Below are 115,343 nucleotides of genomic sequence, written 5' to 3' on the forward strand. Positions count from 1 at the left end.
CAGAACGCTTCAGGATCTCATCTGAAACCGCCATTTCGCCGGAATAATCGGTCGAGGCGACCCACAGACGCAGAATATCGGCGCCCAGCTTATTCATCACATCCTGCGGGCTGACGGTGTTGCCCAGCGACTTGGACATCTTGCGGCCCTGGCCGTCAACGGTGAAGCCGTGCGTCAGTACCTGACGGTAAGGCGCTTTGCCTTTCATTGCGGTGGAGATCATCAGCGAAGACATAAACCAGCCGCGATGCTGATCCGAGCCTTCCAGATACATATCGGCACTGTGACCGTGAAATTCCGGACGTACATCAACCACAGAAGCGTGCGTGGAACCAGAGTCAAACCAGACATCCAGCGTATCCGGCACCTTCATATAATTGTCGGCATCATCGCCCATCAGATCGCGCGGATCGAGATCCCACCACGCCTGAATGCCATCCTGCTCGACGCGCTGCGCCACTTTCTCCATCAGCGCCAGCGTATCCGGATGCAGCTGCTCGGTCTCTTTATGTACGAACAGCGCCATCGGCACGCCCCAGGTGCGCTGACGTGAAATGCACCAGTCGGGACGGTTGGCAACCATCGATTCAATACGCGCCTGACCCCAATCCGGGATCCACTGCACGCCTTTGATCTCTTTCAGCGACTGCGTGCGCAGCCCTTTCTGATCCATGCTGATAAACCACTGCGGCGTGGCGCGGAAAATAATCGGCGTTTTATGACGCCAGCAGTGCGGGTAGCTGTGATGCATTTTCTCTACATGCAGCAGCGCGCCTTTCTCACGCAGCAGCTCAACGATCATATCGTTGGCTTTGAAGACGTTGACGCCATCCAGCTCAGGATAAGTTCCCGGCAGATAGCGGCCATCCGGGCCAACCGGGTTAGCGGTTTCCAGACCATATTTCTGACCGATCACATAGTCGTCCGGGCCGTGGCCTGGCGCGGTATGTACCGCACCGGTACCGGCATCCAGCGTAACGTGTTCGCCCAGCACCACCGGTACGTCAAAGGCGAGGAATGGATGCTGGAAGCGCATCAGCTCCAGCGCCGCGCCGGTTGCGCTGCCCAGCACGGTCCACTCGCTGACGCCTGCGCGGTGCATAACGCTTTCCACCAGATCTTTCGCCAGGATCAGCGCACGACCTTCAATCTGCACCAGCTGATATTCAAACTCAGGATGCAGTGAAATCGCACGGTTGGCCGGCATGGTCCACGGCGTGGTGGTCCAGATAACCAGCGCGATCGGTCCCTGAACCTGGGCTGCGCCGAATTTTGCCGCTACCGCAGCCGCGTCGATGGCGTTAAACATCACATCAATGGAAGGAGACGTTTTGTCATAATATTCCACTTCCGCTTCCGCCAGCGCCGAACGGCAATCCAGACACCAGTGCACCGGCTTGGCACCCTTGTGCAGATGACCATTGCCGATGATTTTGCCCAACGCGCGGATAATATTGGCTTCGGTCTGGAAATCCATCGTGAGATAAGGACGATCCCAGTCGCCCAGTACGCCCAGACGGATAAAGTCGGTTTTCTGACCGGCAACCTGCTCCGCCGCATACTTACGGCACGCTTCGCGGAACTCCGCAGCGCTGACCTTCTCGCCCGGCTTACCGATCATCTGCTCGACTTTGTGTTCGATCGGCAGGCCGTGACAGTCCCAGCCCGGCACGTACGGTGAATCGAAGCCCGACAGACCTTTGGACTTAATAATAATATCTTTCAGAATCTTATTAACTGAGTGACCAATGTGAATGCTGCCGTTCGCATACGGAGGGCCATCGTGCAGGATAAAGGTTTTTTTCCCTTTTTTGGCGGCGCGGATGATGCCGTACAGGTTGTCATCAGTCCAGCGTTGCAGCATACCCGGTTCGCGTTTGGCGAGATCGCCACGCATCGGGAACCCCGTTTCCGGCAAATTCAGGGTAGATTTATAGTCACTCATCAGATTCTCGATTCCGTGTTTCGGTTGTTACACCGGTGTTTTAAGCCCAAAAAACTCGCGGGCAGTCACCACATCTTTAGCAATTTGCTCTTTAAGCGCATCCAGCGAGGGAAAACGCTGCTCGTTACGTATTTTTTGGCGCAGCACCACGTCAATATGACGCCCGTACATATTCATTGATATATCCAGCAGATGCACTTCCAGCTGCTGACGCAGGCCAGCGACCGTAGGGCGCGTACCTATATTCGCCACGCCAGGCAGCGGTTGCTCGCTAAGGCCATGGACCTCTACGGCGTAAACGCCTTTCACCGGCGATACCATGCGCCGAAGCAGAACGTTAGCGGTAGGAAAACCGATAGTGCGGCCCAGCGCATCACCATGCACGACACGCCCGGAAAGCGCAAATGGATGGCCCAACAGCGATTGCGCCAGCGTCAGGTCATCATTCGCCAGCGCCTGGCGAATCGCCGTGCTGCTGATACGTTTGCCGCCTTCACTGAAAGTTTGGGTGCTGATGACATCAAAGCCATATTTCACACCCGCTTTCTGTAATAACAGGAAATCCCCTTCGCGACCAGCGCCGAAACGGAAATCATCACCAACGGCAAGAAACCGCACGCCAAGCTTATCAACCAGCAGATCGTTAACAAAGCTTTGCGCGCTAACGGCGGCGAAACGGCGGTCGAAGCGCACGCACAGCACGGCATCGACGCCCTCCTGCGCCAGATATTTCAGTTTATCACGCAGACGCGTCAGGCGCGCCGGCGCTTTATCAACGGCAAACAGCTCAAGCGGCTGCGGCTCGAACAGCATGACCACGACCGGCAGATGACGCCGCCGCCCCTCTTCGCACAGGCGAGCCAGCAGCGCCTGGTGGCCCCGATGTACTCCATCGAAATTGCCGATAGTCAGCACACAGCCGTCAGGCTGCGTCCGGAGATTATGAATGCCGCGTATAAACTTCATGGCTGACTCAAGTTGGTGGAAATCGGCGGATTATACCTTGTACAACCGCCAAGGTTAACCCGTCACGGCGCCTTTCCCGCTTTCCGGCGGCGATTTCCGTGCGGTAATGGTCAGGCACCGGGGATAACGCTTTTTTTCTTGCGAAATACTGTATTCAGGCCGGGGAAACTGGTAGAATCTTGCGCCATCAATTACGTAACCGAGCGTTGTTTGTAAAACGGCGCTTATTTGCACAAATCCATTGACAAAATAAGGCGTAAAAGGCATAGTCCTCGGCCTTTGATTTGTCCGTATAGAACATATTTGGGAGTTGGACCTTGGCTAATATCAAATCAGCTAAGAAACGCGCCGTAACATCTGAGAAACGTCGCAAGCATAACGCAAGCCGTCGTTCTATGATGCGTACTTTTATCAAGAAAGTATACGCAGCAGTTGAAGCTGGCGATAAAGAAGCTGCACAGAAAGCATTTAACGAAATGCAACCGATCGTGGACCGTCAGGCTGCTAAAGGTCTGATCCACAAAAACAAAGCTGCACGTCATAAAGCTAACCTGACTGCACAGATCAACAAACTGGCTTAATCGCCACTTGTTAATCAGCTTTGAAAGAACCGGCCAGTGGCCGGTTTTTTTTCGTCCTGATTTTATGAGTCCCAAATCGCTCCGTAAGCGGCGATGCCCTGCGCTTCACATCCTTCCACTACATAATCGGTTAACGGACGGTTCGCAATACAGATTACCGCTTCCGCATTAATCTCTTTGACCTTCTGACAGGCCAGCAGCAGCAGATCCGGTTTGCCGTGTGCATCGGTATCCCAAATCAATACGCCTGGGTGTGCCGCAATAATCTCATTAACGAACGCTTCGCCATAGGTCACAAACGGATTACGGGTTGACCAGATCAATTTACAGGGACGCGGATTGTTCACCAGATGCGGCAGCAGTGGGCCAATTCCGCTTCCGGTGGCGACATAGACTACCGAGTTAAATAGCTTGTTCATGCTGCCAACGCCGGGCGTGGGTATGCCCTTAAACCAGACGTGTGATGGCGGATTATCAATAAAGCGCGAGGTCCAGTCTCCGGCGCGGGAGATCAGCATCCGGCAGCCATGTCGTTTCACCAGCGGAATATTGGCAAACGCATGCCATTCCGTTAGCGGATGCAGGCTAATGGCCAGCGTCGAACCAGGAAAGGGATCCTGCGGCAAAGCAAACTGAATAATCACCGCATGGGAAGAAGGCCGCGTCACTTCGATGGGAACGCGCCGTAAACGCAGCCAGGGAAGCAGAATGCTACAGGTAATAGCCAACAGTCCCCAGAACGCGAAAGCGTGGCTGAGATGATGCCAGCGCCATTCACCGTGATGGCTGTCACGCACGAACCATAAAACCTGTAGCCATGAGAGCGCAAGCGAACTCCAGCCAACGTAGCGATGCATATGTTCAAACAGGTTATGATAGCGTCGTCTCACCTGCGGCAGCGCCGTCAGGGAAATGGCGCACAGCATCAGCACCAACAGAACATTAACCGTAAGAAGCTGAGTGGATAGCCCGCCCTGCGTCTGCTGTTGACAAAAAGCAGCCAACGTAAAAAGCAGCAGCCACAGACAGCTAAAGGTGGCGCAGCCGGAGTGAAGCCCGCCGAATTGATAGACGTTAGCCAGATGACGCCGCAACCGCAGCGGCCAGTGTACGGGCACACGCCATACCAGCTGAAACAGCCCGTTGATAAGGTATTGCTGACGAATCAGTACCGTCACGCAGAGGTTAGCGATCACCATATTGCCGAAGTTGCCGAGCAAAATATGGTTTTCGTCCCACCAGCTGCCGCTGACCAAAGCCCAACTCATTATTGACAGATTGATCATGCTGACAGTAATAAACAGCATTTGATAATGAGTAAGAATCGGAGAAGAAAATTGCTGTGTTAATTCCTGGTGAAGAACAGGTAATACCGACGCCGTTTTATTTTTTTCGTTCTGCATACTTCGCTCCTGAGATGACCTTATTCCGTCCGATGGATGGACGCCATACGCCGCCGTCAGCGCGCCGGGGAAATATGGTGGTCCTCAAGGTGGTTGGTTGACAGCGCGTAGCGTAAAGAAAGGTAAAATGGCAGTAAATGGGAAACGGAAAAATGAGACTTTTGCCTAATAGCCAGATTTTGAATTATTGCTGGTAAATTCTTAATTATTTTATTTATAGCTGGATCTAAGAGTTACCTTCTCTATTTCTGTTGCCGCAATCAGACCGCGGCAGGAAATAAAAACAGCGATAAAAATAGATCCAGCAAAATTATCATTTTTTATTTGTCACTAAATAAAGCGGTAAAATCCTGATTGCAGATGCGCTGCACCGCAGGATGCTGAATCATCCGCTCGGCGAAGATAACGTAATACTCTTCCATGACATCTTCCAGCCGTCCTACCTCTTTAACAGCGCCATCCTGATAGGTCTCCTGGCCGTAGAGCGTTGGGGCCACAAAAATAGCGTGGTTAGCGGCCCCAAATGCTTTCATCAACGCGGCATCATCAAACTCGCCAAGGATCTCTACCTGCAGCTCCTGGTTGCTGAGCCAACGTTGCAGCTGACGCCCTAACATTGAGCGACGGCCCGGAATCAGCAGGCGTCGCTCCTCCAGGCAAGCGGGAAAAGGTTTCTGTGGCAGCGGCGGCGTACACCAGAAGCTGATGCCACATTCGCCCAGCTTCACGGAAAACAGCCCCTCCTGCTGAGTCGAGTCAACCGGGCAATCAGATAAAATCATATCCAGCTTGTGCTGACTCAACTGCTCCAGCAACATCTCATGCGTAGATTCAAAACAGCGCAGGTGAATGCGCTCATCATCCTGCACTGCCGTTTCCAGAACTTTACTGACCAGCTGTTTCGATAAGGCATCCGCCACGCCGACATCAAACAGCAGATGCGACTCCTTTCGGTAGTTAACGATATCCATCATCTCCTGACTGAGCGTAAACATCCGATCGGCGTAGCGAAAAACCAGCTGTCCCAGTTCCGTTGGCACGATCCCCCTGCCCTGACGTCGAAAGAGCTTGCCCTGGAGTCGCTCCTCCAGGGCTTTGATCTGGCCGGTTATGGTTTGCGGCGTTAAGAAGAGTTTCTCCGCCGCGTTAACAATCGATCCCTGCTTACAAACGTGCCAAAAGTAGTAGAGATGATTGTAATTAAGATGTGTCATGCTCAGGCCTTCTTCAGGCTGTGCGGCTGATTTAACTTAACGCGTAACAGCGAATAGCCCACCACGGCAGAGAGCAGCGAGCCGATCAAAATGGCCAGCTTAGCCAGTACCATGAGTTCCGCGCTCAGATCGCCATAGGCCAGAGAGGCGATAAAGATCGACATGGTAAAGCCGATTCCGCACAGCACGCCTACCGCCATAATGCTGCTCAGGCTGGCGCCTTGCGGCAGTTTCGCTACGCCCAGTTTAATGCTCAGCCAGCAAAACAGCGTGATTCCCAGCGGCTTACCGATAAACAACCCCAAAATAATGCCCAGCGGCAACATCGAGAACAGCGAGTTAAAAGAAACACCATCCAGCGCCACGCCAGCGTTAGCAAAAGCGAACAGCGGCAAAATCAGCCAGGTCACCCAGGGATGAAGGCCATGCTCCAGCGCTCGGGCGGGCGATTTCCCGTGCTTTTCTGCTAACGGCACAAAGAAGCCTATCACTACGCCTGCCAGCGTGGCATGAACGCCCGATTTTAATACCGCCACCCACAGCACGACGCCAACCACCATATAGAGCGAGGTGCGGCGAACGTTAAACAGATTTAACAGCGCCAGCACGATAATAGCGCCAGCGGCAACGCTCAGAGAAAGCAGTGACAGTTCGTGGGTATAAAACAGTGCAATAATGACAATCGCGCCCAGATCGTCAATGATCGCCAGCGCCATAAGAAATACTTTTAGCGCGGGCGGCACCCGGCTGCCTAACAACGCCAGCACGCCAAGCGCAAAGGCAATATCAGTAGCGGTAGGCACCGCCCACCCGTTACGGGTAATTTCATCAGCGCCGTTAAATGCCAAAAAAATCAGCGCCGGAGCCACCATACCGCCAACGGCGGCGATTAATGGAAATATGGCTTTATCACGGCTGGCGAGTGAGCCTTCAATTAACTCACGCTTAACTTCCAGGCCGATCAGTAAAAAGAACACGGCCATCAGCGCATCGTTAATCCACAGCAGCATATTTTTATTGATATGCAGATCACCAAAGTGAAACTCTACCGGCATCGCCAGCAGCGAAGCATATACAGGCTGGGTAGCATCCATATTCGCCAGCAGCATGGCCAGCAGCGCTGCCACAATGAGCACAATGCCTCCTGTTGCCTCATTGGCCAATAAGCGTTTAATCATTTCTCATCTCCTTGCTAAAAACATCGCATTAAGCTTAAGCATACCGGGTTTAACGATTCGGTAAAAACAGGTTATCTGGCATAAATAACTCGGAAAAAACGAATCATCATAAAGGGATGTTTAACTCAACAAGGATAATCATATGAATGATAAGGCCATCGTGCCGAAAAAAAGCAGTAACCGTCAGTGACAACTGGCCTGCAGGCAGCCTTTGGCTGGCTGTAAGATAGCCTGACAGATGTGGCGAAGGAATAAAAAACGCCCCTGAGCGGGGCGTCTGGAGGTGTGCATCTTAACGCGTTAAATCATCAAAAAACTTCTTCACGCCGTCGAAAAAGCTTTTCGACCGCGGGCTGTTTTTCTCGCCGCTGGGGCCGCCAAAACTTTCTTCCAGCTCACGCAACAGCGCTTTCTGTTTTTCATTCAGACTGACCGGCGTCTCAACCACTACGCGACATAGCAGATCGCCCTGCACGCCACCACGTACTGATTTCACCCCTTTGCCGCGCATACGGAACAGTTTGCCGGTTTGGGTTTCTGCCGGCACCTTCAACTTCACGCGACCATCCAGCGTCGGCACTTCAATTTCGCCGCCCAGAGCCGCCATCGCAAAGTTAATCGGCACCTCGCAGTAAAGGTTATTGTCTTCACGCTCAAAGATTGGGTGTTTTTTCACCGAAACCTGAACATAGAGATCGCCGGCCGGTGCGCCATGTTCACCTGCTTCGCCTTCACCACTGAGGCGAATACGATCGCCGGTATCCACGCCTGCCGGAATTTTTACCGACAGCGTTTTCGATTTTTCTACGCGGCCATGTCCGTGACAGGCGTTGCAGGGATCTTTAATGATAGAGCCGCGACCATGACAGCTCGGACAGGCCTGCTGCACGGTGAAGAAACCCTGACGCATCTGTACCTGGCCTGCGCCATGACAGGTTGGACAGGTTTGCGGCTGCGTACCTGATTTGGCTCCGCTGCCGTGGCAAACGTCACATTCCTGCAGCGTAGGAATACGGATCTCTTTGGTCACGCCGCGCACCGCTTCTTCCAGCGTCAGCTCCATGTTGTAGCGTAAATCGGCGCCACGGGCTGCGCGCTGCCGACGGCCGCCGCCAAAAATATCGCCGAACACGTCGCCAAAGATATCGCTGAAATCTGCGCCGCCGCCGCCAAAGCCGCCACCGCCAAAACCACCGCCCATGCCGCCCTGTTCAAAGGCTGCATGTCCATACTGATCGTAGGCGGCGCGCTTCTGCGCATCGGTCAAAATTTCGTAAGCCTCTTTCACTTCTTTGAATTTGGCTTCGGCTTCCTGATCGCCCGGATTGCGGTCAGGATGGTATTTCATTGCCAGGCGTTTATAAGCCTTTTTGATTTCACGCTCATCCGCAGACTTTGGGACGCCTAAAACCTCGTAATAGTCTGTTTTCGCCATTGTTATCTTTCCTGCCCTTAACATGCGTGCACGGGCGTGGAGAAACTCCTACGCCCGTGCTGGTTACCAGCGGTTGTCAGGGCAACCGCCGCGCCCGGTCAGGGGCAATTATTTTTTGTCTTTTACTTCTTCGAACTCAGCGTCGACAACGTCGTCTTCTTTCTTCGCAGAAGCGTCACCGGCGTCAGCTGGCTGGCCCTGCTGCTGAGCGAACTCCATCAGCTTGCCGGAAACCTGTACCAGCGCCTGGATTTTCGCTTCGATCTCAGCTTTATCTTCGCCTTTCAGCGCCGTGTTCAGATCGTTAAGCGCAGATTCGATTGGCGCTTTGTCGTCAGCAGAAAGTTTATCGCCCGCTTCGTCCAGCTGTTTACGGGTGCTGTGGGCAATCTGATCGCCCTGGTTACGCGCCTGTACCAGCTCTTCGAATTTACGATCCGATTCTGCGTTCGCTTCCGCGTCGCGTACCATTTTCGCGATCTCTTCCTCGTTCAGACCAGAAGAAGCCTTGATAGTGATCTTCTGCTCTTTACCAGAGTTTTTATCTTTCGCCGATACGTGCAGGATACCGTCAGCATCGATATCGAAGGTCACTTCAATCTGTGGCATGCCGCGCGGTGCCGGCTGGATCCCATCCAGGTTAAACTGGCCCAGCGATTTGTTATCCGCTGCGCGTTTACGTTCACCCTGCAACACATGAATGGTTACCGCAGACTGGTTGTCTTCCGCAGTAGAGAACACCTGGCTGTGTTTAGTCGGGATAGTGGTGTTTTTGCTGATCAGCGCCGTCATCACGCCGCCCATGGTTTCGATACCCAGAGACAGCGGGGTCACGTCCAGCAGCAGCACGTCTTTCACGTCACCCGCCAGCACGCCGCCCTGTACCGCAGCACCTACCGCTACCGCTTCATCAGGGTTAACGTCTTTACGCGGCTCTTTGCCAAAGAACTCGGCAACTTTCGCCTGCACCATTGGCATACGCGTCTGACCACCCACCAGGATCACATCATTGATGTCAGATACCGACAGGCCAGCGTCCTGCAGAGCAACTTTCAGCGGCTCAATAGAACGGGCAACCAGATCTTCAACCAGTGATTCCAGTTTCGCACGGGTCACTTTGATGTTCAGGTGTTTCGGACCAGTAGCGTCAGCCGTGATGTACGGCAGGTTAACGTCGGTCTGCTGAGCAGAAGAAAGCTCGATTTTAGCTTTCTCAGCGGCTTCTTTCAGACGCTGCATCGCCAGCGGATCGTTGTGCAGATCGATACCCTGATCTTTCTTAAACTCGGCTACCAGATAGTTGATCAGACGGCTGTCGAAGTCTTCACCACCCAGGTGGGTATCACCGTTGGTAGCCAGAACTTCAAAGGTTTTTTCGCCGTCAACTTCATCAATTTCGATGATAGAGATATCGAAAGTACCACCACCCAGGTCATAAACCGCGATAGTGCGGTTGCCCTGGCCCTTGTCCAGACCGTAAGCCAGCGCAGCAGCGGTTGGTTCGTTGATGATACGTTTGACTTCCAGACCCGCGATACGACCTGCGTCTTTGGTTGCCTGACGCTGTGCATCGTTAAAGTAAGCCGGTACGGTGATCACAGCTTCGGTTACCGGTTCGCCCAGGTAATCTTCCGCCGTTTTCTTCATTTTTTTCAGCACTTCCGCAGAAATCTGCGGCGGCGCCATTTTCTGGCCTTTTACGTCCAGCCATGCATCGCCATTATCGGACTGCGTGATTTTGTAAGGCATGATTTTAATGTCACGCTGTACTTCTTCGTCCTGGAAACGACGACCAATCAGGCGTTTGATTGCAAACAGGGTGTTCTGCGGGTTAGTCACGGCCTGACGTTTAGCAGGCTGACCCACCAGCGTTTCACCATCCTGGGTATATGCAATAATTGACGGTGTGGTGCGATCGCCTTCGGCATTTTCCAGCACGCGTGCTTTGGTGCCATCCATAATCGCAACACATGAGTTGGTTGTACCGAGGTCAATACCAATAATCTTACCCATCTAAACGTCTCCCACTTAAAAACGGTCTCAATTAGGGTTGTGAATCAGTAATGCGGACGATTTGTTTATTTTCAACTGTCCGCCTGCGCTCTTTGCGCTTCACAACGCTGGATGACTTCAAAATGGGGCCGCTTCGCAGCGCATCAAGGGTTAAGTAAAAAAAAATTTTTAGCGACCTGATGGCTGCGATGGTTTTTTTGCCATGAATCAGGCATTCACCTGCTGCAGAATCGCGCCGCGTCGTCCGGCCCAGGCCAGCCACAGCCCGGTCAGGAGGCCGATCAACGCCAGTGCCAGTACGTACCAGGCGGATGCCAGCGGTGAGAACCTCATTAACAGCGTGACGCAAACGGGCGTCAGTCCGCCAAAGATGGCGTAAGCAAGATTGTAAGAGAATGAGATACCGGTAAAGCGTATCGCCGCAGGAAAAGCGCGCACCATAACAAAGGGCACGACGCCCACCACGCCGACGCTTAAGCCTGCCAGCGCATAGGTGATAAACAGTGCCATGACCGAGCTGGCGGCCTGAGTAAAGAAAATCCAGCTGCACAGCGCCAGCAGTAAACAGCCGAACGTTAAGACTTTGGCTGCGCCCAGCCGATCTGCCAGCAGGCCAGCAATTATACAACCCGCCAGCAGCATGATGGTCGCCACGCTATTGGCCTGCAGCGTAAGCGCCGCCGACAGCGCATACTGTTTCTGCAACAGGGTTGGCGCCATCAGGATCACGACCACGATGCAGGCTGAAAGCAGCCAGGTGAGCAGCATGGACACGATTATCGCCCGCTTGTGGTGTTGTAGCACGGTCCGCAGCGGCAAGCCGTCAGAAAGGGTTTTGCGCGCCTGCATCTGCTGAAAAACCGGCGTTTCATGCAGCCAGCGCCGCAGATACATCGCCAGCAGGCCGAAGAGACCGCCCAGCAGAAACGGAATGCGCCAGCCGCCCGCCGCGATGGTTTCCGGCGACAGCAGGCTGTTAATCAGCGTGGCCACCAGCGAACCCAGCAGAATGCCAGCCGTCAGGCCTGCAGTTAAGGTGCCGCAGGCGAAGCCTGTGCGTTTCTCCGGCACATGTTCCGCTACGAAAACCCAGGCTCCCGGCACTTCACCACCAATCGCCGCGCCCTGCAAAATACGCAACAGCAGCAACAACAGCGGCGCCGTCAGACCGATAGCGTGATAATCGGGTAAAGCGCCCATCGCCAGCGTGGGTAGGGCCATTAACAGAATGCTCAGGCTAAACATTTTCTTTCTTCCAACCCGATCGCCAAAGTGCGCCATGACAATGCCGCCAAGGGGGCGCGCCAGATACCCGGCAGCAAAAATGGCAAAAGTCTGCAGCTGGCGCAGCCAGTCAGGAATATCGGGTGGGAAGAAGAGTTCGCCAATTACCGCAGCGAAAAAAACAAAGATGATAAAGTCGTAGAATTCCAGCGCGCCACCAAGCGCAGCCAGTGACAACGTCTTGTAATCCTGCCGGTTAAGCCGGCGAGCCTGTGGTTGATCCATGGTTTTTTTCGCGCTTCCAGAGGTGAGAAGAAAGTCAGTAACGTGAATTTGTAAAATTCACGTTACTATAGCGTCAACTTTTCTCGCCACACCAGCGGCGCTGGATCTTATGCCTGAAAAAGTTGTTTTTCAGGAGTTTGTATCACGTCTGGCGCTTTTAGGGCGAAATGCTGCTACAACCTCCGGGTTGGTCTCAATATAAGGGCCTTCCAGCAGCTGAATACAGTAAGGCACGCTGGCAAAAATACCGGCTACCTGCACCTTACCCTTCTCATCTTTTAACCCTTCCAGCGTCTCTTTAATCGATTTCGGCTGGCCCGGCAGGTTAAGAATTAAAGATTGCTTGCGGATCACGCCAACCTGACGCGAAAGGATCGCCGTCGGCACAAACTGCAGACTAATCTGCCGCATCTGCTCGCCAAAGCCCGGCATTACCCTGTCGGCTACCGCCAGCGTTGCGTCCGGCGTTACGTCGCGTCGTGCCGGACCGGTACCGCCGGTGGTTAAAACCAGATGGCAAAAACGCTCATCCACCAGCTCGCAAAGCGTCTCTTCAATCAGCGGTTGTTCATCCGGCACCAGCCGCGTTTCGATAATAAAAGGCGTAGTCAGTGCGGAAGAAAGCCAGGCTTCCAGAGCCGGAATGCCCTGATCCTGATAAATGCCGTTAGCGGCGCGATCTGAAACCGAAATGAGTCCAATGCGTAACGTATTCATAGTGATATTCATGACAGAGACTGTCGCAACGCGAGCAGTTAAGGTTTGGGATTAACGGCAAGAATACTACAGGGCGGGAAAGGATGCCTAACGTGAGCTGCCGCAGCCCGGTTTTTGGGTGCGGCAGCTTTACGATTACAGCAGTTCTGCAATCATTTTTTCCAGCTTGCCCTGGTCAACCGCAAAGTTACGGATGCCCTGCGCCAGCTTGTCTACCGCCATCGGATCCTGGTTATGCTGCCAGAGGAATTCCGCTTCGGTCATTTTGGCCGGACGCGCTTTCACTTCACCGCTGAAGGAGAGCTTACGCTCAACGCTGCCTTCGCTTTCCGCCAGCTCTTTCAGCAGCGACGGAGAAATGGTCAGGCGGTCGCAGCCTGCCAGTTCCAGGATCTCGCCCACGTTGCGGAAGCTGGCACCCATCACCACGGTTTCATAACCATGCTGCTTGTAGTATTCGTAGATTTCACGAACGGAAACCACGCCCGGATCTTCGTGCGGTGCATACTCTTTCTTATCGGTATTGGCTTTGTACCAGTCAAGGATACGGCCAACAAACGGGGAGATCAGATACACGCCCGCTTCTGCACAGGCGCGCGCCTGGGCAAAAGAGAACAGCAGCGTCAGGTTACAGTTGATGCCCTCTTTTTCCAGCTGCTCCGCTGCGCGGATGCCCTGCCAGGTAGAGGCCAGTTTGATCAGAATACGATCGTTGCTGATACCGGCATCGTTATAGAGTTTAATCAGGCTGCGCGCTTTTGCGACGCTCGCTTCGGTATCGTAAGAAAGACGTGCATCCACTTCGGTAGAGATACGGCCCGGGATCAGCTGCAGAATTTCCAGACCGATATTGACCGCCAGTTTGTCAGAAGCGTACTGAATTTGTTCTTCTTTATTGCTGCTCTGCTGACGCGCCCAGACGATGGCTTCATCGATCAGCTTGCGGTATTCAGGGATCTGCGCGGCGTTAAGAATCAGAGAAGGATTGGTGGTAGCGTCCTGCGGCTGGTACAGCTTCATTGCGGCGATGTCACCGGTATCGGCAACAACGGTGGTCAGCTGACGTAAAGAAGTAAGTTTGTCCGTCATGATGGGTTCTCTTGATATGTAACTGTCAGGGGTAAAATCTGTTGCGATAATATCACGCACGTGCCGACGCGCAATGCGCTGATGGTGCGAATCAAAAGAGGCCAGGCCGATAGTAATGATTTGCCTGGCCGGTGCGCTTTTTTGTTAAAATCAGCGGCCAGAATCAAGAAAAGTTTAAAAACCTGCGGGTTACGCTAAGGAACTATCGATGTTAATGGTCATCTCGCCGGCCAAAACGCTGGACTACACCACGCCGCTGGCGACGCTTCGCTATACGCAACCCGCACTGTTGGAAAAATCACAGCAGCTGATCGCTGTGGCGCGCGATCTGTCGCCCGCACAAATCGCGTCGCTGATGAGCATCAGCGATAAGCTGGCCCTGTTGAACGCGCAGCGTTTTAACGACTGGCACCCTGATTTCACGCCAGAAAATGCACGACAGGCGATTCTGGCCTTTAAAGGCGATGTCTATACCGGCCTGCAGGCGGAAAATTTCAGCGAAGCGGATTTCGATTTTGCCCAGCAGCACTTACGTATGCTGTCAGGCCTGTATGGCGTATTGCGGCCGCTGGATTTAATGCAGCCTTATCGTCTGGAAATGGGCACCAGGCTGGCCAGTCCGGCGGGTAAAGATCTTTACAGCTTCTGGGGCGATACCATTACCGAAGCATTGAATGAGGCGCTGGCTGCTCAGGGAGATGATTTGCTGATCAACCTGGCGTCGGATGAGTATTTTAAAGCGGTACAGCCGAAAAAACTGAATGGACGCCTGATTAAACCGGTTTTTCTTGATGAGAAAAACGGCAAGTTCAAAATTATCAGTTTCTATGCCAAAAAGGCACGTGGCCTGATGTGCCGTTATATCATTGAAAATCGTCTGCAGGCAGCGGAGCAGCTAAAGCAGTTTAACCTTGACGGCTATTTCTTCGATGAGGAGAGCAGCCGTGGTGACGAGCTGGTGTTTAAGCGTCACGAACAGGCCTGACCTGCGGATAATAAAAAGCCGTCTGCCAGCGAATGGGCACCCCGATGAACGAGGCACCCTTCACCGGCAGGCGGCTTTGTTATGGCTTAGCGTCAGAACCGGGTAAGGAATGCCCGCAGTTCAGCGAAGTCCGGCTTCATTTTATGCGACAGCAGCGGCAGATCGGCGCGTTCCGCCAGCTCAGCCGGTAATGGCAGCGTCTGCTGCAGGATCTCTTCCACGCTCTCTTTGAATTTTGCCGGATGCGCGGTGCCAAGGAACAGACCAAATTCGCCCGGCTGCAGCTGATCGCGCAGCATACGGTAAGCGATAGCGGCATGTGGCTCAGAGATATACCCCAGCTGTGCCAGCTCTCGCATCGTGCTACGGGTCGTTTCGTCATCGACGGCACCAAAGCCGAGATCGTTCAGGCGCCAGGTTTTCCGACGGAACAGCTCTTCGACGCGCGGCCAGTTATTTGGCTGGCTGACATCCATCGCGTTAGAAAGCGTGGCGACGGTAGTATTCGGCTGCCATGAGCCGCTGGAGAGAAAACGCGGCACGGTATCATTCTGGTTGGTGGCGGCGATAAAGCGTTTCACCGGAAGCCCCAACGATTTTGCCAGCAGGCCCGCCGTCAGATCGCCAAAGTTACCGCTGGGCACTGAAATCACCAGCTGATTACGTTTTTCCTGCGGCAGTTGCGCCACCGCCTCAAAGTAGTAGCAAATCTGCGCCAGCAGGCGGCTGATATTGATCGAGTTAGCCGAGTTCAGGCCGATGGCTTTCTTTAACGCTTCATCATCAAACGCCTGCTTCACCAGCGCCTGGCAGGCGTCAAAATCGCCGTCGATAGCGATGGTGTGAATATTGCCGCCCAGCGTACAGAACAGCTTTTCCTGCAGCGGACTGATTTTGCCCTGCGGATAGAGGATAACCACGCGCACATTTTCCATGCCGTAAAAAGCATGGGCCACCGCCGCGCCGGTATCACCAGAGGTGGCGGTAAGAATGGTGATCTCTTCATCTGCGCCGCTGATATAAGAGAGCATCTGAGCCATAAAGCGGCCGCCGAAGTCCTTAAAGGCTAATGTCGGCCCGTGAAACAGCTCCAGACAGGCGATATCTTCTGTCACCGGCGCTACCGGCGCAGGAAACGCAAAAGCGGCCTTCACGCGCTCCGCCAGCTGGTGCGGTTCAACTTCATCGCCAATATAAGCAGAGAGGATTTTGCTGCTGCGGGTGACGAAATCCATCTCCAGCATGGCATCAATATCCGTCAGCTCAAATTCGGGCAGCTCCAGCGGAAAAAACAGCCCCTGCTGCGAACCCAGCCCCTGCTTCACCGCCTGCGCAAAGCTTACCTGTTCGTTGTGGTCCTTAAGATTGTAGAGTTTCATGCGTTATCCCAGTTTTCGTGCGCCCGCCGTGTCGGCACGGCAAATATGGACGAAGCCTTCATCATTTTGCAGATAGTTTTGCTGCAGCCAGTCCGCCATGCGCTGCGCCGTTTCCTGATTATCACAAACGGCAAACAGCGTCGGGCCAGAGCCGGAAATACCACAGGCCAGCGCGCCGATATCCTGCGCGGCCTGACGTGCCGCGGCAAAGCCGGGCAGAAGTTTCGTACGGTAAGGTTCGGCAATAACATCGCGCATCAGCTTCGCCGCCAGCTGTGGCTGAGCGGTATGACAGGCATGAATAAAGCCTGCCAGATAACGCCCGTGTTTAATGCAATCTTCTTTACGATACTGCGCCGGCAAAATCGCCCGCGCCTCAGCGGTAGAAACCTTGATACCCGGATAGGCCATTACCCACAGCCAGTCATCGAAACAGGGTACCGCCTGGCTAATAATGCCATTCTCTTCCAGCATCAGCTGCAGGCCGCCCAGAAAACAGGGCGCAACGTTGTCGTAATGCACGCTCCCGGAGATGCGCCCTTCCAGCTCGCCCATCAGCGTCAGCAGTTGAGTATCGTCCAGCGGCCTGCCGCAGAACTCATTCATCGCCATTAGCCCTGCCACTACGGAACAGGCGCTGGAGCCAAGCCCGGAGCCGATAGGCATGTTTTTCTCCAGCGTCATGCGCACCGGAACGGTTTTCCCCGTGGCTTCGCAAAAGCGTTTCCAGCACTGGTAAACGATATTCTCCTGCGGATCGGCGGGCAGTTTGCTGACAAAGCGCCCCTGGTTAATCAGGCTGAACGTATCAGCCGCTTCAACGGTCACGCAGTCGCCTAACAGGGAACCATCCACCGGCGACACCGCTGCGCCCAACACATCAAAGCCGACGCTGACGTTGCCAATTGAGGCCGGCGCATAAATTTTTACCATGTTTAGACTCCTAACTTCCATGACAGGGTGCGTAACAGATCGGCAAATACGCCTGCGGCGGTAACATCATTACCGGCGCCGTAGCCGCGCAGCACCAGCGGAATCGGCTGATAGTAACGGCTGTAAAATGCCAGCGCGTTCTCACCATTTTTCACTTTATACAGCGGATCGTTGCCATCTACCGCATCGATTTTCACGCGGCAACGGCCCCCTTCTTCAATCGCGCCAACAAAGCGCAACACTTTGCCTGCTGCACGTGCCTGCTCAACCCTATCGGCAAAGACCTTATCCAGCTCAGGCAAACGTTGCATAAAGGTCCCGACATCGGCAATTGCCGTAAATTCCTCAGGCAGTACCGCTTCAATTTCAATATCGCTCAGCTCCAGCTGGTAACCCGCCTCGCGGGCCAGGATCAGCAACTTGCGCGCCACATCCATACCGGAAAGATCGTCACGCGGATCGGGCTCGGTAAAGCCCATTTCACGCGCCAGCTTCGTGGCTTCGGAGAGCGTCATGCCGTCATCCAGCTTGCCGAAAATAAAAGAGAGCGATCCGGACAGAATGCCAGAGAAGCTGATTAACTCATCGCCCGCGTTCAACAGGTTTTGCAGGTTTTCAATAACTGGCAGGCCAGCGCCAACGTTGGTATCGTAAAGAAACTTGCGACGTGATTTGGCTGCCGCTGCACGCAGTTGCTGATAATAGTTCCACGAAGAGGTATTGGCCTTTTTATTCGGCGTCACCACATGGAAGCCATCCGTCAGGAAATCTGCATACTGATCGGCCACCGCCTGGCTTGAAGTACAGTCTACAATTACCGGATTCAGCAGGTGATACTCTTTTACCAGACGCAGCAGGCGGTCCAGCTTAAACGGCTCATTTGCTTCAGAGAGCGCGCTTTTCCAGTTGCTGAGATCGATGCCATGCACATTGGTCAACAGCGCTTTGGAGTTCGCAATCCCGCATACACGCAGGTCGATATGCTTGTTCTTCAGCCACGCCTGCTGACGATGCAGCTGATCCAGCAATGCGCTACCAACGCCGCCGACGCCGACAACAAATACTTCTATCACCTGGTCGGTATTAAACAACATCTGGTGAACCACGCGCACTGCGGTGGTGACTTCATCATTATTGACCACCACGGAGATAGAGCGCTCCGATGAACCCTGGGCAATCGCAACGATATTGATATTGGCTCGCGCCAGCGCTGCAAAGAATTTCGCTGAGATGCCGCGCTGGGTACGCATGTTATCGCCAACAACGGAGACGATCGCCAGCTGCTCCATCACATCCAGCGGCTCAAGCAGGCCATCTTTTAACTCCAGATAGAACTCATCCTCCAGCACCCGACGCGCCCGCGCCTGTTCGCCCTGCGGCACACAGAAACTGATGCTGTATTCAGATGAGGACTGGGTAATCAATACCACCGAGATGCCCGCTCGCGACATCGCAGCAAACACGCGCGCCGCCATCCCGACCATGCCTTTCATGCCTGGCCCGGAGACGTTAAACATCGCCATGTTGTTCAGATTGGTGATGCCTTTAACCGGATTGGCATCGTCGCTGGTGTCGCCGCCGATCAGGGTGCCGGGTGCCTGAGGATTGGCGGTATTTTTAATCAGACAGGGGATCTGGAACTGGGCGATGGGAGCAATGGTACGGGGATGTAGCACCTTAGCGCCAAAATAAGAAAGCTCCATCGCTTCCTGATAAGACATCGATTTCAGTAAACGCGCATCGGGTACCTGACGCGGATCGCAGGTATAGACGCCGTCCACATCCGTCCAGATTTCACAACAGTCAGCACGCAGGCAGGCAGCCAGCACCGCTGCGGAATAGTCAGAGCCATTACGACCCAGCACCACCAGCTCGCCGCGTTCATTACCGGCGGTAAAACCGGCCATTAAGATCATGCTATCCGGAGGAATCTGGCTGGCGGCAATACGGCGCGTAGACTCGGCGATATCAACCGTGGATTCAAGATAATGACCATGCGCCAGCAGCATGCTGACCGGATCGATAACGCTGACGCGATGACCGCGCGCCTGCAGCAGCGCTTCCATGATGGCGATGGAAAGCTTTTCACCACGGCAGATAATCGCGGCGTTAACGCTGTCCGGACACTGCCCCAGCAGGCTGATGCCGTGCAGCATTTGTCTGAGCTGCGCGAACTCTTTAGCAACCAGCGCCTGCAGCCGCTCCCAGGCAAAGCCCGGCTGCGCGCGCTGCAATCCCTGTAGCAGCGCAGCAAAAATCTGTTCTGCATCGCTGATATTCGGCAAGGCATCCTGACCGCTGATGGTTTTTTCAATCATCGCCACCAGGTGGTTAGTGATTTTGGCCGGGGCGGAAAGCACGGTTGCAACCTGTCCCTGCTTCGCGTTGCTTTCAAGTATATCGGCAACCCGCAGAAAACGTTCCGCATTTGCCACTGATGTTCCGCCGAATTTCAGCACTCGCATGGTTAAAGATCTCCTGAATTTAAGCCGAAAAAAAAGCCCGCACCTTATCAGGTGCGGGCTTTTTCTCTTTTTCCTGTATGCGTCAGCCCGCACCGTTACCTGTGGTAATGGTGGTAGTAATAATGATGGTGTTCAGGCTGTTTGTACGCATGTCGATTTTATCTGTCTGTTTCTGTGTCTGTCTGCTTTTCAGAAGTAAAGCAATCTCCTGATGAAGTCAATGGATTTATCGCCGCCGCAAAACCACTGTTACCACAGCGGAAACGTTAAATTCCGCCGCACCCGGATAAATCTGTTACACCCTTTCCGCATGATGGAATGATTAACCAGTTTCCCGTACGCAATCCAAATTTTCCTCTAGAGATTTTTTTCAATGTCATGCAGCAGTCGGTGCAGCATAGCGCTATCGCGTTGTTCCAGCAGACCGATTCGTTGTTGTATCCAGTCTGCCAGCTTTTCATCATCGGCGACCTTCAGTCGCTCCAGCAGCGCCGCTAAACGCTGGCGCAGCGCATCAAGCTGCTGATGATCTGCCGCGACAGCGGCTGTCGCAGCCACTTGCCGTAATGAAGCCAACTGATAGCAATAAACCATGACCGCCTGTCCCAGATTCAGCGAAGGATAATCGTTGGCCATCGGAATGCCGGTTAATAAATCTACCTGTTCCAGCTCTTCATTTGTTAAGCCACTATCTTCACGACCAAAAACCAGTGCCGTACTGCCTGTCCATTGCTGCTTTTCGCGCAAAATCGTTTCTACTTGTTGCGGCGTTGCGTAATAACGGAATTTGGCCCGACTGCGTGCCGTGGTGGCTACCGAAAAATCGATATCGGCCAGCGCAGCGGGAAGAGAGGAGTAGTGTTGAATATTATCAATGATATCTCCCGCCCCATGCGCCACGATGCGCGTTGCCGGATCGCGCCAGGCTTCGCTCTGGACAATACGTAGCTCAGAAAACCCCATTGTTTTCATCGCACGTGCGGCCGCGCCAATATTTTCCGGGCGGGCCGGGGAAACAAGAACAATCGGAAAATTCATATAAATCCTGAAGATAAATTTATGGAAAACGATACTGTGACATGACGATATGTTAAATAACAGCATCAAGCATATAACATACAATTAACTTATTAAGTTTTCGCGATAAAAACTAAGATTTAACGCCTTTAAACTCTTTAATTAATCAAAACATTAATAACAAAGAAATATCATAAATAAGATCTTATAAATCAAAATTGTATTTTAATAATTAACTTAGTAAACTTTTGTCCACTATCAGTTGGCTAAGACATGGTTTAAGGCCCGATAATTGTGAGCTAAGCTGGCATTCTGATGAGCATTTTTCACAAAAGTGTTAACGTGCTACACTTGATTTGATATAAGTCAACGAAGCGTTGTTTTAATGCTTATTGGTTGTAGCCTGTGCTGTTATCTTGCTGTTAATGCAGCTAGGATAACAGCCATTTGGCACTGCCGGGGCATGCAGGATTCATCCTTATGGCTGAGCTGACAATGTTGTTGACGTTGATGGATGGTGCATCAAGAACATAATTCTGTACTTCAGTTATCCGGGCAAACGTCTTTTTCACCGCGTTAACGGCAGTACATCCTGTTTCCGATTTTGTTGGCAAATTTTAGGTAGCGAACTCATGCAGATCCCGCATATTCTTATCGTTGAAGATGAACTAGTCACGCGTAACACTCTAAAGAGCATTTTCGAAGCCGAAGGCTATGAAGTGTTCGAAGCGACGGATGGCGCAGAGATGCATCAGGTATTGACCGAAAACGATATTAATCTGGTGATTATGGATATCAACTTGCCGGGTAAAAATGGTCTTTTACTGGCGCGTGAGCTACGCGAGCAGGCAAACGTTGCCCTGATGTTCTTAACCGGGCGCGACAATGAAGTGGATAAAATCCTCGGCCTGGAGATCGGCGCGGATGATTACATCACCAAGCCTTTCAACCCGCGTGAATTAACCATTCGCGCACGCAATCTCCTTTCCCGCACCATGAACCTTTCTGCCATTAGCGAAGAGCGTAAGCAGGTTGAAAGCTATAAATTCAATGGCTGGGAGCTGGATATCAACAGCCGCTCGCTGATCAGCCCGAATGGTGAGCAGTATAAGCTGCCGCGTAGTGAATTCCGCGCCATGCTGCACTTCTGTGAGAACCCTGGCAAGATTCAAACGCGCGGCGACCTGTTGAAAAAGATGACTGGCCGTGAATTAAAACCGCACGATCGTACGGTTGACGTCACGATTCGTCGTATTCGCAAGCACTTTGAATCAACGCCGGATACCCCAGAAATCATCGCAACCATTCATGGCGAAGGTTACCGTTTCTGCGGCGATCTGCAGGAATAATGCTTTAAAAACGGCGAGGCGACTCGCCGTTTCTTCTTTTAGTGCCCCCACGGCATAATGGGAACCGCACTCAGCGCATTTTTAGGCGAGCCTTCCACCACTTTATCTGAATATGAAAGATAAATAAGCGTGTTCCGCTTTTGATCGTAGAAGCGCACCACCTGCAGCTTTTTAAACAAGAATGACGTGCGCTTGCGGAAAACTGTTTCGCCCTGCGCTTTGCCCTGTGCAATGCGATCGCTTAAGGTCACCGGCCCCACCTGCTGGCAGGAAATTGCGGAATCAGACGTATCTTCTGCCAACCCTAAACCCCCTTTGATCCCGCCCGTTTTAGCACGGCTCACATAGCAGGTCACATTTTTCACGTCCGGATCGTCAAATGCCTCAACCACGATTTTATGATCAGGACCAAAGATCTTGAACACCGTATCTACCGAACCGATCTCTTCAGCGGCCACGCCAGCAGAAAATAAGGTTGCCATTGTAATTATTAACAATTTTTTTATTATCATACCGTTACCATTGTATATTATTAAAGTTGTTCGCTATTGCGTCCCGCTAAGGATAAACCGGGCCAATTCTGTTGCTCCTCATTTGCACGGGGTATAGCACAATCTAACAAGTAAAACCTTCAGCGGCTTTTGCGCATTTAGTGCTATGATCCCGCGACTTTGCGTTGCCTGCGCCAACTAAGTACAAGAGGATGTTTTATGGACCAAGCTGGTATCATTCGCGATTTGCTTGTCTGGCTGGAGAGCCATCTCGACCAACCCCTGTCATTGGATAATGTGGCGGCAAAAGCAGGTTACTCCAAATGGCATCTGCAAAGAATGTTTAAAGAGGTAACCAGTCATGCGATTGGTGCCTATATTCGCGCCCGACGGTTGTCAAAAGCAGCGGTAGCGCTACGTCTTACCAGCCGTCCGATTCTGGATATCGCTTTGCAGTACCGTTTTGATTCGCAACAAACCTTTACCCGCGCCTTTAAAAAACAGTTTAATCAAACGCCGGCATACTATCGCCGCGCATCAGAGTGGAACGCATATGGTCTGCGTCCGCCGATTCGCCTGGATAATTCTACGTTGCCGGAAGCGCGCTTTGTTACGCTACCGGAAACCGTGCTGGTAGGGCAAACGCAAAGCTATAGCTGTACGCTGGAGCAGATTTCCCGCTATCGCGACGAGATGCGCATCCACTTCTGGCAGCAGTTCCTGCTGGAAACCGATACGGTCCCGCCAGTGCTGTATGGACTGCATCAGGTGCGTCCGAGCCAGGAAAAGGACGACGAGCAGGAGATACTCTATACCACTGCGGTGCCGTCTGATCAGCTGGCTAAATCCATGCAGTCAGCGCAAACCGTACTGCTGGAGGCTGGCGATTATGTCCAGTTTAATTATGCAGGCCCGCGCAGCCAGCTTCAGGATTTTATTCTGATGCTTTATGGCACCTGTATGCCGACGCTACAGCTGACACGCCGTCAGGGGCAGGATATTGAGCGTTTTTATACGCATGGCGGAAAAAAGCGTCCCGAGCCGCCGAAAGAGATCCGCTGCGAATATTTGATCCCCATTCGCCGTACCGACAGCTGATCATTTCGGGCCCGCATTGCGGGCCCCTTTGTTTAGCGCTGCAGTTCATCCAGCGCGGGCAGATCGAGATGCGAAATATCGCCTGCAGTTTCCACTACCCAGCCGCTTGCCAGCCAGGCGCTTTGCTGATGATCGACGCGTGAAAGCGAACAGTTACGCAGCCGCAGCCGCCGTTCCGCATGAGCAGGCAATCCCAACAGTGTGCTGACCAGCACGCCCAGCGCCATACCATGACTCACCAGCAGCGGACGACTTCCCGCTGGCAGCTCCAGGCAGGCATTTAGCGCCTGATGCATGCGCTCCGCCAGTTCCGTCATACTTTCGCCTTCCGGAATACGGCCATTTTCCGTTCCGTTAACTAATGTACGTCGCCAGCCCTCTTCTTCAGCGCTTAACGTATCGATCGGACGCTGTTCCAGCACGCCCATATTCAGTTCACGCAATCGTGCGTCAAGCGTAACGCTACAGCCGCAAATGTCTGCGATAATTTCCGCAGTACGACGCGTGCGTCCTAAATCACTGCTGATAACGTGGGTGATCCCCAGCGACTTCATCCGCTCGCCAACCTGACGAGCCTGCCGCTCTCCTTTTTCAGTCAGTGCGCTATCCGACTGTCCCTGAATGCGCCTGGCCGCGTTCCAAACTGTTTCCCCGTGGCGAACAAGATAGACCTGTAACATGCTTTTTTTCCGTTATACTGCGTCAAAATTGCGTAGAAGGTTCAGATAATTATGTACCATGTTGTCGCTGCTACCACCAATCCGGCCAAAATTAGTGCTATCTCTCAGGCGTTTCATGATGTCTTCGGCGAGGGATCCTGCCACATTGAGGGCGTCGCGGTCGACAGTGGCGTAGCCGCTCAGCCGTTAACGAATGCAGAAACGCGAACTGGCGCACGCCAGCGGGTGATGAACGCACGTAAGGTCAGGCCTGAAGCCGATTTCTGGGTCGCGATTGAAGCGGGTATTGAAGGCAACGACGCTTTTGCATGGATGGTGGTGGAAGATCACAAACAACGCGGTGAATCCCGCTCGGCCAGTTTTACCTTGCCTGCGCCTGTCATGGCGGGCATCCATGCCGGTCACGAACTGGGTGAAGAGATGGCGCGCCTTACCGGCATTGACAATATCAAGCACAAAGGCGGAGCGATTGGCGTGTTTACTCAGGGTTTACTGACGCGTAGCAGCGTCTACCATCAGGCGTTAATTCTGGCGCTTTGCCCCTTCCATAACGCTATCTATCAGCAACCGCTTTCACCGCCGCAGTAAGCCGTATCATTTCACGGATAGCTGCGCGTCCAGCCAGGCCTTTAACGCAGGCGGCGCGGCGCGCAGGCTGTTGGAACCACGCGTAATTGTCGCGATGCCTACGCCAAGATCGTTTTTCAGCTCACGCTGGCTCATCTCGCCGCGCAGCAGCTCCTCAATAATGCGCAGACGTGTGCCAAACGCTTCGCGCTCGTCCGGCGTCATCATCAATTGCAGCAGCGGCAACTGTAAATCCTGCCGGAACGCCTCCTCTAACAGGCTAACAAAACGTAGCCAGTTTTCATCCTGCGGCTCGGCAGTGATCGGGATTGGGGAATGTGGAGTCATGCAATTCTTCCGTACTCATTGGCGAGTACGGAAGAGTAACATATTCAGTAGCGACGCTGCCACTCAGCATCAGAGAGAAGTTTATCCGGCTGCCCCAGGAAATAGCGATAATACGCGTCATAGGCGAGCACGTTTTTCACATAGCCGCGCGTTTCTGAAAAAGGAATGGTTTCAATAAAAGCGACCGCATCCAGCTGACCATTGCTGATGCGCTGCCAGGTACGTACCCTTCCCGGCCCGGCATTATACGCCGCCGAAGAGAAGATACGGTTCTGGTCAAATTGCTGATAAACATGCTCCAGATACTGGGTGCCGATCTGAATATTGGTTTGCGGATCCAGTAGCTGGCTACTGTTTACATAGCCCGGAATGCTGTACATCTTCACCGTATGGGTCGCGGTAGCTGGCATCACCTGCATTAATCCAGCTGCGCCCACCGGCGAACGCGCTTTAGGATTCCATGCGCTCTCCTGCCGGGCGATAGCCATGGCGTAGCTTGGCGGTATGGTTTTACCGCGCGTGTTTTGCGTGAACTGCTCCTGCCACGCCAGCGGGAAGCGCTCGGCGAGATTATTCCACAGCTTGCCGGTTATTGTGGCCTGCACGCTCAGATCCCACCAGCCATGGTTCAGCGCGTAACGCGCCAGCATTTGCTGTTGCGATGCGGTTTTGCTGGCAACCAGTCGGCTCCATTCGCTCCGCGCAAGATTATCCATTCCCCAATACATCAGTTCACGCACGCGTGCGATTTCCGGGCCGTTATCAAGCGTGCTATCCGGGCGTGGCGCTTCATCTATCCGCAGCGGATATTTCTCTCCCAGACGCTGCGCGGCTACCATCGGATAGAAGCCGCGTTCCTGCATAAGCTTACGCAGGATCTCCTCCGCTTCCTCTTTGCGCCCACGCTCCAGCAGCAGATCCGCCTGCCAGTATTGCCATTCATCTTTCTGCTTCGCGTCAGGATCCAGCCGCGCAATCCAGGTATTTAATCCACGCCGATCGTTATTGCTTAACGCCAGACGAATACGGCGTTCCAGCAGCGATACCGAACCGCTACTCATCACCGTGTTATCACGCCAGCGCGCCTGTTCGGATGTGACCTCTCTGCTCATTAACTGCCAGGCCACCGCTTCCTTCATCTCCTGAATTTCCTGCTCGCTCATCTGCTGTAAGCGTGCCAGCCCAGGGATCATCGCGCGCGCATTCTCCACATCCTCACGCGCCAGCCGCGCCAGCGCTAATGAGGTTGCCTGTCGGGTAAAGTTTGTCGGCCCAACGCTGCGGGCGAATGCTTCTACCGTGGCGGGATTGTTTTGCAGCGCCATGATGGCGTCGGCCATGGTTTGGTAATTGGAGGGCAGCTGTTTAGCAAGGAAATTAACCAGGCTGGTATTGCCAGCGATCATCGCCAGGCGGATACGCTCCAGCGTAGTAATTGGCGTTTGTTCACCCGCGGCTTGCCAGACAGAAAAAAGCTTGTCGCAGCCGCCCGGCAGCGAACTTCCACGTAGCCAGATTGTCTTCGCCCCTTCCCAGGCAACCTGTTGCTGGCCGGTCGCCCATTTGGCGTAATACCAGTTGCAGCGAGCAGCGACTGGCTGCGGCTCCTGCGGGCTAAATACCAGCAGGCCGCGCCAGTCCTCACGGCGCGCCAGCTCATTAACAAAGCGTGACGACAGCGTGCGCACCGGCGGCAACGTGGGATAACGTTTAATAAAAGCATTAACCGCCAGGCCGGTTTCCTGATCGAGATGCTGCGACAGCTGGCGATATTCCAGATAGGGATAAAGCGGATAATCTTTCAGCGTGGGCATCAGCTGCGCCACCACATCCATTTGATTATTATCCCATGCCTGTTTGATTTGCTGGTAGCGGCTGCGCTGTTCATCCAGCGAATCCGCCAATACGCTGCCGCTGGCGGCAAGCAGGCATAAACCAGCTAACCAGTAACGCCCCCTCTCCTTGCTGTGAGTCACCACACGCTCTCCTCTTACTGTTATCCGATCCGGCCGGATGGCCTGGCTCTCTTCATGCTAACCAGGCGGTTGGCGTCGTGCCACGTTCTTCACAAAATTTACTTTCTGGTCGGGGATCACAGTGACCACCAGGCAGCGGCTGACGCTTCACTTTTTTAGCGTTAACATAAGGAGAAACAGACCAACAGGGAACGCGATAATGGAAACCCGGCGCGACGAGCGAATTAATAAACTGGCGCAGGCGCTCAAGCGCATCGATAAAATTCATTTGAAAGAGGCGGCGCGGCTGTTAGGCGTTTCAGAAATGACGATCCGTCGCGATCTTAACGAGCAGCCCTCCTGCCTGGTTTTACTCGGCGGCTATATCGTGAGCGATCCGCGAAATGCGCACGGGCACTATTTTGTTTCCGATCAGCAACTGCATAACGTCAATAAAAAACGCCAGCTGGCACAGCGGGCGGCCAGCCTGATTAAACCTAACGATACGGTTTTTTTCGACTGTGGCACCACTATGCCGTGGGTGATCGATGCGATAGATGAAGGTTTGCCCTTTACCGCAGTCTGCTGCGCCATTAATACCTTTCTGGCGCTTAAGGAAAAAAGCGCCTGTCGCGTTATTCTCAGCGGCGGCGAGTTTCATCCTGACAACGCGGTGTTTTCTCCGCACGGCAACCTCTCTATTCTGGATGAGATCTGCCCTACGCTGGCGTTTATTTCCGCTGCCGGTATTGACCTACAACAGGGCGTCACCTGCTACAACTTCAATGAGTTACCGATGAAGCTTCGGGCGATGGCACGCGCGCAGCGCAAGGTGTTGCTGGCTGACAGCAGCAAGTTTAATAAAGTTCTGCCGGCGCGCATTGGCGAGCTGGATCAGTTTGATACGCTGATCAGTGACAGTGCGCCGCCGCAAGCGCTGGCTGAGCACCTGCAACAGCAGGCGGTTACGCTGCTGCTGCCCTGAAAAGATCCTGGCGCCTGCCAGGCAAACAATCGCCCAGGATGATGGCTGTGATTAAGCAAGGAAAACCGCTAAACTTGCAGTTCTGAGCGGGCGATGTGCCCCGATTACCACACAGACCATAAGAGGCTCATTTCACGTGGCTCAATTCGTCTACAGCATGCATCGCGTCGGAAAAGTTGTTCCGCCGAAGCGTCATATTCTTAAGAACATCTCCCTGAGCTTTTTCCCGGGCGCAAAAATCGGCGTACTGGGCTTAAACGGCGCGGGTAAATCTACGCTGCTGCGCATTATGGCGGGCATTGATAAAGATATCGAAGGCGAGGCACGTCCGCAGCCTGGCATCAAAATCGGCTACCTGCCGCAGGAGCCGCAGCTTAATCCGGAACATACCGTACGCGAATCGGTAGAAGAAGCGGTAGCTGAAGTGGTTGGCGCGCTGAAGCGTCTCGATGAGGTTTACGCGCTGTATGCCGAACCGGAAGCCGATTTCGACAAGCTGGCAGCTGAACAGGGCAAGCTGGAAGAGATTATTCAGGCACACGATGGTCATAACCTGAACGTGCAGCTGGAGCGCGCCGCTGATGCGCTGCGCCTGCCGGACTGGGAGGCAAAAGTGGCCAATCTCTCCGGTGGTGAACGCCGCCGTGTGGCACTGTGCCGTCTGCTGCTGGAAAAGCCAGACATGCTGCTGCTCGACGAACCGACCAACCACCTGGATGCCGAATCTGTCGCCTGGCTGGAGCGCTTCCTGCACGATTTCGAAGGCACGGTAGTGGCTATCACCCATGACCGTTATTTCCTGGATAACGTCGCAGGCTGGATCCTGGAGCTGGACCGTGGCGAAGGCATTCCATGGGAAGGCAACTACTCTTCCTGGCTGGAACAGAAAGATCAGCGTCTGGCGCAGGAAGCTTCTCAGGAAGCGGCGCGTCGTAAGTCGATTGAGAAAGAGCTGGAGTGGGTACGTCAGGGCGCGAAAGGCCGTCAGTCAAAAGGCAAAGCCCGTCTGGCGCGCTTTGAAGAGCTGAACAGCACCGAATACCAGAAACGTAACGAAACTAACGAACTCTTTATTCCACCGGGTCCGCGCCTGGGCGATAAAGTGGTGGAAGTGAGCAACCTGCGTAAATCGTACGGCGATCGTCTGCTGATTGACGATCTCTCTTTCTCCGTGCCGAAAGGCGCGATTGTCGGGATTATCGGTCCGAACGGCGCGGGTAAATCCACGCTGTTTCGTATGATGTCCGGTCAGGAACAGCCGGACAGCGGCAGCATCACGCTCGGCGATACGGTGAAACTGGCCTCTGTGGATCAGTTCCGTGACAGCATGGATAATTCAAAAACCGTCTGGGAAGAAGTTTCCGGCGGGCTGGATATCATGAAGATCGGCAATACCGAAATGCCAAGCCGCGCCTACGTGGGCCGCTTTAACTTTAAAGGTGTCGATCAGGGCAAACGCGTTGGCGAGCTTTCCGGTGGTGAGCGCGGTCGTCTGCACCTGGCAAAACTGCTGCAGGTAGGCGGCAACATGCTGCTGCTGGATGAACCAACCAACGACCTGGACATCGAAACCCTGCGCGCGCTGGAAAACGCCCTGCTGGAGTTCCCGGGCTGCGCGATGGTGATCTCGCATGACCGTTGGTTCCTTGACCGTATCGCCACCCATATCCTCGACTATCAGGGCGAGGGTAAGGTTGAGTTCTTCGAAGGTAACTTTACCGAATACGAAGAGTACAAGAAGCGTACCCTCGGTGCGGAAGCGCTGGAGCCGAAACGCATCAAATACAAGCGTATGGCGAAGTAAATCTGAAAGCGGCCTGCGGGCCGCTTTTTATTAGCGATAAAACTCCCGAAACGCCATGCTTTGCTGGGCAAAATCGATAAAGCGCGCCAGCGCAGGCGAATTCAGTTTGCGACCCGGCCAGACCAGCCACAGCTCATTCCCTTCCGTTTCCCACTCCGGCAGAACCTGCACCAACTCTCCCCTGGCGACCGCGGTTTCCGTCAGAAAACGCGGCAATAGCGTAATGCCAGCATCGTTGATAGCGCATTCGCGCGCATAAAGCAGGTTATCCGTTAAATGCATAGAGGGCAGCAGCCAGCGATAGTGCTCTTCTTCACGGCGCAGCAGCCACTCTTTCCAGGCTCGGTGGGCAATACAGCGATGCGTCGCCAGCTGTTGCGGATGCGTGATGCGCGGATTTTTTGTCAGGTAGTTTGCTGAAGCAACCAGTAGCCGCTGACAAAGTCCAATACGTCGGCCGATGAGCGACGAATCCTGCGGCTTACCGGTACGCAGCGCCAGATCGAACCCTCCCTGCACCAGGTCACGCATATCATCAGACACCGACACTTCCAGCGTAACGTCCGGATAGCGCTGCTGGAACTCAGCGTTACAGCGCGCCAGCAGCGTCGCACCAATACCGGCGGGCGTGGTGATCCGTAAACGACCGCTTGGGTTGTCGCGCAGGCGCTCAATAGCCAGATCCGCATGTTCGCTGGCCTGGATCATCTCCTGACAGTGAATAAGATAGCGTTCACCTGCGAAAGTCAGGTTGAGCTGGCGCGTTGTGCGGTTGAGCAAACGCAAACCTATCGCCTGTTCCAGCTGGCTAATGCGCTGGCTGACGCTCGATTTTGGCAGACCGGCGCGCCGGGCAGCAGCGGTAAAGCTTCCGCTTTCAGCCACCAGCGCAAACAGCGCCATATCCTGTAACCGCTTTAACGCCATTGTTCACCTGTGACGAACACTGTATGAGTTATTGTCCATCTTATCACTGTTGCTTTGGCCTATTACACTTACCTCATCAACTAAGGAGAAATCATATGTCTATGCGTGCTATTGCTGTTAATCCTCAAGACCCGGCGCAGTTCACAGAAATTCAGTCAGAAAAACCCACTCCTGGCGAGTACGATCTGCTGGTGGAAGTTAAAGCCGTATCAATCAATCCGGTCGATACCAAAGTGCATAAAGGCGTACAGAAGAGCGGTCTGCAACAGCCGCGTATTCTGGGATGGGATGCCAGCGCAGTCGTGGTTGAGACGGGCAGTAAAGTGACGCAGTTTGCGCCCGGAGACGAGGTTTACTATGCGGGTGATATTACGCGCCCGGGAAGCAACAGTACCTTTCAGCTGGTAGATGCGCGCATTGTGGGCCGTAAACCGCAGAGTCTTGACTGGGGCGCAGCGGCAGCAATCCCGCTAACGGCATTAACCGCCTGGGAAGGCCTGTTTGAGCACCTGCGTATACAGCAAGCAACCGAAGAGCAAACGCTGCTGATCATCGGCGGCGCTGGCGGCGTGGGCTCGCTGGCCATCCCCTTTACCAAACTGCACAGTAAAGTTCGGGTAATCGCTACCGCCTCACGTCCTGATTCGGTGCAATGGTGTAAAGATCGCGGGGCTGATATCGTGATCAACTATAAAAATATGCCGGAGGAACTGGAGCAGCACGGTATCAAACAGGTGGATTATATTTTCTGTCTGAACGATACCGACGGTCACTGGGATACGATCGGCAAGCTGATTGCGCCGCAGGGCCAGATCTGCACCATTGTTGAAAATGCGCATCCACTGGATATGGAACAGTTGAAACTCAAAAGCGCGGCGCTGCACTGGGAATTTATGTTCACCCGCAGCATGTATCAAACGCCGGATATGGCGCGTCAGGGTGAGATCCTTAACGAAGTGGCTCAGCTGCTGGATGCGGGCAAAATAGAGAGTACGCTGAACGAAACGCTACACGGATTAAGTGTTGAAACACTCACTCAGGCACATGCGCGTGTCCTTGAAGGACATATGCGTGGCAAAGTAGTTATTACTTACTGATTGCCGCTGTTCTGCTGCAGTGGTAATGCAAAAAGTAAACGTTTCATTAAAAAAGATGCTAACCATAGAGATCAAAAAAACGCCCCTGAATCGGGGCGTTCATTTGCGTTAAATAGTCATTATTTTTAAGCGATGCCGTAATCATTTCCTTAGCCTGTTTCAGCCCAACCCATTTTACTCCTGTCACCATAGTGAGCAGTTAAATAATGCTAACAGATAAGGTCTGTATTACTTCTGGCTAAAGTTTATGGATAATATTTTCGTTTAATGTTACGCCATAGATAATTTCTAATAAAAATAAAGACAGCTTCCTTAGACTGTTATTTTTAATAAACCTGCTCTACTGCTGAGGTTAGAAATCGAGTAAATCTTTTGAGATATCACGCAGCCATTTATGAGAAGAGCAGTTATGATAGCGTGGATGCCATGCCTGAATAATACGCACTTTAGGCAGATCGAAGTCGGGCTTGAAAAAGTCCACATCAAGGTTCATTCGCTGTAAAACATCAACAACATACATCGGAACGATACCCAGGCTGCGCGTTTGAATAATATTTTCGATAATAGGCAGGTAGCCTGCGCTGATACCATGAATTTTGCGTTTATAGCCGCGCTCGCGATAGAGGCTTTCCATCTCTTCCTTCAGCCTGTTTTTGGGAACGATAAGAATAAACTCTTTTAGGTTTTTCAAAGACTTTTCCATCTGAAAAACAGGGTGGTCTTTGGTGGCTATCAATACGCATTCGCTGTGGCCGATAGTACGTATACTCACCTCCGGGCTGAGGCTTTTATCCTCCCCGATATAGAGATCGATATCTTCGCTGCGTAGCACACAGGATGTCGCGTTGTCATAGTTAAAATTGAAAATGTGGTTGGTATTCTCCTGAATGCTTTTTTTCATCAGTTTATAGCTAAGCTTAGACATCAGAATATCATTGGTTACGATGTTAAAAGAGCGCGGCAGCTCTTTGCCGTTAAGCTCAATATTTTGGTGCAGAACATTTTGGATATTATCCAGCAGCTCTCTAAGCTGAGGTTTAAGGCGTACCGCTAATGGCGTCAGCTCCAGACTCATGCCAGAACGAACCAGAAGCTGATCCTGGAAGGTGTCTCTGATTTTATTCAATGATTTACTAATTGCGGGCGGAGTCACATTAAGTTTGTCCGCCGTTTTGCTTACACTTTTTTCGTTAAGCAAAGTATCCAGAATAGGCAGCAGGTTTAAATCCATTCTTACCAAATGATTAATGTCTTTATGCATATTTTACACTCCCTTGATTCTTCCCGGTTATCTCTGCGCCCACAATATAAAATTGCAGTCTGATTCCACCCTGAAGATAATGTACATGATGCCGTTTCGCATAAAATGACTTCAGAAAAGCCACGAACCTACAACGCTATTAACAACTCCGATTAAAGCCATCCAAATAAAGCCACCTGTTTTCCAAAAGCAGAGAAAGCCCTTGCTTAGTTAACTATACTTGTACTGTGGCCTCATATGATGAAAAGGAAATTAATATATACAGTCACTTTAGTTAATGAAACCCTGACAATATATAAGCTATGTCTCAACTTGCCGCTATAATTTCACCCTCCATATCAAATAAATTTCAGTTTAACCAATAAGTTAAATAAACAACCTGGGGTTAATTATAAAAACAAACATTAAAATCAATAAGTTAAAAGAAAAATGCGTAAGAGCTTTCTATTAAGCATGATAATTGAGGGCTTCTCTGAAAGAAGCCTTTAAATTACAATACAAAAAGTTAGCCTGCCTTATTAATTAACTAAACTGATTTAATTTGGGAGAGATAACAATGAGAACATTCCGAATAAAATGGCTGATGGTGAAATATAGCCATCAGCCGCCCTGCCTTTTTACTTTCCGTTTTCCAGCATATTTCTTACCAGTTCAACACAACGCAGAAAACGTTGATCATAACTGTCTTCAGTAACATGCTCATATTTTATTTGATTTTCATTTAACATTTTAATTAACAATTCCTGAAACTCACGTCGATCGACGGAGCTACCCAGACTGCGCAGGCCATCTGCGACCCAGGGCACATTGTTTTCCAGCAGGATGACTAAATCGAAACGGTATTCGTCAATCAGCGCCTGTACAAAGGGGTGTTCACGCCCTTCGTACTTTTTACAAAACGCCTGGGTGGTCACAAAATCGGTATCGATAAAGGCAACCTTGTTGGCGTATTTCACTGCAAAATCAATATACTGCGCATGCCCTAAAGCAATTTTGTCATAATCGGAATACTGCAACGCCATCTCATCTCCGCCAAGATGCGAGAATACGTAATCCCGTCCATACTCCCAGGCGCTGGAAGTATTAAAAATATTAGCCAGCTTATTAACTAATACTGATTTACCGCTCGATTCCCCGCCCAGTATCGCAACGGTACGTACGAAAAACGGCTTTACTTCAGTAGGGATATACTCCCAGTAGCGAAAAGGATTTTGGCGAATTTGCGCCCCGCTGATATTCATAAAAGAGCGCTGCGGATCGATCACGATGGTTTCAATGCCCAGGTGCTCGCGATACTGCGGCGCGTCCAGCTCTTCGCTGGTATACACACAGCCTGGCTCAATTCCCTTTTCCGCCATAAAGGCCGTAATGCCCCGACTCCAGACATCCCAACCGTGCGGATAAGGCTCCATGCCCTCTTCATTAAACGCATGAATGCGAATATTTTTTTGATATTTAAATGTCTGCAAGAGCCAGCGCAGGCGATCGCTAACGGTGGGCTGCTGTGACATGGCGCTGTTTTCAAACAGCTGGCGATCGCGCGGTTCATCATGTCCCATAATAATATGTAGCTCATCAACCTGGCTGCAGGCGCGCTGAATCAGATAAATATGACCGGTGTGCAGAGGATAGAACTTGCCGAACACTACGCCGATGGTTTTCTCGCGGCGGGGGAAATCCAGCCCCAGAAAGCGATGCAGCGCCTCCAGCTTTTGCGCGCTGGGGCTTTTGATTTTGGCATTGAGCAACTGGCTCAGGTAGCCTTTCGTCATTCCGCTGGCATCTGCAACCTGCTGCAACGTATGTCCCTGCTGGCGAATGGCGGTTTTTAAATATTCAAATGATGACATAATGCCTCCTGCAAAAAGGGGTGGGCAGTGCCCACCCCAACGACAGGTTAACCTGCGCTAAAATTATAACTCATCCAGGATCGCCAGCGCGTCAGCCAGCTTTTTCACCGGGTAAACTTTCATGTTCTCCAGCGCCTTTTTCGGCGCGTTAGCCGCCGGGACAATAGCGCGTTTAAACCCATGCTTAGCGGCCTCGGAAATACGCTCCTGACCGCTTGGCACCGGACGAATTTCTCCGGCCAGCCCCACCTCGCCGAAAATCACCAGATCGTTGGGCAAGGGTCGATCGCGCAGGCTGGAAACCATCGCCAGCATCAATGCCAGATCGGCGCTGGTTTCGGTGACCTTTACCCCGCCGACAACATTAACAAACACATCCTGATCGGCCATCTGCAACCCGCCATGACGATGCAGCACCGCCAGCAGGATCGCCAGGCGATTCTGTTCCAGCCCAACTGCAACACGACGTGGGTTAGACATCATTGAATGATCCACCAACGCCTGGATCTCTACCAGCAGCGGACGCGTGCCTTCCCAGACCACCATCACCGAACTCCCGGCAGTAACCTCATCGCCGCGCGACAGAAAAATCGCCGAGGGATTGCTGACTTCGCGCATGCCCTGCTCGGTCATGGCAAACACGCCCAGTTCGTTCACCGCGCCAAAGCGGTTTTTATGGCTGCGCAGCGTGCGGAAACGGGAATCCGCGTCGCCATCCAGCAACACCGAACAGTCGATGCAGTGCTCCAGTACTTTGGGACCAGCCAGCGAGCCATCTTTGGTGACATGCCCGACCATCACAATCGCTACGCCGCGCGTTTTGGCAAAGCGCGTTAAATAAGCTGCGGTTTCGCGCACCTGCGCCACGCTGCCCGGCGAAGACTGAATATCCGCCATGTGCATCACCTGAATAGAGTCGATCACCATCAGCTTCGGCTGTTCCTGCTCGGCAATCATGCAGATCTGCTCAATGCTGGTTTCCGACAGCATATTCAGGTTCTCGGTAGGCAAACCAAGACGATGCGCGCGCATGGCGACCTGCTGCAGCGACTCTTCGCCGGTGACATACAGCGTTTTCATATCCACTGACAGCTTGCACAACGTTTGCAGCAGCAGCGTACTTTTCCCGGCGCCGGGATTGCCGCCAATCAGAATAGCGCTGCCGGGGACTACGCCACCGCCCAGTACGCGATCGAATTCTTTAAAACCGGTTGAGAAGCGCGGCAACGCTTCCAGGCTAATTTCCGACAGCTTCTGCACGCGGCTGGCACCGGCGGTGCCGGAGTAGCCAGACAGACGCTCATTACGCGCCGCAGCCGGCGAGGCCGCCAGCCGCACTTCGGTGATGGTATTCCAGGCGTGACAGGCGCTACATTGCCCCTGCCAACGCGGATAGTCTGCGCCACATTCGTTGCAGACAAAGGCACGTTTTACCGCTTTAGCCAACTCAGTTCCTCAATTATCGCGTCTCGTGATGCAGGCTGCCGCTGAGGATGCAAAATACGCCCATCAGATCGGCATGCCGAATCGTCACTTCAGTTTTTTCATTAACTTTCGGCTTGGCATGATAGGCGATGCCTAACCCGGAAGCCTTAATCATCAGTAAATCGTTAGCGCCATCGCCAATCGCTACTGTTTGTTCAACGGGGATATCAAAACGCTGCGCCAGCTTCGCCAGCATATCGGCCTTATACTGCGCATCCACCACCGGGCCAATAACCTCACCGGTAAATTTACCGTCACGGATCTCCAGCTCGTTGGCAGCGATAGCGGCAAGATGCAGCCGGTCACGCAAATATTCGGCAAAGTAAGTGAAGCCGCCAGAAGCGATAGCCACCTGCCAGCCTAACGCCTGCAGCTTCTGCACCAGCGTGCTTAACCCCGGCATTAACGGCAGCGTATCACGCACCTGCTTCAGTATATTGGCATCAGCGCCTTTCAGCGTGGCCACGCGCTGACGCAGGCTGGCAGTAAAATCCAGCTCGCCGCGCATCGCGCGCTCGGTCACCTCAGCCACCTGCTCGCCGCACCCTGCCAGACGCGCAATCTCATCGATACATTCGATCTGAATCGCGGTGGAATCCATATCCATTACCAGCAGGCCCGGCGCTTTCAGATAAGGAATTTTACCCAGCGGCGCTACGTCCAGTCCCAGTTCGTGGGCCAGACGCGCCGCACGCGGCGTCAGCGAGCCCGCCAGACGGATCACCTGATAATCATCCACGCTCCAGGCGCTGACAATCACCATTGCGGCACCCAGCTGGTGCTGATAGGCCGTCAGCGAATCTTTATCCAGCTGGTGCCCGTAAAGCAGCCAGCCGGTACGCCCGGCACGATAATCCAGCGGCATCACTTCGTCACCGCTCAGTGAAAGAGGCAAGCCCGGCCAGAGAGAAACATCGGAAGGCAGGTCGCACCAGGTCAAACGATTAGGCATTACAGCTCCTGTCGGAAAGATGATCGGCTGCCGCCATCAAAGGACGTTCTGTTTGACATCCGTGCCGGGCCACAGCCTGTAGATAAAACCTCGCAAGAGGCTACCCTGTCAGCCGCGCTTCTGGCAACATAAAGTCGCAAAAACAGACTACCGTTTGTTGATTACGTTTTAAGGTTGCCAATGGCTAAATCCAGGCTCAAATTTCGTCTGCACCACACAGCGATTGTGCTGATCTGTCTGACGCTGCTGGTCGTCCTGATGCAGGGCGCTTCATGGTTCAGTCTGGGCCATCAAATGGCGCGCTCTGAACAGGTGGAAGATCTGGCGCGCACCCTGACACGTCAGGTTGCATTTACGCTTACGCCGCTTATGGACAGCCCGGACGATAACCGCACACAAATCACCGCCATTCTCAAACAGATGACGGATAACAGCCGTATCCTCGACGCCTCGGTTTATGACAGCGAAGGTTCGCTGGTTACGCGCAGCGGCGAAGGCATCAGCGTGCGCGATCGTCTGGCGCTGGATGGCAAACGCGCGGGCAGCTACTTTAATCATCAGCTGGTGCAGCCGCTGGAAAACAGCGACGGCCCGCAGGGCTTTTTACGCGTCACGCTGGACACGCATGTGCTGGTAACCGAAGCGAAGCAGGTGGATAACACCACCAATATTCTGCGCCTGATGATGCTGCTGGCGCTGGCTATCGGCATTATCCTTACCCGTACGCTGTTGCGCGATCGCCGTACCCGCTGGCAACAATCCCCTTTTCTGCTGACCGCCAGCACGCCGGTTAAAGAAGATGACGACGAATCTGATGAAACGTCAGACGAAGCTAAAAAAAGCTGAAGCGTATTGTTGTCGGCAGGGGCAAGGCACTGAAGAAAGCGTAATACAGAAGGCGCAGACGGGCGGAAGAAAATAACCGGACGAGGCTGCCTCGTCCGGTAAATCAGTCAGGCTTTGTCGCCCAGCAGTACCGACTCCAGCGCGATTTTCACCATATCGTCAAAGGTGGTCTGACGTTCCGCCGCCGTGGTCTGTTCATGCGTGCGGATATGGTCGGAAACGGTACAGATGGTCAGCGCTTTCGCGCCAAACTCTGCCGCCACGCCATAGATGCCCGCCGCTTCCATTTCCACGCCGAGAATGCCATATTTTTCCATAACGTCGAACATTTGCGGGTCCGGCGTATAGAACAGGTCGGCAGAGAAAATATTGCCTACGCGCGCCTCAATACCCAGTGCTTTCGCCGCGTCTGCCGCGTTACGCACCATGTCAAAATCGGCAATTGCTGCAAAATCGTGATCCTTGAAGCGCATACGGTTCACTTTAGAATCGGTGCAGGCGCCCATGCCGATAACCACATCGCGCAGTTTCACATCGGCACGTACCGCGCCGCAGGAACCCACACGAATAATTTTTTTCACGCCGAACTCGGTGATCAGCTCTTTTGCATAGATGGAGCAGGATGGAATGCCCATACCGTGCCCCATAACGGAAATGCGACGGCCTTTCCAGGTGCCGGTGTAACCCAGCATACCGCGCACGTTGTTCACTTCTACTGCGTCTTCCAGAAAGGTTTCCGCGATATGTTTAGCACGCAGCGGATCGCCCGGCATCAGCACCACGTCCGCGAAATCACCCATCTCAGCATTAATATGAGGCGTAGCCATTGTCGTTATTCCTTGAAAAAATGAAACACGCCAGCCCGGCGGCTGGCGTTAAATGAAAGCCGCGTATTACAGCATGCTTTTGCCATATTCCATATCGGAAAGGCCGAAGTATTTTGCTACCGTCTGCCCGATATCGGCAAAGGTATCGCGTCCGCCGAGGAAGCCCGGTTTAACGCCTGGGCCATAGATCAGAATCGGGATATGCTCACGGGTATGATCGGTGCCGTGCCAGGTGGGATCACAACCGTGATCGGCGGTGAGGATCAGAATATCGCCCTCTTTCACCTGCGCCATCAGCTCTGGCAGACGGCGGTCAAACAGCTCCAGGCCGCCCGCATAACCGGCAACGTCACGACGATGCCCCCAGGCGGAGTCGAAATCCACAAAGTTGGTGAAGACGATGGCGTTATCCGGCGCCTGCGCCATCTCTTTAACCGTGGCATCGAACAGCGCATCAAGGCCGGTCGCTTTGATCTTTTTGGTAATGCCGACGTGCGCGTAGATATCGGCGATTTTACCCACCGAGATCACCTCACCCTGCTTCTCTTCCACCAGCTTTTTCAGGATGGTGGGTGACGGCGGCTCGACGGCTAAGTCGTGACGATTGCCGGTACGTTCGAAGTTTCCGGCTTTATCACCGACAAACGGACGCGCAATCACGCGGCCAATGTTGTATTCGCCCTTATCCAGCTCTTCACGGGCGATTTCACACAGATCGTACAGGCGTTGCAGGCCGAATGTCTCTTCATGACAGGCGATCTGGAATACTGAGTCGGCAGAGGTATAGAAAATCGGCTTGCCGGTTTTCATATGCTCTTCACCCAGTTTATCCAGAATCACCGTCCCGGAAGAGTGGCAGTTGCCGAGATAACCCGGCAGCCCGGCGCGCTCCACCAGTTTGTCCAGTAACGCCTGCGGGAAGCTGTTTTCGGTGTCGCTGAAATAACCCCAGTCAAACAGTACCGGCACGCCAGCGATTTCCCAGTGGCCTGACGGCGTATCCTTACCGGAAGAGAGCTCCTGCGCCCAGGCATACGCGCCAATGATCTCCGCCTGCGGGTCCAGGCCCGGCGGGAAGGTGCCGGTAGAGGCTTCCGCCGCTTTTCCCAGCCCTAACGCGGTCAGGTTCGGCAGATGCAGCGGCCCCTGACGCCCTTTATCCGCCTCGCCGTTAAAGCAGGCCTGCGCAATATGACCCAGCGTGTCTGAGCCTTTATCACCATATTTTTCAGCGTCTTTACTGGCACCGATCCCAAAGGAATCCAGCACCATGATAAATGCACGTTTCATGTTACTCTCCTGCGCTTACGCGCGATGAGAAAAATAAAAAAGCGATCAGAACAGTATGCCGTCTATACCTCTGGTACTTCAAGCCGCAGATGCGAGGGCTGCGCTCATCATTCCGGTCAGTGAGCCCTTCAGGCTTTCAGTTTCCCCTTGCCGCCTTCCTGGCGTGAGATATTCAGGCGTTAATTGCTAATTCTGCGATAGATAACCGGCGTTGCAGCAGGTTTACTGTCACCAAGCCTGATCGCCGCTTTTACCGCCTGTGCCGCTTCCTGCCAGCTGGCCTCGCTGGCGGCATGGATCACCGCCAGTGGACGTTCAGCGTCTACGCGGTCACCCAGCTGCACCATCTCATTCAGGCCTACGCTGTAATCGATGCTGTCGCTGGCGCGGCGACGTCCACCACCCAATGCCACCACCGCCAGGCCAAGCGCGCGGGTATCCATTTCATTAACGATACCGGGCGCATCGGCATACACCGCCTTGCTCAGCATCGGGGCTGGCAGGTAGCTGTCCATTTTTTCAATAAAATCTGTCGGGCCTTTCTGCGCCGCCACCATACGCGCAAATACCTCAGCGGCGCTGCCGTTATCCAGCACTTTTTGCAGTTGCTGACGGGCCGCAGCATCGTCCTGCGCCAGGCCGCCGGAAATGAGCATTTCACTGCACAACGCCAGCGTTACTTCCAGCAAACGTGGATTGCGATAACTGCCGGTGAGGAACTGAACCGCTTCGCGCACTTCCAGTGCGTTACCGGCACTGGAAGCCAGTACCTGATTCATATCGGTCAGCAGTGCGGTGGTTTTACAACCCGCGCCGTTGGCCACGCCTACGATCGCCTGCGCCAGCTGCTCTGACAGTTCAAAGGTCGGCATAAAGGCGCCAGACCCCACTTTCACATCCATCACCAGTGCATCCAGCCCTTCGGCCAGCTTTTTTGCCAGAATCGAGGCGGTGATCAGCGGAATAGAATCGACCGTCGCGGTAATGTCGCGCGTGGCATAAAAACGCTTATCCGCCGGTGCCAGCGAATTGGTTTGGCCGATAATGGCAACGCCGGTCTGTTGAATAATTTCCCGGAAACGGCTATCGCTGGGGAAAATATCAAAGCCGGGGATCGCTTCCAGCTTATCCAGCGTGCCGCCGGTATGGCCCAGGCCGCGCCCGGAGATCATCGGCACATAGCCGCCGCAGGCCGCGATCATCGGCCCCAGCATTAGCGAAGTCACATCGCCCACGCCGCCGGTAGAGTGCTTATCCACCACCGGGCCGTTTAAATTCAAAGATTTCCATGACAGCACCGCGCCGGAATCACGCATCGCCATGGTCAGCGCCACACGTTCCGGCAGCGTCATATCATGGAAAAAAATCGCCATCGCCAGCGCGGCAATCTGCCCTTCTGATACGCTGTTATCACGAACCCCGTTGATAAAGAAGCGGATCTCTTCTTCACTCAGCGCATGGCCGTCACGTTTTTTTCGAATAATTTCTTGTGGTAAAAACAAGGTAACCCCCTGTTTAACGGATCAATAAATCAGGCCTGGTGTCCCGATCCAACGGTGCAGAAAAATTATTTTTAGCGGACGGCAGGCGCCCGCTATGGTGAAAGGAAACTCAGTAGCTGCTGGTGCTGCGCGCGCTCTCATAGCCCGCCGCGTTCAACAGGCTTGCCAGCAGGCTGGAGGCACCGAAACGGAAATGACGCGCATCCGCCCAGCCGCTGCCCAGAATGTCATCGGCAAGCTGCAGATAGAGCGCCGCATCTTCTGCGGTACGCACGCCGCCCGCAGGCTTAAAGCCAACGCGATCCTGTACCCCTTTATCACGGATCACTTCCATCATGATTTTTGCCACTTCTGGCGTGGCGTTTACCGGCACTTTACCGGTAGAGGTTTTGATAAAGTCAGCGCCCGCATCGATAGCGATTTCAGAAGCCTGACGGATTAGCGCTTCCTCTTTCAGTTCGCCGGTTTCAATGATCACTTTCAGCAATACACTGGCCGCCGCGCAGGCTTCTTTGCATGCCTTGACCAGTTTAAAGCCGGTTTCGGTATCGCCAGCCATCAGTGTGCGATAGGGAAAAACCACATCCACTTCATCCGCGCCATAGGCAATGGCCGCGCGCGTTTCCGCCAGCGCGATCTCAATATCGTCATTGCCGTGCGGGAAATTGGTTACGGTAGCGATACGAATATCGGGCGTGCCCTGCTCGCGCAGCGTTTTACGTGCGATGGGAATAAAACGGGGATAAATACAGATGGCAGCAGTATTGCCTGCCGGGGATTTAGCCTGCTGACACAGCGCAATCACTTTGGCGTCGGTGTCATCATCGTTAAGGGTGGTTAAATCCATGAGTTTCAGCGCACGCAGCGCGGCAGCGGTTACATCAGTCATAATGCTCTCCAGAAAGATTCAGTGAGCTTCCGCCAGTGGAAGACTCAACACGAGGTCTTGGTTCCTTGAAGAGGGTTGAGATCCATCTCACCTTGCCAGCGATGCTGATTCGTTTTGATGTTACGATTTTAACATCACGGGCAAACTCTTTATTGTGCGTAAGCTCACATTTAGTTAAGAAACGCTACCATCAAGTCTACATTTGATGTGACGTCCATCGCATTAAAAGCGCCACAGCCGCAGGCCAGAAGCGCTTTATGCGCGCTATCATACCGCAGAAGCGCAAATGTGAGAATTATCACATTCGCTCTTTACCTGTTCTTAAGATCCCCTGTGATCTGGTCGTCTTGTTAACGTAGCTGAAACAATTTCTCACTGTTGCTGGTAAGGGTGGCCGCGATCTCTTCCGGCGCTTCCTGACGCAGCTCGCATAATGTTTGCCATACCTTTACTGCCTGCTCTGGCCGATTGGGCTGTCCCTGAAAGCCGTTCAACGGCATATCAGGCGCATCGGTTTCCAACAGCAGCGCTTCAAGCGGGAGCTGCGCAATGGTATTGCGCGTTTTGCTGGCACGAGGATAGGTAATGGTGCCGCCTACGCCGATAGCATAACCAGCAGCAATAAACGCCTGCGCCTGCTGCACGCTTCCGGCAAAGCCATGTACCACGCCACGGCGCGGCACCTCGATACGTCGCAGGTGCTGTGCCAGTTTGTCATGCGTGCGCCGGGAATGCAGGATCACGGGCAGATCGTATTTCCGCGCCAGCCGCAGCTGCGCATCCAGAAAATATTGCTGACGATCGAACTGAGGATCGTCCATATAAAGATCCAGCCCGATCTCGCCGATCGCCACCAGTTTTGTGGGTCGCTGACGCAGGTGCTGCTCCAGCTGTTCCAGCGCCGCATCGCTGTGCTGCTGAATCACAATGGGATGCAGTCCCAGCGCGGCATAAAGCGGTGCATACTGGTGTGCCAGCTGTAATACCAGAGCAAAGCGTGTAGCATCCACCGCCGGAACGATAATTTTCTCTACGCCCGCCTGAGCGGCGCGTGACAGGCTTTCCTCCTCATGCCCGGTAAACGGAGGAAAATCGAAGTGGCAGTGGGTATCAATAAATCTCACGTCAGCGCTCCTCTACATATTTCAGGAATTATTCTGCGCTATTTTATTTGCCGCTGCATTGCAGGATGCATAACGCCGCCTTTTATTCTGGAATTGCAGAATAGTAGCGTAAAAGAAGTGTTCCAGAGAGGAGATACGGAAAGCAGGTGGCGATGGGTTTAGCCGCGCAGGGCCAGAGAAAAAACACAGGCCGGCACCGCGCTCTGCAAAGAAAGCGGGCCAGCTTATAACAGATCAGCGCAGGGGTTTATCGTTTGTGGCATCATAGTGCTGCTCACGCCCGTAATCTTCCTGCAAAATACCGGAGAGCCAGTCATTGTTTCCTGCCATCCAGGCGTCGTCGTTATCAAACCACTCCGCCCACATTAGCGCCATCTGGCCTTTCCATTGTTTCCATTTGCCTGCAACGATGTCGCTATTCATGACTGGTCTCCGCTAAATTCACTGGATCTGTCTGTTTAGCTGGTTACCTAGGGTCGACGACGACCGGTAAACAGGCTGACAAGGAACAGAATAATACCTACCACGAAGACAATCTTAGCTGCCCATGCGGCTGTACCAGCCAGACCGCCGAAGCCTAATGCCGCCGCGATCAATGCAATTACCAGAAAGATAATACCCCAACGAAACATAAGCCTCTCCTTTACCATAGTTAAAATCGAACTGCTTAGCTCAGCCAATTCATGGACAGTAAACCCATGAACTTTATTTTTTTAACGGGTTAGCTGCGGCACAGACGCCAGATGTTGACCGTGCCGCAAAAACATTAAGGTTTAACCGTCAGGTCATTCTTAACGCTTTTTACGCCTTCAATAGCTTTGGCGATACTTTCCGCACGTTCTGACTGTGCTTCTTTTTCTACCGTACCGGAAAGCTGGACCACACCGTTGGTGGTTTCAACTTTAACGTTCCGGGACGGTACAATGTCATCCGCTAATAGCTTAGCTTTGATTTCGCTGGTTGTAGCGGCATCACCTGCATAGCCGCTAACTGACTGTTTTTCGCTGTCTCTGACGTGTAGTTTATCGCTGACGGATTTTACCCCCTCAACTTTCTTCACCAGTGCCACAGCCTTTTCAGCCTGATCCTGAGAAGAAACGAAACCGCTCAGGGTCACAACCCCCTTCTGGGTTTCCACTGAGATATCCGTACTTTTAATCGTTTCGTCATCTACCAGCGCAGCTTTCGCTTTGGCGGTGATGGCGCTGTCATCCATAAAACCATCGACTTTTTTCATAGAACTATCGATTGTGGACCCTGCGCTATCCGCAGCATTCTGCGTTTTCTGTGATGCAGATTCATCTGCCAGGGCAGAGCCGCTCAGCAGCGCAGAACCCACCATCACAGCCATCAGAGTCTTGGTAATCTTAGTCTTGTTCATCGATATCTTCCTTCTTATACGTTATTCCACTCACAACCGTAAGCGTAGCGGCAACAAACCCATGTACCGCTTAAATGGACGCCGGGAGGCTTTCACCGCCGCTTTTTACATCCGACAAACTAAGCATAGTCAAGGATTGGCATTCGTCGCGTTTTTTTGGTTAAAAAACAGTTAAGAAGGCGTTTTTAAGGATTTTTTAAGAGGAGTCTGTAGCGAAGGCGGATAAATTTACGCTGGTACTATAAAAACGCATCGCGAAGGAGAATACTGCCTCCGCGATGCCTGAACAAAGTTGATTAATGTTCGCGTGTTTTGCGGAACACCACTTCAGGATAGCGCTCCTGCGTGAGGTTGAGGTTAACCATGGTCGGGGCGATGTAGGTGAGGTTATCACCGCCATCCAGCGCCAGGTTGACTTCATTCTTACGCTGGAACTCGTCGAACTTTTTCACATCGTCGCATTCAACCCAGCGCGCGGTCGAAACGTTAACCGATTCGTAAATCGCTTCCACGTTGTACTCGCTTTTCAGGCGCGCCACGACCACGTCAAACTGCAGCACACCTACCGCACCCACAATCAGATCGTTATTGGATACCGGACGGAACACCTGTACCGCACCCTCTTCTGACAGCTGCACCAGCCCTTTTAACAGCTGCTTCTGCTTCAGCGGATCGCGCAGGCGAATACGACGGAATAGTTCTGGCGCGAAGTTCGGAATACCGGTGAACTTCATGTTTTCACCCTGCGTAAAGGTATCGCCAATCTGAATGGTGCCGTGGTTATGCAGGCCGATAATGTCGCCGGGGAAGGCTTCTTCAACATGCGAACGGTCGCCCGCCATAAAGGTCAGCGCATCGGAAATGACCACATCTTTACCGGTACGCACCTGACGCAGCTTCATGCCCTTCTCATATTTACCGGAGACAACGCGCATAAAAGCGACGCGGTCGCGGTGTTTCGGATCCATGTTAGCCTGGATTTTAAACACGAAACCGGAAAACTTCTCTTCGCTGGCTTCAACGCTGCGCGTATCGCTCTGGCGCGGCATTGGCGCAGGTGCCCAGGAAACCAGGCCATCCAGCATATGATCAACGCCGAAGTTGCCCAGCGCGGTACCGAAGAACACCGGCGTCAGCTCACCCTGCAAAAACGCTTCCTGCTCAAACTCATGCGAAGCGCCCTGCACCAGCTCCAGTTCGTCACGCAGCTGCGCTGCCAGATCTTCGCCGACCGCGCTGTCCAGCTCAGGATTGTTCAGTCCCTTAATGGTGCGCACTTCCTGAATGGTATGGCCTTTACCGGTCTGATACAGATAGGTTTCATCGTTATAGAGATGATAAACGCCTTTGAACAGCTTGCCGCAGCCGATTGGCCAGGTAATGGGTGCGCAGGCGATTTTCAGCTCGTTTTCAACTTCGTCCAGCAGCTCCATCGGATCGCGAATATCACGGTCCAGCTTGTTCATAAAGGTCAGGATCGGCGTATCGCGCAGACGCGTCACTTCCATCAGCTTACGGGTACGATCTTCAACCCCTTTCGCCGCGTCGATGACCATCAGACAGCAGTCAACGGCGGTCAGGGTACGATAGGTATCTTCAGAGAAGTCTTCGTGCCCCGGCGTATCCAGCAGGTTGATCAGGCTATCGCGGTAGGGAAACTGCATTACCGAGGTAGTAATAGAGATCCCGCGCTGTTTCTCCATTTCCATCCAGTCAGATTTGGCATGCTGATTAGAGCCACGGCCTTTTACCGTACCGGCGGTCTGGATCGCCTGTCCGAACAGCAGGACTTTTTCGGTAATGGTGGTTTTACCGGCATCGGGGTGAGAAATGATAGCGAAGGTACGACGACGCGACACTTCTTGCAAAAATGTGGTATTAGACATCGGAGTTCTTCTGTTGATGCCGTGACGCGACATTATTACAGGCGTCACAGCCGTTAATTCATGAGGGCCTGCGACATTGCCAGGCCCGGCACCGGAACCATGCAGCGCACCTGAAGCCTACGCGGTGTAAGCCTGGTAAATGCTGCAAAAAGACATGATGGTCTACATTGGATCCAGCCCCGTGTAACAATGTTGAAAAGTCAGGCAATGAGGCCGCATAGCTTACCTTAAGTACATAAAAAAAGCAGGCCGAAATCGCGCGTTTTCCGCAGCGGCGCGCAAAGCCCGGGCTTTATTGCACAGCATCCCGATCGGCCTGCAAATTACTAAGCCGGATAAGCGTTATCAGGCCATTGCTGATGCGCACCGAGAGCACATTATCGCCCTGCTGCCAGCTAAGCCAGCTTTCACCGTTACGCTCATCCGCCTCGCCGGGGCCATACTTGCGCTCAGCCTCATCAACTGTCATCCCAACATGCACCCCGCGATGCGTCGCCAGCGTTGGGTTCACCAGCGTGATTTCGCCCAGATAGTTGTCGTCCGGGCTGTGCTGTTTTTGCTGCCAGTTTTCATTGCTTGCCACCAGCGTTAACGCATCATAGCGGTGCTGGAAGTAACGGTAAGCGGCATCGGCGTTTGGCTTTTCTTGCTGTGGCTGCAGGCGCTCCGGCGGCAGACTCATCATAATATCTTCATTCCATACCTGCCCCAGCGTCAGCGCAACGCCATTGACCTGTATGGAAAAATCTTCCGCCGTGAGTTCGGCCACCGCAGGCTGCTCACTGTTTTCCAGCGGATAAAAATCGTCAGGCTCCACGCCCGCATCGGTTTGCAGCGTGCCATTCATCTTATTGGCTTTCATGAAAAACAGGTGCGGTGACGTTTCCGGATCGCCGCCGCAGGCCGGATGGTTACGGTTTTCACGCACGTCGATCAGGTAGTTTTCCGGATCATCACTGTCATCAACAAAACTCATGCTCAGGCATTCCGTGGAGAGCGGCGTAAGCTGACGCTGACGGATAGCCTGCAGGGCTGCGCTGATCACCGCATCCTGCTTTACCTCATCACTCTCTGCTGGCGCAGGCGTAACCGTGTCAGCAGCCGACTCCGGCGATAGCGTTGGCGTGCCTGTTGCTGGCGATGAGGTCGCAGGGCCTTCCGGTCTGGGTAATGGATTATCCGCCGCAGAAGCGGTGGGCATCATAGAGAACTGCTCAGCCGACGGGGTCAGGATCGCGCCGTTAATATCAGGCAGCCCGGCGGCCAGCGCGTAGCTGCCAGTTACCGCCGTGATGATTAACAGTCGTGTTAAACAGGAAAGAAACATAGCTGTGCTCGTCAGAGTCAAAGCGCAATCCGCGCAGAAAGAGGGTTATCGTTGTTATCGGCCCGCCAGGAGCCAACTGGAATTTAACAATGGCTTGCCGGAAAGAGTCAAAGAAGATCGGCGCTGTCAGCAGCTTTTTACTTTAGTTACCCTGCTTTCGAACAGAGTCGTTGTTCTCTGGTCATGCATCCTCTATCTTGGTGAGTTAGTTCACTAACAGGAAGGCATCCCATGAACGACAAGAAAATGATTTCGATCGATCAGTTTAATGAGAATGAGCGAGCCGTTGTAGATGAAACGTTCAGGGGGCTGGTGCAGAAATACAGACTTCGTACCGGCAAAGAGCCCGACAGTAAAAAAGAGAGAGAATTCACTACCGAAGCAAGACAAATGGTCATGACCATCAAGCAAAATAATGAGAAGGAAAAAGCGCTGGCGGAGAAAAAGCCGGTGCGTAGAAAGAAACCTTCTGCGCTGGCTGAAAGTGAAGTGGCAGATTTTAACTGGTCCGCCTCAATAAAACGCGGCAAACGTTAAAAATGTAGTATTGATGACTTATTGTTGTTTTACAGGGAAGAGAGTATGCAGAACCGCCTCACCATCAAAGATATCGCGCGCTTAAGCGGCGTGGGAAAATCGACAAGGTAGTGGCGAATCTGAGCCGCGAGTGCCAACCATAGCAGCCGGAGCCTGTTGAAGGTGAGTGGCAAATGCTGATAAGCAATTATGCCGAAACCGCCACCCGACCTGACGTAATGACGCTGCGCCCGTTTGAGGCAATGTCGTGGCATAGTTGTTGCGCTGATAGCGGTAAAGCGCAGCAGTAGTTAGCATAACGCTGGAAGGGAAAAAAGAGGCATGGAAGCTATCCCACACAAAGCGCGTGGTTACCGCCTGGGCCTGCGGCTGTTCGTTCAGCAGCTGGCGGCGTCTCACGCGTGAGGTCGCCGACCGGCAGGCCGTCCAGCGCAATGCTCAGCAGATGACCGCTGCCGTAATAAAGATGGAAAGGCGTTAAGTTGTAGGATAACGCCCGTAACGGGACGTACCAGCTTCCGTCGCTAAACCTTTCCGGCAAATAGCTGCGTGAGGTAGGCCGGAAAATGCCGGTAAGGATCGTGGAGAGTTGTCTGAGCCTGACCGCTGGCGACTGAAGATAAAAACACGGGGAACATCTTTCTGGATCCTTTCAGCTATAACTATTAGTTAGTGCCTAAATAACTATCAACAGATTTTTCTATGTTATTTAAAACACCAGTAATAGGATGGAGGTAGTCGTTATACATTTCTGCATATTTTCGGGGAAAGCCCCGCAGAGGATTATTGAGTAAATCATCATCAACAACTTTTAATTTTAGCCTATCAAGGTCAGCAATTAAATCTTTCAAACCTCCTTTTTTTTCATTATTCATTACATTATCAATATAAGTAGTTGTTTTATCTATTTCGCTTAAAAGATCGAACTTTTTCATTATTCACTTTCTCACTGTAAGAAGCGTACATCGCTTATCCAACTCATTGGATAGCCTTGTGGCAACAAGATCTGGTCAGCGCCACCTTTGAGTACTGCACCTGACATCATCGTTTGCTTTTCAACTTTCCCAACCTGAAGAACCGTTCCCTTAGGTACTTTAATAGTCGCTTCAAAGTACCTTGTATTCTTCCACTCGGGCAAAAGTGCCGAATCTATTTTTGCCTGGATTTTATTCAATGCTGGTGATGTACTTACAAAAGAGCCATCCATTTTTGCATTACCACCAAAGACTCTATACAAGGTTACCTTTTCGGTTGTCATTACAGTTTTATATTCACCATTTTTAAAGGAGTCTTTTATCCAGGCAGGCAAGTCAGTTTTATCAATTTCTTTGTACTTGCCTTCGATACTACACTTACTCAGCCCCCAAGGGTCAACCCAGCTTAACGCATTCGGCGCATACTGATACAGGTTCAGCCCGCCCGCCAGCCCTATCGGGTCGGGCTGGGTAAACCGGCCGCTGTCCGGGTCGTAGTACCGGAACAGATTGTAGTGCAGGCCCGAATACTCGCCTCATCCATGAGGCTCGCCCCTTCGGGGCCAGCACTGAATCGCTGCTCACATCTGCTCCCGACAGATTTGTCACGGTCAAGATACTGCCCCTGCATGCGCAGGTTCTGTGCGAATTCCGGTCCCTGCAGCGGCGTTTCCCGCAGCAGCTTACCCCAGGCGCTGTTCTGTGCTTCCCAGCGCAGCTCCCCTTCCGCATCCGTCAACAATTATGTTGAGCTGCCTGTTCCTGACGGGGAGCGGCTGAAGAAAAAAGCCGGAAAGATCGTTAAGATCGCTTCCGGCTTTATTTATAATATTACAATTTAATTAAACATAAGAATCATGGCCATAAAAATGCATTAAGGTATCCAGATCATCTATATCTTTTGTGGTTAGTATATTTTTTTGCATAGCATCATATTTGTATCTTATTCCTTTCATAGGGATAGAATGTTCATTCCCTCTTGCCAAATTCATTAACTCATCAACATCAGACTGATTTTTTAAAGTTCTCTTTAATAGTTCAAACAACATTTTTTCTTTCTAAAATATATATTTTATTAATCCGGTGATATTTTTATTAAATCAAAATTAATGACCTGACCATCTGCATGTAATTGCACGGCTCCACCTTTTCCGTACTCAGAGTATGCAGCTGCAAAAGGCTCAACTTTAGTAGGATAGGTATTATCATCCCACTTACGAACAAAGGCTGTAGGCTCGCCATTTTTGTATAACGGTAAAGTATCGAAGGCTCCATGCATGCAAGCATCACTCCATGCTGGGGCAATCTGGAAGCCATCTCTGGCAGCACTACCGGAAGCATACTTATCAAACCCCAAAATTTATCATAACTTATGAACTTTTCATTTAACTATTAAACTTTATATCAAACTGTTTGAAAATGATCTTCAAGGATTTCTAAATATAAAAAACTCAGCAAAATACTTCATTGCCATGAGTTAAGTATATTCATCCATACCTCCTCTTCTTCTTTAGAAGGTAAAGTGTAATCCTGGAATTTCCTTCTGTAGTCCATAAATAACTGATCTATGGCTCGGATAGTGACCGTCTCGTTGTTGCGGCAATCTTCTATAGTTTTCAACATTTCTTTTAAACTTCCTTCATCTTTAATTTCTCGGTTAAAAAAAACCTCAAGATAATCCAAAACTTCATTATAAGAATGATAATTCATTACTCCTCCGGCAAAATATTTACTTTGTCAAAATAGATCATTCTATTATCTGCATGTACTTGCTCCACTCCTCCTTTTCCATAATTCGGGTAAGCCTCGGTAAATGGTTCTAACGGCGCACCAATTTTATCACCGTACATTCTGGGGTGCCTTACTTGTGGAACTCCGTTTTCATAAAGCTGTAATGTATCAAAATCACCGCGTAGGCGGGCATCACTCCATGATTTATCTCTGGGATCTAATTTATTAACCTTATCTAACCCTTTGATTTGAAATGCATCTCTCGCCTCGATGCCTGTATTGAATTTCTTAAAACCAAAATAAGTTACTGGTGCTGCTTTATTATCAATAGTAGGTGAAGCCCAAGTATTAATACTACCATCGTCTTCAAGATACCTCATGTACCGATAAGCAGTGGAAGGCATCGTCGCACTTGGCCCCGCAGGTCCTACATAGAAGTCTGGTTTGTTCTTGTTTCCATTACTGCTGCACTTACTCAACCCCCAAGGGTCAATCCAGCTTAACGCATTCGGCGCATACTGATACAGGTTCAGCCCGCCCGCCAGTCCTATCGGGTCGGGCTGGGTAAACCGGCCGCTGTCCGGGTCGTAGTACCTGAACAGGTTATAGTGCAGGCCCGTCTCACGGTCAAGATACTGCCCCTGCATCCGCAGGTTCTGTGCGAATCCCGGTCCCTGCAGCGGCGTTTCCCGCAGCAGCTTCCCCCAGGCGCTGTTCTGTGCTTCCCAGCGCAGCTCCCCTTCCGCATCCGTCAGCCGCTCCGGCGTGCCGTTCGGCTGGCAGTGGAACCAGTAAATCTCCGGGTCCGTCACGCCATCAATGCGCGCCAGCGGCTCGTAACTTCCCTCATCGCTGTAGACATACGTCAGCGGCACCCCGTCATGAATTTCCTGCAGCAGACGGAAGCCGTCCCACACAAAGCGCGTGGTCACCGCTTTCCCCTGCGGCTGTCCGTTCAGCAGCTGGCGGCGCGTTTTGCTGATGCGCCGGCCCAGCGGATCGTAGCGGAAGCTCACCTGCGTCTGCGGTTTGTTGCGGTCCTTCGGCTCACACAGCACTTCCGTCAGCCGGTGTTCGCCATCGTAGCGGTAGCGCCAGCGCATCCGCGCGCTCTCTTTCTCCGTGGTGCGCCCGTGAATGTCATACTGCCAGCAAATACCGTTCAGCTGCGTTACCCGGTTATGGCGCACCGGCAGTGCAGTGCTTTCCAGCGGGTTGCCCGCCGCATCCCAGCGCCACTGCTCCTGCTGTATGCCATCCTGCGTCAGCAGTCGTCCGCTGCCGTCATACTGCCAGCGGGTGGCATTAAACGGATTATCGTCGCGCTCTTCACGCACCGGCTGGTTGCGCCAGTCATAGTCCCAGCGCCGTGACCAGCGACGCGGAGCCGGACGCTGCGCATGTCCGGTAAACACGTCCCGCCGCTGAATGCGTCCCAGACGGTCATACGCCGTGCGGCTGGTCAGCAGCCCCTGGGTCCGGCTCACCTCGCGGTGCAGCGCGTCACGCGTAAAGTCGCTGACCGGCAGGCTGTCCAGCGCAATGCTCAACAGATGGCCGCTGCCGTAATAAAGGTGCTTGAGCTGACGCCCGTCCGGCAGCGTCAGCGCGGTGCGGTTACCCAGGGCATCGTAAGTGCGGTTCAGCGCGCCGTTTTCGCCCTGCTCGCTGATAACGCGCCCCAGCGCATCATACTCAAACGTCAGCTCCTGCTCGGCTTCGCGGCTCCAGGCATTAACGCCCAGCACCGCATGCTGCGTAATGCGCTCCGGCAGCCCGCTCCTGGTATAATGCCAGCGCGTCTGCCCTTCCGGGGTGGTGCGCGCCAGCAGCTGACCGGCTGCGCTCCAGGAGAAAGTGTGGGTAATGGCTTCAGGATGACCGGCCGCAAAGGTGCGCGAAATCGTGCGCCCGCAGGCATCATAACCGTAACGGGTGATCACCCCATCCAGCCCGGCCTCTTCCAGCAGCAGCGAGTCTGCTCCCCAGCGAAAGCGGTAAGCTTCACCGTTCTCGTTATGCAACGCCGTCAGCCTGCCGCGGCTGTCCCAGCTGCGGCGGACCTCTTCGCCCAGCGCATTACGGGTGGCAATCAGACGCCCGGCTGCGTCATAGCTGAACTCGCTGCGTTTTCCGTCTGCAGCTTCATGTGCCTGCGGCAGGCCGTTGCTGCTCCAGCTGAGCGACTCCAGCCAGCCCTCCGCACGTTCAAGCTGCACCGGGCGTCCGGCTGCATCATAGCGATAACGCGTCTCTTCGCCGTCAGGGGTAATCACCACTTCAGACCAGCCGAGCGGATGGTAACGCCAGCGCGTTATGCGACCGGAACAGTCGGTGGCGCGGATAATCTGCCCCGCCTCGTTATATTCCTGATAACGCGTGTTACCAGCCGCATCAACCTCCTCCGTTACCTGACCATATTCGTCACGACGGTAAAGCGTGCTTTGCCCCAGCGCATCGACAATCCGCGCCAGTCCATGATGTTCATCATAATAAAACCAGGTGGTTGCGCCATCCGGTGCGCTGATGGAGGCGGGTAGCGCCCGGTGTTCCAGCCAGCGAGTCGTCTGCGTATTGCCGTCAGCATCCGTTTCCTGTACCCGGTTGCCCATCTCGTCATAAACAAAGCTGACGGCATTGCCGAGCGGATCGATGCGCCGCGTCAGCTGTTCGTTCTCATCCCACTCGTAACGCCAGCTCTCGCCGCGCTCATCGACGAAACGGGTAATCAGCCCCTGCGCGTTCCAGTAGTGCTGACGAGTCTCTCCATCATACTGCGTGACGGTAGTCAGCCCTGCGGGGATGTCATAGGCGATATGGCAACCGTCGCCGGTACTGGTACGGTTTTCCACCACCCGCCAGTGATCGAACTTTTGCCAGCGATATTCACTTTCCAGCCCGCCCGGCAGGCGATGCCAGATCATCAGCCCCTGATCGTTATAACGATATTCACGCGTGATCACGCCACTGGCATCGGTGGCGGCGGCCAGTTGCCCGCGTGCGTCGTATCGCCAGGTCATCAGCGGCCAGTGATGCGTTCCGTCAAAATGGCTGGCGGCGGTGACACGTTCCGGGAAGCGCTCATCCTCATAGGCCAGCGTAACGTCAATGGCGCGAGGCTCATCGTGGATACGCACCAGCCGTCCGTGCTCGTCCCAGCCGGTTTCCAGACTGTTGCCATATTCATCACTGAGCGAGGCCAGCTTCAGCACGGCAGGGTTAGCACGTGTGGACTTGAACAAGCGCCATGTCGCACCATCGTCATCTGCAATCGCCACGTCGCCGCTCTCATTGCGCCGGACAATTATCCCTTCGCTGATACTGTAAAAAGCCTGGTTAACCGCAGGCAGCGTAAAGCGCAGCTCACGACCGGTTTCATCAAACCAGGTGACCTCATCGCCTTCCAGCTTCAGCCAGCTGTCAAAAGCGGTGGCCCAGCCCGCGCCAAATAGTCCTTCGCGCGTAGTCAGGCTGTTATAGCTGCGCTGCCAGCGCAGCGGAAAACGTCCCGGCAGGGAGAAATCAAGTTCGTTCTCGTCATTCAGGACCTTCACGCCGGTTGCGGCATGTACCGGGTGCGGCGAAGCGAATACCGCATTAACAGCCATATCTGCCAGCATGCCGCCGCCCGCTGCCGCCAGTGCGCAGGGCATGTTTTTCAGGATTTTACCGGGGCGGCCGCGGATCAATGAGAGGGCGATCATTGTCATCGCCAGGCCTGCCATTTTACCACTCTTGATATCGCGTACCGTCAGGGTTTCCCCACCGATAATCACATCAGGCGAGACCTTCTCCGAGACAGTGGCTTCACAGGTGGTGCGATCTTTCGCACGGACGGCGGGCTGACCGTTAATAAAAACGCTTTTAGAACCTTCCGCCAGATACTGCGGGCCAGCATGTTTATCACAGGCGACTTTATCCTGCTCCAGCGGCGAAGCGCCTGCAGCTGCCGATGCGACGGTCGGTTGCCACATCTCACTGCCAAACTGTTTAGCAGCAGACAGCAGCATACCGCCATAGTCGGCGAAACTGCCAGGCGGCTGTGGTTCAGGCGGTGGCGTATCACCTGCCACCGGTGCCCCTGCTGCACGGGCGGCGGGCAGACTGTTAATCAAAACATTGCTGGCACCGGTAATAATCTTTCCTGCCGGTGATGGTGGAAACAAAAAATTACCGATGCCGTCGGCGGCCGCGCTGATGTCATCGGTGATGCCAGCCACGTTCGCCAGCACGCCGCCAAGAATACCGCTCAGCACGCAGCTGGATCCTACAGCAGCAACACCTGCCGCCGCCATGCCAGCCCCCAGCGCAGGCGCGGCAACGGTTGCCGCCGCGGCTACAGCCGCACCGATTAACGCATAGGCGGCACCTTCCGCCACGATACTCGTGATATCAGCAAAAACACTGGAGTGGATGATTTCGTCGCCCTGACGAGCCGCATTGTTGTCACTCATACCTTACGAATTCCGGTTAGCATTCAGCGTCAGGCTTTGTTTAATCGCGTTCCAGCGCGGCGTATCCTCTTCACTGAAGGGTCGCTGAGCAGAAAGCGTAAAGATCAGCATCACCGGCTGGCCGCTTACCTGTACCGCCAGCTGTTTTTGCCACAGCTGCTGACCGTTACGGGTGAATGCGGTTTCCACTTCCACGGCGCGAATGTTGTTTTCCGGCCCGACGCTGACACGTTCAAAGGCGCTTTGCTGCACATCGCCCATCTGGGTACGCAATGTTTCCCACTGACGATGAAATTCCTGTTCAAAATCACTTTCGTCGGGTATCGGGCCACGGCTAATTACCAGCGACAGGCCGCTTTCTTCATCACGCAGGATATTGATAGTGGCGTCCTGCCATACAGCGGGAAATAAGGAAAAAGAGGCTTCCTGAAGGGAATATTTCATAGTCGATCCTTGCAATGCATAAAGGCCATTGTGCGGCAATGATTGAAAAACATCTCATGCGCAGTATGAGTTAATCGTTTATTTTTAGGCGTACAGTGTGGTAACTGCCATAGCTAAAAATTATTCCACAATGTATTTCTTATGAATAAAGCGCTTAGGGAAACACACAACTCCTGAACCATATTAAATCTTGCGGGAATTATACTATTCAGCAGGAATTTACTTACTAATAAGAAAACCCATAAAATTATTCAAAAATGTGCCAGCATAAAAACCATTTGATTTTTATCGGCACATTTCACCTGATATATTTTCATTTATTATTCCTGCCACTTCCCATACTGCTCAACTAATATTTTATTTTCTTGCCTTACTAAGAGTCGGGCAGGATTAAAGTCGACTCGATATTCAACATTACCATTTTTGAAAGCAGCGCCAATAACCTTTTGTGTATTAATATTGCTCACGGTTTTACCGGTTAATGTTAAAACACTGTTATCTTTATTCCTTACACCCTGATAATAAACTTTATCGCACACCTGAAGAAAATCACCACAACTATTGCGTATAGTAACAGTGAACTTATCAGTTAATAATGTTTTACTTACACCATTGGTGCCGCTTATTTCTTTTTCTTTATGCAGTATATAACTATCAGGGGCAGTATAATCCCCATCTTCAGGTTGTTTTAGAAGTTGCCATGACATAACGCCCTGATTAATAGTAAGCTGAGCCTTGCCGCCTTTCCCTCCGAAGGATGAATTGAACTCAACAAGCGCGGAGTCACCCTGAAGAGTGCCAGACAGGTTACTCTCTCCCTCTTCAGGACAGTCTATGCGCGCCCCACGTCGGCTAATATAACAATAGCTTCCACTGATATTCTGCTGCGTCTGCTTTATATCCAGTGACAGGGTAGATAACGGTTGATTCTCCGTATCATCTTTTTCACCAGACCATACGCCAGTGAAAGAAGAGGAAGCAAAAGCAGATACGCTTAAAAGCGCAGAAAAACATAACACTGATTTTAGGTATAATCTCATTCCAGTTCCACCTGTGAACAACGGTCTACACGATTAAGCCAGCCCGTTAGAAATTTTGCATTTGTAGGCTTACTGTCAGCAAGACTACGGTAATACGCCTTTCTAATATCTGCAATTCTTTCGGTTAGTTTCGATGAATCCGGTACACTATTCATCGCATCGATAGTTTTCGGCCCAATCGCACCATCTACGTTTAGATTTTGGCCAAATTCGCTGTTAAGCAGTTTTTGTATCTTTTTTCCAGCACCACCTGAGGTAATAGTCCAGTCATATGACATCAATGCCAGCTTTGGATCTTTAATGTTATTAAAACCTGATGGTTCCCAATAGCGTTTGCGGTAGATTACTTCTGCCTGTTCATTAGTTAACTTTTTCAAATTAGCTAACGTTGGCTCCACTCCCAAATCTTCTTTTGCATAACGCTGCCAGGTGGGCCAGGCGATACCTTTATTCGTTGCGCCTCCTGCATCGTCAGGATCATTTACATATCCGCCTTCATTTTGAAAAATAACTGGCGATATCTTTGAAAAATTATCGTTGTTATTTTCAGAAGGTAAAGGTGAAACAGGCGCTGCCGCTGTCTGATGATCAATTGTTTTTTTTTGAACAGGCGCAGCCCCTTTACTCCCCTTTCCCGGCGTAAACTTTGCCTCCACTGCCTGTTTGATATCCTGCTTGTGATTCGGCCCTGGCGCGGAGGTGCCTGGCTGCGCACCCGCGGTATTCAGGTTCAGCTTACCGCCGCTGGTGGTGATGTTGCCATCTCCCTCCACGAACAGGTTAAAGCCTTTTCCAACAAGGTTTATCTGCCCGTTGGCATTAAGTTCGATAGCACTGTTGCCGCATATCAGCCGTAGCTGCGATCCGGAGGCTAGCACATACTGCTCCACCACTGCGTCCAGTTTGCCCTGCCCGGTAAGGATCTCAGTACCACCTTTTACGGCCTGGGTCTGATTCGCCTCTACCCGGTGAAGTTCATTTTTACGTACGTAATGGCTGTGGTTGCTCCCAATACTGCGTGAGGCATCATTTTTCACGTTCACGTCCATATTGCGCTCGGCCTGGATCCACACCTGCTCCTCCCCCGCCCGGTCCTCGAAGCGCAGCACGTTGGCGTTGTCCGGCGTTCCGTCCTTGGACCGGCTCATGAACCCCATCTGCGTCGCCGCCCCCGGCAGCGCCCACGGCGGCATGCTCGCCGCGTTGTACACCCGACCCGTCACTATCGGCCGGTCCGGGTCACCGTTGATGAAGTCCACCACCACCTCGTCGTTCACCCGCGGTATCTGCACCCCGCCGTACCCCTGGCCCGCCCACGCGCTCGACACCCGCACCCAGCACGAGCTCGTCTCGTCCCCCTTCGACTCCCGGTCCCAGTGGAACTTCACCTTGATGCGACCGTAGCGGTCGGTGTATATCGACTCCCCCGCCGGCCCCGTCACCCGCGCCGTCTGCGGCCCGTGCGTCTTCGGCCACGGCGTCTCCGCCTCCTTCCGGTACACCACCTCCGCCGGCTGCACCCGGAACGTTATCTCATGCACCGTTTCCCCCTCCCCGCTGGCGTAGCGGTTCTCCTCCAGCCTGTAGCCCGCCTCCAGCGTCAGGTACGCCCCGTTGTCCTGCGCGTGCGGTGCGTTCAGCAGCGTGAAGGTGTACCCCGGCGCTATCCCCAGCGCCGTGCCCCGGCCCCCGGTCTGACGGTGCGATGCCTGCCACGCCTCCTGGCGCACCCGCACGTACTTCTCGCCCTCGGCGTGCTCCACGTACCGCCCCGGCCACTCATACACCTCCGTTCTCCCCGGCTGCGGTGCCGCCGGGTTCTGCCGCGCCTGCAGCAGCCACGCGTTCGGCTTGCGGAAGTCGTAGTCGTCGATGCTGCAGATGCCCGGCGTCACCCGGTCCTCCGCCGCCCAGTGGCTCACCCCCTCCTGGGACGTCACCCCGCCGCTGCCCGTGACGTGGTAGGGTATCGTCTCGTACCCCGGCCATGGCCCGTGCGCCTCCGGCCCGTCCGACAGTACCATCACGTGACGGTCCGACTCGTGGCGGAACCAGTAATAGATACCCTCCAGCTCCATCAGCCGGCTGATGAAGTCAAGGCTGCTCTCCTGGTACTGCACGCAGTACTCCCACTCCCGGTAGCGGGCCTTCAGCCGGTCCTCCACCTGCACCCCGTACTCCGCCAGCAGCTGATGAATTATCTGCACCGCCGTCTGCCCCTGGAAAATGCGTAAGTTGCGGTCCCGCTTCATCGGCCACAGGTCCGGCTCCACCGTCAGCGTGTACACCGCGTAGCGCGTGCCGCCCAGCTCCTCGCTGTGCACCGCCACCCGGGTGATTTTGCCGTTGAGGTGGCGCGTGCCCGCCAGAAAGCGCCCGGTGGGGATGTCCAGCGTCAGCGGCTGGCCCAGCAGCGCGTGGCGGTCGGCGCGGGCGTCGGGGCCCAGCAGCGTGACGGTGAGTTCGAAGGGGTGCGACAGCGCCTCGCGCCCCTCCAGCTTCCAGAAAAGCAGCCCCTCCTGCGGGAGCCGTGCGGTGATACGTTCAGACATAGGTGAGTTCCGTGCTCAGCGGGCCCGCGGATGCGGGCGATGATAATAAGGAAATGGGTTTGTTTCAGGAATGCGGCCTCAGAAAGAGGCCGCAAGAAATCAGTTTATTAACAGCTACGATGGCTATTTAATGCATGCACCAGCGCGTTAAAGGGCAAGATAATATTCTCTTGAATGACCTCTTCGCCATGTGCCTGTTGATTTATGGCGGCGTGTAATACAGAAATATAATCGTTAGCCGTATCGATAATACTTTTACAGTCTTGCTCACCCTGCTGTTGAATTAATTTATTCCAGCCAGCGGAAAGTTGCTCTAACGTCTCAACTTCATTATTAAGGATTTTATCTTCAGCGGGCGTTCTGTCTTCTGTTAAATCACGCAGCGCCTGACGTGAAAGATAAACTATGCCGTTGCGATAATGCTCTACGCTATCTGCTGGCGAGCTCTCATAGGCAATTTTTATCCGCTCGCTATTGGCAGCAGAAATGGCTTTCAAAAAAGCGTTCCGCTTCGTCAGCAGCGCGTTAAAGGCATCGACATATTCAGCATCGCTGCGCCGTGCCAGCTCGCCATTATCCGTTAACCAGCCTTTATTCTTTTGATAATCATACAGTTTTTCGCTGAGAGGAAGCAGCTTATTGATACTGGCCTGATAAGCCTGCGCCGCGCTGTCCAGCTGTGGTAGCGGGCCCGGCAGGCTTAAGCCTTTATCCAGCCACTCATTGATATTGTGAAATATTGATGGATTGATCACGGCATAAGCTGTCAGCGGCACATTGGCCGTGAGCTGTGGCTTACTCTCCTGTTGATAGTGATACAGAGCTTCAGGCAAAGAGTAAAAATTAACGCTGGTTTCACTGTTTGCCGCCTTAGTAAACGCGGTGAACTTATCGTTAATTTGAGTTTGTACAGCGGATGCAGCTGAGTTTTTAGGGTTATCAGAGGATTGATCGCATGCACTAATAAAAAGTGCCAGCGTTAGGGTGATTAACAGGCGCCATGGATTATTTGCCATTTCCTTTCCTGTAATTATTTTTCCGGAGAATAAGTGGCCATCTTAAAAAAGAGGGCCACTCTTTATTACCTTAGCTTTGCGGATTAATCAACCAGACGCCTGCACGATCCACGGTAATTTTCTGTTCACGCGATGTACCCTGATTGGTCACGGTAAACGTATATTCCCCTGGCGGCAGCTGAAGCGAGGCAAAGCCGTTGGGTGACGGCACCAGCGCCTGCTGATTGCCATTTAACGCCACATCGTCGCCCAGTCGCAGTTTAATATAAACCTGAGCAATCGGCTCCGGCGCAGGCGGCGGCGTTGCCGGTTGCGCAGCAGGCTGTAGCGCCGCGGCCGCTGGGGCGCTGTTGGCCGCCGTTTGCACCGGCGCGCTGACAGCAGAAGCCGACTCCGCGCTGTGCGGCTGTGCCGTCGCGGTGGTTGGCGTATCATCGCCGCTACCGGCGATCATCGCGCCAACGGCAATACCCACCAACACGCCTGCCGCCGCCAGCCCTGGCCACATATAGCGTTTCAGCGGCGACGTGGCCACAGGCGCTGGCGCTTCCGGCTCTACCGGCACCAGCATAGTGCCTGGCCCTTCGAGATTAACATTCAGAATGTCGTTCAGATCGGAAACCGTCAGCTCCATTAGCGCGGCAAAAGCATCAATCGACTGCGGACGATCTTCCGGCTTCAGCGACAAGGCTTTATCAATCGCGTGCAGCAGCGGCAGCGAGAACCCGGCCGGGCGCTGTTCGGCCAGCGGCTGGTAGTTATCCTCAATACTGCGCACCACGCTAACCGGCGGCGGCGCGCCGACAATCAGCGTATGCAGCACCGCACCCAGCGCATAGATATCGGTCCAGGGCCCCTGCTCGCTTTCATTATTGTCGCTGTACTGCTCAATTGGCGCAAAGCCGGGCCGCAGCATGGTTTCAGTCTCATCAGAGAGATTGCCGATCGTCTGGCGTGCCGAGCCAAAATCCAGCAATACCGGCATCATATTTTCCTGGATCTGAATATTATCCAGTGAAATATCGCGATGCAGATAACCTTCCTGATGGATGGTGTTGATAGCGCCAAACAGCGGCGGCAGCAAGCGACGGATCCAGGTTTCATTCACCAGCTCAGGGCGCTGAGCGGCCAGGCGCGACAGCGTGGTGCCGCTGTAAAATACCGTTCCCATATAGGCAGTATCGTTTTGCACCCAGAAGCGCAAAACGTGCAGCAGGTTCGGATGGTTAAAACGCGCCAGCAGCCGTGCTTCCTGAATAAAGCTGTTCAGTCCGGCATGGAACGTTTTGCTAAAGCGTTCGCTGCGCAGCACCAGATTAAGGTCATCGCTGCGTACCGCCAGCGAAGAAGGCATAAACTCTTTGATCGCAATGGTGCGCTCAAGCTGATGATCCCAGGCGCGATAAACGATACCGAAACCGCCGCCGCCAATTACTTCCCTTATTTCAAACTCATTAAAACGGTACCCAATCGGCAATGCGTTTGGCACCGTCCGGTTGTTATCGTGTTCTGCCATGATGGACAACTCTCTGATAGCTAAAGCTTACGCCTCGAACTGACACTGAAACTCACCCTGGTCAAAACTGACGCGCAGGTGACGGTAGCGCTGATCATGTGCGCTGGCCGTGAGCAGGATCTGGCTCATTTGCGGCAGCAGCGTATTGGTCAGGATGGCATCGACCATGCGTCCGCCCGATTCCACTTCGGTGCAACGCTGGACAATCTGGCTGATCACGCTCTCATCGATTTGCGAGATGATACCGTGATTTTCTTCAAGACGACGCTGGATGCGTTTTAGCTGCAGGCGAACAATCTCGGCCAGCATTGTATCGCTTAACGGATAGTAAGGCACAACCAGCAAACGACCAAGCAGAGCCGGTGGAAAGACTTCCAGCAGCGGGCCGCGCAGCGCGGTGGAGAGCGCTTCCGGCTCCGGCATCAGCTCAGGATCGGCGCACATGGCGCTGATAAGCTGTGTGCCGACATTAGAGGTCAGAATAATAATGGTGTTGCGAAAATCGATATGACGCCCTTCGCCATCCTCCATCCAGCCCTTATCAAATACCTGGAAAAAGATCTCATGCACGTCCGGATGCGCTTTTTCAATTTCATCCAGCAGTACCACGCTGTAAGGGCGACGTCTTACCGCTTCCGTCAGCACGCCGCCTTCACCATAACCAACATAGCCCGGAGGCGCGCCTTTCAGGGTGGAGACGGTGTGCGCTTCCTGAAACTCGCTCATATTGATGGTGATAATGTTCTGCTCGCCGCCGTACAGGGATTCAGCCAGCGCCAGCGCCGTTTCGGTTTTGCCGACGCCGGAAGGGCCGCATAACATAAAGACGCCGACCGGTTTATTCGGATCGTCCAGCCGCGCGCGCGAGGTACGTACGCGTTTAGCGATCAGCTCCAGGCCATGATGCTGGCCAATCACCCGCTCGCTGAGCGTATCGGCCAGGTTCAGCACCGCATCGATCTCATTTTTGACCATTCGTCCCAGCGGAATGCCGGTCCAGTCGGAAACTACCGCCGCCACTACGTTGGCATCAACCGCCGCGAACAGCAGAGGCGCTTCGCCCTGTAGCGTGCTGAGCGCCTGTTGTTTTTCCGCCAGCTGCTGCTGTAGCGCTGACAGGTTGTCAGCCTGCTCGCCATACAGCTGCGCACGCAGAGCAATGATCGCCTCCACCAGCTCACGCTCCTGCTGCCAGCGTGCCATCAGCGTATCGCGTTCCTGAGTCAGCGTCGCCAGCTGGGCGTCTAACTGGGCGATCCGCTCGCTAACATCGGATGAAAGCCGGGCTTCGCGCTCAGCAATTTCACGTTCGATCTCCAGCGCGGCGATACGATGCAGACAATCTTCCAGCTGCGGCGGCTGTGCGCCCTGGCTAACGGCCACGCGGGCACAGGCGGTATCCAGCAGCGCCACCGCTTTATCCGGCAGCTGGCGCGCAGGAATATAGCGATGGGAAAGTTTCACCGCCGCGCTGACCGCTTCATCCAGCAGCAGCACATGATGATGTTTTTCCAGCGTGCTCACCGTGCTGCGCAGCATGAGCAGCGCTTTTTCTTCGTCAGGCTCATGAACCTGCACCGTCTGGAACCGACGGGTCAGCGCCGGATCTTTCTCAATATATTTTTTGTATTCTGCCCAGGTGGTCGCGCCGATAGTACGCAGTTGACCGCGCGCCAGCGCCGGTTTTAACAGGTTGGCGGCATCGCCAGTGCCCTGCTGCCCACCAGCGCCCACCAGCGTATGAATTTCGTCAATAAACAGCACAATCGGCGTTGGGCTGGACTGCACTTCATTAATCAGCGCCTGCAGACGCGCCTCAAATTCGCCTTTCATACCGGCACCCGCCTGCAGCATGCCCATATCCAGCAGCCAAAGCTGAACATCACGCAGTGGCGGCGGCACGTCACCTGCGGCAATACGCAGCGCCAGCCCTTCTACCACCGCTGTTTTACCCACGCCCGCTTCGCCGGTCAGCAAGGGATTGTTCTGCCGACGGCGCATCAGAATATCCACCATCTGCCGGATCTCTTCATCGCGACCAGCAACCGGATCGATTTTGCCTTCACGCGCACGCGCCGTCAGCTCCTGCGCATACTGCGCCAGCGTCCCTTGCTGCTGCGGTGCCGCCAGTGAACTTTCCGGCTGCGCGGCCGCCTGTTGCGCCTCTTTACTGTTGGCAAAAATCGCCCCGAACTGCTCCATCAGCAGATCGGCGCTCAGGCGGCTGAACTGCGGCGAAATGCTTTTCAGCACGTTGGCAAGATTGAAGGTTTTTAGCATACCGATCAGCAAGTGGCCGCCACGGATCCGGGTCACGCCAAATTTCAGCGAGCCGTAAACCCAGGCGCGCTCAACGGCACTGTCGATATGCTCTGAGAGATCAGAAACCGCGCTGGCTCCGCGCGGCAGGCGATCCAGCGCCGCGACGATATCGCGCGTCAGTGCTTCTTCATCAAGAGAAAAATAGCGGATCAGCTGCTGCAGATCGCCATCCTGATGCTGCATCAGCTGATGCAGCCAGTGAACCAGTTCAACATACGGGTTGCCGCGCAGCTTACAAAAGGCCGTCGCGCTCTCCAGCGAAGTAAATAATAGCGTGTCCAGTTTGCCGAACAGTACGGCGCGGCTGATTTCTGACATGATGATCTCTGACGGATAAGTTAAGGGTCTAAAATGAGAGTAAAATCTGAGGGGCTTCCTTACCCCTCCGGGCTGAAGGTTAAATCGCCGCGCGGCTGGGGAATCGGCTGTTTACCGAGCCAGGCGCTGTAACCGAGACGTCCTTCGCTGCCGGGTATCGTGCCCGGCACCTCATCGCTTGCCAGCAGCAGCCGCACTTCCCAGACATATTCAATGCCCAGATACTGGCGTACCCAGTCGCGCAACTCTTCCGCATGCCTCTCGCCGGGTAAAAACTGCTGATAACGCGCCAGCGACAAGGGACCAATTTCGATGCGCAGCTTATGCTGCACGTCACGCACCGCCACGCCCAGAAAAGCGGATTCGCCAAGCCGTGACATCTGGCGTCCTGCGCCCAGTCGGGCACGTTCGCGCTTATCCAGCGCCAGCCACTGCGGCAGATTTTGTTCGATGCGCACCGGTACGCCAAAGTAATGCCGCAAAATTTTTTCCAGCCCTTCCGCATCACGCGTATGGCGGCTAAGGTGGCCCGCCAGCATCAGACGGGCATGCTCGCTTAAAGAGCCTTTCTTGCGCTGCGCGGGCTGACCCATGCCGATCAGGCTGGCAAGGTAACTGTCAAAACGCTGTCCATCCGGACGATCGAGCGAAACCGTAGGCTGCGCATCAGCCCATGCGCGGTAAAACAGTAACGTCAGGCGATGGTGAAACAGATCGGCAAAGGCGGTCAGGCTGGGATCCTGATGATGATAAAGACGCTCACGCGCGTGCTCCGTCATATGAATCGGCAAAGGCCCGTTAGGACCAAACAGACCAAAACTCAGGATCGAAACTTCATGCAGCTCGCTCTCTTTACGCGCGCTGACCGCTGCAAGCGTCGAGGGTGCAAAAGCCAGAGAAGGCATCTGACCGATACGCAGCGGCTCGTGACGCGGCAGCGGCGCGCGTCCCAGCGGATATTTCTCGCCGCCCTGCGCATCGATCCGTCGTAGCATCTGAAACAGATCGTAGCGCCACGGCGTCTGCATCAGCCCGTTCCAGAACCCTTCCGGCAGGCGCTGTAAAATACGCACCGGCTTCGTCATATCAATGCCCTTTTGCCCATGCGCGGCGGCCAGTAACCTACCTCGCCACGCTGCTGGCTGTTCAGGCTCATCTCGGTAAAGCTGTTGCTGGCAACCAGACGCGAAAAAAGGCGCTCCAGTACGCTGCCGAACAGCCACGGGCTGCTGCCCGAGAACGCCTGTTCATCAACGGTTAATTCAATGCCGATGCCGCGTGCGAAAACAATCGGTCCTGGCTCCGGCACCCGGCGATTGACCGGGCGTAGCTGACAATGGCGAATGCCTTCAATCTGCCGCGCAACGGAGGCTTCCGCCAGATTCGCATACAGAGCCAGCATCTGGCGCAGCGCGGCGGCGCCTTCACCATTATCGCTATCCATCAGGCTGAGATAGTTCATCTGCAAATGGCTGATTAAGCGCCAGGCCGCCAGCCCTTCTGCCAGTGGTTCACGCGGCGGCGTCGGCCCTTTACGCATGGTTAACCCCGCGGCAGGCACCGAATCGGGCAGCTTAAAGCCCTGCTGGTCCTGTTGCAGCAGCATCAGCGGCAAATCACGGCTGGTACAGAGCACCTCGGCGGTGACATAACGCAGGTCGTCACGCCAGGGTGCATGTTGCTCATCCACCAGCGACAGGAAAACTTCCGAACCCACATAGCCGGTACGCGCACCGTAACGCTGTGCATGTTCCGACAGGGTGCGCTGTTCGCGCCGCAAAGAAAAATAGGCGCCGTAGTCGCCGCTGTCGTGGCTGTAGGTACTCCAGAAGGGACGGAAAATTTGCTCTTCACGCTGGCCTTCCAGCGTGCCGTACAGTTTCTGTACCGAGTAAACTTCATAATCCAGCGGACGAATATTATCGACCACTAAATGGTATTCATGGCTGCTTTCGCTAAGCTTCTGCCGTTCGGCCACACGCGGAAACAGGTTGATAACCGGCGTGCAGTGCAGCGCCAGATGACTGCTGTCCACCACGCGCTCCAGCGCAGGCTCCGCTTTATCAAGCAGCAGCACAATATCAAACTCGCGCTCGCCGTTAGCCTGCGCCAGCAGCGGGCGCAGCTGACTGATGCTGATAAACTGGAAGCGTGCCGGAAAGGCAAAATATTCCTGCAGCAGGCGATAGCCGTCAAAATTTCGCAGATCGTCCGGCAGCAGCGCCTGATCCGGCGCGAAGCCCTCCTGCGTTAAGGCATCATTGTTTAATACATGGCGGCGAGGCGTGGCGCCTGCGGTCTGGCAGAAGATACCGACCGTATGCTGCATCAGCAGCTCCAGCAACTTTAACGCCTCGATATCGGGACCGCTCAGGAAAAAGTCCAGCCGATCGAAATCCATATGATCGAGCGTGGTGGTGCTTTCACAGCTCAGGCGAATACGCAGCGCGCTGACCGCGCCGCGCTGGCTGAGGCCCATTTGCCCCAGCGGAATATCCGCCGGGACGCCGCCCAGCTCTACCTGTCTGATCTGCAGCGGCAGCAGCGTAACGTCATGCGCCGTGGTGTAGCTGCAGGTCACACCGTTTTTCTTCAGCAGCTGACTGTCCATCATGGTGCCGCGCGGCACCAGGAAACCGCGATTGATATCGCCCTTTTTACTGTCAGGATGCAGCTCGGCAATCGCCATTGAGGGTGTGGGCGCAAGATAGCCCGGGGCAATCATCTCCAGTAAACGCTGCGAAAAGCGCGGAAATTCCGCATCCATTTTTAGCTGGACGCGCGAGGTCAGAAAAGCGAAGCCTTCCATCATGCGCTCCACGTAAGGATCGGCGACATCAATACCGCGCATGCCCAGACGTCCGGCCACTTTCGGATAACGCTCCGCAAACTCCGCGCCCATTTCACGCAGGTACGCCAGCTCTCGGTTGTAGTATTCGAGCAGTTTACTGTCCATGCTTAACCTACATCTTTTAGCTCAAAATAGCCGTTTTCCAGATCCACGTCGGTGCGGAACAGAAACTCCAGCGGATAAGGTACGCACCACAGGCGCCCTTTGATTTCAATCGACAGCACGTTATGCAGATTGAGCGAGTGGGTATCGGAGATACAGCGCACCTGCAAACCCTGCGGCAAAATACGCGGTTCAAAGTTAATAATCGCTTCGGTCAGCTTGCGCTGAATATCATGCCATTCGATATCGGACATGCGCTGTCCGGCCAGCGGCGCGACGCCAAAATTAAGCACCGAACGGCGAACCTGACTAAAGGGTGCCAGGTCATGCTGGGCTTCGTTATTAATGGTATTAAACAGCCACTGCAGATCGCGCAGTACGTGCCGTCGCAAGGTGCTGTGCGAGATCAGCCGCTGGTTAGCCGACTCCTGACTTTTACCCGGTTCATTATCCATCAGGCGATCCAGCAGCGAAGGCTGGAGTTTATCGCGCACGTTCAGGGTCGATTGATCCTTACGAAAGCGATAGCCGCTGTGCAGCAGCTCAGCGCCGTCACCGGAACGTGAGTTACTCATCGGCCAGATCGCTGGCAACGAAGGTCAGCGTCTCCAGGCTCAAAAGGGAAAACTCAGCGCTATCATTCAGCCAGACCTTCTGCCCCTGACCGATATAGTGCTGCTGTGCTTCATCCAGCGGCTGCCATTCGGTCAGGCGCGCCAGACGCAGATCGTCCTGCGCCTGGGAGGCAAAAGGATAACGCACCGGTACCTGGCAAACCTGCTCAGAGCCATCCACCAACTGTACCAGCGTATGACGCCAAACCAGATCCGTAACGCTGGCAGGTGCCTGAAAGCGCATTTCGGTAATGGCGCTAAACGGCACCCAGAAATAGCCACCGTTTACCAGCAGCTCACACACCGGGCCAAGACGGCCATCACCGTCGGTCAGCCAGGCGAAAGGCTCTGCCTGCTCACTGCCCTGCATCAGCGCGCTGCCAGGATTAAGCGCAGCGGCCTCAAGCGCACCATTACGCAAATCATCCGCCTGCGCCCGCTCGCCCTGAATATCCGCCTGCAACGCGGCGAATAACTGTTCAGCCCAGCGATAAGCTTCGCCCGGCAGACGCGGTTGAGCCTGACCGGCAAACACCGCCGCACGCTGTTGCTCTCCCCTGATTGCCTGTTCCAGCAGCGTAACCGTCGGCTGCGCCTGCGGTTTCAGCGCCGCCCAGGATTTCAGCTGGGTTTGCGCCCGCGTCCAGTTGCCTGCCAGGCACAGCAGCTGAACAAAAGCTGCACGCAGATCGGCGTTGGCCGGGGCCGCTTTAATTTGCGCTTCAACGCGCGCCAGCGCATCATCCAGCGAGCCACCTGCCAGCAGTTGTTGTAAAGAGTGCATAGCGCTTCCTTTTTGCGGGTTATTTAATGGTGCGCCAGGCACCTGCGGCTGGGTCTTTCAGCTGCGGATGCAGCTCCTGTACCAGCTGAATGGTTAAAGGCGCATCGCTGAGATAAGGCGCCCACACTTTACGTACTTCGTTCAATCGCGCTTTTAACGCACCTTCATCGCTGGCTTCCGCCTGGTTCATCTGTACCGCCACGGTGCCGGTAGCCTGCCAGCCGTTAAAATCATTTGACCACGGCAGGATCAGCCAGCTCTGAGGCGAGCGTTCGTCAGTCAGCACCATGCGCTCGTTATTGACGGTGGTCATTTGCAGGCCGCGCTTGTCGCTTTTTGCAGCCAGACCGATAACCGGAAAGCCCTGCAGAAAGGTGACGGTGATATTTTTCGCTGCGCCATGGCCCACGCGCGTCATCTGCGCCTGCCCGCTCAGCCAGCCATCATCGGCACACTTCACGCCCTCTTTTGTTGGGACAAACAGCGCGCTGGAGCGATCGTCGTCACTCCACCAGGTACGAAAATGACAGCCGTCAAGCAGGCTGAACTGCAGCCAGGGTGTGGTATCTGCCGGAGGAGAAAGATCTTCCGGGTTAACCGCCGTCTCTGCTGGCGTGGCTGTTGGGGTTGCCGCAGTCGGTTCCGGCAGCGTGACGTTTACCTGCCAGTTGTTGGCCTTTGCTGCGCTGCCTTTTGCCAGCAGGGCTCCGTTGGCATCTTCCATCTGCCAGTTAAGCGTTGTCAGTTTGGTACACTGTTTTGTTTGTATCAGCGCGCCGACCTGTGGCAGAAACTCCTCCAGCACCGTCGGCGTTTTATTGCCTTTGGCAACGATACGCAGCGGCAGCTCGCGCGCGCACCAGTCCTCAGGCTTCTGGCTTTTAACGTTATCGATCCACACATCCAGTTTTTTAGAAGGTGAAGAGACAATATTGTAATTATCCGCCCAGGCGCTGGAGGCCATTAACAGCGTTAACGCGCCGGTTAACCAGTATTTCATAAGGGTCCCTTGAGAGTTATTTAATCGCGAAGCGGAATAAACTGCGCCGCTTCAGAAAGAGAATGCAGCAGCGTAGTATCCTGAGGCGAACCCACCCAGACCGCCATCGCGCTGTAGTTATCCTGCTCGCCGTCTGACTGCTCCTCGCTGTTTTTCAGCGCCTGATGCATCAGCGTCAGCCACTCTTCCGGCGTGTTGACCATATGCAACGCCTGCTGCATCTGCTGATGCGACACGCCGTGCCAGAAGCCATCGGTACACAATAGAAACGCATCGCCATCTTCAATCGGCACGACATCGCTGTAGCTGGCATCGCGCCCTTCGTCGCCCATTCCCAGCGCAAAATAGAGCAGGTTGCTGTTGATGCCTTCTGTCTGATGTCCGGCATCCTTCATCTGCTGAATCAGGCTGTGGTCGGTGGTGACGTGATACAGGTAGCCGCGCCGGAACAGATAAAGGCGGCTGTCGCCCGCATGCGCCCAGTAAGCCAGCTGATAATCACGATCGATAAACAAACTGACCAGCGTGGTGCCCATGCGGCTGTAATCAGGCTCGCTTTTCTGCTGCTGACGGATCGCCCGGTTGGCATTATTGATGTACCGGCGAATTTGCTGCGCATCCAGATGCGCATCGCCGTCGAACTGGTCGATAATGGTGTTGCGCGCCAGCCTGGCGGCCAGATCGCCGCCGGGAAAACCAGCGACGCCGTCACAGACCACGAAGCAGGCCGAGCGCTCTCCTATCATGTCGCCCGTCTGATCCTGATTGCTCTCGCGGGCGCCCTGATTCGACATTGAGGCAATGGTGATATTCATTATTCGTCCGAGGCGGTCTGTGAGTCTTTATACTGGTTAACTTCCATATCGTAAGCGTGCAGGAACGCTTCGCCGAACAGCGTATGGAAGTCATCTTCAATTTCACCAGCCGTTTCGTTATAGCGACGGTTAAAATGCTCCCACAGCGCCGCCTTACGGCTGCCGGGCAGCGAAAGGCGCGAAGTCACGCCTTCCTGACGCGCTTCCTCTTCCAGCTGCTGTGGATTAAAGGATTGCAGCATCGCGGCAATAATGGCGCGGATACCGGCAATCATCCCCAGCTGATGCGCCTGCAGATCCACCAGCGCATCGCGTACCGCCTGTTTCGGCGGCATAAAGCCCGGCATACGGCTGCCGAACATCTGCATCAGCACGGTTTTGCCGGATGGCAGCAGCTTGAACGGGTTATTGGCATCATCCAGGATAACGGTCATATCCGCTTTTACGCCGCGTTTCAGAATCGAGCGCGAGGACAACAGCGCGACCGTTCCCTGCGAGAACATGCCCAGCATCTGCCCCAGCTGCTGCATATTTTCCCGATCGAAATGCGGCGTCGGCTGCATATCATTTAGTCCCATACCATCCAGCAGCGCCTGCAACAGTTCACCCTGCAGCGCCTCTCCGCCGGAAGAGGCATTGTGCTGCTGACTGCTGCTGTTGCTGGCAACCGGATCGATACGCAAGCGCCCTTTCGGCGGTGGCGTAACGCTGCGCTGAACCGCCTGCGGCGTAGGCAGAGTGATACCACCATAATCGGGGACGTCCGGCTGTGGCGGTGCCTGATTAAACAGCGGAGAAGATTCAATGCTGTTTGGCTTATCCGCTGACAAATCTGCAAACAACGGCGAGGCGCTGAGCGCGTCATCATCGGCTTTTACTGCGTCGTTAAAGTCGGCATCCCGGGCGGCGCTTTGCTCATCGGCAAACAGGGAAGAAACGCTGGACGCGTTTTCCGCAGGTGCAACATCAGGGTTGGCCCCGGCGGCAGGCGGCTGGTCAGCAAAAAGCGGCGAACGCGCGATATCATTGTCATCGCCAAACAGATCCTGTTTGCCGGTCTCCGCCGAACGGGTTTCGGCCATAGCAGGCTGCTGCGTGCCGGGCGTTTCATCATCGGGATGCGCCAACGGCACCGCACTGCCCATCATCAGGCCCAGCGGATCGTCGCTGTTGATTTGCGCTGGCGTGGACTTGCCGCCGCCAAACAGCGCCAGCGGATCAAGCTCATCTGGTTTCGCTTTCGGCTGAGCAGCTTTATCAGCGGCAGGCTGCACCAGCGTGGTCGGCGTGCTGTCGTTGAAAATGCTCTCTGATTTAAACAGTTCATCCTGATTAAACAGCGCATCTGGCGTCTGGCTGCGACGATCGAGGCTCAGCGGCTCGCTGGTTTTAAACTGCGCCAGCGGATCTTCCGGGTTACGGTTTTCTGTTTGTGGCGCCGTTAACGGATGTTCCGTGGCCGCAGGCGCGGCGGGCTTCATCCGGCTGGTAGAGATGCTGTCAGCAATAGAAAACTCTTTCGCCAGGCTATCCCAGATTTCGCTGGGGATCGCCGCTGTGCCATCTGCGGCCTTTGCAAGCGGCGTTGGCTGAGCCTGCGGGGCGGGTACCTGTGGCGCAGGACGGGCCACCGGCGGCGCAACATGCGCTGCAGGCTGAGCAGTGGCATTCAGATCGTTAACCAGCAGACGGTACTCATCTATGCCCAGAATATCGCCATCCTGTAACTCGACCTGACGGCCCCGCTCCAGCGGAATATCATTCAGCTCGACGCGCGTCACGTTGCCACGGTTAGTGATCCGGCATTCGCCGTCGGCGGAAATGTGGACAATCGCCTGCAGGCGGGAGATGGTACGGTCGTTATCGGGCAGCACCAGATTGTTATCGACGCCACGGCCGATGGTGCCGCCGGGCGGTAAAAAGTCACAGCTGCTCTGCGGCGGCTGATGTCCCGGTTTATTCGTTATAATCGTAAAGCGCATAACGGTTTCCTGCGTTTGAGATATTCGGCATACAAACCGCGCAGGTCTCGGTGAAACTGGCGGGGTTTATACGAAGAAGTTAAATAAGCAATAATTCAATCGGTCAATGGCTAATATCGATTGGATATCTGGAATAAAGTTCATTGTAAATAAAGGAATCAGGCTCGTCTGTAAGGCAAATATAAACAGCGCTGACGAGCCGTTTTTCCTGGCGGATACTTATTTAGCGCTTTCCACCAGATCAGTTACGCGCGTCACCATTTGTTGCTTAATACACCTTTGCTCGTCCTTACAGGCGTTTCTTTCAATAAGCCAACGCTGCTGCTCACTTTTTAGTGCTGCTAATTTAGCTGTAACATCAACACCGGTGTTCTTAATTTGATGTACTGCCATTTGCCAGGCATCATTAACGCTGTGATCCCAACTGGCTAAATCAAAAGATGCACAAATAGCCTTTTCAGTTGTGGTTACCGCTTTTTGGCAATTAAAAGAAGGCGCTGCAGGCGCATCGGCTGGCAGTTTTTGTAAGGCAAGTAATGTATTATCGTCCCAATTAGTCAGGATCGTTTGTTTGCCCAGCTTTACCAACCAGTTATCAGTAGCTTCGCCTTTAGGCCCAAGCATGCCTTTCCCGCATTGGACAAAGACTGGAGTTACCTTATCAGTACCCTGCAATTCTAACGAATAATTATTTGATAGATCTTTACTGCTCTCTGCTCCGATTGTCGAGGCCAGAAGCTTATTTAATGTGATTTCAGGCTGCGCCTTTAATACAGGCTGCTCACAGCCGTGATTAAGTAACGGTTCGCCAGTAATATGATTGGTGGTAAACGACAACGTACGGCCAACCAGCGTCGGGTCATTCATTATGATAGATGGCCGCATTGTTTGCTGCGTATTAACATAAACTCTTTTTATCTGCCATTTACCAGCCAATAGCTCAGCGTTGTTTTGCTCAGCATTTGCTGTGAAGCTAAAAAAAAGAGCGCAACCTAACAGGGGCTGCATAAATAAACGCTTTAACTGGACAATCATAAATAGAAACTTTCCTCAAAAAAACTAAACGAAAGGCTATATATCCGCCTATGGCATACCTTTCAGAGGTATTACTAGCAATCTATATCTTAGTTAGCTGCTACTAATAAGTTGTATAGTTTCGAGCAGAGAGTCCCTTAGTTACGTTATATCCCAAAATCGAACTATTTTTTTCAAAAAAGTGTCCTTATTCATTTTTTCCAAAATAAAATGAGTGGAGCAGCGTTTTCCCAGAGAGTCATCATTTTTAATCTTGACCGCCACATCATATTCGCCAGGTTGTCATTTTAGTTCATTCCAAAAATACACTCTCCAGCCATTATTTCCTGTCCGTAATTAGCTTCTTCAGATGGTTTTACTGTTTCCCAACAATCAATTTTGCGCAAAGAAATTTAGGGGGAGCCGACTTTAAAAATACCGTTGCATCTATTTTCTTCAGAGACAGTAAAACACACCCCTCCCTGTTTAACCCTTACCGACAGAAGGTGATAAAATGGCTGAGCCAGATGACACTCCGAAAGAAATATTGCGAATCCAGGGACAATACTTTGATGTTCATGAGAAAGACTTTTTATCGCCAGGCTTTATTAAAATTTACTTCAAGAATATTATCATCTTTACTTTTACATTCTCTGAGCGTAGCCAAAAACCTCAGAATTAAAATTCAAAACTTTTATTCCTTGTTGTAATAATAACCTCAGCTATCTTAGCCATCTTCTTTTCCTTTATATTGCTTAACGATCTTTCCCAGTTCAGCACTATGATAAACATCGATACATTTAGCTAATGTCATTGGCTCGCCGGACTGGCTGGAATATGTTTTTGCAAGAAATTCGTCCACTACCTTTCTTACTGCACTATGGGCAGCTAAAGGGTAATCGCCAAACTCCAGATAACCACGCGCCGCAGCAGAAGCGTCATCTTTAACTTCCTTGCTATTATACCCTTTAGCAACACAGACGCTTAAAGCATAGTTTTTTATATATTGTTCAGCACTGTATTCTGATTTTGCACTGACTCGCATTGAAAAATCATAGCTGCAAGACAGATAAAGAAAATTGGAAATGGCGTATTCACTCTATTACTTTTAACAACGCTATCCATAAATATACCCGCCCGTAAACGGGCGGGTGAAAGCTATTACGCTTCTTTGTTTTCTTTGATGTTCCAGCCAGCGCTGCTTTCAGCGCCCTTACCGCCAGCAGAAGTCTGCTCCCAGTACTGCTGTTTAACTTTCGCAGCCTGGAATGCATAGGTCACACCTACGGTATCGCCGTTGTCGCTGCCGTTGTACTGAACGGAAGTCACCAGCACATCCTCCAGCGTGATTTTGGTGTACTCAATCTGCTGGCCGCCCGCTTTACATACTGACAGTTCAACTTTGGTCAGGTGCTTACCGCCGGCGCAATGCTTCAGGATAGCGGTAGTAGACTTGTCGATCAGCGCGTTAACGTGCAGATCGCTAAAGTTCACTTTACCCGCGCCGCCCCCGCCGCCAACAGCCATGTTGCCAGGCTGGGTTGCGCCCCAGGAGAAAGAAGTGATGTCGGTCCAGCCTTTGTGATTGGAGTCCTGAGACTCACCGGTTACACCATCAACCTTCAGGAACATATCAATAGCCATAATTATCTACTCTTTATTGGTTAAAGTTGCTTTCGATAAAGCAGTGATATGGCAAACAGGAAAGCATGGGGCTGAATAAAACAGTCCATATTTTACCTCTGCCTCGTTTCTGCCTGTTCTCAGCGAAAACAGACAAATATTAATTAGGGAGATATTACTTTCAGTCAATCAAGCCATTTTAAGAATACACTGCACACTACAGGTTTATTAAAAAAAGACGATTCAATTAAACGATATATTTCTAATAGTGATAAAATATGCTATGTAAGCATCCAAGAATAAGCGAAGTAACAAAAAGGAGTGCTTGTGTAAAGTGAGCTCGTCGCCAACTCCACATCCATGCAGTTTTTTCTTTTGGAAGATTATGCATATACTCATAACATGCCTTATCAACAAGCTTTCCTTTTTCAACATACATCTTTTTATCTTGAAGCAGCCTAACAAAGAATGCTATTTTCAAATAATAAAGAACGAACCCAAAATCACTACTTAAATTGCTAATAGGATCAATATAAAGCCCATTTTGTCTGTATTGCTTAAAGAAATCCTCATAATTATTTAAATGCTTTTTATATAAATAGTATGCATAAATGGTAGAAATAAAAAAGAAGATTACAAAAACGACAACAATTAAAAATAAAAAATGTTCCGTACTCATAGAATTAAATCCATAAAATAATTTGTTCCTTTTTCAGCAATAGTTCCGGATGCCGTGCCCACCGCTATACCACCGGCAACACCACATGCCAGCAAACCAGCTCCGCCAGTAGCTACACCTAAAGCAATGCAGAGGCTTGTTGCACCGTAAGCCCCTAATGTACCACCATAAATACTTGCTGCTGTGCTGGCACCAAATTTACTATACTCTCGTACCGCAACTTTCATACATTGATTTTCTCTACCTGTGGTACAAGCATGGTGCACTTCATTTGTTGTATTTAGACCAGCAAATCCGATTGCGACCCACCCACCAGCTTTCATATAACTTGCAGCTTTAGCAGCCCGATCGATATAGGTAGAGTATCCCTGAATCGCGCCCACTCCAGCAGTCTGCCAATCATGAACAATTGAGCGACTGGATAAGTTTAAAGCTCTTTTTATATCCTCATAAGGACGGAATTTTAAATTACGCTTTACTAAACCGTTTAAGTAAGAATCTAGCTCATTAAAGAGCTTTGCGCGCTCAACATAAAATTGCTGACCGATTAGCGATCCTTGCGTTCTAAACTGATTCTGGTATGCCGCTTCAATTTTTTTTAGTGTTTCAGTAATACGCGTGAAATACTTTTCTCCTGCATCGCTTACTGCGCCAAGGCTTTTGTCCATTATATTTGTTAATGCAGCAATAGTACCATAATGATTATTTAAAAAAGTAGCTGTGGAAACATCTTCCGTTGCTAACGCGTGAGTTACTCTCTTTTTAGCTTTATTCAACTGGTTAATCTGGCTGGCTTGATTTTTATTATTTGGATCAGCAACAATTAGTAACTGCCCTGGCTTTACCCACGGCGTGTCACTATTCAATTCCATGAACATTTTCATTGCCTCAGGATTTCTTTTATGAAAAAGCTCCTGTGCTTGTGATAACAATGTCCCTGGATTTTGAACAATACAAAAACCTGGCTGCACCTCAGAATTTTCAAGTGTTTTCATGATACTCTCCTGAAATAGGTTTATAATTACAGAGTTATTCACTATTGATTTAACTATTAAAAAACACCCTATATCATTGTCAGGTTGATTGCATTAAAGAGATTTTAATAAACATTACGATGATCATGGGGCATTAAACACTGAATAACTGATTCGTTTAGCATCAGTCACTTTTCCCCTGGATTCACTAAAGAATACATCAATGAAAAAAGGCATTACATTAAAATTTACAATAATTCCCTAATAATCGATATTTATATTTTAATCAACATTATTCATCCTGTTTGGTACGTGTTCTCTTATAATTTTTTAGCGCCAACACACTTGAATTAATGTCAGTTAAACTTTTATTTTTGTTGATAAATTTCACACAACCCTTCTTGTTACCAAAAGCTTATAGAAAATCATAAAACCAATTTAAGTTTCCCTACCAGGTAATAAATAGCAATAGAAAAAGAGCTTGCCATTAATAATATAATTGCATTTATCGCTGACCAAGTCATATTACCACCCCAGTCAAACACGAAGACATAATATCCAAGAACAGAAAAAAGAAACATAAATGAAATAAACTGTAAGCTATAGAATGAAATGTATTTAATGGCTATTATAATCATGTGTAACTCCGGCCAAAAACCCTTCTATTTTTTATCTATAACTCTATGGCTTACCTGAAAATTTACACATCAATAAAAGGCTTTACATTATCTTCTACTTAAAAAAGATCCATACCGAGATAACCTGTGGTTATGAATCCATCGATTTTCCTTTTTACAGAGTAATTGATTAAACAGAAAATGCATCGTGTAATATCGCATTTCAAAAATAGCCCTTCTGTATGTCAGGGCATTATATTTTGTGGGGCAATAGTACGTAGTTAACTAAACCGTTTATTCGTAAGATATGCTTTTAAGCTGTGCCACTCTTTCACGATCGATACGGGTGGTACATTGATCAATCAAAGAAGCATAGACAGCAAACTTTTCATCAGCCATAAAGGCTTCCAGCCTGCATTGGTTATCACGATATTTTAACCATCCGCGCTGTGAATCTAACAGAATAGCGTTGTATTGCGTCAGTAGCTCTTTATGCGTTGCGTAGGCTTTAGCGATTCGCTGCTTCGCGCTGGCATACTCGGCGTTTAGTTCGTTCTCTGCGCTGCTTTTTTCTTTAGCCCAACAGTGATTGATTTCAGCATCTTTTTGCGCCGAGCTACAGTTAGCTTCGGCGTAAGTGCTATGGCTCATACTGATAAATGCAATAAACACCCATAAAAATAGCTTCGCCATTATTAAATAAATCCATTTCGCTTTAGTTATATTTCTGCAAAACAGGAACGCTAAATATAAATCCAGCCCGCAAAGGAACCCTTCAATTTAATAGCAGATGTTCCAGCTTTGCAAAAATATCGGGCGTCCCGTCACGCCCGACAAATTTATTTACGCATCATTAGTTTTCAGCGACGGCAGCTTAGATACCAGACGCAGCGATACGGTCAGGCCTTCCAGCTGATAATGCGGACGCAGGAAGAACTTGGCGGCGTAGTAGCCCGGGTTATCTTCAATCTCTTCCACCAGCACTTCGGCTGAAGCCAGCGGCTTGCGGGATTTGGTTTCCTGCGAGGAGTTGGCCGGATCGCCATCCACATAGTTCATCACCCAGTCGTTCAGCCAGCGCTCCATCTCTTCGCGCTCGCGGAAAGAACCAATCTTGTCGCGCACTATGCACTTCAGATAATGCGCGAAGCGGCAGCAGGCGAACAGATAAGGCAGGCGGGCAGCGAGACGGGCGTTTGCCGTGGCGTCCGCATCATGATATTCCGTTGGCTTCTGCAATGACTGTGCACCAATAAAGGCGGCGAAGTCAGAGTTCTTGCGGTGTACCAGCGGCATAAAGCCGTTTTTCGCCAGCTCGGCTTCACGACGATCGCTGATGGCGATTTCGGTCGGACATTTCATATCCACGCCGCCGTCGTCGCTGGGGAAGGTGTGGCACGGTAAATTTTCTACCGCGCCGCCCGACTCTACGCCGCGAATGGACGTACACCAGCCAAACTCTTTAAATGAGCGGTTGATGTTGGCAGCCATGGCATAAGCGGCGTTGGTCCAGGTGTAGTTACCGTGGCTGGCACCGTCGGTCTCTTCTTCAAAATCGAAGCTGTCTACCGGGTTGGTGCGAATGCCATACGGCAGGCGCGCCAGGAAGCGCGGCATCACCAGGCCCAGATAACGCGCATCTTCCGATTCACGCAGACTGCGCCAGGCAGCATACTCACTGTTCTGGAAGATTTTGGTCAGATCGCGCGGATTAGCCAGCTCCTGCCAGGACTCCATCTGCATCACGCCCGGCGCGGTGCCCGCGATAAACGGACAGTGCGCCGCCGCACCAATGCGCGCCATTTCGCTCAGCAGCTCCACATCCTGCGGGCTGTGATCGAAGTAGTAATCGCCCACCAGGCAGCCAAACGGCTCACCGCCGAACTGACCATACTCTTCTTCATAGATTTTCTTGAAGATAGGGCTTTGATCCCAGCCCACGCCTTTATAGCGCTTCAGCGTGCGGCCCAGCTCCTGCTTCGAGATGCTCATAAAGCGAATTTTCAGCATCTCATCGGTTTCAGTGTTATTCACCAGATAGCTCAGGCCGCGCCACGCGCCCTCCAGCTTCTGAAACTCATCATGGTGAATAATCTGGTTAACCTGACGCGACAGCTTTTCATCGATTTCCGCAATCAGCGCCTGAATGGTGCGGTACGCATCGTCAGACACGGTCACGCTGTTTTCCAGCGCCTGCTGCGCCAGGGTTTTTACCGCGCTTTCCACTGCGGCGCGCGCCTGATCGCTTTTCGGACGAAACTCTTTGTTCAGCAGCGCGCTAAATTCATCCTGATCCCAGGTTTGCTGCGCCTGCTGTAGCGGTTGTTGTGATGGATTGCTCATCGTTATTCCTCATCACCTTTAACGGTTTCTTCAGATTTCGGCAGATGGCCCAGCGATTTCAGCAGCGTAGGATCCTGCAAAATTTTGGCGATCAGCTCTTCCGCACCGTTTTTGCCATCCATATAGGTCAGCAGGTTAGAAAGCTGAGTGCGCGCTTCAAGCAGTTTGTTCAGCGGCTCAACCTTACGTGCCACCGCATCCGGTGAGAAATCTTCCATGCTTTCAAAAGTCAGTTCGACATTCAGGCGGCCTTCATCGGTCAGCGTATTATCCACCTGGAACGCCACGCGCGGCTTAAGCGCCTTCATACGCTCGTCGAAGTTATCGATATCGATTTCCAGAAACTTACGCTCATCAACGCCCGGCTGCGGCTCTGCTGGTTTACCAACCAGGTCAGCCATTACGCCCATGATAAACGGCAGCTGAATTTTGCGCTCGGCGCCATAAATCTCTACGTCGTATTCAATTTGTACGCGCGGCGCGCGGTTACGGGCGATAAATTTCTGCCCACTGGATTTAGATGCCATGAGGTTCTCCATCGGATATGCGCGGTAAAGTCAGCAGCGGGCACGCTGCCATATAAGGGGTTGCTGCTTAATCGCGGCGACCAAAAATGTTTTCGAGTTGATGCACGCCATCGGGCGCAAGGTCGCGGATGATCGCCATAAAATCGAGTTCAATAACACGCTGAACGCGATCGATCATCAGCGGAGCCGGATGACTGGGTTCATAGCGGGCAAAGTATTGCTTCACCTTTTCCAGCATCAGCTGCGCTTCGGCGCGTGATGTAATTTCGCTGTTGCGCCAGTCGGTATGCGTATGCGCCGGTGCGGCAGGCGCGGCATTATCAGCAGCAGGTTGCACGGAGGCGTCTGCGTTACCCGGCATCAGCGCGCTTAGATCGGTGGCCTGACAGGATTGCGCAACCAGATTCACTATTCTTTGCAGCTGTTCCATCTCTGGCACACCGCTTTCACCCAGGTGCTCCGCCAGCGTTTCACGAATAGTTTGCAGGCGCTCACTTATTTGCAGAATAGCTTCAATGCCGGGCTGATCGCCCCTGGCCAGCTCATCATTTAAGCGCGCACGTCCGCCGGGATAATCGGCCACGTCCGTTTTGCTGCCATCCAGTAAAGAGCAGGCGTCGCGTAAAGAGATTTGGTCAGCGGCGGTACGCAGAAGCGGAGCCTGGCGCAGTGCGGCAGTCAGCTCAGATTTATCACCCAGCGCCGCCAGCGCGTTAATGCGATAGAAAGGGTCGCGTTCGCCATATTCTTCCAGCAATGGATAAAGCGGCTCCCAGTAAAGCAGCAGCGCCTGCTGAATCAGTTTCAATCCACTGGCATAGCCCGGAAGCCCTTTCATATGCGTCCAGGCGTGAGTGAGTGCTAACATCACGCGTAGATCCTTGGTGCGCGTCAGCAGTCCGGTCGCCAGCCGCTCCACCTTGTTCCAGTCGGCTGGCTCGGCAGGAATAATGGTGTCACCAAACTGTTGCTCCGCCTTCCCTTCGCTGGCCTGGTTCATCGCCATATAGTCAGCGTCATATTCCAGATTTTCGCCGCACGGTTTTTCACTGCTAACCGGAGCGAGTAACGCATCGATATTCATCGCTATTCTCAAGTCGGAAGATTATTCAAACATAGGCGGATAGAGCCCGTGTCGGCCTGGCCTGGCTCCGCCTGCCGGATCAAACAGCAGCGAAAAGAGCTGAGCGGTAAAATTGCCGCTGTGCAGGTGGGTATAAAGTGGATAGTTGTCGGCCTGATTGGTCCACCAAAAGCTGGTATAACGCTGCGGATCAAAACAGTCGGCCACCTGCTTCCAGCTCAGGTTGGTGGCAATGTCGCCGTAGCCAATGACATCTAAAATATCCGAGTGCGCGGCCTGACCAGCAGGGTCCTGCGGCGTGGGGATGGCCAGCAGCGCCCGATCGAGCTGTTCAGCAGAGTAGACGTTATGCACCGCATGCATCAGAGTGCGTCCCAGTTGCTGATACCATTCGCCCGCCATTGCCAGCCGCCCCGCTGACCATTCGGCTGGCGTAAAGCTGAACAGAGCACAAACAGGATACTGACGGCCTACGCTATCGCGCGCGGGCAACAGACATCCCATCTGCACCAGCTGGCTGCCCAGCATGGGCGGTACCACAAAATTCCATACCGGTGCTTTCGCGAATCGGTGCCGCTCGCCGGGACGCAGCGCTTCATTTTTTTGCCAGTTCAGCAGCCCCACCTGAAACCAGTGGGTCCACTGACGGGCTAACGCATCGGGAAAACGGCGCTGCAAAAAGTCACCGGCGCTGGGCAATTTCCCGTACCAACCGATCGCAGGAGAGTGGCTCATTATCATTTCCTTGCGGTTATGGGCATGCAAAACCAGGAAGCTGGAACGGGTTCCGAATACTGTTCGGGGTAAATTCCAGGGTTACGTGGTGCCCATCGACATTGAAGGTTGCCTGACGGCTAAGGCTGTTGCTGCCCGTGGTCAGCTGCGCACGATCGAAAAAGCGGTTAAGCGCCCAGGCGCCGTTAGTAATCAGCGTAGAGGTAGTGCCATCCACCAGCCCCAGTTGCATACGCACCTGACGCGTGCCGCCGTTACCGGGCCAGCTCATCAACTGCACCGCCTGCGGGCCGTGGCTGTAGCGCAACAGCTGTCCGTCAACATCCAGCGTCAGGTTGAGAATGTTGTTATCCATACGCACCGTGCGAATGGTGACGCGGAACGAAGGCGTAGTGGCGCCGTTGGCAAAGAAGGCGTCACGAATGCTCTGCGCCTGCTGGAAAGGACGCAGTAACCCTTCGCCACCCGGCAGGCTTTTACCATCAATGCCCGGCATAAAACGCCAGCTTGCATGCGTGGTATCCACTTTCGTCGCCAGATTATCGCGGAAGAAGCTATCCATAAGCCCGGTGCCTGGCGCAAACATGCGCGCCAAATCGTCCGGTGTGACTTCACTTCGGGCCGAACGCACCAAAGGATAGCGACCGGCAATCGCCTGGCGGCAGAAGCTGCCGACTTCAACGTTAATGCGCTTGCGCACGTTTTCCATATCACGCCGCTGTGCATCACTGCTGGCGCCTACGGCCATGTTGGTAAACATATTTTGCAGCGACCCCGGTAATCTGCCGGCGCTCGCCTGCAGACGGCTGATCGCGTCACCCGGCGGCGGCGGCATTCCGCTATTGGCCGCATCCTGCACTGCCGTTAAATAGCGATAAAGCTCGTCGATCTGCTTAAGGAAATCATCAAAGACGATGGTTTTTCCGCCCTGCTCCAGCGGCTGAGCCAGTTCGATAATCGGCGCGTAATGTTCGGTCACGCGCTGCTCTGGCGTCTGCTGCTGGGTCGCGGCTCCCTGAGCGGGCTGGCGAGAGCGGAACAGCGCCTCCAGCGTGCGGGTCGCGCTGTTGCCTTTTTCGTCCGCCTGCTGCGGATCTTTTTCCGCCGTCAGACGCTCCAGCATCAGCATGTGGCTGAGGTTAATAACCAGCTTACGTAACGGCGAACTGTTGCTGGAAAGCAGGCGCGCACTGTTAATGCGCTGCGACAGATCGGCGCTATTGTTCAACTGAATATCGGTTAACAGGCCATCCCAGTGACGGATAAAATCGCTCATATAGAGCTGGCGCACGGCGTTATCGGTTTGCGCTTTATCCTCATCCGCCACCGCGCCGCCTAATACCCACGTATCATCCTGATGCAGTGCCGCTGTTACCGCCGCGATATTTTTATCGAAATCGTTCCAGTAACCTTGCGGCGTATAAAGGCCGGGAATACCTTCGCTAATCGCTTTGCCGCTTTTGCGAGTAAACACTAACTCACTTTGCGGCCCGCCCAGGTCGGCAAGTGAAACCGACGACAAATTTTCATCCTGTTCCAGCAGACGTCTGAGGCGGCCATAAACCCGGCCAGACAAGGGCATCTGATTAATCAGCGCCTGCTCGCGCTTTACCAGCGCCTCATCCCGGGCGTAAGGCGAAGCCTGAATCTGCGTTTCCAGCAGCTGTGCCAGATGTCGATCCAGCTGAGCGATCTGCGTCTGAGTAATGTTTTGTGGCAGGTTGCGCCGCACGTTCAGCATGACCCAGGCATGCAAGAATTTGCCATCGTAGTGCTGCGGCTGATAAAGCATCTGATACGCTTTCAACGCTTCATAGCTGTAGTCCGCATCGCTGCCATTATCGTTGCGTAACCAGCCGGTAATCAGTTGGGCGACCTGTGGCAACAGCAGCTGCTTTAACGATTTTTGATAAAGCGTCTGGCTGGCATCACTGACCTCGACGCCGCGATAAAGCCCCATGCGGCGCGTTATCGGTGGATCGTTAAGATCAAACGCCTGGCTTTCCGGCAGCGCCAGTACGCTGTCCAGAAACGGCAGCAGAGCAAACAGATCGCTTTCGCCGCTGGCCTGCAGATTTTTGCTCTGCGCTTCGACGGTCGGCACTTTCGCCTGCACTTCCTGCAGATAGCTTTTATTGTTGCCGTAGCTGGTGAACCATAGCAGCGAAACCACAATCAACAGCGCCAGCAGAGCAGCGTAACCTGACCACAGCACGGCGCGGTTGCGCAGTTCCCACCAGCGGTTGCTGCCGGCCAGCCCCGCCTCCTGAAAGATTACGTTGGTCAGTAAATCCTTCAGGAAGAAGCTCTGTCCTTTGGCTGCCGGAATCGGCGCTTCTTTCTGTACGCTATTCCAGGCCCCGCTGTTACCGCCCTGCTCATCCACCTGCGGCAGATGCAGCGCGCGGCTCAGCTCGCCCATCACGCGATCGAAAGGCAAGCCTTCCTGCGTGCCGCTGGCAAAATAGATGCCGCGTGGCGAAAACTGGGTTTCAAAATTGGATCGGGCGAACACCGTGTTGAGATAGTCAGCCAACAGCGGACGCAGTGCAGCAAACTCCTGCGGGAAAAGATAACTTTCGGCTCGCGCCTGGGCGTCGCTTTCCATAATCAGCGTATCCGCCAGGCCCGCGTCAAGGCGCTGTTGCAGCAGCGCATACTCCTGCGCAAAAGCGCTGGCTAAATCAAAGTCGGCCTGCTTTGCGCGCTCCCAGGGAAAGGTAAAGCCCCATATTTGCTCGCGTTGCGCTTTGTCCAGCTTAGAAAACCAGGCACGGAACCCTTTTAACAGGTCCGCTTTGGTCACCAGCACGTAGACCGGAAAGCGAATGCCCAGTTGTTCATGCAGCTCCATCAGGCGCTGGCGCAAATTGATTGCCTGCTGCTGTGAAGCCTCTGCCGACTGAGTTAACAGATCGGAAACGCTAATGGTGACAATCACGCCGTTAATCGGCTGACGACCACGATACTTGCGCAGCAGAGCGACAAATTTTTGCCATTCGCTGGCATCCTGCGCCTGCTGGCTCTCCTGCATGGTGTAACGACCAGCGGTATCCAGCAGCACCGCCTCATTAGTAAACCACCAGTCGCAGTTGCGGGTGCCGCCAATGCCGCGCAGCGCCGTTTTGCCGAAGCGATCCGCCAGCGGAAACTGCAGCCCGGAATTCACCAGCGCGGTGGTTTTACCGGCGCCAGGCGCACCGATAATCACATACCAGGGAAGCTGATAGAGGTACTGGCGGCTAAAGCGCTGCGCCCAGAACGGATTGCCACGGCCTGCGCGATTGAAATGCGCTTTCTTTAATAGCTGAGAAGCTTCATTAAAGCGCTCGGCCAGTACCTGTTCTTCATTGGTCAGCCGTTTGCGATCGCTGCCGTCAGGCTGTTCGCTGCTGCTCAGGCTACCCATCAGCTTGCGGTTGATCCAGGCGTTATACAGGCGTGGTGCCAGGTTGCTGATACCCCACACTAAATAGAGCAGACCAATACTGATAAGACGATTCTGCTCTGACTCCAGCGGGCGTGAATCCACAATGGAAAAAACCGGCCCGATCACCCAGATAATAAAAGAGAGCGCGGTAATGCCGACAAAGCCCCACATCAACCGGCTGGTTATAATGGAAAACAAAATATTCAGCATCTGTTAGTTCCCTTACTGCAGTCCATTCAGCTCCGCCCGCGTGTTGTCTGGCGAAACTAACAGGATGATCTCCACCCGGCGATTTCGGGCGCGGTTCTCAGCCGTGGTATTTGGCACCAGCGGATTGGTTTCGCCCCGCCCTTCCGCCCTGGCGCGCGCCGGTTGCGACAGATGCTTTTGCAGCATCTCCTGCACCGACTGCGCACGCGCCAGTGACAGTTCATAGTTAGAGGCAAAGCGTGCGCTGCGGATCGGTACGTTGTCGCTGTAGCCGATGACCAGAATTTTCCCGCTGACGTTATCCATTGCCTGCGCAACGCGGTCGATCACCGCTTCATAACGATCACGCACCGCAGTAGATCCAGAAGCGAACAGGCCATCGCCTTTCAGCGTGACGACGCTTTGATCCGCCTCGTCACGTACGGCTACCAACCCCTGTTCGATTTCAGGACGCAGGAAGGCGCGCAGATTAAGCACCGCAGGCGCGCGCGGCGCAGGATTATGAATCGTGATTTCCGGCAGCGGCGTTTGATACACCGAGGCCAGCACCGGGCTGGTGTAATCGCCCAGCCGCCAGCTAAGAAGGATATAGAGCAAACAGGCGATAAAACCGGCAAGCGCCGCGCAGGCCCAAAGCGGCACGACCGGACGCCACATTTTGCGCATCACCGGTCGATCTTCCGGATGCGGCGACAAGGGCGCCGGATAGCCGCCGCGCACGCCACGGATCATCTGCAGCAGACGCTGTTTGATGGTCTCGAGCTGTGAACGGCCATTATCCAGCACGCGGTAACGCCCTTCAAAACCCAGCAACAAACAGTAGTTAATCAGTTCCAGCAGGTAGATATGCTCACGCGGGTTTTGCGACAGCTTCGCCAGTAGCTGAAAAAATTTCTCGCCGCCCCAGGTTTCGTTATGAAAGGTGACCAGCAAACCGTTGCCGGGCCAGACGCCACGACTTCCCCACGGCGTAAGCGCCGCCGCCTCGTCCAGCGCTGTGCACAGGCAATAACGCGCACCGACGATAACCTCATAGGGCAGCCCGGCGCGCTGGCTGTTTTTTTCAAAATGCCTTACCTGATCGATCAGTCGTTGACGCAGTGCGGCCGGATCGTCATGAGATACGGAATGGCGAATCTGGGGAATCGCATTAAGCAAAGGGTTCGCGGCGGCGACCAGCGGGTTATTGCTGTTCGCCCCGGAAAAAGCGGCATCGCTGCCGGTGAAATGTCGTTCCTGCATGGTGAGCGCTCATTATTCGTTTCAGACGGACTGGCTGCGAATAGCCCAGAACTCCATATCCAGGCCGGGAAACTCACCGGCCAGATGAAGCGCAAACGCGCCCGATCTTTCCATCTCTTTCCATAGTTCGCCGCCTTTCTCCAGCTCGAAGTAGCTGTAGCCGGCATGCCAGGGGATTTGCGGCGGCGCGGTCGGCATGGCGCGCAGCATCATACCCGGCAGCTGAAGCTGCACCAGATCGCGGATTTTCGTTACCGGCGCAACTTTCATTTGCGCCGGGAAGTGGGTTTTCAGCGCCTCGCCCGGCACATTGGCGCGTACCGCCAGCACAAAGCCGAACTCGCGCACCATAGAAGATTCCGGCACCGTTGCCACATTCAGACCGTGAGAGCGTTCAGTCAGCGGTAGCTGAACCGCGCTCTCTTCCATTACCAGCGACAGCCCCTGACGCAGCATCAGCATTAGTTTGCTAAAGCTGCGGGCAATATCATCGTGATCGTAGACAGGCAGAGAAACATCCGGCGCTCGCTGTGGCGTCCAGCTTGCCAGCTCGCAGGCAAATGCCAGCCAGTGGCCGAACAGCTGTTCCGGATGCAGTAGCGGTAAATTCTTCAGATGGGAGACCAAACCAAGATGATGATTCACTAACGCCAGCAGCATGAAATCAACCATTTCTGCGGTATTAAATCGCCCCGGCTGCTGCAAACGCTGGCCGATTTGCTGGCTGCGCTGCGCCAGCAGTCCATGCATATCATTTAAATAATCAAACAGCTGAGGATGGTTAATCGCATTAAGCATCGGAGGGATAAAGCCGGTGTCGAGCCGTAGCTGACGGTCACTGCGCTTTTCAATCACGCGCGCCACGCCAATTGCCGTCCACTCCGCCGTCAGCTCGCTTTCCAGCATCAGTTTCAGGCGTAGCTTGCCGAACTGCACCGCCGCCGGACCAACGGAAATAGCGTTAAAGTCATCAACTTCCCGTTCGAAGCTGAGATAGCGCGCCAGCGAATCCGCCGCCTCGCTAAAGATGACTTCTTCACGTCCACCGCGCCGCGCTGGTAAGGCCAGCACAACTTTGACATTGGTTTGGTTATCCGCAATCTCCAGCGGCGCGGGAGCCTGGCGCGGATCCAGAAAGGAAAAATGCGTACCGTCCGGCAGAAGGCCGCTGGCAGCACTCAGGGCAATTTTTCCCTGACGTAGCATCGCCTCGTCAAACTCCAGATCGGTAAAGCCCCACAGATAAGGTCGCTGTGTGGCTCCCCAGTCGCGTAAGGTGCTTTGCAGGTAGCTTTCCGACTGCTGAAAGTGATGCGGGCGCAGGAACATGCCTTCGCTCCAGACCACCTTTTCTGCTTTGTTCATAATGGCTTTCCGTTATTCAGGCGTTGACTCTGCTTTGCTCGCAAGATGTACGCCGCTATCGTCAGCAACGATCCTGGCCTGCAACGCATCCGATTCCCTGTACCAGCCGTTGGTTGGTTCGCTCTCGTCCGCATTGGGCAGCGGCAGAGAAAGACGCCATTTTTTACCATTAAGCGACTGATACTCGGCCATAACGCCGATATAGCGGGCATCCGTTGTACGTTGACCGCTAAGGGTTTTATTCAGTTGACCTGCCAACAGGAAAAACTGCTCGCCAGTGAGCAGATTGCTACCCAGCACGGTTTGCGCGCTATTTTGCAGCGAATAAAAATCCGCAGACATAAAGTCGGCATCCGATTTCAATAACAGCACTCTGAACTTCAGCGGTGCCGAGTTATTGACGGGTGGGTGCGCCTGAAATAACAGACTGTAACGGGAGGGATCGTTGTGTGTAGATGACATACAGCCTGTCAGCAAGGTAAGCGCCGCCAGGAAAAGCGCCTGAATACTCAGGCGCAAAAAAGAGCGTGGTTTCATAATGGGTTACCCATTAGAAATTATTAATCGATAATCCAGGTACCACTGTTGCTGTTCTGGCAGGCTTTACTGTCGCCATCAACTGCAACGCAGGTTTTCTTCTTGCTGGCAGACGTAGCGCGCACGCGTTTGCGGCGCTGGTCAGCCTTGATGGTGTCATTGTACAGCTCGCTTTTCACCACGGCGCGCAGCGGCACATAGCCGATCAACTGATCCTGATCTTTTTCCGCAATCGCGTACCAGTTGTTTTCCACGCTGCCCAGCACGGTATAAGGCTGCGCATTTTCCAGCTGACGCACCAGCTTGCCGCCGAAGTCGGGGCGGCTCATCACTGAAGCGTTATACAACGCGCGATACTCTTCATTGATCGGCGTAAAAGTTTTTGGCGGGGTGATCGCATGGCGATAGGTCAACGTAACGCCATCAACGGTGCTGGACACAATTGTGTCATCCGTGACAGGCGGTGGCGACTTACAACCCGCAACGCTTAATACAAAAAGCAGACCTAATGCGATTCGAATTTTCACCATGATCCTCATGAAGTTATCTCAAGTAATTAACAAAACGGGAATAAGCCGCCAACAATAAACAGCATTGCCCATCCGGAAGCAGAAAAAAAAGCATAGCTATGGCTGGCCGTGCCAGATAAAAGCACAGCAAATAAGATCATCAGCTCCGACAGAGCCAAAAGAAAAATTTATACGTTAACAGGACGATATATGTCTGTTGCATCGCAGCAAATCGCTGATTTGAGCAATGCACAAAGAAGATTGGTTACCGGAAACACGATTTACGCTCCCTTTCGGTGAGGGTTTGATGAATATCCCTCAACCATTATGGCTGCTCCCTGCCTGCATTCCTGGTATTCTCTGGTGAAAAGTTCTGACTGGCCGCGTTAAAAGCGCGTGGTCATGCATGCATGTCGTCATGCTGCTGAAAATCTGCGACCTGCGTCAGATAAGAAGAAAAGTGTTTAAAATTCAGCCTTAAGCTGATACTGGACTCAGCCATTGCTACCGCACGAGGTTGCAAAGCAAACCCCGAGTCTGGTGTTTTTTTATGTTCAGGCTGATCTGTTTCGCGCAAGTTTACATAGTCTTTGCGATAATTCAACGAGCGCGTAGCAAAGGGTTTTATATTAGTAAAGTTTAAGGAATGAAATTAAGAGAAATTCTGGTTACTCTTAACAGTTTCAATAGGAATATTCTTACAAAATATCAGAAAATTTGTACTTACATTGCAAAAAAAGCTGTGAATGACTAAAAAACAGTCATTTTCGTACAATTATTTTTTTCATTTCTGGTCCTGATTTTTTCTATTTTGTTTCTAACAAATCGGTTTAAAATGCGATAATAAGTTATTAATATTGTATTAACCCAAATCAATAATAAAAAAAGCGACCCGAAGGTCGCTTTAGCAGCATTTCAAACCAGAAAGTGCTGGCATCAAAACTTAAGCAAATAAAATGGATTGCAGCTCCTGGAGCGAACTGACCTGCCAGTCAGGCGTGATCGCGGCGGGCTTTTCTCTGCCATCCGCATTCAACCAGCAGGTCTTCAGGCCTGCGTTAATGCCGCCTAAAATATCTGAATCAGGATTATCCCCGACCATCAGCACACGTTCCGGCGCAGGCCGCCCCATTTTTTCCAGCGCATAATCAAAAATTGCCGGATGCGGTTTGGCATGCCCCACCTGCTCGGAAATCACCAGCAGATCAAAGTAATCACGAAAACCAGTACGCTGGAGACGCACCTGCTGCAGCGCGGTAAAGCCGTTGGTGATAATCCCCATCTTCACCTTGCCCTTTAGTGCATTAATCAGGTTTACCGCCCCTTCCAGCGGTACGCATACTTCCGCCATGGCGCTAAGAAAACCGCTGTTTAACGCGTCCGGCGTGACGTTCAGCTTTTCTGCCCAGCCGTTAAAACGCTGATGCTGTAGCTGCAGCGCGGTGATAGCGCCGTTTTGATACTCTACCCACAAGGGTTTGTTCACCAACTGATATTCATGGTAATCATCGGTAGTAAAATCAACGTTGTAATCTTTAAACAGCCGTTGCAGGCCCGTAAAAGCGTCAAAGTGAAACAATGTGTCGTCAGCGTCAAAAAGGATCCAGTCCCAGTTTTGTAGCATAGCTTTCTCCTGTTACGGCACGTCAGAAACGCTGCGGCGACCGCCCTTTACAGGCTGAGCGCCATAATCAGAGCATCTTCCCGCCCGTGCGTTGCCGGATAATAGTTTCGGCGCACCGAAACTTCATTAAAGCCGGTCTGTTCATAAAGCGCGATGGCCGCATGGTTGGAAGCCCGAACCTCCAGCCACAGCGTGAAAATATCGCGCTGCTGCAGCTGTTCAATCAAATGATGCAGCAATGCTTTGCCCAGCCCCTGCCGTTGATAAGCGGGATCTACAGCGATATTAAATAACGTCGCTTCATCCAGGACCCATTGGGTAATGGCGAAAGCAGCCATCTGTCTGTCAACGTCAAGCCGGTAGTTCAGGTAACGTTCGCCCTGATTGCTGGCAAAGGTCGCTTCCGTCCAGGGAAAAGCGTGGCTGCGCCGCTCAATAGCGAGCGCCTGCGGAAGGTCATGCGGAGTGAGTAAAGAAATCGACGTCATATTCACAAATCTGTCGCCAGAGGGCGCGCTTCGCCTCGGCATCAAAATAGAGCGCCTCAAGCGGCGGCGTGGAAAGTTGTGGACCCTGCAGCGTAACCGGCGCTTCGGTTCCCAGCCGCCAGCTGGCGCAGGAGCGCTCTTCAGGCAGCATAGCAAGCTGATCCGGCGTCACGCTGACAACCTGCTGCGGCATAATCGCCAGCGCGCGCAGCACATCGCCAACCAAAGGATCCCCGGTAGTGGGAGGAATATCCGCCACGATCAGCAGGCGCGTCTCTGCCGGCAGCGTTATCGCAATCTCACCCTGTAACGCGCGCGGACGCCGCAGCTTATACTGCGTAATGCCCATTTGCTGTAGTAGCCAGTCACGTCTGGATGACATAGAAATTCCCGTTACGCCCTTATAATGCGCAGCTATGCTAGCAAACCCATCGAACATGCGCCAACAAACCACTATACTCTGCGCTCTGATTTCTGAGGAGCTATCTGATGTCTGCTTTTACCCCGGCGAGTGAAGTGATCCTGCGCCACAGTGATGAATGGCAAGACCGCCGCGTGCTGTTTGCCGGCGATTTGCAGGATGACCTGCCCGCCCAGCTGGAAACCCAGCTGAGCCGCGTTCATACGCAATACTATCATCACTGGCAATCATTAAGCCGCAGCATGGGCGATCGTGCGCAGTTTGGCCTGATAGCCACGGCGGAAGCGATAGCAGAGTGCGATACCCTGATCTATTACTGGCCGAAAAACAAGCCGGAAGCGCAGTTTCAGCTGCAAAACCTGCTATCGCTGCTGCCGCTGGACAGCGATATTTTTGTTATCGGTGAAAACCGCAGCGGCGTTCGCAGCGCCGAGAGTATGCTGGCCTCATGGGCAGCGCTGAACAAAATCGACAGCGCGCGCCGTTGTGGTCTGTACCACGGTCGCCTGTCGCAGCAGCCCACGTTTGATGCGGACAGTTTCTGGGATGAATATACGCTGGATGACTGCACCATTAAAACGTTGCCGGGCGTGTTCAGCCGTGACGGACTGGATGGCGGCAGCGCGCTGCTGCTCTCTACCTTTACGCCGCATACCAAAGGAAAAGTGCTGGATATCGGCTGCGGTGCGGGCGTTCTGGCGACCTTGCTGGCGCGTCATTCACCTAAGGTGCGCCTGTGGCTGACCGATGTGGATGCCGCCGCACTGGCCGCCAGTAAAGCCACGCTGGCCGCAAACCAGATCGAAGGTGAAGTGTTTGCCAGCAACGTCTATTCCGATGTCACCGGCCGTTATGACATGATCATTTCCAACCCGCCGTTCCATGAGGGGATGCAAACCAGCCTTGACGCAGCGCGCACGCTGATTCGCGGTGCGGCTCAGCATCTCAACAGCGGCGGCGAGCTGCGTCTGGTAGCGAATGCCTTCCTGCCCTATCCACAGGTGCTGGACGAAACCTTTGGTCATCATGAAGTGCTGGCGCAAACGGGCCGATTCAAGGTTTACCGCGCCGTCTGGGGACGCGATGCCCGCGCTATTAAGGCAGCCAACCGCGACAAATAAGTGCTTATTTCCCGGGGCGCTGCTGTTTTTTACAGCGATCGCAACGCCGCTAATAAATATCTGTTGACGTCCCCGGGAAAAATCTCCAGAATTCGCCTCCGTGGTTGCAGTGCTGCAAAGCATTGCCGGAATGCGAAGGTGGCGGAATTGGTAGACGCGCTAGCTTCAGGTGTTAGTGTCCTAACGGACGTGAGGGTTCAAGTCCCTCTCTTCGCACCAAAAACCACGAAAATTCATATCGCACAGCATCTGCGCGAAGGTGGCGGAATTGGTAGACGCGCTAGCTTCAGGTGTTAGTGTCTTAACGGACGTGAGGGTTCAAGTCCCTCTCTTCGCACCAAATGCGGTGATATGAAGACAATGTTATGCGAAGGTGGCGGAATTGGTAGACGCGCTAGCTTCAGGTGTTAGTGTCTTAACGGACGTGAGGGTTCAAGTCCCTCTCTTCGCACCAATATTGTCACGCTCTGGTTATCATCTCTGTTGCTTTCCCCAGGCCTTACGCCTGCGCTATCAGCGCAACTTATCTTCCTGTTTTACTCTCTGAAAGATTGCCTTTCGTTTTCGCTTAAATTTCTTATAAAAAAAGCTATACCACCGCGATAGTATCTGTTTTCGGGCAGCCCCTCCTTAGCCGCCTCTGTGCATTAACTATAGCCCGCCTGCATTAACCGATACCGCAGCCAGCGCGCCGGCCAGAGCGATACAGGAAGGCAGCAGGATATAGCGGCGCAGCCGATGATGAAACAGCATACCTGCCGTAATCAGCAGCGCCGCCAGCAGCAGCCAGCGCCACTGACCAAATGAAAGATTCATCGATGCCACCAGCGGCATCAGCGCCCCGGGCAGAAGAACACTCCATGCGCTTTGCAACCGCTCCCCATTACCCAGCTTACGCCCCACAATCCACAGGCTGCCATAATCGCCATCAGCATATCCGCCACCACCAAATGATAATGATTACCAGTATCATATGATAGCTTTTATCATTTTGCACTCTTCCTTTGTAGAATCTTTATACACGAAGATGACAGACCAGTTAGAAAGTGATAGATTGCCGGGATTGATCTGATTCCAGACACCAATAATAACTGCTCAATACCCTTTCCAGAGTAAATTCATTTACTGTGGTAATGGCGCTTTGATATTTCAGGGCTGTCACGAGTGTATAAAAATGAAATTACAAACGTATGAAGAATTGCTGCACAGCAAATATCGCCTGTCGTTGATGCTTTATCTTTTTTTAAACATGGCAACATCACTTTTTTTTATGTTACCGATAAATAAAGGAGAAAATATTTCATTCTCTTTACCGGCAATGCTGATAGTTCTGCTGAGTTTATTGCAATTAGCTTTCTGGATCCTGAAACCTGAAAAAAAATGGCCGCTGTTATCTTTTACCGCTTTTATTATGGGCGGGCTCTGGGCATGGCTGATTGCACATAAAAGCGAGCTGATTTTTTATTTTGACGGTAGTTTTCTGCTGGTTAGTCTGATGGCAGTTTTTTTTATCGGTACTATCTCCCTGAATGAACACCTGCTGGCGTTTTGTCTGCATATCGCCCCGCCTTCCCTCACCGTCATGCTGCTCGATCGCGGCCAGCATCCGCTGACGCTGCTGTTTACCATCACGCTACCACTGCTCGGCTTCACGCTTCAGAGTCTGATGCAGCGTCGCAGCGACCATTTCACGCGACGCTTGCTGTTTCAACTGTATGAGGAGAAACAGACCTGGAGCGACCTGAGCATGCTTGATCCGCTTACCGGCCTTTATAACCGTCGTGGCCTGAAGAACCGGCTGGAGAACCTTTTGGAGAACCAGGCCGGCAGCCACTTCGTTATGCTGCTTGATATCGATAATTTTAAGTCCTACAACGATAACTATGGTCATGCAATGGGCGACCAGGCGCTGACGCGCGTTTCGGCAGCGATTCGTGATGCGGTACGCTCGCGGGATATTGTGACCCGTTATGGCGGTGAAGAGTTTCTGGTTCTGATGACCAACGTTAATGCTTCTATTGCCATGAAGCTGGCAGAACGTATTCGCCAATATGTGCTGGATCTGGAAATTCCCCATCAATTTAACCATCGCGTATCCACCCACGTCACCATCAGCGCCGGTATTGCTCCGATAATCGAAGAAGATTTTGAACAGGCAATGGCAAATGCCGATCGGGCTTTATATGTGGCAAAAAATCGCGGAAGAAATACTATTCTCTCCTGGGAAGAGCTTTGCGAAACAAACCTGATACCCGCCCCGGTAGATCTCATTTAATGATAAATTCATCATTTATTTGAGGGATTATTTAGCTATGGTAAATAATCTTCCTTAATACAAATTAAAAAGGACTTATCCGCTTAACAGCGCTAAATAAAAAATCAGTCAGCAACCAGCAGAATGCATGCACTTGTTTTTACCCTGGCATTTTACATGCCGGTTGCGCATAGCGCAGAATGATTTTCTGCTTTGCTAAAAACCTGATTTTTTATCTGGTTATATGCTGTAGATTGCCGGGGACATCCTGTCGACATTAGAGCGAAACCCCTACTTGCCACCTTATTCCTTCCTGGATACAATCAAGAACGATTATCATTTGTTTTCTTATCTCCATTTCGGTAGTGGATTACACAGGAAGCCCTATGGCCATCGTTACGCGTCAGGCTTATGAGTACGGTTCGTCTCCAGTGATCTTTATGCAGAGCGACAGTTCGCTTAGCGCTGCGCTGCATAGCCTGTTCAGCGAACACCGTTCCTGGTTCCTTGAGTTTATCACCCTGAATGACGCCGCTCCTGGCGATACCCTTATCCAGGCGGAGTGGTCACAAAGCGCCCACTTTAATCAGTTGCTGGCGCGCTATGGCGATGAGATCTATCGCGAGCATGCGGATATGCCGCGCGAGGCCAAGCCGCTGCAATCTCTCTGGGCGCAGTGGTATTTTGGCCTTATAGTGCCGCCGCTGATGCTGGCACTGGTAATGGAGAAACGCGCGCTCGACTGCTCGCTGGAACATTTTCATCTGCAGTTCCATGAAAGCGGCCGCCCGGCAAAGTTCTGGATCGATGTACATGAAGATGAAGATGCACGCTACCTGAACGCACATCAACGTATCGATCGACTTATCCAGAAGCATTTGATCCCTGCGGTACAGGGCATCGAACAGCATGGCGAAATCAACGCCAAACTTATCTGGAATAATACCGGCTATCTGATGCACTGGTTTTTGGGTGAGATGAAAAGCTGGGTAGATGACGCCACGCTGCTCACCCTGGAGCATGCGCTGTTTTTCTCACGCCATTTGCTGGATGGCAGCGATAATCCGCTTTACCGCACCGTAATTCCGCGTGACGGCGCAATGCAGCGTCGCAGCTGCTGTCAACGCTATCGCCTGCCAGCCGTGGAGCGCTGCGGCGATTGCACCCTGAAATCCGTCTGACTTTTCCCGCAGAGCAGGCGCGCGCTTTTCTGGTGCGGCGGCGCTTTACCGCCGCCTGACGTTTACAGATCCTCCCGGTTATGGCAGCTTTATCACCCCCGTTTTTATTGTGAAGAGCAAGACAACATGAGCCTGGAGTCTGTACGGCACTACTTTGCCGAGCGAGCCCCTGAAATCGCCATCATTGAATTAAATCAGAGCACGGCAACTGTGGCTCTTGCTGCTAAAGCGCATGGCGTTGCGCCAGGACAGATTGCCAAGACCCTGTCGTTAAAAGTGAAGAATCAGGTCATCCTGATCGTGACCGGCGGCGACCTTCGTCTGGATAACCGCAAGCTAAAAGAAACCCTGGGCACGAAAGCGCGCATGTTAACCACCGATGAGGTGCTGAACTGGACGGGTCATCCGCCCGGCGGCGTCTGTCCTTTTGGCCTTGAGCATCCTCTGCCGGTTTACTGCGATATTTCTCTGCGACGCTTTGCCGAAGTGCTGCCAGCGGCAGGGTCTATTCATAGCGCAGTGCGGATTTCGCCAGAAAAAATGGCGGAGCTTACCGATGCTGTATGGGTGGATGTTTGCCAAAATGCTCCGCCTTCAGCTTAATTCGTTACTCCTGGACGGATAATTCGCATACAATTACGCGGTTATTTTTTTCAGGATTTTTTGTGTCGCTGATCTCTTTCGCCATCGCCCGCAGCCGTTTTCCGGCATGGCTGGCGCTGCTGGCTATGCTGCTGCTGTTTGTTGCCCCAGTGATTTCAAAATCGCTGATGGCTCAACACGGCTATAGCTCGCTGATGATGGCGCATATGTCAGCAATGGTGATGAATGAGCCGACAGAGGCAGAAGACGCGAGCCATGAACAGGGCTGCGCTGCAGACAGTGCCGGGCAACCAAGCCCGCCAGTAGCGGAACATGCTCACCATCATGCGGCTACAGAGATCGCCGCGCCCCCCTCCTTCTCCGATGCTTCCCATCACCGGCATTATCATATGTCGATGATGGACGACAGCGCCTGTGGTTACTGCGTACTGTTAATCCATCTGCCGCTGGACTCCGTTCGCCTGCCGCAGCTCTGGACGCTACTGCAAGAGGCCATTCCAGCCGCTCCTCTCCAGCTACAACCTTTTGTTGCCAGCTGGATCCCCATCTGGTTCCGACCGCGCGGGCCGCCGGTTAGCGGGTATTCACTCGTTTAACCCAACGCTTTCTCTACAGCCCGCAATCGGGCAAAGGAACCATTATGTCGGAAAAAATCGTGCCGACGGCCTCGGCACAGATTGAAAAAACGCAGAATGCACAGGCATTCCTGCAGCTTATGCGTCGGTTACATTTCACCATCGGCCTGTTTATTGGACCGTTTATTTTTGTCGCTGCGCTCACCGGCACGCTCTATGTGTTGACGCCGCAGCTTGAACATTATCTTTATGCGCAACAGCTAACGACCAATGCGCCAGGCCCTGCCCAGCCGCTGTCAAAACAGATTGATGCGGCGCTGCGTTATACCGGCAGCCAGGCGAAAATCGCCGCCGTGCGTCCGGCATCAAGCGATACGGAAACCACGCGTGTGATGTTCCGCTTCGCAGAGAGCGCGCCGTCAGAAACGCGGGCGATATTTATTGATCCGAAAACGCTGGCGGTACGTGGCGATCTGACCGTCTACGGCACCAGCGGGATTTTGCCGCTGCGTACTACCCTGGATTACCTTCACCGCAGCATGCTGCTGGGCGATCTGGGGCGTAACTATAGCGAATTAGCTGCCAGCTGGATGTGGGTGGCCGCGCTGGGCGGCACGCTGCTCTGGGCAGTACAGCGCACGCCGCGTCGCGTCAGAAAAGAAAGCGCCTCACGTACGCAGCGCCTGCTGCGGCTGCGGAGCTGGCATAGCTTACTGGGCGTTGCGCTGCTGATCGGGATGCTGTTTCTCTCTGCCACCGGGCTCACCTGGTCACGCTGGGCCGGTGATAATATCAATGTGCTGCGCGCGCATTATGGCTGGCTGACCCCGGCGGTGAATACACAGCTTGATAGCAGCATGCCGCCGATGATGATGGATGAACATGCTGAGCATCATGGGCATATGATGCATCACACGCCGGATATGCCGTTAAGCGCCGCCCAGTTTGATGGCGTGCTGTCCGCCGCACGCGCCAGCGGTATTGATGCGGCAAAGCTGGAAATCCGTCCCTCTTATCAGGCCAACAAAGCATGGATTGTGGGTGAAATCGATCGTCGCTGGCCAACGCAGGTGGATGCCGTGGCAGTAGATCCCCATACCTGGCGCGTTACCGATAAAATTGAATTCGCGAATTTTGGCCTGCTGGCAAAGCTGACGCGCTGGGGTGTAGATGCGCATATGGGCATTTTGTTCGGCGTTGCGAATCAGCTGGTGCTGGCGCTGTTTGGTCTGGCGCTGTGCGTGCTGATTGTGCTCGGCTATCGTCTGTGGTGGCAGCGCCGTCCTGCGCAACCGCAACAGCATCCGGCGGATACGCTGATTCAGGCCTGGCAGCGCATGAGCCTTAGCCTGCGCTTGTTGCTGGCGGTGGTGATAACAGCGCTGGCCTTTAGCCTGCCGGTGATGGGCATCAGTTTGCTGCTGTTTTTATTGCTGGACGCCTGGCGCTGGTATCGCGCGCAGCGGGCGTAACGCGGTGGCAGGCTGGCGCGCGACCAGCCTGCTTTCCGGCCCGCGCCTGCGCTTAGCGCGCTGCGGTTATTGCATCATGCAGGTTCAGGCGTTGCCAAAAGTTCTGCTCCCCTTCGCCGCCGGAAAGCGGATAGCCATCCGCCAGCGCGGTTTTCTGCATTAATGCGCGGCGCTGGGCGGCGCTAAGCTGCGGCAGTACCGGCTCCAGCAGCACCTCGGCACCGGCAGGCACGGTTAATGCGGTATGGTGTGGCGTTGCCTGCGGCAGGCTGTAGGTCATGGTAAAGCGGTAGAACTGCGCCATCGCCGGATCGCGGTAAGGATCGTCCTGTATCGGGTTTTGCGCGCACGTTTGCAGATCGCTGCCGCATTCGCGGCTCAGCGCGCTGCGCAGCTCCGTTTTTGCTTCTGCAAACAGTTTGCGCCAGGCGGGGTCGTTCATAAAGTGGGCGACGTTGCGTTCAGCAATCATGCGCGAACCCATAACATCCAGCGGATAGTGAACGCCTAATATCACACGCGAATAGCCGTAGCGCGCGCCGCGATCGATCAGCGGAACAAAGCGCTCCGGCACCATTTCCGCCAGCAGCAGCGCATCGGTATAGCCGGTATTGGTATGCCCGCTGGGGAAAGCGCCGCCGGTTGCGCTGTAAGCTTTGCCATCTCTGATCACCACATCATCCGGCACCAGATGGATCTGGTTGCCGCTTTGCAAAAAAGGCCGTGGATAGTGGAAATAGTCTTTAGCGGCTGAGGTGCTGATCTCCGTCGCCTTAATCAGCGCGGCAGCCTTTGCCAGCTCGCCTTTGTTATAGGCATTCAGAAAGGCCTGGCCCAGCTTTGGTCCCAGCGCATCGCTGAGAAAATAGAGATAGTTAATGCCTTCCGCATCAGCTAATGCCTGCTGACGCTCGCCCGCTGTGGCATCACGGTTAATGCGCGTTACCACCTGCAGGCTGGCATCCATGACCGATGACGGCAGACGATTAAAAGACTCCAGCAGTGCAATGCCCGTCTGCTGCTGCTGTTTGACCGCAAAATCGTAGCCGCTGGCTTTCAGCCAGGCCTTATCCGCTAACGGTGCATCCTGCTTTGCATGCTGCAGCTCATCACGCCTAAGCTGAGGCTGCGATCCCTGAATGGCCTGGCGCAATGCCAGCAGACTGTGGTTTTCCAGCCGGACAAAAGCCGGGCTATCGCTGGCAGGCGTTGTGCTGTCAACAATGGCGGTAATGGTATCGAAGCTGGCGGCGGCAGCCGTGCCGGAGAGCAATACGGCGCTGAGCAATGTGAGTTTGATGCGCATTATTTTTCCTGTAATAAGATAACCTTGCCGTCGCCAGCGTGAATCGGCGCGATGACAGTTTGATGACAGGAAAAGTTTTGTAAAACTTATTAACGCAGCCTGGCGAATTACCTGTATTTCACAGGTTTACAGGAATTAAACATCCAGAGAAATGCTACGCCACCGCAGCGCTGTATCGAGCTCGCCGCACAGGCAGAGATCATCGTTGCCAGTCCGCTGCCGCGTGCGTTGTTCTCGCTGGAAAAACCGGGCCTGCGCGCCACGTACACTGACGCTATGTTTCGGGAAGTTGCGCTGCCTGCGCTACCGCTGGCGACGCCCGCGCTTCCGCCCACGCTGTGGCACTCTCTGCTACGTCTGCTGTGGCTGTGCGGCTATTCCGGCTCGGTAGAATCCTTTCGCCATGCGCGTCAACGCGCGAGGCTGGCCGCCAGCCAGCTGATTAACGAAAGACATCGACCGCTTCCACCAGCCGATGCGCCTGATTTTTCATCCGCGCCGAGGCCTGCGCCCCCTCTTCTACCAGCGAAGCGTTATGATGGGTAATGCGATCCAGCTCTTCTACCGCCTTGCCGACCTCTCTCAGGCCGGTGCCCTGTTCTTGCGTGGCAGTGCTTATCTGCTGTAACAGCCCCGTCACGTTTTGCACTTTTTCCACAATATCGGCGATGGTCTCGCCCGCCTGATGCACCTGACCGGTGCCAGACGCGACTTTCAACGTGCTGGCAGCAATCAAATCACGAATCTCGCTGGCGGCGCTGGCGCTACGCTTCGCCAGATTACGTACTTCACCAGCCACTACCGCAAAGCCTTTGCCCTGCTCGCCGGCACGCGCCGCCTCAACCGCCGCGTTCAGCGCCAGAATATTGGTCTGGAAAGCGATGCTGTCAATCAGGCCGGTAATAGAGGCGATTTGCTGCGAACTTTGCGCAATTTCATCCATTGTGCCAACCACCTGCTTCATCACTTCGCCGCCCTGCACCGCCGCTTTGCTGGCGGTCATCGAATAACTATTCGCCTGACCGGTGCTTTCCGCATTGCTGTTAACCGTGGTGGTCATCTGATTCATGGTCGCGGCGGTCTGCTGCACGCTGGCTGCCGTTTGCTCGGTATGGCTGGCGATTTTTTCATTGCCCTGCGCCAGCTCATCGCTGGCCTGATGCACGCTCATGACCTGATCGCGCACATCTTTAACCAGCCAGCGAAACATCAGGCCCAGCTGTCCTACTGCCCGCAGCGTCATGCCCACTTCATCGACCCGGTCAAGATGATCAACCTGATGAGACGCGCCTGTCGCCACATCCAGCGCCTGCCTGCACACCCTTTCCAGCGGCCGGGAGATTTGCCATTCCAGCCAGCCGCAGGTGATAAAAGCCATCAGCAGCGCCAGACCGCTAAAGGCGGCAAGCGCGCCGCCCTGCAATCCGACAAACATTGCGCTAAGCGCCATGCTCAGCCAGAAAAAGGCAACGCCGCTGCGAATACGCCAGCGCAGCGGCAACGTTTTCAGCCATGAAAGCGGACTCAATACTCCGCTACGCAACAGCAGCCCCTGATGCAGTCGCCAGCCGCGCAGTTTACCGTGGCGCATCTGCTGATAAAGCGCCTCCGCAGCAGCCACTTCCTGCTCGTCCGGCTTGATACGCACTGACATATGGCCGGTAATTTTACCGTTACGGATCACCGGCACCACATTCGCCCGCACCCAGTAATGGTCACCATTTTTACGACGGTTTTTTACCAGTCCGGTCCAGGGCAGCCCCTGCTTCAGCGTCGCCCACATATCGGCAAAAGCCGCTTTCGGCATATCGGGATGACGCACAAGATTATGAGGTTGCCCATGAATTTCATCGCGTTCATAACCGCTGACGTCAACAAAATCCTGATTAGCATAGGTAATATAACTTTGCGCATCGGTGGTGGTCATGAGCGTGGTGTCATCGTCAAGCTGCCATGCCTGTTGCGTAACGTGAGATTGGGTAGTCATAAGACAAGCCTTGTCCTGAATGTTGGAGGTCTAATCGTTTTTTCGCAGGGAATTCATCGCACTCATCGGCAACCCCCTGTAAAACTTTAGAAAAGATGCACATTCAGTGTCGGCAACTGTGAAGCTTATCCCACCATACCCGTTTGAAAACGCTGCCGTAGCCACTGGCTCAGTTCGGTCACCGCACGCGGCACCCGCGCTGCCCACGGACGTACGATCCAGACGTGGCGGGCAAACGCACCCTGGATATGCCACTGCGGCAATATCTGACGCAGACGGCCTTCCCCCAGCGCCTGTCGTGCGCTGAAATCGGGCAGCATGGCGATTCCCAGGCCATCCAGCGCCGCATCGCGGATCGATTCGCTGTTATTGGTAGCAAACGGGCCGCTGACATTTACCACCATTTCCTGCTGTGGCTGTGCCGGATCGCTAAAGCGCCAGCGCGGCAGTTCAGTGCCACGCGGGTAATAAAGGCAGTCATGCTGGCTCAGTTCCTGTGGATGCTGCGGCTCGCCGTGCGCCGCCAGCCAGGCGGGAGAGGCCACCAGCAAGGTCTCCGTTTCACATAAAAGCTGGGCAACATGGGTTTCCGGCAGCGCGTTGCTGTGGCGGATCGCCAGATCGAACCCTTCGCTGGCAAGCGATACCAGTCGATCGGTTACCTCAAGCTGAATGCGCAGCTGCGGATGCAGGCGCAAAAAGTCTCGAATATGCGGCTGAAGCTGCTGACGGGCGAAAGCTACCGGCGCGGTTATTCGTACCAGCCCGCGTAGCGGGCCGCTGCTGTCGCGCACCGCGTAAAAACTCTGTTCAATTTCAGCAAAGGGAGCGCGCAGTTCCTGCACCAGTTTCTCACCCGCCTCGGTCAGCCGCACGCTGCGCGTGGTGCGCTGTACCAGCGGGACGCCCGCCAGCGTCTCCAGCTGTTTAATTTTCTGGCTCATTGCCGCTTTGCTGACTTCAAGCCGCTCCGCCGCCCGGGTAAAGCTGCCCTGCTCCGCCAGCACCGTAAGCCAGTGCAAATGCAGCCAGAGTGCATCGGTTTTCGTAATCATCAGATTGTTCAAAATAGTAAACAATGCGTTCAACTATAGCGCTTTTTCTCCTTTAAAAGCGCGTGCAGGATAGCGATCCAACCACGCGATAACGGAGAAAAGCATGCCATTACTGCAATTTGATCTGATTGAAGGACGCTCTGAATCTGAACTGAAAAACTTGCTGGATGCAGCGCATCGGGCAGTGCTGACCGCGTTTGCCGTACCGCCGCGCGATCGCTATCAGATTGTTCATGAAAATAAAAGATTTCAAATGATCTTTGAAGATACCGGGCTTGGCCTGACGCGCAGCGACAACCTGGTGATGGTGCGGGTCTATACCAGCCCGCGCAGCAGCGAACAAAAGCAACATTTTATGGCCGAGCTGGCCCGCGAACTGGAAAGCAGCTGCGGCGTGCGCGGCAGCGATCTGATGATCAGCTTTATCACCAATGAAAAAGGCGACTGGAGCTTTGCCAACGGTGTAGCGCAATACCTGACCGGTGAGCTGTAACGGTCAGGCAGGTTTACAGCATATTATCGATCCGGCTCACAGTTACGTATTTTAAGCCGCTGTTTTTTTGCCCTCTTCTCTCGCGGCGAAAATAATTGCAGAAGCAAGCCGTTAACGCTGAGCCTGCACAAATCGTGGTGGGCAGAGGAGAGAAAAATGCGGAAACAGGAAGTGGTGGTGAAGCGCAGCCGACAGGAAAAACTTGCTGCGCTGCGCCAGCATAATCGCGTGCCAGTGCTGGTTGTCGGTGGCGGCATTAACGGTATCAGCACCTTTCGTGAGCTGGCGCTGCAGGGCATCCCGGTGGTGCTGATTGAAAAGGATGACTGGTGTCAGGCCGCCAGCGGCGCACTGTCGCGCATGATCCATGGCGGTCTGCGCTATCTGGAAACCGGCGAATTTGATCTGGTAAAAGAGTCGGTACAGGAGCGCGATCGGCTGCTGAAAAATGCGCCTCACTATGTTTCTCCACTGCGTACCACGGTGCCGATCGATAGCTGGGGCGGCGGGCTGATTAACGCCAGCAAACGCTTTCTGCGCCTCGGCGAAAAGCCGACCCGTCGTGGCGCGCTGCTGATAAAAACCGGCCTCGCACTGTACGATCTCTACACGCGGCAACAGGGCAGCATGCCGCGCCATCGCCTGAACAATACCGCCGAAACCCGCGCCCGCTGGCCCGGCTTTGCCGTCTGGGTGAAATACAGCGCCACCTGGTATGATGCGTGGATCAAAGCACCCGAGCGGCTTGGCGTCGAGCTGGTACTGGATACGGAACAGAGTCACGCCGGGGCGCTGGCGCTGAATTATGTCAGCCTGGTGGCAAGCGACGGCGAGCGGGTAACGCTGCGTGATAATCTGACCAATACGCTTTTTACCCTTGAACCGCATGTGGTGGTCAACGCCACCGGCGCCTGGATCGATCACCTCAACCAGCAACTGGCCCCGGCCGATCCGCGCCGCCTGATTGGCGGCACCAAAGGATCGCACCTGATTATCGACAGTCCGGCGCTGCTGGCAGAGCTGCGCGATGAAATGGTCTATTACGAAAATCAGGATGGGCGCGTCTGCATTATGTTTCCGTGGTACGGCAAAGTGCTGGTGGGATCCACCGATATTCGCGTTGACGATCCGGAAAATATCGCCTGCACGCCGGAAGAGCAGCGCTATATCCTGGAGTCGCTGCACTTCATTTTTCCGCATATCAACGTCAGCGCTGAAGATGTGGTGTACACCTTCTCCGGCATACGTCCGCTGCCCGCCAGCGATACGGAAATCAGCGGTCGCATTACCCGCAACCACTCGCTGGTTTATTTCCCGCCGGATGCCAGCCATGATTTTTCCATCCTGAATCTGGTCGGCGGCAAATGGACCACCTTTCGACGCTTCGGCGAACAGGCGGCAGATCGGGTATTAAAGCTGCTGGGCGAAAAGCGCCGACGCAGCACCGTCAATATGGCGATTGGCGGCGGTCGTAATTTTCCCTGCCATGAGCGTCTGCCGATTTGGATCCGCGAACTTAGCGATAAATATCAGCTGGCGGAACCGCGTGTGGCTCAGCTGGTGGATCGCTACGGCACCCGTGCCGAACTGCTGCTGCGCCTGATTGCCGCAGAGGAAGAGCAGCCGTTGCAGCATCATGCCGACTACAGCGATACCGAGCTGCGCTGGCTGATCCATGAAGAACAGGTGTTCATGCTGGAAGATTTACTGCTGCGCCGAACCGCGCTGGGGATCTCTGGTCAGTTAACACCGCCGCTAATGGCGGAGATCGCCCATCTGATGGCGCAGGAATTGGCGTGGAGCGAGGCCTGTCGCCAGCAACAGCTGGAGATGACGCTTTCCCGTCTGGCGCGCCTGCACGGCGTCTCCGGTCTACGTTTAGCTTGCCAGTCCCAACCCGCAGGAGTATTGCATGTCGGTTAGCGCTAAAGTGCGGCTGAATCGCCTGTTTAAACAGGGAAAATGCCTGGATGTGGCGATCGACCACGGCATCGCCAATGAACCCGATTTCCTTGTGGGTCTGGAGGATATATCCGGCGTAATGCGTAGCCTTATCGCCGCACAGCCGGACGCCATTCAGGTTAACTATGGCCAGGCCGATCTGCTCCAGCAGGCTGCTACGCCGAAACCGGCGCTGGTGCTGCGTACCGATGTCGGCAACGCCTATAATGCCACGCGTCATCGGGAAATGTGGGCGGTGTTGCACAATCCGGAAGAGCCGATTCTGGCGGCGTTGCAGTTGGATGCGGCGGCGGTAGTGGTGAATCTTTACCAAATCCCCGATGAACCCGGCATCTTTCGTCAGTGCGTGGAAAATATTGGTCGCCTGCGTCACGCCTGCGATAAATATGCCATGCCGCTGATGATTGAGCCGCTGGTGATGGCGGCGCAGGGCCAGGGGCCAGCCTACGGCTCGCTGGGCGACGTGACGCAGATAGTGCCGCTGGTGCGGCTGGCACGTGAGCTGGGGGCCGATATCATCAAAGCCGATCCCACAGAAAACGTGGAGGATTTCCACCGTGTGGTGGAGGCCGCACGCTGCCCAACGCTGGTACGCGGCGGCGGCAAAGGCGAGCTGGGCGCGGTGCTGGAAAAAAGCGCGGCGCTGATGGCCCAGGGCGCAGCGGGCATGGTTTATGGTCGCAATGTTTATCAGCATGATAATCCAACGCGTGTGGTTAAAGCGCTGATGGCGATTATCCATCAGGGCGTCAGCGGCGCGGAAGCACTGGAGATCTACCGCCAGGCCTGACGCCGCTCCGGCGCTTAAGCAGTGCGCCATCGCATCGCCAGAAGGAAAGCGAAACCGTTCGCTTGCCGCCTGTAAACGCGAGGTATTCAGATGAGCCATTGCTTACTCGGCATTGATGCCGGCAATACCATGATCAAAGCCGTGCTGTTTGACAGCAGCGGTCAGGTACTGTCGGTGGCGGGCTGCGCCGGAGAAACCCACCAGCCGCAGCCCGGCTACGCTGAGCGGCCAATAACCGATGTCTGGCACGGCGTGCAGCAGGCGGTACGCGACTGTCTGGCGCAGGCGGGCGATGCCGCCCGACGGGTGATCGCCGTCGGCGCGGCCGGACATGGCAACGGCCTTTACGCGCTGGATAAACAGCAGCAGCCACTGCTGGGCATCCAGTCGATCGATATGCGCGCCGCAGCCCTGGTTAGCGAGCTGGAGCAGCAGGGGAATGCAGCGCTTATCTGGCAACGCGCCCTGCAAAAGCCCTGGCCTGCCGCCACGCCGGTACTGCTGCGCTGGTTGAAGCAGTACGATCCGGCATGTTATGCCCGCATCGGCCACGTTCTGTGTGCTAAAGATGTTATCAATCACTTTCTCTGCGGTGCTGTCAGCGCCGACTATTCGGACGCTGCCGGTGCCGGTCTGATCGACTATGCGCAACGCGGCTATAGCGCATCGTTGATGGCGCTGTATGGCGTAGAGGAGGCGCTGGCGCTGTTGCCGCCGCTGAACGAATCCTGTGCGGTAACCGGCCGGGTGACGCCACAGGCGGCCAGTTTAACCGGGTTGCCGGTTGGCATTCCTGTGGTGGCGGGCATTTTCGACGTGGTGGCGAGCGCGGTGGGTTCAGGCGTAGTCAGCTGTGGCGAAGCCTCGATTGTCGCCGGAACCTGGAGCATCAATCAGGTGGTGGTCGAAAAGCCGGAATATCGGCGTCCGGTGTTTATGAATTCCATTATTGAACGCGATCGCTATATGGCGATCGAAGCCAGCGCCACCTCCGCCGCCAACCTCGACTGGTTCGTACGTGAGTTTGATGATGGCCGGGGCGGCCAGGGCGCGGTGCGCAGCAGCGATCTGGTGGCGCAGGTCAGGCCTGATATGCAGCTGCCGCTTTATCATCCTTACCTCTATTCCGGCCGTAAAGCAGGCCCGGCCAGAGCAGGTTTTTACGGGCTTGGCGGCTGGCATACCCGCGCCGATATGCTGTTTGCGCTGTTTGAAGGCGTAACCTTTGCCCATCGCGCGCATATCGATCGCCTGCATGCCGCTGGAATAGCGTTCAGCCAGGCTACCCTTTCCGGTGGCGCAGCGCGCAGCGCCGTCTGGCCCCAGATGTTTGCTGACGTGCTGGGCATTCCCATTCGCGTCGCAACCTGTATGGAGACCGGCGCGCTGGGTGCAGCCATTTGCGCTGGGGTCGGCGTCGGCTTATGGCCGAACCTGACCGCTGGCGTCACCCAGGCAGTGCAGCTTAATCCCGGCGTGCTGCTGCCGGATGAGAAGCGTCATACTTTTTACTCAAAGCGCTATCGGATGTTTAAAAAGCTGGAGTTAGCCATGGACGATCTCTGGCATGAGGTCACGCCCGATGTCTGAATTTGCGTGCTCCGCCCGACAGTTGTGACTTCGCGTATTGCAGGGATATGACAGTCAGGATAGATTGAAAAAATTCTGTCATATCCCTGATAAAGAAAGCGAGCCTGGCGCCACTCATGTCGCCCGTTTCCGCATGAGGAAATCCCGTTGTCTGAACTCTTTTCAGTCATTTTATTTGTGGCATCCATTGCCATTTATGCTTACAAAGCCGGGCGAAACACCTTTTGGTACCTTTCCCTGCTGCTGGTGCTGGGATTGTTTATCATCCTCAACGCCACGCTCTACGCCAGCAACTATTTTACCGGCGAAGGGATTAACGATGCGGTGCTCTATACCTTAACCAACAGCCTGACCGGCGCGGGGGTCAGTAAATATGTGCTGCCCGGCATCGGGCTGATACTGGCGCTGTTTCTGGTGTTCTGTCTGCTCTCCTGGCTGTTGCGGCGGCGCGGCGATCGCCCGCACCATTTCGGCTACAGCCTGCTGGCGTTGCTGCTGGCGCTTGCCTCGATTAAAACCACGCCCGCTTTTCAGCAGGTCGCCGATCTGTTCGTCTCGCAAACACGTAGCGGCGAATCTGACTTTGCGCAGTGGTATCACGAACCGCAGAAGCAGATCGCTAACCCCAGGTTCAACCTGGTTTATATCTATGGCGAAAGCCTGGAGCGCACTTATTTTAACGAGCAGGCCTTTCCTCAGCTGGCACCGGAGCTAAGCCGCCTCAGGCAGCAACAGGCGCTGGATTTCGCGCAAACCGAACAGCTACCGGGCACCGAATATACCATTGCCGGCATGGTGGCTTCGCAGTGCGGCATTCCACTGTTCGCGCCCTTTGAAGGCAACGCCTCCGCCTCGCTTTCCAGCTTTTTCCCGCAGAATATCTGCCTTGGCGATATTTTGAAAAATTCCGGCTATCAAACCTGGTTTATCCAGGGTGCGGATCTGCGCTTTGCCGGAAAAGATACTTTCCTGAAATCGCACGGCATCGATCATCTCTATGGCTTACAGGAGCTAAAAGATCAGGTTGCGGACCCCGCCTATCGCAACAACTGGGGCTTTTATGACGATACGGTGATGGATGAGGTGTGGCAAAAGTTCGAACATCTGTCGCAGCAGAAACAGCGGTTTGCACTCTTTACCCTGACGGTAGATACCCATCATCCTGACGGCTTTATTTCACGTAGCTGCCAGCATAAAAGCTACAGCTATGAAGGTAAGCCCAACCAGTCTTTTAGCGCCGTGGCCTGTAGCCAGGAGCATATTGCCCGGCTAATTGAGCGCATTCTGGCATCGCCATGGGGCAAAAATACCCTGATTGTGGTCTCCTCCGATCATCTGGCGATGAACAACACCGCGTGGAAATACCTTAACGCCCATCAGCGCGATAACCTGTTTATGGTTATTCGCGGCGATCGCGCACAGCCGCAGCTGTTGAGCATGAAACGCAGTTCGCTGGATAACGGCGCAACGGTGCTGGATCTGCTGGGCGGCGATAAGGCCATTGGTCTGGGACGCAGTTCGCTGTCGGATCGCTCGCTGTCGGAGCAGTTTGAAATGAAGAAAAAAGTGCTGGAATGGAAGCCGGATGTGATCCAGCTATGGGGCTTTCCAAAGCATATCGAGCGCTTTAGCGTGGACCAGCAGAAAAACAGCATCAGCTTTTCTGGCGCGCACTTTAGCCTGCCGCTGCTGCTGAAAATCGGTAAAGACAAAGTTGAACCGCTGCCGGAAGGCGAATATGCCGCGCCGCTGCGCTACCAGCTGGCTGACTTCGCCGCCGAAGATAAATTTGTCTGGGTGGATCGCTGCTTTAAGATGGCGCGCCTGTGGCAGCCTGCGCTGGCCATATCAACGGACCTTTGCGTGGCGCAGGGGCAACTTGGCGCGCAGCCGCAGGTTCAGCATATTGATAAGGCAAACTATGAAAGCACGGTCAATATTCCTCAACGGCCGCTGGATCAGCAGCGCTGGCAGCAGAACGCCGCCGCGCTAAAAGTCGCCGACAACGATATTCGCTATCAGGCCGACAGCTTTAAATTCGACGTGCCGGGCGCGCCGCTGGCGGTGAAAGCGTTTAGCGGCATCTCCCGTCCTGAAAGCTGGGGGCGCTGGTCCAACGCCAACCTCGCACCGGAAGTGACAATTGAGTATGCCCGGCCGCTGCCGCCGGGTTTTGATCTGGTGATCCGGGCAAAAGCGTTTGGCCCCAATGCCCGGCATCCGATCGCTGTTCGTGTAGGCAATCAGCAGCAGATGCTAACGCTGGGCCATGAAGTCAGCACGGTAACGCTGCGCTTCAATAATCCTGAAGGCAGCCGCCAGCTGGTGATCGTCCCGCCGGAGCCGGAGCTTTCTAATGAAGGCAACATTATCGGGCAGGACCCACGCAAGCTGGGGATCGGTTTGGTCGACATCAAAGTGGTGCCGGTCCGGTCGATCCCCGACGCAGATAGCGCGTCTCAAACTGCGGCATCGGACCCGGCTCTTCGCCACGGATCTGCGCAATAATCCGTCGTGCCGCCTCGCAGCCCATCTCATAGACGGGCTGCGCGATCACCGATAGCGGCGGCGAAACGATCTCCGTCCAGGGGAAATTATCGTACATCACAAACGACAGATCCTGTGGAATGCGCAGACCGCGCAGATGAAACTCACGCAGCAGCGCCTGAGCAATCAGGCTGTCGGAAGCGATCACCGCCGTGGGCGGCGCGGCGTCATCAAACAGCTCGCCGACGATACGCGCAACAGCCGCATCATCCAGCGCATTGGGCTTGATCAGCGCCGGGATAAAAGGCACCGCCGCCACGCTGAAGGCGCGCTCCATCCCGGCGATACGCTGGGCAACCGGCGTCAGCCCCATATCTTCTGGACGGCGATAAGGTTCGCTGGAATTCATACTGGTGACGTAGGCGATGCGTCGATGCCCGGCCTCCAGCAGCTCCTGCGTTGCCTGCTGCGCTGAGCGGGTAAAATCAACGCCGATCACCTCAACATTCAGATCGTAAACCGCCCGATCAAACAGCGTGAGCGCCCGCCCTTCCGTCAGCACCTGAGTTAAATGCGCATTATCGCTGGCGGCTGAGCTGCTGGGGGCGACGATAATCCCATCTACCCGCTTTTCCAGCATGACGCGGACCGCCTCCTGCTCAATGCTCACCTGCTCATCGCTGTTGCTGAGGATAACGTGGTAGCCCGCCTGGCGCGCTACGTCCGAGATGCCGCGTAACGCCAGACCGAAATGCGGGTTTTCAATATCACCCACGATCACGCCCAGCGTATTAGAGCGCCCGGTATTCATGCTACGCGCCAGTTCATTGGGGCGATACCCCAGCCGCTCAGCCGCTGCCAGGACCCGCGTCATCACCTCGTCGCTGACAGCGCCGTAACCGCCCAGCGCTCTTGCCGCCTGCGCTTTTGATACCTTCGCTTCACGCGCTACATCGGCAGCGGTAGGCGCTTTCATTCGCATAATTTTACTTGTCATAATTAATTCGAATCACAGGTTGAAGGATCGATCGTTGACGGCTCTGAAAGGCTGTGCTTAATATCACTGTAACTGATTTGAGACCGGTCTCACAAGCGGACTTCTCATTAATCAGCACCTGCATTGAGACCGGACTCATACTAATTAAACGTCCCCGGTTTCAATAGTCGTTGATGTTTAGACAACAAAAACGGACTACTTATGAAATCGCACAACATCCTGTTCAGAATGGCCGTTGCGCTCATCGCCTCGGCTTCAATCGTCACTCTCTCCATCCCGGCCAGCGCGGCGGATAATAACCCTTATGGCCTGATTGAACCGGGTCATATGCGCGTTGCCAGCCTGGGCGATGCGAAACCCTACACCTTTACCGACGCCGCAGGCAATTTTACCGGCTTTGATATTGAGTTTTTTACCAACGTCGCTCACAGGCTGGGCATAAAACAGGTCGATTTTATCGGTCAGGATTTCTCCGGTATTCTGCCTGCGGTGGCTAACGGTCAGTATGATGCGGGCGTGGCGGCGATCGGTATTACGCCGGAACGCGCCAAAACCGTGGACTTCACGACCGGCTATCTTGCCGGCTATCTGTCGGTGCTGACGCGCAGCGACACCGGTATAAAGAGTGTCGATGCGCTGGCCAAACGGCGGCTGGGCGTGGTGCAGGGCACGCTGCAGGAGAGCTATGCGGTAAAACATTTCCCGCAAACCGACCTGGTGCGTTTTCCTGATAACAATGCCGCCATCTCCTCGCTTAATAACGGCACGCTGGATGCGGTTTTCCTCGATTACGAGGCAGCCAAAAGCTACGCCGATCGCTTCAAACTGGTTCATGCGGCAGATATTCCCTCTTTTGATGCGCCTGCCGGCATCGCGATTGCTAAACAGAAACCGCAGCTAAAAGCCGCGCTGGATAAAGCGATCAAAGAGGCGATGCAGGATGGCACCTGGAAACGTCTCTATGAGAAGTGGTTCCCGGGCTCACCGATGCCGAAACAGTACCTGCCCGACGCACAATAATACCGCCTGTTTAGCGAATAGCCCGATCCACCGGGCAGGGATGTTTACATTCCGGCCCCTGAAAAAAGCGAGTGCTTACTATGGACCTGTTCGAGATTCTGTCGCGTACCTTCTTCGATTTCCCGTCGATGCTGGCTGTTTTCCCCCAGCTGCTGGGTACGGGGTTGATCAATACCTTGATCATCTCTCTTGCCGCCACGGTGCTGGGCACCACTTTTGGCCTGGTTCTGGCATTAATGGCAATTTCCCCCTCGCGCTGGCTGCGTTTGCCGTCGCGCATCTATACCGATCTGTTTCGCGGCCTGCCGTCGATTCTAACCATCCTGTTGATTGGGCAGGGGCTGGCGCGTTTTAGCTATCAGCTATTTGGCCCTACGCCCTATCCGCTCGGTATTTTCGCCCTCAGTCTGATCGCCAGCGCCTATATGGGCGAGATTTTCCGCTCCGGTATTCAGAGCGTGGAAAAAGGTCAGCTGGAAGCGTGCCGCGCGCTGGGCATGAGCTATGCGCGAGCGATGGCGCTGATCATTATTCCACAGGGCATTCGCCGCGTGCTGCCTGCGGTGGTAAACCAGTTTATCTCCATCATCAAAGATTCTTCGCTGGTTTATCTGCTTGGGCTGATGGTGGGTCAGCGCGAACTGTTTCGCGTGGGGCAGGATGCCGCCGTGCTCACCGGCAACCTGTCGCCGCTGATGCTGGCGGGCCTGTTCTATCTGGCGATCACCGTGCCGATGACGCATCTGGTCAATGTGATCGATGAGCGCTATCGCAACGGGCGCCGCCGCGCCAGCGCCCCGCAAAGCGGGCTGAAAGAAGTTGATGAAGTGCAACAGCACAGCGGACAAGCGCTGGAGACTGGACGACCCGCCCCCCTCACCCGCCATAGGGAGCAACAGTATGCTGAATAATGCCTTAGCCGCAGATCTCCAGCAGGAAGCGGCATTTCACGGCGCCAGTCTTGAGCTGCGCAACCTGACGCTGGCCTATGGTGATATCGAGGTGCTGCGCAACGTCTCGCTACATATCCCGGCGGGCACCACCACCTGCATTATCGGTCCCTCTGGCTCAGGGAAATCCACGTTGCTGCGCGGTATCAACCGGCTGCACGAACCAAAAGCGGGCGATGTGCTGCTTGCTGGCCGCTCGGTGCTGAAAGATAAACCGGACGCGCTGCGTCTGCGTATCGGCATGGTGTTCCAGCATTTCAATCTGTTTCCCGACCA

99 protein-coding genes, 3 tRNA genes, 3 pseudogenes and 1 other annotated feature (2 of these 106 cut by a window edge) are annotated in these 115,343 nt (G+C 53.7%); of the genes and pseudogenes, 28 read left to right on the forward strand and 77 right to left on the reverse strand.

Annotated features, from left to right (window positions below):
• Together ileS and ribF are read right to left on the reverse strand one after the other, a co-directional pair.
• Window positions 1–1,945, reverse strand: partial view of an isoleucine--tRNA ligase gene (gene ileS, locus B1H58_RS03735; RefSeq protein ID WP_085068049.1) — the 5' portion only. 872 nt of this gene lie to the left of the window's left edge; the window shows 1,945 of its 2,817 coding nt (coding positions 1–1,945); its start codon is at window positions 1,943–1,945; its stop codon lies off the left edge, out of view.
• A gap of 27 nt (window positions 1,946–1,972) precedes the next feature.
• Entirely contained in the window at window positions 1,973–2,911 is a 939-nt protein-coding gene (gene ribF / locus B1H58_RS03740; protein ID WP_085068050.1) for a bifunctional riboflavin kinase/FAD synthetase, read from the reverse strand.
• 317 nt (window positions 2,912–3,228) lie between these two features.
• On the opposite strand from ribF, the gene rpsT reads away from it, so the two are divergent.
• Window positions 3,229–3,492 (forward strand): 30S ribosomal protein S20, encoded by a 264-nt coding sequence (rpsT, locus tag B1H58_RS03750; RefSeq protein WP_038628374.1) that lies wholly within the window; start codon window positions 3,229–3,231, stop codon window positions 3,490–3,492.
• Between the two features lie 62 nt (window positions 3,493–3,554).
• Here the strand turns inward: rpsT and B1H58_RS03755 are convergent, their stop codons facing one another.
• The 8 genes from B1H58_RS03755 to tal form a co-directional block, all read right to left on the reverse strand.
• A complete protein-coding gene (locus B1H58_RS03755) occupies window positions 3,555–4,895 on the reverse strand; it encodes a ferredoxin reductase domain-containing protein (RefSeq protein WP_085068052.1) in 1,341 nt (446 codons plus the stop codon).
• 320 nt (window positions 4,896–5,215) lie between these two features.
• The gene (nhaR, locus tag B1H58_RS03760) at window positions 5,216–6,109 is read right to left on the reverse strand and encodes a transcriptional activator NhaR (protein WP_085068053.1); all 894 of its coding nucleotides are present in this window, start codon (window positions 6,107–6,109) and stop codon (window positions 5,216–5,218) included.
• A gap of 2 nt (window positions 6,110–6,111) precedes the next feature.
• Window positions 6,112–7,287, reverse strand: coding sequence for a Na+/H+ antiporter NhaA (gene nhaA, locus B1H58_RS03765; RefSeq protein ID WP_085068054.1), 1,176 nt, complete (start codon window positions 7,285–7,287; stop codon window positions 6,112–6,114).
• Between the two features lie 292 nt (window positions 7,288–7,579).
• Window positions 7,580–8,722: a molecular chaperone DnaJ gene (gene dnaJ, locus B1H58_RS03770; protein WP_085068055.1), complete on the reverse strand. Its 1,143-nt coding sequence runs from the start codon at window positions 8,720–8,722 to the stop codon at window positions 7,580–7,582.
• Window positions 8,723–8,830: 108 nt separating this feature from the next.
• Window positions 8,831–10,735: a molecular chaperone DnaK gene (gene dnaK / locus B1H58_RS03775; RefSeq protein ID WP_085068056.1), complete on the reverse strand. Its 1,905-nt coding sequence runs from the start codon at window positions 10,733–10,735 to the stop codon at window positions 8,831–8,833.
• Window positions 10,736–10,942: 207 nt separating this feature from the next.
• On the reverse strand, window positions 10,943–12,244 hold the full coding sequence (locus B1H58_RS03780; RefSeq protein ID WP_085068057.1) for an MFS transporter: 1,302 nt from the start codon (window positions 12,242–12,244) through the stop codon (window positions 10,943–10,945).
• Between the two features lie 129 nt (window positions 12,245–12,373).
• Window positions 12,374–12,961 carry a molybdopterin adenylyltransferase gene (mog, locus tag B1H58_RS03785; RefSeq protein ID WP_085068058.1) on the reverse strand — a complete coding sequence of 196 codons (588 nt, stop codon included), beginning with the start codon at window positions 12,959–12,961 and terminating at the stop codon, window positions 12,374–12,376.
• Between the two features lie 135 nt (window positions 12,962–13,096).
• The gene (gene tal, locus B1H58_RS03790; RefSeq protein ID WP_085068059.1) at window positions 13,097–14,050 is read right to left on the reverse strand and encodes a transaldolase; all 954 of its coding nucleotides are present in this window, start codon (window positions 14,048–14,050) and stop codon (window positions 13,097–13,099) included.
• Between the two features lie 208 nt (window positions 14,051–14,258).
• Between tal and yaaA the strand changes: the two genes are divergently transcribed.
• A complete protein-coding gene (gene yaaA / locus B1H58_RS03795; RefSeq protein WP_085068060.1) occupies window positions 14,259–15,035 on the forward strand; it encodes a peroxide stress protein YaaA in 777 nt (258 codons plus the stop codon).
• A 92-nt stretch (window positions 15,036–15,127) separates the two neighbouring features.
• On the opposite strand, the gene thrC is transcribed toward yaaA, so the two are convergent.
• The 5 genes from thrC to B1H58_RS03820 form a co-directional block, all read right to left on the reverse strand.
• Entirely contained in the window at window positions 15,128–16,414 is a 1,287-nt protein-coding gene (thrC, locus tag B1H58_RS03800) for a threonine synthase (protein ID WP_085068061.1), read from the reverse strand.
• Between the two features lie 3 nt (window positions 16,415–16,417).
• Window positions 16,418–17,347 carry a homoserine kinase gene (thrB, locus tag B1H58_RS03805; protein WP_085068062.1) on the reverse strand — a complete coding sequence of 310 codons (930 nt, stop codon included), beginning with the start codon at window positions 17,345–17,347 and terminating at the stop codon, window positions 16,418–16,420.
• A gap of 2 nt (window positions 17,348–17,349) precedes the next feature.
• The gene (thrA, locus tag B1H58_RS03810) at window positions 17,350–19,812 is read right to left on the reverse strand and encodes a bifunctional aspartate kinase/homoserine dehydrogenase I (RefSeq protein ID WP_085068063.1); all 2,463 of its coding nucleotides are present in this window, start codon (window positions 19,810–19,812) and stop codon (window positions 17,350–17,352) included.
• 26 nt (window positions 19,813–19,838) lie between these two features.
• Window positions 19,839–19,956 (reverse strand) — a sequence feature (Thr leader region).
• Complete coding sequence (gene thrL / locus B1H58_RS21265; protein ID WP_071883749.1) at window positions 19,895–19,963, reverse strand: thr operon leader peptide; 69 nt, start codon at window positions 19,961–19,963, stop codon at window positions 19,895–19,897. It overlaps the preceding feature by 62 nt.
• 206 nt (window positions 19,964–20,169) lie before the next feature.
• Window positions 20,170–20,850 carry a tRNA/rRNA methyltransferase gene (locus tag B1H58_RS03820; protein WP_085068064.1) on the reverse strand — a complete coding sequence of 227 codons (681 nt, stop codon included), beginning with the start codon at window positions 20,848–20,850 and terminating at the stop codon, window positions 20,170–20,172.
• Window positions 20,851–21,461: 611 nt separating this feature from the next.
• Between B1H58_RS03820 and arcA the strand changes: the two genes are divergently transcribed.
• Window positions 21,462–22,178, forward strand: a complete 717-nt coding sequence (gene arcA, locus B1H58_RS03825; RefSeq protein ID WP_085068065.1) for a two-component system response regulator ArcA — start codon at window positions 21,462–21,464, stop codon at window positions 22,176–22,178.
• A gap of 38 nt (window positions 22,179–22,216) precedes the next feature.
• Here arcA and creA read toward each other — a convergent pair whose 3' ends face one another.
• Window positions 22,217–22,690, reverse strand: a complete 474-nt coding sequence (creA, locus tag B1H58_RS03830) for a protein CreA (RefSeq protein ID WP_085068066.1) — start codon at window positions 22,688–22,690, stop codon at window positions 22,217–22,219.
• 198 nt (window positions 22,691–22,888) lie between these two features.
• Between creA and robA the strand changes: the two genes are divergently transcribed.
• The gene (robA, locus tag B1H58_RS03835) at window positions 22,889–23,767 is read left to right on the forward strand and encodes an MDR efflux pump AcrAB transcriptional activator RobA (RefSeq protein ID WP_085068067.1); all 879 of its coding nucleotides are present in this window, start codon (window positions 22,889–22,891) and stop codon (window positions 23,765–23,767) included.
• Window positions 23,768–23,799: 32 nt separating this feature from the next.
• On the opposite strand, the gene gpmB is transcribed toward robA, so the two are convergent.
• On the reverse strand, window positions 23,800–24,447 hold the full coding sequence (gpmB, locus tag B1H58_RS03840; RefSeq protein ID WP_085068068.1) for a 2,3-diphosphoglycerate-dependent phosphoglycerate mutase GpmB: 648 nt from the start codon (window positions 24,445–24,447) through the stop codon (window positions 23,800–23,802).
• A gap of 51 nt (window positions 24,448–24,498) precedes the next feature.
• Here gpmB and yjjX point away from each other — a divergent pair, with 51 nt between their 5' ends.
• Window positions 24,499–25,035, forward strand: a complete 537-nt coding sequence (yjjX, locus tag B1H58_RS03845) for an inosine/xanthosine triphosphatase (protein WP_085068069.1) — start codon at window positions 24,499–24,501, stop codon at window positions 25,033–25,035.
• A gap of 6 nt (window positions 25,036–25,041) precedes the next feature.
• Here yjjX and trpR read toward each other — a convergent pair whose 3' ends face one another.
• Window positions 25,042–25,362, reverse strand: a complete 321-nt coding sequence (gene trpR / locus B1H58_RS03850) for a trp operon repressor (protein ID WP_085068070.1) — start codon at window positions 25,360–25,362, stop codon at window positions 25,042–25,044.
• A gap of 44 nt (window positions 25,363–25,406) precedes the next feature.
• Complete coding sequence (gene sltY, locus B1H58_RS03855) at window positions 25,407–27,338, reverse strand: murein transglycosylase (RefSeq protein WP_085072223.1); 1,932 nt, start codon at window positions 27,336–27,338, stop codon at window positions 25,407–25,409.
• Between the two features lie 199 nt (window positions 27,339–27,537).
• On the opposite strand from sltY, the gene deoR reads away from it, so the two are divergent.
• Together deoR and ettA are read left to right on the forward strand one after the other, a co-directional pair.
• Window positions 27,538–28,302 carry a DNA-binding transcriptional repressor DeoR gene (deoR, locus tag B1H58_RS03860; RefSeq protein ID WP_085068071.1) on the forward strand — a complete coding sequence of 255 codons (765 nt, stop codon included), beginning with the start codon at window positions 27,538–27,540 and terminating at the stop codon, window positions 28,300–28,302.
• 136 nt (window positions 28,303–28,438) lie between these two features.
• On the forward strand, window positions 28,439–30,106 hold the full coding sequence (gene ettA / locus B1H58_RS03865; RefSeq protein WP_085068072.1) for an energy-dependent translational throttle protein EttA: 1,668 nt from the start codon (window positions 28,439–28,441) through the stop codon (window positions 30,104–30,106).
• Window positions 30,107–30,136: 30 nt separating this feature from the next.
• Here ettA and B1H58_RS03870 read toward each other — a convergent pair whose 3' ends face one another.
• The gene (locus B1H58_RS03870) at window positions 30,137–31,033 is read right to left on the reverse strand and encodes a LysR family transcriptional regulator (protein WP_085068073.1); all 897 of its coding nucleotides are present in this window, start codon (window positions 31,031–31,033) and stop codon (window positions 30,137–30,139) included.
• A gap of 95 nt (window positions 31,034–31,128) precedes the next feature.
• Here B1H58_RS03870 and B1H58_RS03875 point away from each other — a divergent pair, with 95 nt between their 5' ends.
• Complete coding sequence (locus tag B1H58_RS03875) at window positions 31,129–32,130, forward strand: zinc-binding alcohol dehydrogenase family protein (RefSeq protein ID WP_085068074.1); 1,002 nt, start codon at window positions 31,129–31,131, stop codon at window positions 32,128–32,130.
• A gap of 352 nt (window positions 32,131–32,482) precedes the next feature.
• Here the strand turns inward: B1H58_RS03875 and B1H58_RS03880 are convergent, their stop codons facing one another.
• The 4 genes from B1H58_RS03880 to serB all read right to left on the reverse strand — a co-directional run bounded on the left by B1H58_RS03880 (window position 32,483) and on the right by serB (window position 37,678).
• The gene (locus B1H58_RS03880; protein WP_085068075.1) at window positions 32,483–33,391 is read right to left on the reverse strand and encodes a LysR family transcriptional regulator; all 909 of its coding nucleotides are present in this window, start codon (window positions 33,389–33,391) and stop codon (window positions 32,483–32,485) included.
• A 617-nt stretch (window positions 33,392–34,008) separates the two neighbouring features.
• On the reverse strand, window positions 34,009–35,241 hold the full coding sequence (gene nadR, locus B1H58_RS03885; RefSeq protein ID WP_085068076.1) for a multifunctional transcriptional regulator/nicotinamide-nucleotide adenylyltransferase/ribosylnicotinamide kinase NadR: 1,233 nt from the start codon (window positions 35,239–35,241) through the stop codon (window positions 34,009–34,011).
• Window positions 35,242–35,304: 63 nt separating this feature from the next.
• Entirely contained in the window at window positions 35,305–36,687 is a 1,383-nt protein-coding gene (radA, locus tag B1H58_RS03890; RefSeq protein ID WP_085068077.1) for a DNA repair protein RadA, read from the reverse strand.
• Between the two features lie 13 nt (window positions 36,688–36,700).
• The gene (gene serB, locus B1H58_RS03895) at window positions 36,701–37,678 is read right to left on the reverse strand and encodes a phosphoserine phosphatase (RefSeq protein WP_085068078.1); all 978 of its coding nucleotides are present in this window, start codon (window positions 37,676–37,678) and stop codon (window positions 36,701–36,703) included.
• Window positions 37,679–37,858: 180 nt separating this feature from the next.
• Between serB and B1H58_RS03900 the strand changes: the two genes are divergently transcribed.
• Window positions 37,859–38,524, forward strand: a complete 666-nt coding sequence (locus tag B1H58_RS03900) for a YtjB family periplasmic protein (RefSeq protein WP_085068079.1) — start codon at window positions 37,859–37,861, stop codon at window positions 38,522–38,524.
• Window positions 38,525–38,631: 107 nt separating this feature from the next.
• Here B1H58_RS03900 and deoD read toward each other — a convergent pair whose 3' ends face one another.
• From deoD to B1H58_RS03950, 10 genes are all read right to left on the reverse strand, one after another.
• Window positions 38,632–39,351 (reverse strand): purine-nucleoside phosphorylase, encoded by a 720-nt coding sequence (deoD, locus tag B1H58_RS03905; RefSeq protein ID WP_085068080.1) that lies wholly within the window; start codon window positions 39,349–39,351, stop codon window positions 38,632–38,634.
• 66 nt (window positions 39,352–39,417) lie between these two features.
• Window positions 39,418–40,641, reverse strand: a complete 1,224-nt coding sequence (gene deoB, locus B1H58_RS03910; protein WP_085068081.1) for a phosphopentomutase — start codon at window positions 40,639–40,641, stop codon at window positions 39,418–39,420.
• Between the two features lie 179 nt (window positions 40,642–40,820).
• Window positions 40,821–42,143: a thymidine phosphorylase gene (deoA, locus tag B1H58_RS03915; RefSeq protein ID WP_085068082.1), complete on the reverse strand. Its 1,323-nt coding sequence runs from the start codon at window positions 42,141–42,143 to the stop codon at window positions 40,821–40,823.
• A gap of 109 nt (window positions 42,144–42,252) precedes the next feature.
• Window positions 42,253–43,032: a deoxyribose-phosphate aldolase gene (gene deoC, locus B1H58_RS03920; protein ID WP_085068083.1), complete on the reverse strand. Its 780-nt coding sequence runs from the start codon at window positions 43,030–43,032 to the stop codon at window positions 42,253–42,255.
• Between the two features lie 350 nt (window positions 43,033–43,382).
• Window positions 43,383–44,156, reverse strand: a complete 774-nt coding sequence (locus B1H58_RS03925) for a TatD family hydrolase (RefSeq protein WP_085068084.1) — start codon at window positions 44,154–44,156, stop codon at window positions 43,383–43,385.
• A gap of 234 nt (window positions 44,157–44,390) precedes the next feature.
• Window positions 44,391–44,579 (reverse strand): CsbD family protein, encoded by a 189-nt coding sequence (locus B1H58_RS03930; RefSeq protein WP_085068085.1) that lies wholly within the window; start codon window positions 44,577–44,579, stop codon window positions 44,391–44,393.
• 47 nt (window positions 44,580–44,626) lie between these two features.
• The gene (locus tag B1H58_RS03935) at window positions 44,627–44,788 is read right to left on the reverse strand and encodes a DUF1328 domain-containing protein (RefSeq protein ID WP_003856556.1); all 162 of its coding nucleotides are present in this window, start codon (window positions 44,786–44,788) and stop codon (window positions 44,627–44,629) included.
• Between the two features lie 134 nt (window positions 44,789–44,922).
• Window positions 44,923–45,537, reverse strand: coding sequence for a molecular chaperone OsmY (osmY, locus tag B1H58_RS03940; protein WP_085068086.1), 615 nt, complete (start codon window positions 45,535–45,537; stop codon window positions 44,923–44,925).
• 296 nt (window positions 45,538–45,833) lie between these two features.
• Window positions 45,834–47,423: a peptide chain release factor 3 gene (gene prfC / locus B1H58_RS03945; RefSeq protein ID WP_085068087.1), complete on the reverse strand. Its 1,590-nt coding sequence runs from the start codon at window positions 47,421–47,423 to the stop codon at window positions 45,834–45,836.
• Between the two features lie 292 nt (window positions 47,424–47,715).
• Window positions 47,716–48,750: a hypothetical protein gene (locus B1H58_RS03950; protein ID WP_085068088.1), complete on the reverse strand. Its 1,035-nt coding sequence runs from the start codon at window positions 48,748–48,750 to the stop codon at window positions 47,716–47,718.
• Window positions 48,751–48,981: 231 nt separating this feature from the next.
• On the opposite strand from B1H58_RS03950, the gene B1H58_RS03955 reads away from it, so the two are divergent.
• Window positions 48,982–49,287: a hypothetical protein gene (locus B1H58_RS03955; protein ID WP_085068089.1), complete on the forward strand. Its 306-nt coding sequence runs from the start codon at window positions 48,982–48,984 to the stop codon at window positions 49,285–49,287.
• A gap of 665 nt (window positions 49,288–49,952) precedes the next feature.
• Here the strand turns inward: B1H58_RS03955 and B1H58_RS03960 are convergent.
• From B1H58_RS03960 to B1H58_RS04055, 21 genes and pseudogenes are all read right to left on the reverse strand, one after another.
• Window positions 49,953–50,222, reverse strand: coding sequence for a hypothetical protein (locus B1H58_RS03960; protein WP_085068090.1), 270 nt, complete (start codon window positions 50,220–50,222; stop codon window positions 49,953–49,955).
• 11 nt (window positions 50,223–50,233) lie between these two features.
• Entirely contained in the window at window positions 50,234–50,596 is a 363-nt protein-coding gene (locus B1H58_RS20960) for a hypothetical protein (protein ID WP_237172510.1), read from the reverse strand.
• A 36-nt stretch (window positions 50,597–50,632) separates the two neighbouring features.
• A pseudogene (locus tag B1H58_RS20965) lies at window positions 50,633–51,003 on the reverse strand (RHS repeat domain-containing protein); the annotation flags it as partial.
• 100 nt (window positions 51,004–51,103) lie between these two features.
• Window positions 51,104–51,310 (reverse strand): hypothetical protein, encoded by a 207-nt coding sequence (locus B1H58_RS03970; RefSeq protein WP_085068091.1) that lies wholly within the window; start codon window positions 51,308–51,310, stop codon window positions 51,104–51,106.
• Window positions 51,311–51,336: 26 nt separating this feature from the next.
• Window positions 51,337–51,618, reverse strand: coding sequence for a hypothetical protein (locus B1H58_RS03975; RefSeq protein ID WP_157130146.1), 282 nt, complete (start codon window positions 51,616–51,618; stop codon window positions 51,337–51,339).
• Between the two features lie 107 nt (window positions 51,619–51,725).
• Window positions 51,726–51,971, reverse strand: a complete 246-nt coding sequence (locus B1H58_RS03980) for a hypothetical protein (protein WP_085068093.1) — start codon at window positions 51,969–51,971, stop codon at window positions 51,726–51,728.
• Complete coding sequence (locus B1H58_RS03985) at window positions 51,971–56,446, reverse strand: RHS repeat-associated core domain-containing protein (RefSeq protein ID WP_085068094.1); 4,476 nt, start codon at window positions 56,444–56,446, stop codon at window positions 51,971–51,973. The genes B1H58_RS03980 and B1H58_RS03985 overlap by 1 nt, the downstream gene beginning before the upstream one ends.
• A gap of 3 nt (window positions 56,447–56,449) precedes the next feature.
• A complete protein-coding gene (locus B1H58_RS03990) occupies window positions 56,450–56,890 on the reverse strand; it encodes a DcrB-related protein (RefSeq protein ID WP_085068095.1) in 441 nt (146 codons plus the stop codon).
• Window positions 56,891–57,210: 320 nt separating this feature from the next.
• Window positions 57,211–57,930, reverse strand: a complete 720-nt coding sequence (locus B1H58_RS03995; protein WP_085068096.1) for a hypothetical protein — start codon at window positions 57,928–57,930, stop codon at window positions 57,211–57,213.
• Window positions 57,927–60,482: a type VI secretion system tip protein TssI/VgrG gene (gene tssI / locus B1H58_RS04000; RefSeq protein ID WP_085068097.1), complete on the reverse strand. Its 2,556-nt coding sequence runs from the start codon at window positions 60,480–60,482 to the stop codon at window positions 57,927–57,929. Before tssI ends, B1H58_RS03995 begins: the two co-directional genes overlap by 4 nt.
• Window positions 60,483–60,589: 107 nt before the next feature.
• Window positions 60,590–61,498: a DUF3829 domain-containing protein gene (locus tag B1H58_RS04005; protein ID WP_085068098.1), complete on the reverse strand. Its 909-nt coding sequence runs from the start codon at window positions 61,496–61,498 to the stop codon at window positions 60,590–60,592.
• A 70-nt stretch (window positions 61,499–61,568) separates the two neighbouring features.
• A complete protein-coding gene (locus tag B1H58_RS04010; RefSeq protein WP_085068099.1) occupies window positions 61,569–63,014 on the reverse strand; it encodes a serine/threonine protein kinase in 1,446 nt (481 codons plus the stop codon).
• Window positions 63,015–63,041: 27 nt separating this feature from the next.
• Window positions 63,042–65,654, reverse strand: coding sequence for a type VI secretion system ATPase TssH (gene tssH / locus B1H58_RS04015; RefSeq protein WP_085068100.1), 2,613 nt, complete (start codon window positions 65,652–65,654; stop codon window positions 63,042–63,044).
• 59 nt (window positions 65,655–65,713) lie between these two features.
• Window positions 65,714–66,739, reverse strand: coding sequence for a type VI secretion system baseplate subunit TssG (gene tssG / locus B1H58_RS04020; protein ID WP_085068101.1), 1,026 nt, complete (start codon window positions 66,737–66,739; stop codon window positions 65,714–65,716).
• Entirely contained in the window at window positions 66,736–68,610 is a 1,875-nt protein-coding gene (tssF, locus tag B1H58_RS04025; protein WP_085068102.1) for a type VI secretion system baseplate subunit TssF, read from the reverse strand. The genes tssG and tssF overlap by 4 nt, the downstream gene beginning before the upstream one ends.
• 2 nt (window positions 68,611–68,612) lie before the next feature.
• On the reverse strand, window positions 68,613–69,182 hold the full coding sequence (tssE, locus tag B1H58_RS04030) for a type VI secretion system baseplate subunit TssE (protein ID WP_085068103.1): 570 nt from the start codon (window positions 69,180–69,182) through the stop codon (window positions 68,613–68,615).
• Entirely contained in the window at window positions 69,175–70,005 is an 831-nt protein-coding gene (locus B1H58_RS04035) for a type VI secretion system accessory protein TagJ (protein WP_085068104.1), read from the reverse strand. Before B1H58_RS04035 ends, tssE begins: the two co-directional genes overlap by 8 nt.
• A gap of 19 nt (window positions 70,006–70,024) precedes the next feature.
• Entirely contained in the window at window positions 70,025–71,005 is a 981-nt protein-coding gene (locus tag B1H58_RS04040) for a hypothetical protein (protein ID WP_085068105.1), read from the reverse strand.
• A gap of 20 nt (window positions 71,006–71,025) precedes the next feature.
• The gene (locus B1H58_RS04045; protein ID WP_085068106.1) at window positions 71,026–71,820 is read right to left on the reverse strand and encodes a PP2C family protein-serine/threonine phosphatase; all 795 of its coding nucleotides are present in this window, start codon (window positions 71,818–71,820) and stop codon (window positions 71,026–71,028) included.
• Window positions 71,820–73,802, reverse strand: a complete 1,983-nt coding sequence (tagH, locus tag B1H58_RS04050) for a type VI secretion system-associated FHA domain protein TagH (protein ID WP_085068107.1) — start codon at window positions 73,800–73,802, stop codon at window positions 71,820–71,822. The genes B1H58_RS04045 and tagH overlap by 1 nt, the downstream gene beginning before the upstream one ends.
• Window positions 73,803–74,021: 219 nt before the next feature.
• Window positions 74,022–74,837 carry a lysozyme inhibitor LprI family protein gene (locus tag B1H58_RS04055; RefSeq protein ID WP_085068108.1) on the reverse strand — a complete coding sequence of 272 codons (816 nt, stop codon included), beginning with the start codon at window positions 74,835–74,837 and terminating at the stop codon, window positions 74,022–74,024.
• Window positions 74,838–75,330: 493 nt separating this feature from the next.
• Between B1H58_RS04055 and B1H58_RS20560 the strand changes: the two genes are divergently transcribed.
• Window positions 75,331–75,498, forward strand: a complete 168-nt coding sequence (locus tag B1H58_RS20560; protein WP_157130147.1) for a hypothetical protein — start codon at window positions 75,331–75,333, stop codon at window positions 75,496–75,498.
• 45 nt (window positions 75,499–75,543) lie between these two features.
• Here B1H58_RS20560 and B1H58_RS04060 read toward each other — a convergent pair whose 3' ends face one another.
• The 17 genes from B1H58_RS04060 to B1H58_RS04145 all read right to left on the reverse strand — a co-directional run bounded on the left by B1H58_RS04060 (window position 75,544) and on the right by B1H58_RS04145 (window position 93,185).
• On the reverse strand, window positions 75,544–75,861 hold the full coding sequence (locus B1H58_RS04060; RefSeq protein ID WP_085068109.1) for a T6SS amidase immunity protein Tai4 family protein: 318 nt from the start codon (window positions 75,859–75,861) through the stop codon (window positions 75,544–75,546).
• Window positions 75,862–75,977: 116 nt separating this feature from the next.
• Entirely contained in the window at window positions 75,978–76,460 is a 483-nt protein-coding gene (locus B1H58_RS04065) for an Hcp family type VI secretion system effector (RefSeq protein WP_085068110.1), read from the reverse strand.
• Window positions 76,461–76,701: 241 nt separating this feature from the next.
• Entirely contained in the window at window positions 76,702–77,118 is a 417-nt protein-coding gene (locus B1H58_RS04070) for a hypothetical protein (protein WP_085068111.1), read from the reverse strand.
• Window positions 77,115–78,113, reverse strand: coding sequence for a hypothetical protein (locus B1H58_RS04075; RefSeq protein WP_085068112.1), 999 nt, complete (start codon window positions 78,111–78,113; stop codon window positions 77,115–77,117). Before B1H58_RS04075 ends, B1H58_RS04070 begins: the two co-directional genes overlap by 4 nt.
• A gap of 890 nt (window positions 78,114–79,003) precedes the next feature.
• Window positions 79,004–79,402, reverse strand: a complete 399-nt coding sequence (locus B1H58_RS04085) for a lysozyme inhibitor LprI family protein (protein ID WP_085068114.1) — start codon at window positions 79,400–79,402, stop codon at window positions 79,004–79,006.
• A gap of 150 nt (window positions 79,403–79,552) precedes the next feature.
• Window positions 79,553–81,052: a type VI secretion system contractile sheath large subunit gene (tssC, locus tag B1H58_RS04090; RefSeq protein WP_085068115.1), complete on the reverse strand. Its 1,500-nt coding sequence runs from the start codon at window positions 81,050–81,052 to the stop codon at window positions 79,553–79,555.
• A 2-nt stretch (window positions 81,053–81,054) separates the two neighbouring features.
• On the reverse strand, window positions 81,055–81,579 hold the full coding sequence (gene tssB, locus B1H58_RS04095; RefSeq protein WP_085068116.1) for a type VI secretion system contractile sheath small subunit: 525 nt from the start codon (window positions 81,577–81,579) through the stop codon (window positions 81,055–81,057).
• Window positions 81,580–81,646: 67 nt separating this feature from the next.
• Window positions 81,647–82,663 (reverse strand): type VI secretion system protein TssA, encoded by a 1,017-nt coding sequence (gene tssA, locus B1H58_RS04100; protein ID WP_085068117.1) that lies wholly within the window; start codon window positions 82,661–82,663, stop codon window positions 81,647–81,649.
• A 21-nt stretch (window positions 82,664–82,684) separates the two neighbouring features.
• Window positions 82,685–83,398 carry a type VI secretion system-associated protein TagF gene (gene tagF, locus B1H58_RS04105; RefSeq protein ID WP_085068118.1) on the reverse strand — a complete coding sequence of 238 codons (714 nt, stop codon included), beginning with the start codon at window positions 83,396–83,398 and terminating at the stop codon, window positions 82,685–82,687.
• A gap of 16 nt (window positions 83,399–83,414) precedes the next feature.
• The gene (gene tssM, locus B1H58_RS04110; RefSeq protein WP_085068119.1) at window positions 83,415–87,038 is read right to left on the reverse strand and encodes a type VI secretion system membrane subunit TssM; all 3,624 of its coding nucleotides are present in this window, start codon (window positions 87,036–87,038) and stop codon (window positions 83,415–83,417) included.
• Between the two features lie 12 nt (window positions 87,039–87,050).
• A complete protein-coding gene (locus tag B1H58_RS04115) occupies window positions 87,051–88,280 on the reverse strand; it encodes a DotU family type VI secretion system protein (protein ID WP_085068120.1) in 1,230 nt (409 codons plus the stop codon).
• 21 nt (window positions 88,281–88,301) lie between these two features.
• A complete protein-coding gene (tssK, locus tag B1H58_RS04120; RefSeq protein WP_085068121.1) occupies window positions 88,302–89,645 on the reverse strand; it encodes a type VI secretion system baseplate subunit TssK in 1,344 nt (447 codons plus the stop codon).
• A 12-nt stretch (window positions 89,646–89,657) separates the two neighbouring features.
• Window positions 89,658–90,182, reverse strand: a complete 525-nt coding sequence (gene tssJ, locus B1H58_RS04125) for a type VI secretion system lipoprotein TssJ (protein WP_085068122.1) — start codon at window positions 90,180–90,182, stop codon at window positions 89,658–89,660.
• A gap of 23 nt (window positions 90,183–90,205) precedes the next feature.
• Window positions 90,206–90,712, reverse strand: a complete 507-nt coding sequence (locus B1H58_RS04130; protein WP_085068123.1) for an SH3 domain-containing protein — start codon at window positions 90,710–90,712, stop codon at window positions 90,206–90,208.
• Window positions 90,713–91,634: 922 nt separating this feature from the next.
• Window positions 91,635–92,315, reverse strand: a complete 681-nt coding sequence (gene yjjG / locus B1H58_RS04135) for a pyrimidine 5'-nucleotidase (protein WP_085068124.1) — start codon at window positions 92,313–92,315, stop codon at window positions 91,635–91,637.
• Between the two features lie 47 nt (window positions 92,316–92,362).
• Window positions 92,363–92,803 carry a ribosomal protein S18-alanine N-acetyltransferase gene (rimI, locus tag B1H58_RS04140; protein ID WP_085068125.1) on the reverse strand — a complete coding sequence of 147 codons (441 nt, stop codon included), beginning with the start codon at window positions 92,801–92,803 and terminating at the stop codon, window positions 92,363–92,365.
• Window positions 92,772–93,185 (reverse strand): DNA polymerase III subunit psi, encoded by a 414-nt coding sequence (locus B1H58_RS04145; RefSeq protein WP_085068126.1) that lies wholly within the window; start codon window positions 93,183–93,185, stop codon window positions 92,772–92,774. Before B1H58_RS04145 ends, rimI begins: the two co-directional genes overlap by 32 nt.
• Window positions 93,186–93,292: 107 nt before the next feature.
• Here B1H58_RS04145 and rsmC point away from each other — a divergent pair, with 107 nt between their 5' ends.
• The 4 genes from rsmC (at window position 93,293) to B1H58_RS04165 (ending at window position 94,799) form a co-directional block, all read left to right on the forward strand.
• Window positions 93,293–94,345 carry a 16S rRNA (guanine(1207)-N(2))-methyltransferase RsmC gene (gene rsmC / locus B1H58_RS04150; protein WP_085068127.1) on the forward strand — a complete coding sequence of 351 codons (1,053 nt, stop codon included), beginning with the start codon at window positions 93,293–93,295 and terminating at the stop codon, window positions 94,343–94,345.
• A 132-nt stretch (window positions 94,346–94,477) separates the two neighbouring features.
• A tRNA-Leu gene (locus B1H58_RS04155) sits at window positions 94,478–94,564 on the forward strand.
• Window positions 94,565–94,598: 34 nt separating this feature from the next.
• A tRNA-Leu gene (locus tag B1H58_RS04160) sits at window positions 94,599–94,685 on the forward strand.
• Between the two features lie 27 nt (window positions 94,686–94,712).
• Window positions 94,713–94,799: transfer RNA gene (locus B1H58_RS04165), tRNA-Leu, on the forward strand.
• Window positions 94,800–94,996: 197 nt separating this feature from the next.
• Here the strand turns inward: B1H58_RS04165 and B1H58_RS04170 are convergent.
• Window positions 94,997–95,280, reverse strand: a pseudogene (locus tag B1H58_RS04170) (DUF1435 family protein).
• A 239-nt stretch (window positions 95,281–95,519) separates the two neighbouring features.
• On the opposite strand from B1H58_RS04170, the gene B1H58_RS04175 reads away from it, so the two are divergent.
• From B1H58_RS04175 to B1H58_RS04195, 5 genes are all read left to right on the forward strand, one after another.
• Window positions 95,520–96,620, forward strand: a complete 1,101-nt coding sequence (locus B1H58_RS04175; protein WP_085068128.1) for a diguanylate cyclase — start codon at window positions 95,520–95,522, stop codon at window positions 96,618–96,620.
• 365 nt (window positions 96,621–96,985) lie between these two features.
• Entirely contained in the window at window positions 96,986–97,780 is a 795-nt protein-coding gene (gene fhuF, locus B1H58_RS04180) for a siderophore-iron reductase FhuF (RefSeq protein WP_085068129.1), read from the forward strand.
• 126 nt (window positions 97,781–97,906) lie between these two features.
• Window positions 97,907–98,383, forward strand: coding sequence for a YbaK/EbsC family protein (locus tag B1H58_RS04185; RefSeq protein ID WP_085068130.1), 477 nt, complete (start codon window positions 97,907–97,909; stop codon window positions 98,381–98,383).
• A 62-nt stretch (window positions 98,384–98,445) separates the two neighbouring features.
• The gene (locus tag B1H58_RS04190) at window positions 98,446–98,979 is read left to right on the forward strand and encodes a DUF2946 family protein (protein WP_167373281.1); all 534 of its coding nucleotides are present in this window, start codon (window positions 98,446–98,448) and stop codon (window positions 98,977–98,979) included.
• Window positions 98,980–99,023: 44 nt separating this feature from the next.
• Window positions 99,024–100,430, forward strand: a complete 1,407-nt coding sequence (locus B1H58_RS04195; protein WP_085068132.1) for a PepSY-associated TM helix domain-containing protein — start codon at window positions 99,024–99,026, stop codon at window positions 100,428–100,430.
• Between the two features lie 52 nt (window positions 100,431–100,482).
• On the opposite strand, the gene B1H58_RS04200 is transcribed toward B1H58_RS04195, so the two are convergent.
• From B1H58_RS04200 to B1H58_RS04210, 3 genes are all read right to left on the reverse strand, one after another.
• Entirely contained in the window at window positions 100,483–101,736 is a 1,254-nt protein-coding gene (locus tag B1H58_RS04200; RefSeq protein ID WP_085068133.1) for an acid phosphatase, read from the reverse strand.
• 442 nt (window positions 101,737–102,178) lie between these two features.
• Window positions 102,179–103,723, reverse strand: a complete 1,545-nt coding sequence (locus B1H58_RS04205) for a methyl-accepting chemotaxis protein (RefSeq protein ID WP_085068134.1) — start codon at window positions 103,721–103,723, stop codon at window positions 102,179–102,181.
• Window positions 103,724–103,848: 125 nt separating this feature from the next.
• Entirely contained in the window at window positions 103,849–104,778 is a 930-nt protein-coding gene (locus B1H58_RS04210; RefSeq protein WP_085072224.1) for a LysR family transcriptional regulator, read from the reverse strand.
• A 103-nt stretch (window positions 104,779–104,881) separates the two neighbouring features.
• On the opposite strand from B1H58_RS04210, the gene B1H58_RS04215 reads away from it, so the two are divergent.
• The 5 genes and pseudogenes from B1H58_RS04215 to opgB all read left to right on the forward strand — a co-directional run.
• Window positions 104,882–105,271 carry a tautomerase family protein gene (locus B1H58_RS04215; RefSeq protein ID WP_085068135.1) on the forward strand — a complete coding sequence of 130 codons (390 nt, stop codon included), beginning with the start codon at window positions 104,882–104,884 and terminating at the stop codon, window positions 105,269–105,271.
• Between the two features lie 156 nt (window positions 105,272–105,427).
• Window positions 105,428–107,194, forward strand: coding sequence for a glycerol-3-phosphate dehydrogenase/oxidase (locus tag B1H58_RS04220; protein ID WP_085068136.1), 1,767 nt, complete (start codon window positions 105,428–105,430; stop codon window positions 107,192–107,194).
• Window positions 107,184–108,023: a class I fructose-bisphosphate aldolase gene (locus B1H58_RS04225; RefSeq protein ID WP_085068137.1), complete on the forward strand. Its 840-nt coding sequence runs from the start codon at window positions 107,184–107,186 to the stop codon at window positions 108,021–108,023. Before B1H58_RS04220 ends, B1H58_RS04225 begins: the two co-directional genes overlap by 11 nt.
• Before the next feature lie 90 nt (window positions 108,024–108,113).
• Window positions 108,114–109,613 (forward strand): FGGY-family carbohydrate kinase, encoded by a 1,500-nt coding sequence (locus B1H58_RS04230; RefSeq protein WP_085068138.1) that lies wholly within the window; start codon window positions 108,114–108,116, stop codon window positions 109,611–109,613.
• 147 nt (window positions 109,614–109,760) lie between these two features.
• Window positions 109,761–112,040, forward strand: a pseudogene (gene opgB / locus B1H58_RS04235) (phosphatidylglycerol--membrane-oligosaccharide glycerophosphotransferase); the annotation flags it as partial.
• On the opposite strand, the gene B1H58_RS04240 reads toward opgB, so the two are convergent.
• Window positions 112,027–113,097: a LacI family DNA-binding transcriptional regulator gene (locus B1H58_RS04240; protein WP_085068140.1), complete on the reverse strand. Its 1,071-nt coding sequence runs from the start codon at window positions 113,095–113,097 to the stop codon at window positions 112,027–112,029. The pseudogene opgB and the gene B1H58_RS04240 sit on opposite strands and share 14 nt — an antisense overlap.
• A 201-nt stretch (window positions 113,098–113,298) precedes the next feature.
• Between B1H58_RS04240 and B1H58_RS04245 the strand changes: the two genes are divergently transcribed.
• The 3 genes from B1H58_RS04245 to B1H58_RS04255 form a co-directional block, all read left to right on the forward strand.
• Window positions 113,299–114,117, forward strand: a complete 819-nt coding sequence (locus B1H58_RS04245; RefSeq protein ID WP_085068141.1) for an ABC transporter substrate-binding protein — start codon at window positions 113,299–113,301, stop codon at window positions 114,115–114,117.
• An 80-nt stretch (window positions 114,118–114,197) separates the two neighbouring features.
• The gene (locus tag B1H58_RS04250) at window positions 114,198–115,028 is read left to right on the forward strand and encodes an amino acid ABC transporter permease (protein ID WP_085068142.1); all 831 of its coding nucleotides are present in this window, start codon (window positions 114,198–114,200) and stop codon (window positions 115,026–115,028) included.
• Window positions 115,018–115,343, forward strand: the start of a protein-coding gene (locus B1H58_RS04255; RefSeq protein WP_085068143.1) for an amino acid ABC transporter ATP-binding protein. The gene runs 448 nt beyond the window's last position; the window shows 326 of its 774 coding nt (coding positions 1–326); it begins with the start codon at window positions 115,018–115,020; the stop codon falls past the right edge of the window. The genes B1H58_RS04250 and B1H58_RS04255 overlap by 11 nt, the downstream gene beginning before the upstream one ends.

Origin of the sequence: Pantoea alhagi (genome assembly GCF_002101395.1) — a bacterium.
GTDB classification, from domain to species: Bacteria; Pseudomonadota; Gammaproteobacteria; order Enterobacterales; family Enterobacteriaceae; genus Mixta; species Mixta alhagi.

Bases quoted from the DNA above. Each gene is read 5' to 3' on its own strand.
- B1H58_RS03880 (WP_085068075.1), bottom strand. From the start codon at position 33,391: ATGCATAAAGACATTAATCATTTGGTAAGAATGGATTTAAACCTGCTG.
- B1H58_RS04035 (WP_085068104.1), bottom strand. From the start codon at position 70,005: ATGCACTCTTTACAACAACTGCTGGCAGGTGGCTCGCTGGATGATGCG.
- B1H58_RS03780 (WP_085068057.1), bottom strand. From the start codon at position 12,244: ATGGATCAACCACAGGCTCGCCGGCTTAACCGGCAGGATTACAAGACG.
- B1H58_RS04085 (WP_085068114.1), bottom strand. From the start codon at position 79,402: ATGGCGAAGCTATTTTTATGGGTGTTTATTGCATTTATCAGTATGAGC.
- tssK (WP_085068121.1), bottom strand. From the start codon at position 89,645: ATGAACAAAGCAGAAAAGGTGGTCTGGAGCGAAGGCATGTTCCTGCGC.
- arcA (WP_085068065.1), top strand. From the start codon at position 21,462: ATGCAGATCCCGCATATTCTTATCGTTGAAGATGAACTAGTCACGCGT.
- B1H58_RS04005 (WP_085068098.1), bottom strand. From the start codon at position 61,498: ATGGCAAATAATCCATGGCGCCTGTTAATCACCCTAACGCTGGCACTT.
- B1H58_RS04245 (WP_085068141.1), top strand. From the start codon at position 113,299: ATGAAATCGCACAACATCCTGTTCAGAATGGCCGTTGCGCTCATCGCC.
- osmY (WP_085068086.1), bottom strand. From the start codon at position 45,537: ATGAACAAGACTAAGATTACCAAGACTCTGATGGCTGTGATGGTGGGT.
- B1H58_RS04060 (WP_085068109.1), bottom strand. From the start codon at position 75,861: ATGCGAGTCAGTGCAAAATCAGAATACAGTGCTGAACAATATATAAAA.
- B1H58_RS04115 (WP_085068120.1), bottom strand. From the start codon at position 88,280: ATGCAGGAACGACATTTCACCGGCAGCGATGCCGCTTTTTCCGGGGCG.
- nadR (WP_085068076.1), bottom strand. From the start codon at position 35,241: ATGTCATCATTTGAATATTTAAAAACCGCCATTCGCCAGCAGGGACAT.
- B1H58_RS04145 (WP_085068126.1), bottom strand. From the start codon at position 93,185: ATGTCATCCAGACGTGACTGGCTACTACAGCAAATGGGCATTACGCAG.
- dnaJ (WP_085068055.1), bottom strand. From the start codon at position 8,722: ATGGCGAAAACAGACTATTACGAGGTTTTAGGCGTCCCAAAGTCTGCG.
- prfC (WP_085068087.1), bottom strand. From the start codon at position 47,423: ATGTCTAATACCACATTTTTGCAAGAAGTGTCGCGTCGTCGTACCTTC.
- B1H58_RS03955 (WP_085068089.1), top strand. From the start codon at position 48,982: ATGAACGACAAGAAAATGATTTCGATCGATCAGTTTAATGAGAATGAG.
- B1H58_RS03935 (WP_003856556.1), bottom strand. From the start codon at position 44,788: ATGTTTCGTTGGGGTATTATCTTTCTGGTAATTGCATTGATCGCGGCG.
- rimI (WP_085068125.1), bottom strand. From the start codon at position 92,803: ATGACGTCGATTTCTTTACTCACTCCGCATGACCTTCCGCAGGCGCTC.
- B1H58_RS04175 (WP_085068128.1), top strand. From the start codon at position 95,520: ATGAAATTACAAACGTATGAAGAATTGCTGCACAGCAAATATCGCCTG.
- tal (WP_085068059.1), bottom strand. From the start codon at position 14,050: ATGACGGACAAACTTACTTCTTTACGTCAGCTGACCACCGTTGTTGCC.
- B1H58_RS04240 (WP_085068140.1), bottom strand. From the start codon at position 113,097: ATGACAAGTAAAATTATGCGAATGAAAGCGCCTACCGCTGCCGATGTA.
- tssE (WP_085068103.1), bottom strand. From the start codon at position 69,182: ATGAGTAACTCACGTTCCGGTGACGGCGCTGAGCTGCTGCACAGCGGC.
- B1H58_RS03960 (WP_085068090.1), bottom strand. From the start codon at position 50,222: ATGAAAAAGTTCGATCTTTTAAGCGAAATAGATAAAACAACTACTTAT.
- yjjG (WP_085068124.1), bottom strand. From the start codon at position 92,315: ATGCTACAAAACTGGGACTGGATCCTTTTTGACGCTGACGACACATTG.
- tssA (WP_085068117.1), bottom strand. From the start codon at position 82,663: ATGAATATCGATGCGTTACTCGCTCCGGTTAGCAGTGAAAAACCGTGC.
- tssB (WP_085068116.1), bottom strand. From the start codon at position 81,579: ATGGCATCTAAATCCAGTGGGCAGAAATTTATCGCCCGTAACCGCGCG.
- B1H58_RS04010 (WP_085068099.1), bottom strand. From the start codon at position 63,014: ATGGCAGAACACGATAACAACCGGACGGTGCCAAACGCATTGCCGATT.
- gpmB (WP_085068068.1), bottom strand. From the start codon at position 24,447: ATGTTACAGGTCTATCTTGTTCGCCACGGGGAAACAGTTTGGAACGCG.
- B1H58_RS03970 (WP_085068091.1), bottom strand. From the start codon at position 51,310: ATGTTGTTTGAACTATTAAAGAGAACTTTAAAAAATCAGTCTGATGTT.
- B1H58_RS04250 (WP_085068142.1), top strand. From the start codon at position 114,198: ATGGACCTGTTCGAGATTCTGTCGCGTACCTTCTTCGATTTCCCGTCG.
- ribF (WP_085068050.1), bottom strand. From the start codon at position 2,911: ATGAAGTTTATACGCGGCATTCATAATCTCCGGACGCAGCCTGACGGC.
- tssH (WP_085068100.1), bottom strand. From the start codon at position 65,654: ATGTCAGAAATCAGCCGCGCCGTACTGTTCGGCAAACTGGACACGCTA.
- B1H58_RS03755 (WP_085068052.1), bottom strand. From the start codon at position 4,895: ATGCAGAACGAAAAAAATAAAACGGCGTCGGTATTACCTGTTCTTCAC.
- tssC (WP_085068115.1), bottom strand. From the start codon at position 81,052: ATGAGCAATCCATCACAACAACCGCTACAGCAGGCGCAGCAAACCTGG.
- nhaR (WP_085068053.1), bottom strand. From the start codon at position 6,109: ATGACACATCTTAATTACAATCATCTCTACTACTTTTGGCACGTTTGT.
- deoD (WP_085068080.1), bottom strand. From the start codon at position 39,351: ATGGCTACGCCTCATATTAATGCTGAGATGGGTGATTTCGCGGACGTG.
- B1H58_RS03900 (WP_085068079.1), top strand. From the start codon at position 37,859: ATGGCTAAATCCAGGCTCAAATTTCGTCTGCACCACACAGCGATTGTG.
- B1H58_RS04065 (WP_085068110.1), bottom strand. From the start codon at position 76,460: ATGGCTATTGATATGTTCCTGAAGGTTGATGGTGTAACCGGTGAGTCT.
- B1H58_RS03985 (WP_085068094.1), bottom strand. From the start codon at position 56,446: ATGAGTGACAACAATGCGGCTCGTCAGGGCGACGAAATCATCCACTCC.
- serB (WP_085068078.1), bottom strand. From the start codon at position 37,678: ATGCCTAATCGTTTGACCTGGTGCGACCTGCCTTCCGATGTTTCTCTC.
- tssJ (WP_085068122.1), bottom strand. From the start codon at position 90,182: ATGAAACCACGCTCTTTTTTGCGCCTGAGTATTCAGGCGCTTTTCCTG.
- B1H58_RS03870 (WP_085068073.1), bottom strand. From the start codon at position 31,033: ATGGCGTTAAAGCGGTTACAGGATATGGCGCTGTTTGCGCTGGTGGCT.
- tagH (WP_085068107.1), bottom strand. From the start codon at position 73,802: ATGCGCTTTACGATTATAACGAATAAACCGGGACATCAGCCGCCGCAG.
- B1H58_RS04210 (WP_085072224.1), bottom strand. From the start codon at position 104,778: ATGATTACGAAAACCGATGCACTCTGGCTGCATTTGCACTGGCTTACG.
- yjjX (WP_085068069.1), top strand. From the start codon at position 24,499: ATGTACCATGTTGTCGCTGCTACCACCAATCCGGCCAAAATTAGTGCT.
- B1H58_RS04185 (WP_085068130.1), top strand. From the start codon at position 97,907: ATGAGCCTGGAGTCTGTACGGCACTACTTTGCCGAGCGAGCCCCTGAA.
- B1H58_RS04230 (WP_085068138.1), top strand. From the start codon at position 108,114: ATGAGCCATTGCTTACTCGGCATTGATGCCGGCAATACCATGATCAAA.
- fhuF (WP_085068129.1), top strand. From the start codon at position 96,986: ATGGCCATCGTTACGCGTCAGGCTTATGAGTACGGTTCGTCTCCAGTG.
- dnaK (WP_085068056.1), bottom strand. From the start codon at position 10,735: ATGGGTAAGATTATTGGTATTGACCTCGGTACAACCAACTCATGTGTT.
- B1H58_RS03995 (WP_085068096.1), bottom strand. From the start codon at position 57,930: ATGAGATTATACCTAAAATCAGTGTTATGTTTTTCTGCGCTTTTAAGC.
- B1H58_RS04200 (WP_085068133.1), bottom strand. From the start codon at position 101,736: ATGCGCATCAAACTCACATTGCTCAGCGCCGTATTGCTCTCCGGCACG.
- B1H58_RS03820 (WP_085068064.1), bottom strand. From the start codon at position 20,850: ATGAATTTTCCGATTGTTCTTGTTTCCCCGGCCCGCCCGGAAAATATT.
- B1H58_RS04130 (WP_085068123.1), bottom strand. From the start codon at position 90,712: ATGGTGAAAATTCGAATCGCATTAGGTCTGCTTTTTGTATTAAGCGTT.
- B1H58_RS03990 (WP_085068095.1), bottom strand. From the start codon at position 56,890: ATGAAATATTCCCTTCAGGAAGCCTCTTTTTCCTTATTTCCCGCTGTA.
- tssG (WP_085068101.1), bottom strand. From the start codon at position 66,739: ATGACGAAGCCGGTGCGTATTTTACAGCGCCTGCCGGAAGGGTTCTGG.
- robA (WP_085068067.1), top strand. From the start codon at position 22,889: ATGGACCAAGCTGGTATCATTCGCGATTTGCTTGTCTGGCTGGAGAGC.
- B1H58_RS03980 (WP_085068093.1), bottom strand. From the start codon at position 51,971: ATGAATTATCATTCTTATAATGAAGTTTTGGATTATCTTGAGGTTTTT.
- B1H58_RS04225 (WP_085068137.1), top strand. From the start codon at position 107,184: ATGTCGGTTAGCGCTAAAGTGCGGCTGAATCGCCTGTTTAAACAGGGA.
- tssI (WP_085068097.1), bottom strand. From the start codon at position 60,482: ATGTCTGAACGTATCACCGCACGGCTCCCGCAGGAGGGGCTGCTTTTC.
- B1H58_RS04195 (WP_085068132.1), top strand. From the start codon at position 99,024: ATGTCGGAAAAAATCGTGCCGACGGCCTCGGCACAGATTGAAAAAACG.
- creA (WP_085068066.1), bottom strand. From the start codon at position 22,690: ATGATAATAAAAAAATTGTTAATAATTACAATGGCAACCTTATTTTCT.
- B1H58_RS04070 (WP_085068111.1), bottom strand. From the start codon at position 77,118: ATGAGTACGGAACATTTTTTATTTTTAATTGTTGTCGTTTTTGTAATC.
- tssF (WP_085068102.1), bottom strand. From the start codon at position 68,610: ATGGACAGTAAACTGCTCGAATACTACAACCGAGAGCTGGCGTACCTG.
- tssM (WP_085068119.1), bottom strand. From the start codon at position 87,038: ATGCTGAATATTTTGTTTTCCATTATAACCAGCCGGTTGATGTGGGGC.
- nhaA (WP_085068054.1), bottom strand. From the start codon at position 7,287: ATGATTAAACGCTTATTGGCCAATGAGGCAACAGGAGGCATTGTGCTC.
- B1H58_RS03875 (WP_085068074.1), top strand. From the start codon at position 31,129: ATGTCTATGCGTGCTATTGCTGTTAATCCTCAAGACCCGGCGCAGTTC.
- B1H58_RS03930 (WP_085068085.1), bottom strand. From the start codon at position 44,579: ATGAATAGCGACATCGTTGCAGGCAAATGGAAACAATGGAAAGGCCAG.
- B1H58_RS04055 (WP_085068108.1), bottom strand. From the start codon at position 74,837: ATGATTGTCCAGTTAAAGCGTTTATTTATGCAGCCCCTGTTAGGTTGC.
- rsmC (WP_085068127.1), top strand. From the start codon at position 93,293: ATGTCTGCTTTTACCCCGGCGAGTGAAGTGATCCTGCGCCACAGTGAT.
- B1H58_RS04205 (WP_085068134.1), bottom strand. From the start codon at position 103,723: ATGACTACCCAATCTCACGTTACGCAACAGGCATGGCAGCTTGACGAT.
- B1H58_RS04220 (WP_085068136.1), top strand. From the start codon at position 105,428: ATGCGGAAACAGGAAGTGGTGGTGAAGCGCAGCCGACAGGAAAAACTT.
- thrB (WP_085068062.1), bottom strand. From the start codon at position 17,347: ATGGTAAAAATTTATGCGCCGGCCTCAATTGGCAACGTCAGCGTCGGC.
- B1H58_RS04040 (WP_085068105.1), bottom strand. From the start codon at position 71,005: ATGAAATACTGGTTAACCGGCGCGTTAACGCTGTTAATGGCCTCCAGC.
- B1H58_RS04075 (WP_085068112.1), bottom strand. From the start codon at position 78,113: ATGAAAACACTTGAAAATTCTGAGGTGCAGCCAGGTTTTTGTATTGTT.
- B1H58_RS04215 (WP_085068135.1), top strand. From the start codon at position 104,882: ATGCCATTACTGCAATTTGATCTGATTGAAGGACGCTCTGAATCTGAA.
- tagF (WP_085068118.1), bottom strand. From the start codon at position 83,398: ATGAGCCACTCTCCTGCGATCGGTTGGTACGGGAAATTGCCCAGCGCC.
- thrA (WP_085068063.1), bottom strand. From the start codon at position 19,812: ATGCGAGTGCTGAAATTCGGCGGAACATCAGTGGCAAATGCGGAACGT.
- B1H58_RS20560 (WP_157130147.1), top strand. From the start codon at position 75,331: ATGGCTGAGCCAGATGACACTCCGAAAGAAATATTGCGAATCCAGGGA.
- yaaA (WP_085068060.1), top strand. From the start codon at position 14,259: ATGTTAATGGTCATCTCGCCGGCCAAAACGCTGGACTACACCACGCCG.
- trpR (WP_085068070.1), bottom strand. From the start codon at position 25,362: ATGACTCCACATTCCCCAATCCCGATCACTGCCGAGCCGCAGGATGAA.
- deoR (WP_085068071.1), top strand. From the start codon at position 27,538: ATGGAAACCCGGCGCGACGAGCGAATTAATAAACTGGCGCAGGCGCTC.
- deoB (WP_085068081.1), bottom strand. From the start codon at position 40,641: ATGAAACGTGCATTTATCATGGTGCTGGATTCCTTTGGGATCGGTGCC.
- thrC (WP_085068061.1), bottom strand. From the start codon at position 16,414: ATGAAACTCTACAATCTTAAGGACCACAACGAACAGGTAAGCTTTGCG.
- deoC (WP_085068083.1), bottom strand. From the start codon at position 43,032: ATGACTGATGTAACCGCTGCCGCGCTGCGTGCGCTGAAACTCATGGAT.
- B1H58_RS04045 (WP_085068106.1), bottom strand. From the start codon at position 71,820: ATGAATATCACCATTGCCTCAATGTCGAATCAGGGCGCCCGCGAGAGC.
- mog (WP_085068058.1), bottom strand. From the start codon at position 12,961: ATGAATACGTTACGCATTGGACTCATTTCGGTTTCAGATCGCGCCGCT.
- B1H58_RS03950 (WP_085068088.1), bottom strand. From the start codon at position 48,750: ATGTTTCTTTCCTGTTTAACACGACTGTTAATCATCACGGCGGTAACT.